Annotated in this window: 107 protein-coding genes, 2 tRNA genes, 3 pseudogenes and 2 riboswitches (2 of these 114 cut by a window edge); of the genes and pseudogenes, 48 read left to right on the top strand and 64 right to left on the bottom strand. The window is 64.1% G+C overall.

All coding sequences use genetic code 11. The features are described from left to right. The 3 genes from EN808_RS10080 to EN808_RS10070 all read left to right on the top strand — a co-directional run. Positions 1-2,263 carry the 3' portion of a sarcosine oxidase subunit alpha gene (locus EN808_RS10080; protein WP_135915697.1) on the top strand. It extends 731 nt beyond the left edge of the window, so the window shows 2,263 of its 2,994 coding nt (coding positions 732-2,994); the start codon falls outside the window, past its left edge; the stop codon is at positions 2,261-2,263. After that, positions 2,256-2,843, top strand: coding sequence for a sarcosine oxidase subunit gamma (locus EN808_RS10075; protein WP_135915696.1), 588 nt, complete (start codon positions 2,256-2,258; stop codon positions 2,841-2,843). The genes EN808_RS10080 and EN808_RS10075 overlap by 8 nt, the downstream gene beginning before the upstream one ends. Before the next feature lie 170 nt (positions 2,844-3,013). Then, entirely contained in the window at positions 3,014-4,456 is a 1,443-nt protein-coding gene (locus EN808_RS10070) for an MFS transporter (RefSeq protein ID WP_135915695.1), read from the top strand. A gap of 28 nt (positions 4,457-4,484) precedes the next feature. Here EN808_RS10070 and EN808_RS10065 read toward each other — a convergent pair whose 3' ends face one another. Next, the gene (locus EN808_RS10065) at positions 4,485-5,189 is read right to left on the bottom strand and encodes a nitroreductase (protein WP_189524085.1); all 705 of its coding nucleotides are present in this window, start codon (positions 5,187-5,189) and stop codon (positions 4,485-4,487) included. Between the two features lie 171 nt (positions 5,190-5,360). Here EN808_RS10065 and EN808_RS10060 point away from each other — a divergent pair, with 171 nt between their 5' ends. From EN808_RS10060 to EN808_RS10040, 5 genes are all read left to right on the top strand, one after another. Continuing rightward, positions 5,361-5,957, top strand: a complete 597-nt coding sequence (locus EN808_RS10060; RefSeq protein ID WP_189524084.1) for an XRE family transcriptional regulator — start codon at positions 5,361-5,363, stop codon at positions 5,955-5,957. Positions 5,958-6,059: 102 nt separating this feature from the next. Beyond that, the gene (locus EN808_RS10055; protein WP_135915693.1) at positions 6,060-8,513 is read left to right on the top strand and encodes an FAD-dependent oxidoreductase; all 2,454 of its coding nucleotides are present in this window, start codon (positions 6,060-6,062) and stop codon (positions 8,511-8,513) included. After that, entirely contained in the window at positions 8,510-9,415 is a 906-nt protein-coding gene (locus tag EN808_RS10050) for a homocysteine S-methyltransferase family protein (protein WP_135915692.1), read from the top strand. The genes EN808_RS10055 and EN808_RS10050 overlap by 4 nt, the downstream gene beginning before the upstream one ends. Continuing rightward, positions 9,408-10,589, top strand: a complete 1,182-nt coding sequence (locus EN808_RS10045) for a pyridoxal phosphate-dependent aminotransferase (protein ID WP_135915691.1) — start codon at positions 9,408-9,410, stop codon at positions 10,587-10,589. Before EN808_RS10050 ends, EN808_RS10045 begins: the two co-directional genes overlap by 8 nt. Beyond that, positions 10,586-13,036, top strand: a complete 2,451-nt coding sequence (locus tag EN808_RS10040) for an FAD-dependent oxidoreductase (protein WP_135915690.1) — start codon at positions 10,586-10,588, stop codon at positions 13,034-13,036. Before EN808_RS10045 ends, EN808_RS10040 begins: the two co-directional genes overlap by 4 nt. 173 nt (positions 13,037-13,209) lie before the next feature. On the opposite strand, the gene EN808_RS10030 is transcribed toward EN808_RS10040, so the two are convergent. Genes EN808_RS10030 through EN808_RS10000 form a run of 7 tightly spaced genes read right to left on the bottom strand, consistent with a single transcriptional unit; the run spans position 13,210 to position 19,763 of the window. After that, entirely contained in the window at positions 13,210-13,797 is a 588-nt protein-coding gene (locus tag EN808_RS10030) for an NAD(P)H-dependent oxidoreductase (RefSeq protein WP_135915688.1), read from the bottom strand. Then, positions 13,797-14,378, bottom strand: coding sequence for an NAD(P)H-dependent oxidoreductase (locus EN808_RS10025; RefSeq protein ID WP_167531380.1), 582 nt, complete (start codon positions 14,376-14,378; stop codon positions 13,797-13,799). The genes EN808_RS10030 and EN808_RS10025 overlap by 1 nt, the downstream gene beginning before the upstream one ends. Beyond that, entirely contained in the window at positions 14,378-15,781 is a 1,404-nt protein-coding gene (locus tag EN808_RS10020) for an FAD-binding oxidoreductase (protein WP_135916022.1), read from the bottom strand. Before EN808_RS10020 ends, EN808_RS10025 begins: the two co-directional genes overlap by 1 nt. Then, complete coding sequence (locus EN808_RS10015) at positions 15,781-17,082, bottom strand: cytosine deaminase (RefSeq protein WP_135915687.1); 1,302 nt, start codon at positions 17,080-17,082, stop codon at positions 15,781-15,783. Before EN808_RS10015 ends, EN808_RS10020 begins: the two co-directional genes overlap by 1 nt. A 4-nt stretch (positions 17,083-17,086) precedes the next feature. Beyond that, positions 17,087-17,935: an ABC transporter permease gene (locus EN808_RS10010; protein WP_127871556.1), complete on the bottom strand. Its 849-nt coding sequence runs from the start codon at positions 17,933-17,935 to the stop codon at positions 17,087-17,089. Further along, entirely contained in the window at positions 17,922-18,746 is an 825-nt protein-coding gene (locus tag EN808_RS10005; RefSeq protein WP_135915686.1) for an ABC transporter ATP-binding protein, read from the bottom strand. Before EN808_RS10005 ends, EN808_RS10010 begins: the two co-directional genes overlap by 14 nt. Positions 18,747-18,758: 12 nt before the next feature. Then, positions 18,759-19,763, bottom strand: coding sequence for an ABC transporter substrate-binding protein (locus EN808_RS10000; protein ID WP_135915685.1), 1,005 nt, complete (start codon positions 19,761-19,763; stop codon positions 18,759-18,761). Between the two features lie 267 nt (positions 19,764-20,030). On the opposite strand from EN808_RS10000, the gene EN808_RS09995 reads away from it, so the two are divergent. Further along, positions 20,031-20,414 (top strand): RidA family protein, encoded by a 384-nt coding sequence (locus EN808_RS09995; protein WP_135866623.1) that lies wholly within the window; start codon positions 20,031-20,033, stop codon positions 20,412-20,414. Positions 20,415-20,469: 55 nt separating this feature from the next. Next, a complete protein-coding gene (locus EN808_RS09990) occupies positions 20,470-21,273 on the top strand; it encodes a creatininase family protein (protein ID WP_135915684.1) in 804 nt (267 codons plus the stop codon). A gap of 4 nt (positions 21,274-21,277) precedes the next feature. Here EN808_RS09990 and EN808_RS09985 read toward each other — a convergent pair whose 3' ends face one another. Further along, positions 21,278-21,787 (bottom strand): tyrosine phosphatase family protein, encoded by a 510-nt coding sequence (locus EN808_RS09985; RefSeq protein ID WP_127277993.1) that lies wholly within the window; start codon positions 21,785-21,787, stop codon positions 21,278-21,280. Positions 21,788-21,792: 5 nt separating this feature from the next. Next, positions 21,793-22,830 carry a threonine-phosphate decarboxylase CobD gene (gene cobD, locus EN808_RS09980; protein WP_127871561.1) on the bottom strand — a complete coding sequence of 346 codons (1,038 nt, stop codon included), beginning with the start codon at positions 22,828-22,830 and terminating at the stop codon, positions 21,793-21,795. Here cobD and cbiB point away from each other — a divergent pair. Continuing rightward, positions 22,829-23,803: an adenosylcobinamide-phosphate synthase CbiB gene (cbiB, locus tag EN808_RS09975; RefSeq protein WP_127280780.1), complete on the top strand. Its 975-nt coding sequence runs from the start codon at positions 22,829-22,831 to the stop codon at positions 23,801-23,803. The two genes, cobD and cbiB, sit on opposite strands and share 2 nt — an antisense overlap. Here the strand turns inward: cbiB and cobO are convergent. Genes cobO through EN808_RS09955 form a run of 4 tightly spaced genes read right to left on the bottom strand, consistent with a single transcriptional unit; the run spans position 23,800 to position 25,931 of the window. Then, the gene (gene cobO, locus EN808_RS09970; protein ID WP_127280781.1) at positions 23,800-24,423 is read right to left on the bottom strand and encodes a cob(I)yrinic acid a,c-diamide adenosyltransferase; all 624 of its coding nucleotides are present in this window, start codon (positions 24,421-24,423) and stop codon (positions 23,800-23,802) included. The genes cbiB and cobO overlap by 4 nt on opposite strands. A 1-nt stretch (position 24,424) precedes the next feature. Further along, positions 24,425-24,940, bottom strand: a complete 516-nt coding sequence (gene cobU / locus EN808_RS09965; protein WP_127280782.1) for a bifunctional adenosylcobinamide kinase/adenosylcobinamide-phosphate guanylyltransferase — start codon at positions 24,938-24,940, stop codon at positions 24,425-24,427. Beyond that, on the bottom strand, positions 24,933-25,736 hold the full coding sequence (locus EN808_RS09960; protein ID WP_135915683.1) for a CbtA family protein: 804 nt from the start codon (positions 25,734-25,736) through the stop codon (positions 24,933-24,935). The genes cobU and EN808_RS09960 overlap by 8 nt, the downstream gene beginning before the upstream one ends. 15 nt (positions 25,737-25,751) lie before the next feature. Next, positions 25,752-25,931: a CbtB domain-containing protein gene (locus tag EN808_RS09955; RefSeq protein ID WP_127280551.1), complete on the bottom strand. Its 180-nt coding sequence runs from the start codon at positions 25,929-25,931 to the stop codon at positions 25,752-25,754. Positions 25,932-25,967: 36 nt separating this feature from the next. Continuing rightward, positions 25,968-26,166, bottom strand: a riboswitch (cobalamin riboswitch). Positions 26,167-26,309: 143 nt separating this feature from the next. Here EN808_RS09955 and EN808_RS09950 point away from each other — a divergent pair. Then, positions 26,310-27,476: an aromatic ring-hydroxylating dioxygenase subunit alpha gene (locus tag EN808_RS09950; protein WP_127871565.1), complete on the top strand. Its 1,167-nt coding sequence runs from the start codon at positions 26,310-26,312 to the stop codon at positions 27,474-27,476. A gap of 50 nt (positions 27,477-27,526) precedes the next feature. Here the strand turns inward: EN808_RS09950 and EN808_RS09945 are convergent, their stop codons facing one another. Beyond that, positions 27,527-28,726, bottom strand: a complete 1,200-nt coding sequence (locus EN808_RS09945; RefSeq protein WP_135866609.1) for an MFS transporter — start codon at positions 28,724-28,726, stop codon at positions 27,527-27,529. A gap of 236 nt (positions 28,727-28,962) precedes the next feature. On the opposite strand from EN808_RS09945, the gene EN808_RS09940 reads away from it, so the two are divergent. Both EN808_RS09940 and EN808_RS09935 read left to right on the top strand, forming a co-directional pair. After that, complete coding sequence (locus tag EN808_RS09940) at positions 28,963-29,961, top strand: DUF1624 domain-containing protein (protein ID WP_135881823.1); 999 nt, start codon at positions 28,963-28,965, stop codon at positions 29,959-29,961. Then, complete coding sequence (locus EN808_RS09935) at positions 29,958-30,428, top strand: isoprenylcysteine carboxylmethyltransferase family protein (RefSeq protein WP_127280835.1); 471 nt, start codon at positions 29,958-29,960, stop codon at positions 30,426-30,428. The genes EN808_RS09940 and EN808_RS09935 overlap by 4 nt, the downstream gene beginning before the upstream one ends. A 12-nt stretch (positions 30,429-30,440) precedes the next feature. Here EN808_RS09935 and EN808_RS09930 read toward each other — a convergent pair whose 3' ends face one another. The 3 genes from EN808_RS09930 to mgtE form a co-directional block, all read right to left on the bottom strand. After that, entirely contained in the window at positions 30,441-30,953 is a 513-nt protein-coding gene (locus EN808_RS09930; protein ID WP_127280836.1) for an HXXEE domain-containing protein, read from the bottom strand. A 68-nt stretch (positions 30,954-31,021) separates the two neighbouring features. Continuing rightward, complete coding sequence (locus tag EN808_RS09925) at positions 31,022-31,408, bottom strand: MerR family DNA-binding transcriptional regulator (RefSeq protein ID WP_006203215.1); 387 nt, start codon at positions 31,406-31,408, stop codon at positions 31,022-31,024. A gap of 140 nt (positions 31,409-31,548) precedes the next feature. Continuing rightward, positions 31,549-32,967, bottom strand: a complete 1,419-nt coding sequence (gene mgtE, locus EN808_RS09920; RefSeq protein ID WP_135915682.1) for a magnesium transporter — start codon at positions 32,965-32,967, stop codon at positions 31,549-31,551. 442 nt (positions 32,968-33,409) lie between these two features. Here mgtE and EN808_RS09915 point away from each other — a divergent pair, with 442 nt between their 5' ends. From EN808_RS09915 to EN808_RS09885, 8 genes and pseudogenes are all read left to right on the top strand, one after another. After that, a complete protein-coding gene (locus EN808_RS09915) occupies positions 33,410-33,979 on the top strand; it encodes a response regulator transcription factor (RefSeq protein WP_245525067.1) in 570 nt (189 codons plus the stop codon). A gap of 121 nt (positions 33,980-34,100) precedes the next feature. Continuing rightward, a complete protein-coding gene (locus EN808_RS09910; protein WP_135915680.1) occupies positions 34,101-35,291 on the top strand; it encodes an aminotransferase class V-fold PLP-dependent enzyme in 1,191 nt (396 codons plus the stop codon). A 10-nt stretch (positions 35,292-35,301) separates the two neighbouring features. After that, entirely contained in the window at positions 35,302-36,252 is a 951-nt protein-coding gene (locus tag EN808_RS09905; protein ID WP_127871571.1) for a CoA ester lyase, read from the top strand. A 49-nt stretch (positions 36,253-36,301) separates the two neighbouring features. Next, on the top strand, positions 36,302-37,486 hold the full coding sequence (locus EN808_RS09900; RefSeq protein WP_135915679.1) for a malate--CoA ligase subunit beta: 1,185 nt from the start codon (positions 36,302-36,304) through the stop codon (positions 37,484-37,486). A gap of 14 nt (positions 37,487-37,500) precedes the next feature. Further along, positions 37,501-38,400 carry a succinate--CoA ligase subunit alpha gene (sucD, locus tag EN808_RS09895; protein WP_127871573.1) on the top strand — a complete coding sequence of 300 codons (900 nt, stop codon included), beginning with the start codon at positions 37,501-37,503 and terminating at the stop codon, positions 38,398-38,400. Further along, on the top strand, positions 38,397-41,081 hold the full coding sequence (locus EN808_RS09890; RefSeq protein WP_245525053.1) for a phosphoenolpyruvate carboxylase: 2,685 nt from the start codon (positions 38,397-38,399) through the stop codon (positions 41,079-41,081). Before sucD ends, EN808_RS09890 begins: the two co-directional genes overlap by 4 nt. Positions 41,082-41,112: 31 nt before the next feature. Continuing rightward, a complete protein-coding gene (locus EN808_RS36265) occupies positions 41,113-41,274 on the top strand; it encodes a hypothetical protein (RefSeq protein ID WP_189522123.1) in 162 nt (53 codons plus the stop codon). 624 nt (positions 41,275-41,898) lie between these two features. Then, a pseudogene (locus tag EN808_RS09885) lies at positions 41,899-42,126 on the top strand (ATP-binding protein); the annotation flags it as partial. A gap of 85 nt (positions 42,127-42,211) precedes the next feature. Here the strand turns inward: EN808_RS09885 and EN808_RS09880 are convergent. Beyond that, positions 42,212-42,296: transfer RNA gene (locus tag EN808_RS09880), tRNA-Leu, on the bottom strand. A 234-nt stretch (positions 42,297-42,530) separates the two neighbouring features. Here EN808_RS09880 and lipB point away from each other — a divergent pair. After that, the gene (gene lipB / locus EN808_RS09875) at positions 42,531-43,274 is read left to right on the top strand and encodes a lipoyl(octanoyl) transferase LipB (RefSeq protein WP_135915678.1); all 744 of its coding nucleotides are present in this window, start codon (positions 42,531-42,533) and stop codon (positions 43,272-43,274) included. A gap of 79 nt (positions 43,275-43,353) precedes the next feature. On the opposite strand, the gene EN808_RS09870 is transcribed toward lipB, so the two are convergent. The 6 genes from EN808_RS09870 to mce form a co-directional block, all read right to left on the bottom strand. Continuing rightward, on the bottom strand, positions 43,354-44,604 hold the full coding sequence (locus EN808_RS09870) for a site-2 protease family protein (RefSeq protein ID WP_135915677.1): 1,251 nt from the start codon (positions 44,602-44,604) through the stop codon (positions 43,354-43,356). Positions 44,605-45,252: 648 nt separating this feature from the next. Further along, positions 45,253-45,933 carry an ABC transporter ATP-binding protein gene (locus tag EN808_RS09865; protein WP_135915676.1) on the bottom strand — a complete coding sequence of 227 codons (681 nt, stop codon included), beginning with the start codon at positions 45,931-45,933 and terminating at the stop codon, positions 45,253-45,255. Continuing rightward, positions 45,933-47,219 carry a lipoprotein-releasing ABC transporter permease subunit gene (locus EN808_RS09860; RefSeq protein WP_127871574.1) on the bottom strand — a complete coding sequence of 429 codons (1,287 nt, stop codon included), beginning with the start codon at positions 47,217-47,219 and terminating at the stop codon, positions 45,933-45,935. Before EN808_RS09860 ends, EN808_RS09865 begins: the two co-directional genes overlap by 1 nt. Then, positions 47,216-48,544, bottom strand: a complete 1,329-nt coding sequence (gene proS / locus EN808_RS09855; RefSeq protein ID WP_127871575.1) for a proline--tRNA ligase — start codon at positions 48,542-48,544, stop codon at positions 47,216-47,218. The genes EN808_RS09860 and proS overlap by 4 nt, the downstream gene beginning before the upstream one ends. Positions 48,545-49,194: 650 nt before the next feature. Beyond that, entirely contained in the window at positions 49,195-49,479 is a 285-nt protein-coding gene (locus tag EN808_RS09850) for a DUF1467 family protein (RefSeq protein WP_127276486.1), read from the bottom strand. Next, positions 49,476-49,880, bottom strand: coding sequence for a methylmalonyl-CoA epimerase (gene mce / locus EN808_RS09845; RefSeq protein ID WP_135915675.1), 405 nt, complete (start codon positions 49,878-49,880; stop codon positions 49,476-49,478). The genes EN808_RS09850 and mce overlap by 4 nt, the downstream gene beginning before the upstream one ends. On the opposite strand from mce, the gene EN808_RS09840 reads away from it, so the two are divergent. Further along, positions 49,879-50,871: an MBL fold metallo-hydrolase gene (locus tag EN808_RS09840; RefSeq protein WP_245525052.1), complete on the top strand. Its 993-nt coding sequence runs from the start codon at positions 49,879-49,881 to the stop codon at positions 50,869-50,871. The two genes, mce and EN808_RS09840, sit on opposite strands and share 2 nt — an antisense overlap. Before the next feature lie 16 nt (positions 50,872-50,887). On the opposite strand, the gene EN808_RS09835 is transcribed toward EN808_RS09840, so the two are convergent. The 17 genes from EN808_RS09835 to EN808_RS09755 all read right to left on the bottom strand — a co-directional run bounded on the left by EN808_RS09835 (position 50,888) and on the right by EN808_RS09755 (position 69,384). Then, positions 50,888-52,558 (bottom strand): ribonuclease J, encoded by a 1,671-nt coding sequence (locus EN808_RS09835; protein ID WP_135915674.1) that lies wholly within the window; start codon positions 52,556-52,558, stop codon positions 50,888-50,890. A 95-nt stretch (positions 52,559-52,653) separates the two neighbouring features. Next, positions 52,654-53,475 (bottom strand): biotin--[acetyl-CoA-carboxylase] ligase, encoded by an 822-nt coding sequence (locus tag EN808_RS09830; RefSeq protein ID WP_127276492.1) that lies wholly within the window; start codon positions 53,473-53,475, stop codon positions 52,654-52,656. Positions 53,476-53,479: 4 nt separating this feature from the next. Beyond that, positions 53,480-54,916, bottom strand: coding sequence for an NADH-quinone oxidoreductase subunit NuoN (nuoN, locus tag EN808_RS09825; protein ID WP_135866586.1), 1,437 nt, complete (start codon positions 54,914-54,916; stop codon positions 53,480-53,482). A 19-nt stretch (positions 54,917-54,935) separates the two neighbouring features. Continuing rightward, positions 54,936-56,441: an NADH-quinone oxidoreductase subunit M gene (locus tag EN808_RS09820; RefSeq protein ID WP_127276496.1), complete on the bottom strand. Its 1,506-nt coding sequence runs from the start codon at positions 56,439-56,441 to the stop codon at positions 54,936-54,938. Further along, positions 56,441-58,414, bottom strand: a complete 1,974-nt coding sequence (gene nuoL, locus EN808_RS09815; RefSeq protein WP_135915673.1) for an NADH-quinone oxidoreductase subunit L — start codon at positions 58,412-58,414, stop codon at positions 56,441-56,443. Before nuoL ends, EN808_RS09820 begins: the two co-directional genes overlap by 1 nt. A 10-nt stretch (positions 58,415-58,424) precedes the next feature. Continuing rightward, the gene (nuoK, locus tag EN808_RS09810) at positions 58,425-58,733 is read right to left on the bottom strand and encodes an NADH-quinone oxidoreductase subunit NuoK (protein ID WP_127276500.1); all 309 of its coding nucleotides are present in this window, start codon (positions 58,731-58,733) and stop codon (positions 58,425-58,427) included. 1 nt (position 58,734) lies between these two features. Then, a complete protein-coding gene (locus tag EN808_RS09805; protein WP_127871580.1) occupies positions 58,735-59,355 on the bottom strand; it encodes an NADH-quinone oxidoreductase subunit J in 621 nt (206 codons plus the stop codon). A gap of 232 nt (positions 59,356-59,587) precedes the next feature. Continuing rightward, complete coding sequence (nuoI, locus tag EN808_RS09800) at positions 59,588-60,079, bottom strand: NADH-quinone oxidoreductase subunit NuoI (RefSeq protein ID WP_015317346.1); 492 nt, start codon at positions 60,077-60,079, stop codon at positions 59,588-59,590. Then, a complete protein-coding gene (nuoH, locus tag EN808_RS09795; RefSeq protein WP_135866582.1) occupies positions 60,079-61,122 on the bottom strand; it encodes an NADH-quinone oxidoreductase subunit NuoH in 1,044 nt (347 codons plus the stop codon). Before nuoH ends, nuoI begins: the two co-directional genes overlap by 1 nt. Before the next feature lie 2 nt (positions 61,123-61,124). Continuing rightward, positions 61,125-63,206, bottom strand: coding sequence for an NADH-quinone oxidoreductase subunit NuoG (gene nuoG, locus EN808_RS09790; RefSeq protein ID WP_135915672.1), 2,082 nt, complete (start codon positions 63,204-63,206; stop codon positions 61,125-61,127). Positions 63,207-63,278: 72 nt separating this feature from the next. Next, positions 63,279-63,974 carry an NADH-ubiquinone dehydrogenase gene (locus tag EN808_RS09785; RefSeq protein ID WP_135915671.1) on the bottom strand — a complete coding sequence of 232 codons (696 nt, stop codon included), beginning with the start codon at positions 63,972-63,974 and terminating at the stop codon, positions 63,279-63,281. Positions 63,975-64,040: 66 nt separating this feature from the next. Continuing rightward, positions 64,041-65,345, bottom strand: coding sequence for an NADH-quinone oxidoreductase subunit NuoF (gene nuoF / locus EN808_RS09780; protein ID WP_015317342.1), 1,305 nt, complete (start codon positions 65,343-65,345; stop codon positions 64,041-64,043). Positions 65,346-65,355: 10 nt separating this feature from the next. Next, positions 65,356-66,636 (bottom strand): NADH-quinone oxidoreductase subunit E, encoded by a 1,281-nt coding sequence (locus EN808_RS09775; RefSeq protein ID WP_135915670.1) that lies wholly within the window; start codon positions 66,634-66,636, stop codon positions 65,356-65,358. Continuing rightward, a complete protein-coding gene (locus EN808_RS09770; protein WP_127871586.1) occupies positions 66,637-67,827 on the bottom strand; it encodes an NADH-quinone oxidoreductase subunit D in 1,191 nt (396 codons plus the stop codon). A gap of 9 nt (positions 67,828-67,836) precedes the next feature. Continuing rightward, complete coding sequence (locus EN808_RS09765) at positions 67,837-68,442, bottom strand: NADH-quinone oxidoreductase subunit C (protein WP_135866573.1); 606 nt, start codon at positions 68,440-68,442, stop codon at positions 67,837-67,839. 4 nt (positions 68,443-68,446) lie between these two features. After that, on the bottom strand, positions 68,447-69,028 hold the full coding sequence (locus tag EN808_RS09760; RefSeq protein ID WP_015317338.1) for an NADH-quinone oxidoreductase subunit B: 582 nt from the start codon (positions 69,026-69,028) through the stop codon (positions 68,447-68,449). Then, positions 69,019-69,384, bottom strand: a complete 366-nt coding sequence (locus EN808_RS09755) for an NADH-quinone oxidoreductase subunit A (RefSeq protein WP_006335683.1) — start codon at positions 69,382-69,384, stop codon at positions 69,019-69,021. The genes EN808_RS09760 and EN808_RS09755 overlap by 10 nt, the downstream gene beginning before the upstream one ends. 333 nt (positions 69,385-69,717) lie before the next feature. Here EN808_RS09755 and EN808_RS09750 point away from each other — a divergent pair, with 333 nt between their 5' ends. The 8 genes and pseudogenes from EN808_RS09750 (at position 69,718) to EN808_RS09715 (ending at position 79,852) form a co-directional block, all read left to right on the top strand. After that, a complete protein-coding gene (locus tag EN808_RS09750; RefSeq protein ID WP_135915669.1) occupies positions 69,718-70,917 on the top strand; it encodes a winged helix-turn-helix domain-containing protein in 1,200 nt (399 codons plus the stop codon). 29 nt (positions 70,918-70,946) lie between these two features. Then, positions 70,947-71,153: riboswitch (cobalamin riboswitch) on the top strand. 37 nt (positions 71,154-71,190) lie between these two features. Continuing rightward, positions 71,191-71,625 carry a DUF1636 family protein gene (locus tag EN808_RS09745; protein WP_135915668.1) on the top strand — a complete coding sequence of 145 codons (435 nt, stop codon included), beginning with the start codon at positions 71,191-71,193 and terminating at the stop codon, positions 71,623-71,625. Then, on the top strand, positions 71,622-72,674 hold the full coding sequence (cobW, locus tag EN808_RS09740) for a cobalamin biosynthesis protein CobW (protein WP_135915667.1): 1,053 nt from the start codon (positions 71,622-71,624) through the stop codon (positions 72,672-72,674). Before EN808_RS09745 ends, cobW begins: the two co-directional genes overlap by 4 nt. An 18-nt stretch (positions 72,675-72,692) precedes the next feature. After that, positions 72,693-76,214: a cobaltochelatase subunit CobN gene (locus EN808_RS09735; RefSeq protein ID WP_135915666.1), complete on the top strand. Its 3,522-nt coding sequence runs from the start codon at positions 72,693-72,695 to the stop codon at positions 76,212-76,214. Next, positions 76,211-77,704, top strand: a pseudogene (cobG, locus tag EN808_RS09730) (precorrin-3B synthase); the annotation flags it as partial. The gene EN808_RS09735 and the pseudogene cobG, both read left to right, overlap by 4 nt. Before the next feature lie 5 nt (positions 77,705-77,709). Beyond that, on the top strand, positions 77,710-78,342 hold the full coding sequence (locus tag EN808_RS09725) for a precorrin-8X methylmutase (protein ID WP_135915664.1): 633 nt from the start codon (positions 77,710-77,712) through the stop codon (positions 78,340-78,342). Further along, on the top strand, positions 78,339-79,091 hold the full coding sequence (locus EN808_RS09720) for a precorrin-2 C(20)-methyltransferase (protein ID WP_135915663.1): 753 nt from the start codon (positions 78,339-78,341) through the stop codon (positions 79,089-79,091). Before EN808_RS09725 ends, EN808_RS09720 begins: the two co-directional genes overlap by 4 nt. Continuing rightward, positions 79,088-79,852 (top strand): precorrin-3B C(17)-methyltransferase, encoded by a 765-nt coding sequence (locus tag EN808_RS09715; RefSeq protein WP_135915662.1) that lies wholly within the window; start codon positions 79,088-79,090, stop codon positions 79,850-79,852. The genes EN808_RS09720 and EN808_RS09715 overlap by 4 nt, the downstream gene beginning before the upstream one ends. Here the strand turns inward: EN808_RS09715 and EN808_RS09710 are convergent. Next, the gene (locus EN808_RS09710) at positions 79,816-80,574 is read right to left on the bottom strand and encodes a cobalt-precorrin-6A reductase (RefSeq protein WP_135866560.1); all 759 of its coding nucleotides are present in this window, start codon (positions 80,572-80,574) and stop codon (positions 79,816-79,818) included. The two genes, EN808_RS09715 and EN808_RS09710, sit on opposite strands and share 37 nt — an antisense overlap. Before the next feature lie 154 nt (positions 80,575-80,728). Here EN808_RS09710 and cbiE point away from each other — a divergent pair, with 154 nt between their 5' ends. From cbiE to cobT, 7 genes are read left to right on the top strand one after another with little or no spacing between them, the layout of a single operon-like run. Then, positions 80,729-81,955 carry a precorrin-6y C5,15-methyltransferase (decarboxylating) subunit CbiE gene (gene cbiE / locus EN808_RS09705; RefSeq protein WP_127280201.1) on the top strand — a complete coding sequence of 409 codons (1,227 nt, stop codon included), beginning with the start codon at positions 80,729-80,731 and terminating at the stop codon, positions 81,953-81,955. Next, a complete protein-coding gene (locus EN808_RS09700; RefSeq protein ID WP_127280202.1) occupies positions 81,952-82,338 on the top strand; it encodes a cobalamin biosynthesis protein in 387 nt (128 codons plus the stop codon). The genes cbiE and EN808_RS09700 overlap by 4 nt, the downstream gene beginning before the upstream one ends. After that, a complete protein-coding gene (gene cobM, locus EN808_RS09695) occupies positions 82,335-83,099 on the top strand; it encodes a precorrin-4 C(11)-methyltransferase (protein WP_127280203.1) in 765 nt (254 codons plus the stop codon). The genes EN808_RS09700 and cobM overlap by 4 nt, the downstream gene beginning before the upstream one ends. After that, positions 83,096-83,914 carry a uroporphyrinogen-III C-methyltransferase gene (gene cobA, locus EN808_RS09690; protein WP_135915661.1) on the top strand — a complete coding sequence of 273 codons (819 nt, stop codon included), beginning with the start codon at positions 83,096-83,098 and terminating at the stop codon, positions 83,912-83,914. Before cobM ends, cobA begins: the two co-directional genes overlap by 4 nt. Then, positions 83,911-85,224, top strand: coding sequence for a cobyrinate a,c-diamide synthase (locus tag EN808_RS09685; protein WP_135915660.1), 1,314 nt, complete (start codon positions 83,911-83,913; stop codon positions 85,222-85,224). Before cobA ends, EN808_RS09685 begins: the two co-directional genes overlap by 4 nt. A 3-nt stretch (positions 85,225-85,227) precedes the next feature. Continuing rightward, the gene (gene cobS / locus EN808_RS09680) at positions 85,228-86,004 is read left to right on the top strand and encodes an adenosylcobinamide-GDP ribazoletransferase (protein ID WP_127871600.1); all 777 of its coding nucleotides are present in this window, start codon (positions 85,228-85,230) and stop codon (positions 86,002-86,004) included. A gap of 37 nt (positions 86,005-86,041) precedes the next feature. Next, positions 86,042-87,052: a nicotinate-nucleotide--dimethylbenzimidazole phosphoribosyltransferase gene (gene cobT / locus EN808_RS09675; RefSeq protein WP_135915659.1), complete on the top strand. Its 1,011-nt coding sequence runs from the start codon at positions 86,042-86,044 to the stop codon at positions 87,050-87,052. A gap of 68 nt (positions 87,053-87,120) precedes the next feature. On the opposite strand, the gene EN808_RS09670 is transcribed toward cobT, so the two are convergent. After that, the gene (locus EN808_RS09670) at positions 87,121-87,408 is read right to left on the bottom strand and encodes a hypothetical protein (RefSeq protein WP_127871602.1); all 288 of its coding nucleotides are present in this window, start codon (positions 87,406-87,408) and stop codon (positions 87,121-87,123) included. A gap of 38 nt (positions 87,409-87,446) precedes the next feature. Continuing rightward, a pseudogene (locus EN808_RS09665) lies at positions 87,447-87,797 on the bottom strand (IS1 family transposase); the annotation flags it as partial. 438 nt (positions 87,798-88,235) lie between these two features. On the opposite strand from EN808_RS09665, the gene EN808_RS09655 reads away from it, so the two are divergent. Then, positions 88,236-88,544, top strand: coding sequence for a hypothetical protein (locus EN808_RS09655; RefSeq protein ID WP_135866546.1), 309 nt, complete (start codon positions 88,236-88,238; stop codon positions 88,542-88,544). 257 nt (positions 88,545-88,801) lie between these two features. On the opposite strand, the gene EN808_RS09650 is transcribed toward EN808_RS09655, so the two are convergent. Together EN808_RS09650 and EN808_RS09645 are read right to left on the bottom strand one after the other, a co-directional pair. Beyond that, positions 88,802-88,877 (bottom strand) — tRNA-Lys (locus EN808_RS09650). Between the two features lie 106 nt (positions 88,878-88,983). After that, entirely contained in the window at positions 88,984-89,892 is a 909-nt protein-coding gene (locus EN808_RS09645) for a PhzF family phenazine biosynthesis protein (RefSeq protein ID WP_127279494.1), read from the bottom strand. Between the two features lie 101 nt (positions 89,893-89,993). Between EN808_RS09645 and EN808_RS09640 the strand changes: the two genes are divergently transcribed. The 4 genes from EN808_RS09640 to EN808_RS09625 all read left to right on the top strand — a co-directional run bounded on the left by EN808_RS09640 (position 89,994) and on the right by EN808_RS09625 (position 93,588). Continuing rightward, entirely contained in the window at positions 89,994-91,286 is a 1,293-nt protein-coding gene (locus tag EN808_RS09640) for an efflux RND transporter periplasmic adaptor subunit (protein ID WP_127279495.1), read from the top strand. 4 nt (positions 91,287-91,290) lie between these two features. Continuing rightward, positions 91,291-91,998 carry an ABC transporter ATP-binding protein gene (locus tag EN808_RS09635; RefSeq protein WP_127871606.1) on the top strand — a complete coding sequence of 236 codons (708 nt, stop codon included), beginning with the start codon at positions 91,291-91,293 and terminating at the stop codon, positions 91,996-91,998. Between the two features lie 3 nt (positions 91,999-92,001). Further along, the gene (locus EN808_RS09630; RefSeq protein ID WP_135915658.1) at positions 92,002-93,219 is read left to right on the top strand and encodes an ABC transporter permease; all 1,218 of its coding nucleotides are present in this window, start codon (positions 92,002-92,004) and stop codon (positions 93,217-93,219) included. A 129-nt stretch (positions 93,220-93,348) separates the two neighbouring features. Continuing rightward, on the top strand, positions 93,349-93,588 hold the full coding sequence (locus EN808_RS09625) for a hypothetical protein (RefSeq protein ID WP_127280734.1): 240 nt from the start codon (positions 93,349-93,351) through the stop codon (positions 93,586-93,588). Between the two features lie 74 nt (positions 93,589-93,662). Here EN808_RS09625 and EN808_RS09620 read toward each other — a convergent pair whose 3' ends face one another. The 4 genes from EN808_RS09620 to EN808_RS09605 form a co-directional block, all read right to left on the bottom strand. After that, the gene (locus EN808_RS09620) at positions 93,663-94,088 is read right to left on the bottom strand and encodes a type II toxin-antitoxin system VapC family toxin (protein ID WP_135915657.1); all 426 of its coding nucleotides are present in this window, start codon (positions 94,086-94,088) and stop codon (positions 93,663-93,665) included. Then, the gene (locus EN808_RS09615) at positions 94,085-94,339 is read right to left on the bottom strand and encodes a plasmid stabilization protein (RefSeq protein ID WP_127280732.1); all 255 of its coding nucleotides are present in this window, start codon (positions 94,337-94,339) and stop codon (positions 94,085-94,087) included. Before EN808_RS09615 ends, EN808_RS09620 begins: the two co-directional genes overlap by 4 nt. 103 nt (positions 94,340-94,442) lie before the next feature. Beyond that, positions 94,443-95,159, bottom strand: coding sequence for a hypothetical protein (locus tag EN808_RS09610; RefSeq protein ID WP_127280731.1), 717 nt, complete (start codon positions 95,157-95,159; stop codon positions 94,443-94,445). A 26-nt stretch (positions 95,160-95,185) separates the two neighbouring features. Further along, entirely contained in the window at positions 95,186-96,298 is a 1,113-nt protein-coding gene (locus EN808_RS09605) for an endonuclease/exonuclease/phosphatase family protein (RefSeq protein ID WP_135866529.1), read from the bottom strand. A gap of 190 nt (positions 96,299-96,488) precedes the next feature. On the opposite strand from EN808_RS09605, the gene EN808_RS09600 reads away from it, so the two are divergent. Then, a complete protein-coding gene (locus EN808_RS09600) occupies positions 96,489-97,076 on the top strand; it encodes a BA14K family protein (protein WP_127279160.1) in 588 nt (195 codons plus the stop codon). Between the two features lie 164 nt (positions 97,077-97,240). Here EN808_RS09600 and ilvC read toward each other — a convergent pair whose 3' ends face one another. The 3 genes from ilvC to EN808_RS09585 all read right to left on the bottom strand — a co-directional run bounded on the left by ilvC (position 97,241) and on the right by EN808_RS09585 (position 99,560). Further along, a complete protein-coding gene (gene ilvC, locus EN808_RS09595; RefSeq protein ID WP_013531065.1) occupies positions 97,241-98,260 on the bottom strand; it encodes a ketol-acid reductoisomerase in 1,020 nt (339 codons plus the stop codon). A 19-nt stretch (positions 98,261-98,279) separates the two neighbouring features. Continuing rightward, entirely contained in the window at positions 98,280-98,936 is a 657-nt protein-coding gene (locus EN808_RS09590; protein WP_127279159.1) for a TetR/AcrR family transcriptional regulator, read from the bottom strand. A 165-nt stretch (positions 98,937-99,101) separates the two neighbouring features. After that, complete coding sequence (locus EN808_RS09585; protein WP_127871738.1) at positions 99,102-99,560, bottom strand: MarR family transcriptional regulator; 459 nt, start codon at positions 99,558-99,560, stop codon at positions 99,102-99,104. A gap of 100 nt (positions 99,561-99,660) precedes the next feature. On the opposite strand from EN808_RS09585, the gene EN808_RS09580 reads away from it, so the two are divergent. Next, positions 99,661-100,398 carry a glutathione S-transferase family protein gene (locus EN808_RS09580; RefSeq protein WP_135915656.1) on the top strand — a complete coding sequence of 246 codons (738 nt, stop codon included), beginning with the start codon at positions 99,661-99,663 and terminating at the stop codon, positions 100,396-100,398. Here the strand turns inward: EN808_RS09580 and EN808_RS09575 are convergent. Then, positions 100,346-101,611, bottom strand: coding sequence for an NAD(P)/FAD-dependent oxidoreductase (locus EN808_RS09575; protein ID WP_135915655.1), 1,266 nt, complete (start codon positions 101,609-101,611; stop codon positions 100,346-100,348). The two genes, EN808_RS09580 and EN808_RS09575, sit on opposite strands and share 53 nt — an antisense overlap. A 53-nt stretch (positions 101,612-101,664) precedes the next feature. Beyond that, a complete protein-coding gene (locus EN808_RS09570) occupies positions 101,665-102,075 on the bottom strand; it encodes a helix-turn-helix domain-containing protein (RefSeq protein WP_135915654.1) in 411 nt (136 codons plus the stop codon). 135 nt (positions 102,076-102,210) lie between these two features. On the opposite strand from EN808_RS09570, the gene EN808_RS09565 reads away from it, so the two are divergent. Next, positions 102,211-103,101 carry an SDR family oxidoreductase gene (locus EN808_RS09565; RefSeq protein ID WP_127279156.1) on the top strand — a complete coding sequence of 297 codons (891 nt, stop codon included), beginning with the start codon at positions 102,211-102,213 and terminating at the stop codon, positions 103,099-103,101. Positions 103,102-103,135: 34 nt separating this feature from the next. Here the strand turns inward: EN808_RS09565 and EN808_RS09560 are convergent, their stop codons facing one another. The 4 genes from EN808_RS09560 to EN808_RS09545 form a co-directional block, all read right to left on the bottom strand. Further along, positions 103,136-104,176: an aldehyde reductase gene (locus EN808_RS09560; RefSeq protein WP_135915653.1), complete on the bottom strand. Its 1,041-nt coding sequence runs from the start codon at positions 104,174-104,176 to the stop codon at positions 103,136-103,138. A 37-nt stretch (positions 104,177-104,213) separates the two neighbouring features. After that, positions 104,214-106,133, bottom strand: a complete 1,920-nt coding sequence (locus EN808_RS09555; protein ID WP_135915652.1) for a potassium transporter Kup — start codon at positions 106,131-106,133, stop codon at positions 104,214-104,216. 195 nt (positions 106,134-106,328) lie between these two features. Further along, positions 106,329-108,242, bottom strand: coding sequence for a potassium transporter Kup (locus EN808_RS09550; protein WP_135915651.1), 1,914 nt, complete (start codon positions 108,240-108,242; stop codon positions 106,329-106,331). 98 nt (positions 108,243-108,340) lie between these two features. Then, entirely contained in the window at positions 108,341-109,081 is a 741-nt protein-coding gene (locus EN808_RS09545) for a pyridoxine 5'-phosphate synthase (protein WP_135866883.1), read from the bottom strand. 161 nt (positions 109,082-109,242) lie between these two features. Between EN808_RS09545 and EN808_RS09540 the strand changes: the two genes are divergently transcribed. After that, positions 109,243-109,671 carry an STAS/SEC14 domain-containing protein gene (locus EN808_RS09540; RefSeq protein WP_127280159.1) on the top strand — a complete coding sequence of 143 codons (429 nt, stop codon included), beginning with the start codon at positions 109,243-109,245 and terminating at the stop codon, positions 109,669-109,671. A gap of 30 nt (positions 109,672-109,701) precedes the next feature. Here EN808_RS09540 and EN808_RS09535 read toward each other — a convergent pair whose 3' ends face one another. The 4 genes from EN808_RS09535 to nthA form a co-directional block, all read right to left on the bottom strand. Continuing rightward, entirely contained in the window at positions 109,702-110,829 is a 1,128-nt protein-coding gene (locus tag EN808_RS09535) for an ATP-dependent RecD-like DNA helicase (protein ID WP_127871618.1), read from the bottom strand. 141 nt (positions 110,830-110,970) lie between these two features. Beyond that, complete coding sequence (locus EN808_RS09530; protein ID WP_189524083.1) at positions 110,971-111,336, bottom strand: nitrile hydratase accessory protein; 366 nt, start codon at positions 111,334-111,336, stop codon at positions 110,971-110,973. Next, a complete protein-coding gene (gene nthB, locus EN808_RS09525) occupies positions 111,323-111,982 on the bottom strand; it encodes a nitrile hydratase subunit beta (protein ID WP_135915650.1) in 660 nt (219 codons plus the stop codon). Before nthB ends, EN808_RS09530 begins: the two co-directional genes overlap by 14 nt. Further along, positions 111,979-112,437, bottom strand: the 3' portion of a protein-coding gene (gene nthA, locus EN808_RS09520; RefSeq protein WP_127279410.1) for a nitrile hydratase subunit alpha. 162 nt of this gene lie beyond the right edge of the window; the window shows 459 of its 621 coding nt (coding positions 163-621); its start codon lies off the right edge, out of view; it ends in the stop codon at positions 111,979-111,981. The genes nthB and nthA overlap by 4 nt, the downstream gene beginning before the upstream one ends.

Raw genomic sequence — 112,437 nt, 5'->3', positions numbered from 1 at the left:
TCTGCCGCGCACCACGGTCTGGGGTTACTACGACAACAACACGCTTGCCGCGCTCGAGCGGGTCAGCGACCACAAGGCGCAGCCCGCAAAGGGTGAGCCGCGCCATCGTTACTGGGCGATCCGCGCCGGATCCGTGGTGCTGGCCACCGGCGCCTTCGAAAGGCCGCTGGTGTTCCCGGGCAATGACCGGCCCGGCGTGATGCTGGCGCACGCGGCGGAGCGCTACGCCAACGAATTCGGCGTGCTGCCGGGGCAGCGGGTGGTGGTGTTCACCAACAATGACAGCGCCTACCGGTCGGCGTTGGCGCTGAAGCAGGCAGGTGCTGCGATCGTTGCCATCATCGACGTGCGCCCGCAGCCCTCCGCCGAGATGAGTGCCCTGGCCGGCGAAGCCGAGGCGGAATTGCTGTCCGGCCATGCGGTGGTCGCCACGGAAGGCGGCAAGGCCTTGTCCGGTCTCAAGGTCCAGCGTTTCGACATGGTCGCCGGTGCGCTGAGCGGCGATGCGCGCAGCGTCCATGCCGATTGCCTGCTGATGTCGGGCGGCTGGTCGCCGACCATTCATCTGGCCAGCCAGGCCGGCGCCAAAGCGGAATGGAACGCCGCCCGGCAAGCCTTCCTGCCGCCCAAGCCGACACAAAACTGGATCGGCGCCGGCGCCTTCACCGGCAGCTTTTCGACGGTCGAGGCGATCGCCGAAGGACGCGCCGCAGGCCTTGCCGCGGCCGGAGGAACAGGCACGCCGGCGGCGCTGCCCACTGTCGAGGCAACTCCTGGAGACCAGGATCCCGCCCCTGTGTTCGAAATCAAGGGCAGCGGCAAGAGCTTTGTCGACTTCCAGCACGACGTCACGGCGGAGGATGTCCGCCTGGCGCATCGCGAAGGCTTCGTCTCTGTCGAGCACCTGAAGCGCTACACCACGCTCGGCATGGCCACCGACCAGGGCAAGAGCTCCAACATCCCCGGCCTTGCCATCATGGCGGAAGCGCTCGGCAAGCCGATCCCGGAAGTCGGCACGACCCGCTTCCGGCCGCCCTTCGCGCCGGTGTCGATCGGCTCGCTGGCAGCCGAACGTTTCGGTGACCTCAAGCCCGAGCGGCTTACGCCGATGCATGACTGGCACCTCGCCAATGGCGCGACCATGTATTCGGCCGGCCTCTGGTACCGGCCGATGATCTACGGGCTTTCAGGCGAGACTGTCGAACAGGCCTATGTGCGAGAAGCCAAGGCGACGCGCGAAAGTGCGGGCATGGTCGATGTCTCGACACTGGGCAAGATCGCCGTGCAAGGCCCCGACGCGGCCGCGTTCCTGGACCGCGTCTACACCAACATGTTCTCGACGCTCGCCGTCGGCAAGGCACGCTACGGGCTGATGCTGCGCGAGGACGGCTTTGCCTTCGACGACGGCACCACCTGGCGGCTGGGCGAACAGGATTTCCTGATGACCACCACCACGGCCAATGCCGGCAAGGTGATGCAGCATCTGGAATATTTCCTCGACGTGATCTGGCCGGAACTCAAGGTCCATGTCACCTCGGTGACCGACGAATGGGCGGGAGCCGCGATAGGCGGCCCCAAAGCGAGGCAGATTCTCGCGGCCTGTGTCACCGGCACGGCTGTCGACAATGCGACGCTGCCCTTCATGGGCATCGTGCACGGTGAGATATCAGGTGTGCCGGTAATGATTTGCCGGCTATCCTTCTCCGGCGAAATGGCCTTCGAAGTCTATTCCGGCGCCGGCCACGGCACCCATGTCTGGGAAGCCTTGGTCGAGGCCGGCAAGCTGTTCGGGCTGGTGACCTACGGGCTCGAGGCGCTGGGCACGATGCGCATCGAGAAGGGTCATGTCACCGGCGCCGAGATCGATGGCCGCACCACGGCGCGCGACCTGCATCTCGACTGGATGCTGTCGAAGAAGAAGCCGTTCATCGGCTCCGCGATGATGGACCGGGAAGGCCTCGTCGCGTCCGAGCGGCTGGAACTGGTCGGCCTGATCGCGCTCGACAACCGGCCGCTCAATGGCGGCGCGCATATTGTCGAGGAAGTCGACGAAGCCAATCCGCACGGCTCGATCGGGCACATCACCGCCTGCTGTTATTCGCCGGCGCTCGGCAAGCATATCGCGCTGGCGCTGGTCAAGGGCGGCAAGGCCAGGCACGGCACGCGTGCCCATGTCTCCGACCCCTTGCGCAACCGCTTCGGGCCCGTGGAGATCGTCTCCAACCACTTCTACGATCCGGAAGGGACCCGCATGCATGGCTGAGCGTCAATCGCCCCTCGAGCCTGAATTCCAAGTCGGCTCGCACGGCAATTTCGAACATGGCGTCGAGATCCTGCTCACCGAAACCAGGCCGGGCTCGATCGTGCAACTCGCGGCATGGCCTGGCGAAGAGAAGAAACTGATGGCAGCGATCCGCGCCGTCAGCGGGCTCGCTCTGCCGGACGGCGCCGGCGGCGGCTTGAGCGACGGCGCGAAGTCGGTGTTCGGTTTCGCACCGGGAAAATTCACCGTGGCCGATGAGGCCGAAGGATTGGCCGCGGCCTTCGCCAAGACGGTGACGCCGGCCATCGGCACCGTAACGGACCTGTCGCATGGCCGCACCGCCATCCGCATTGCCGGGCCGAAAGCCGAATGGGTGCTGTCGAAATTCTTCGCCATCGATTTCGCCCTGCCGGCCTTCCCCATCGGCGCTGGCCGCTCGACCACCCACCACGACGTCTTCGCCCAGATCCAGCGCACCGGTGCGGACCAGTTCGATATCTATGTCTTCCGCTCCTTCGCCCGTTCGTTCTGGAAGGCGCTCTGCCACGCCAGCGAGGAAGTCGGCTACGAGGTGCAATAGGCGGTGCGGCCGGCTGTGCCCATTGCCGCTGCTTCTGGCCTCAATACCGGCCGGTTCTGCCGCTAGAGAATCCTGCCGCGGGCGCCCATGATGGAAAACATGGCCGCCCAACGGTCCAAGGGATATGAAAATCCCGTCTCAAAGTCGGCATATTTGGTTCGAACATCCCCATGACCGCTGAACTATCCGCCGGCGCCGCCGATCGCGCCGATGTGCCGGCCAGAGCCTTGCTCCTGCTGCCGCTGACGGTCGCCTGCGGCGTGTTCATGACCAGCCTCGACCAGAATGTCGTGGTGACGGCGCTGCCGGGCATCAGCCAAAGCCTTGGCCGTCCGCCGAGCCAGCTCGGGCTGCTGATCACCGTCTACGTCGCCAGCCTGATCATCTCCATGCCGCTCGGCGGCTGGGCGGCCGATCGTTTCGGCCTGCGCAACGTCTATTGCTTCGCCTTGCTGGTGTTTGCCGCTTCATCGGCTCTGTGCGGGCTCTCGAACGACATCTGGATGCTGGTCGGCGCCCGCGCGCTGCAGGGTTTCGGTGGCGCACTGATGGGCACGCTCGGCCAGGTCGTCATCCTGTCGACCTTCCCGCGCAGCCGGACCTTGAAGATCAACATGTATATCTCGCTGGCCGGCCAGTCCGGGCCGCTGGTCGGTCCGCTCGTCGGCGGCGCGCTGACCACCTACATCTCCTGGCGCTGGATTTTCTTCATCAACGTGCCGTTCGCGCTCGCCGCCGCAATCCTTGCCGCCTCACTGTTCCCGACAATGACCAAGCCCGTGCGCACGCGGTTCGATTTTCCAGGCTTTGTGCTGGTCGGCAGCGGCATGGTGCTGCTGGTCTTCGGCATGGACTCCCTTGCGGCGAAAGACGCCGCCAGCGGCATGATCGCGGCCGAGCTTGCGCTGGCGCTCATCATCCTGACGGCCGCCTCCTTCTACTGCCTGCGTGTGCGCAATCCCTTGCTCGATCTCAAGCTCCTGCGCATCCGCACCTTCCGCATCTCCTTCCTTACCGGAGGCGGCCTCGACACGATCGGTCTCAGCTCCGTCGTCTTCCTGCTGCCGCTGATGTTTCAGCTCGGCTTTGGCATGAGTGCGGTGCAGGCGGGATCGCTGACCTTCCTTGCGGCGGTCGGCTCGGTAGGTATGCGTTTCTTCATGCCACGCCTTCTCAACCGTTTCGGTTTTCGCCGCGTGCTGGTCTTCAACACGCCCGTGGTTGCCGCCATGGTCGCGGGCTTCGCCTTGATCCAAGCAACGACCCCGGTCTGGATCACGCTCACCTACATCTTCGTCTTTGGCGTCTTCCGCTCGGTGCAATGGGCTTCGACCGGCAATCTAGCCTATTCCGACATCGCGCCCGAGCAGCTCGCCCGCTTCAGCGCGCTCTATTACATCCTGTGGCAGCTGGCGGTCGCCATCAGCGTCGGCCTCGCGGCCGCGATGCTGTCGTTTCTCGCCGGCGGCGGGCCGGCCGTCGCCAGCGATTTCCGGATCCTGTTCGTGATCGAGGGCATCATCACGCTCTGCGCGCTGCTTGCCTATCTCAAGCTGACGCCGCAGGACGGCGCCCATGTCAGCGGCCACGGCGCGCACATGAATACGGAATAGCGGCCCTGCCCCGGTTGGCGGCCGAGACCTATTCGCTGAACGTCACCCATTCCTCGAGCGGCTCACGATCGGTGCGGAAGGCGTTCTCGGGCTTGGAAGTGTCTTCATAGCCGAGCGCCATGCCGCAGACGACGATCTCCTCGTCGGGAATGCCGAGCACCGGCCGGATCTGCCGGTGATAGGGCGCGAAGGCCGCTTGCGGACAGGTATGCAGACCCCTGCCCCGCGCCGCGACCATGATGTTTTGCAGGAACATGCCGTAATCGATCCACGACCCCTGGTTGAGCCGGCGGTCGATGGTGAAGATCATGCCGACCGGCGCATCGAAGAAGACGAAGTTGCGGTCGTGCTGGGCGCGCATCTTGTCGACCTCCCGGCGGCCTATGCCGAGTGCGCCATAAAGGCCGAACCCGTTGGCACGGCGGCGGGTGAGATAAGGCTCGAAGAACTGGGTGGGATAATAGCGATATTCGTCCCAGTCGGCTTTTTCCGCGCGGATGCCGGAATTCATGATGGCATTCGTGATCCGCTGCTTGGTCCCGCCCTTGGTAACGTAGACTCGCCACGGCTGCATATTGGTGCCGGAGGGAGCGCGCGCCGCAACAGTCAGTATGTCACGGATCGTCTCGTCATCGATCATGTCGGGCAGAAATGCACGCACCGAACGGCGCGACATGATCGCGTCGTCGACGATCTCGGCATCAACCGTGATTCGAGCCTTCTTTTCCAGCATGGGCCGTCCCTTAGCCGTTGTGTCGATCGGACGTCCCCACTCGCCGCTCGCGGCGGAGCCTTTGCATGAACCGTCAAAATCCTGCAAGCAAATCTTGAGCATTGGTGAAAATCTACTTGATTTTTTCATGAGCTTGATTTCTCATGAAATTCGACTGAAAATTTTCATGAAGTGAGCGATTTGGTCTCCCCTACCGCACGAACATTACAGGGACCTGACGAGCGAGTCCTGGCCGGCGATATCAGGGCCTTGCGCCGGGTGCGCGGACTGACGCTGGCCGAGATCGCGCTGAAGCTCGGCCGCTCGGTCGGCTGGGTCAGCCAGGTCGAGCGCGGCCTGTCGACGCCATCGCTCAGTGATCTCCGGGCCTTTGCCGACCTGTTCGGCGTGCCGATCAGCCTGTTCTTCAGCCATGACGTACCCGTGGAGAGCGAGCGCGGCGTGGTGGTGCGCGCCGGCAAGCGCCGCACGCTTGGCACCAGCGAATCCGGTCTGGTGGAAGAGCTTCTGTCACCGGACCTCGGTGGTAGCTTCGAGATGGTGCGGTCGGTCTTCGCGCCGGGAGCGGAGTTGAAGAACGAGGCCCGCCGGCCGACCGAGGAGGCCGGATACATCGCGTCCGGGCAGTTCGACATCGAAATAGCCGGGGTCTGGCACCGGCTTGGCGAAGGCGACTCCTTTCGCTTCGAAGGCAAGTCTTACCGCTGGCGCAATCCGGGTAGCGAGCCGGCTGTTGTCATCTGGGTGGTTTCGCCGCCGGTCTATTGATTGATGAGTGGATGTCGCCGGAACCGTGCAGCGGTTTTGCGACGGCGACACGCATAAAAACAAAAAGAAAAGCGCGGCGCGCTTGAAGATTGGGAGAAGAACATGGCGGGTTTGCCGAGCACTGCGCGCGTGGTGATCATCGGAGGTGGCGTGGTCGGCACCTCCTCGCTCTATCATCTGGCCAAGGCCGGCTGGACCGACTGCGTGCTCCTGGAAAAGAACGAGCTGACCTCCGGCTCGACCTGGCATGCCGCCGGCAATGTGCCGACCTTCTCCTCCTCCTGGTCGCTGATGAACATGCAGCGCTATTCGACCGAGCTCTATCGTGGCCTCGCCGACGCGGTCGACTATCCCATGAACTACCATGTCACCGGTTCGCTCAGGCTCGCCCACACAAAGGAGCGCATGCAGGAGTTCCAACGCGCCAAGGGCATGGGCCGCTATCAGGGCATGGACATCGACGTGGTCGGGCTCGACGAGATCAAGCGCCGCTATCCGTTCCTCGAAACGCATGAATTGAAGGGCGCGCTCTACGATCCCAGCGACGGCGACATCGACCCGGCGCAGTTGACGCAGGCGCTGGCCAAGGGCGCGCGTGACATGGGCGCGAAAATCATCCGCTTCTGCCCTGTCACCGGCGTGCGCCGTGAGAAGGACGAATGGGTGGTCGAGACGCCGCAGGGCGAGATCCGCTGCGAGATCGTCGTCAATGCTGCCGGCTACCGTGCCGCCGAAGTCGGCAGGATGTTCGGCCGCGAAGTGCCGATGATGGTGATGAGCCACCAGTACATATTGTTCGAGGAAATCCCCGAACTTGCCGCCTGGTCGAAGGAACAGGGCAAGAAGCTGCCGCTGCTGCGCGACGTGGACACCTCGTACTATCTGCGCCAGGAAAAATCCGGCATGAATCTCGGCCCCTATGAGCGCAACTGCCGCGCCCATTGGGCAACCCACAACGATCCGATGCCGGACGATTTTTCCTTCCAGCTCTTCCCCGACGACCTCGACCGGCTGGAGCATTATCTCGCCGACGCCGTCGCCCGCGTGCCGATCCTGGGCACCGCCGGCCTGTCCAAGGTCATCAACGGCCCGATCCCCTATGCGCCGGATGGCAATCCGCTGATCGGCCCGATGCCTGGCGTCCCCAATGCCTTCGAGGCCTGCGTCTTCACCTTCGGCATCGCCCAGGGCGGCGGCGCCGGCAAGGTGTTGGCCGAATGGGTGACGCAAGGCCAGACCGAATGGGACATGTGGTCGTGCGATCCGCGCCGCTTCACCTCCTTTGCTTCCGCGCCGGACTATTGCGTGGCCAAGGGCATGGAAATCTACGGCAACGAATACGCCATCCAGTTCCCGCGTCACGCCTGGCCGGAAGGCCGCGACAGGAAACTGTCGCCGATCCACGATCGCATCAAGGCGCTGGGCGCCCGCTTCGATGCCTATAATGGCTGGGAACGCGCCACCTGGTACGCGCAGGACGGCGACGACATCTCCGAGGAAGCCACGCTGACCTTCCGCCGCGAGGGGCCCTGGCAGCAACGAGTCCGCGAAGAGTGTCTCGCGGTCCGCGACGCCGCCGGCATCCTCGACCTGCCCGGCTTCTCGCGCTTCAATCTCGAAGGCCCTGGCGCCGCCGAATGGCTGAGCCGGCAGGTAACCGGCCTGGTGCCGAAGCCCGGTCGCATCGGCCTGGTCTATTTCTCCGACGACAAGGGCCGCATCGTCACCGAAATGTCGGTGGTGCGCCATGGCGAGGAGTCCATGACGCTGATCACCGCGGCGGTGGCGCAGTGGCACGACTTCGAATGGCTGAAGTCGCACATGCCCGGGGATGCCGCGTTCAAGCTGATCGACCGGACAGAGGAATTCTCCACGCAGATCCTGGCCGGCCCCAATTCGCGAAAAATCCTTGCCGATGTCTGTGAGGCCGACCTGACCTTGCCATGGCTGACGCATCAGGAAACCAGGATCGCCGGCCGCTGGGCCAAGCTGGTTCGCGTCTCCTTCGCGGGCGAGCTCGGCTGGGAGATCCACACCAGGGTCGACGACACCGCCGCCATCTTCGATGCGATCTGTGCCGCCGGGCAGCACCACGGGCTGAAGCCGTTCGGCATGTACGCGCTGGATTCGCTGCGCCTGGAAAAGGGCTACCGCACTTGGAAGGGCGACCTGTCGACCGACTATTCGATCCTGCAGGGCGGGCTCGAGCGCTTCGTCAAATGGGAAAAGCCCGACTTCCGCGGCAAGGCGGCACTCCAGAACGAGAAACAGCAAGGCGTGAAGAAGCGCTTCGTCACGCTGGTGGTCGAAAATCCCGGCGATTGCGACGCGCCCTACATGTCGACGCTCTGGCACGACGGCCAGATCGTCGGTGAGACGACATCGGGTGGCTGGGGTCATCGTGTCGACAAATCGATCGCGCTCGGCATGCTGCGCGCCGACCTGAGCGAACCCGGCACCTCTGTCGAGGTCGAGATCTTCGGCGACCGTTTCAAGGCGGTCGTGCAGCAGGACGAGCCGTTGTGGGATCCCAAGAACGAAAGGCTGCGCGCATGAAGCCGGTTATCCTCACCGATGGCGGCATGGGCCAGGAGCTGGTGCGGCGCAGCAAGTCCGAGCCGACGCCGCTGTGGTCGGCCAGGGTGCTGATCGACGAACCGGACCTCGTGCGCGGCCTGCATGCCGAATTCATCCGCGCCGGCGCCCGGGTCATCACCATCAACACCTATTCGGCGACGCCCGAACGCCTGGCGCGCGAGGGCGCGGAAGACCTGTTCAAGCCGTTGCAGAAGCGTGGCATCGACCTCGCCAGGCAAGCCCGCGACGAGGCCGGCGACGCGGCGATCGCCGGCTGCCTGTCACCGCTTTTCGGCAGCTACGCGCCGGCGCTGACGATCCCCTACCGGGACACGCTCGACATCTACCGCCGCATCGTCGCCGAACAGGCTGATGGCGTCGACCTGTTCCTGTGCGAAACCATGGCCTCTGCCGAAGAGGCACGCGCGGCGGTCACCGCCGCATCGGAAAGCGGCAAGCCCGTCTGGGTGTCATGGACGCTGGCCGATCACGGCACGCCACGCTTGCGCAGCGGCGAGACGATTGCGTCGGCAGCGGATGCGCTCGGAGGTCTGCCGGTGGCGGCGCGGCTGCTCAACTGCTGTCGCCCGGAAGCCATCGCGGCGGCCTTGCCGGAACTGGTCGAGCTCGGCGGCCCGGTCGGCGCCTATGCCAATGGCTTCACCTCCACCGAAGCACTCAAGCATGGCGGCACCGTGGACGTGCTGCATGCCCGCCACGACCTCGGTCCGGATGCTTACGCCGATCAGGCTGTCGGCTGGGTGGAAGCTGGAGCGGACATCGTCGGCGGTTGCTGCGAGGTCGGTCCCGCCCATATCGCCGCCTTGCGCGACCGGCTGCAACAGAACGGTTACGCGATCACGGGAGTCTTACATGCCTAAACCATCATCGCGCATTACCGGCATCGTGCCATCGGGCAAGGATGGCTGGGAGGTTCATTTCGCCGCCTGGAACCGCAAGGAGGCCGGCGAGGACATCATCATGCTGTCGGTCGGCGACCACGATTTCGACACGCCGTCGCAGACGATCGAAGCTTGTGTGGCAGCGGTCCGTGGCAGCAACCATCACTACACGCCGCTGCCCGGCCTGCCGCGCCTGCGCAAGGCCATGGCGGCGGCCTCCAGCGCCTGCACCGGCGTCGAGACGAGGCCGGAAGAGGTCATCGCCACGCCGGGCGGCCAGGCAGCACTTTACGCTGCCGTGCAAGCCGTGCTCGATCAGGGCGACCACGCCATCGTGGTGGCGCCCTACTATGCCACCTACCCCAACACGTTCAGTGCCGCCGGCGCCAGTTTCACCGTGGTCGAGACACCGGCCGAGGATGGCTTCCAACCCCGTACGGACAAGATCCGTGCGGCAATCAAGCCCAACACGCGCGCCATCCTGATCAACACGCCGAACAATCCGACCGGTGCGGTCTACTCGCGCGAGCGGCTGGAACAACTGGCAAAGCTCTGCCGCGAGCACGACCTCTGGCTGCTTTCCGACGAGGTTTACTGGACGCTGGGCGGCGGCGAGCATGTCTCGCCGCGCTCGCTGCCCGGCATGGCCGAGCGCACGCTGGTCATCAATTCGATGTCCAAGAGCCACGGCATGACCGGCTGGCGCATGGGCTGGCTGACGGGTCCGGAGGAGATGATCACGCTGCTGACCAACCTCAACCTGGTGACAACCTACGGCCTGCCGGCCTTCATCTCGATCGCTTGCGCCGAGGCGCTGGAGCAGCACTATGGCGTCAAGGACATCGCCGAACGCTACGCCGCACGCCGCACGGTCCTGCTCGATGCGGTGCGCGGCATGAACGATGTCACCGTGCGCGGTTCCGAAGGCGGCATGTACGTCATGCTCGACATATCGGATGTCGAACCCGACGACGAGAAATTCGCCTTCGCCTTCCTCGACAAGGAGAAGGTCGGCGTCATGCCCGGCTCCAGCTTCGGCGAAGCCGCGGCCGGCCATATCAGGATAAGCCTGTGCCAGCCCGAACCGGTACTGCGTGAAGCAGCCGCCCGGCTGCGCCGTTTTGTTTCCAGCTACCGTCGCGAGGCCGCATGACCGTCAAGACCCTTCCCACCAAGGCGCGGGCCGTCATCATCGGTGGCGGCGTCTCCGGCTGCTCGGTCGCCTACCACCTGGCCAAGCTCGGCTGGACCGACATCGTGCTTTTGGAGCGCAAGCAGCTGACCTCGGGCACGACATGGCATGCCGCCGGCCTGATCGGACAGTTGCGCGGTTCGCAGAACATGACCCGGCTGGCGAAATATTCGGCCGACCTCTACGTCAAGCTGGAGGCCGAGACCGAGGTCGGCACCGGCATGCGCCAGGTCGGCTCGATCACCGTCGCGCTGACCGAGGAGCGCAAGCACGAGATCTACCGGCAGGCATCGCTCGCCCGCGCCTTCGATGTCGATGTGCGCGAGATTTCTCCCAATGAAGTCAAGCAGATGTATCCGCATCTCAACGTCTCCGACGTGGTCGGCGCCGTGCATCTGCCGCTCGACGGTCAATGCGACCCGGCCAACATCGCCATGGCGCTGGCCAAGGGCGCGCGCCAGCGCGGCGCCACCATCGCCGAGAATGTGAAGGTGACGAAGGTCCACACCAGGGACGGTCGCGTCACCGGCGTGTCCTGGGCGCAGGGCGAAGAGCAAGGCACCATCGAGGCCGACATCGTCGTCAACTGCGCCGGCATGTGGGCGCGCGAACTCGGTGCCCAGAACGGCGTTACCATCCCGCTGCATGCCTGCGAGCATTTCTATCTCGTCACGGAGCCCATCTCAGGCCTCGGCAGGCTGCCGGTGCTGCGCGTGCCCGACGAATGCGCCTACTACAAGGAAGACGCGGGCAAGATGATGCTCGGCGCCTTCGAGCCGGTGGCCAAGCCATGGGGCATGGACGGCATCCGCGAGGACTTCTGCTTCGACCAGTTGCCCGAGGACATGGACCATTTCGAGCCTATCCTCGAAATGGGCGTCAACCGCATGCCGATGCTGGCCACCGCCGGCATCCACACATTCTTCAACGGCCCGGAAAGTTTCACCCCCGACGACCGCTACTATCTCGGCGAGGCGCCGGAACTGCGCGGTTATTGGATGGCGACCGGCTACAACTCGATCGGCATCGTCTCGTCCGGCGGCGCCGGCATGGCGCTGGCGCAGTGGATCAACGATGGCGAAGCGCCGTTCGACCTGTGGGAAGTCGACATCCGCCGCACCCAGCCGTTCCAAAAGAACCGCCGCTATCTCAAGGAGCGCGTCTCCGAAACGCTCGGCCTGCTCTATGCCGACCATTTTCCCTACCGGCAGATGGCGACATCGCGTGGCGTGCGCCGCTCGCCCTTGCATGAACATCTGAAGGCGCGTGGCGCCGTGTTCGGCGAGGTTGCCGGCTGGGAGCGCGCCAACTGGTTCGCGCGCGAAGGCCAGGAGCGCGAATATCGCTATTCCTGGAAGCGGCAGAACTGGTTCGACAACCAGCGCGAGGAACATCTGGCGGTCCGCAACAAGGTCGGCCTGTTCGACATGACCTCGTTCGGCAAAATCCGTGTCGAAGGTCGCGACGCTCAGCGTTTCCTGCAAAGGCTCTGCGCCAACGACATGGATGTGGCGCCGGGCAAGATCGTCTACACGCAAATGCTCAACCAGCGCGGCGGCATCGAGAGCGACCTCACCGTGTCGCGGCTTTCGGATACGGCCTATTTCCTCGTCGTGCCAGGGGCCACGCTGCAACGCGACCTCGCCTGGCTGCGCCGGCATGTCGGTGAGGCGTTCGTCGTCATCACCGATGTCACCGCGGCCGAAAGCGTGCTCTGCCTGATGGGTCCGGATGCGCGAAAACTGATCCAGAAGGTCAGCCCCAACGACTTCTCCAACGAGAACAATCCGTTCGGCACCTTCCAGGAGATCGAGATTGGCATGGGGCTCGCCCGGGCGCACCGCGTCACCTATGTCGGCGAACTCGGCTGGGAGCTCTATGTCTCTACCGAACAGGCTGCCCATGTCTTCGAGGCGGTCGACGAGGCCGGCGCGGATGTCGGCCTGAAACTCTGCGGCCTGCACACGCTGGATTCCTGCCGCATCGAAAAGGCTTTCCGCCATTTCGGTCACGATATCACCGATGAGGACAATGTGCTGGAAGCAGGCCTTGGCTTCGCGGTGAAGACGGCCAAGGGCGACTTCGTCGGCCGCGACGCCGTGCTGAAGAAGAAGGAGACCGGGTTGAACCGCCGTCTGGTCCAGTTCCGGCTGAAGGACCCGCAGCCGCTGCTCTTCCATAACGAGGCGATCCTGCGCGACGGCAAGATCGTCGGTCCGGTCACCTCCGGCAATTACGGCCATCATCTCGGCGGCGCCATCGGCCTTGGCTATGTGCCATGCCAGGGCGAAAGCGAGGCGGATGTGCTCGCTTCATCTTATGAGATCGAGATCGCCGGCGAACGGTTTGCCGCCGAAGCATCGCTGAAGCCGATGTATGATCCGAGGTCGGAACGGGTGAGGATGTAGCGCGGCGCCTCTTCCTTCTCCCCTTGTGGGAGAAGGTGGATCGGCGCGCAGCGCCGAGACGGATGAGGGGTGTTCCAGCGGAGTGAGGCATTGGTGTTCCCTGGAGCACCCCTCATCCGACCTCGCTTCGCGAGGCCACCTTCTCCCACAAGGGGAGAAGGCAAGTGCTGCTCTCAATAATGCTCCAGCTTGGCCCGCACCTTGACCAGAAACGCCGCTCTCGTCGCCGGCGTCGAGGCGTCCATCAAATAATGCGCCAGGAAAAACGTCTTGCAGCGTCTGGCGCACAGCGCCCGCATGCCGCGCAGCAAGGTCTTGCGTCCGGGCTGGCCGACGACGACGCTCCACCAGGTTGGCGCACCACAGGTGGTGATGACGCCGACCTTGGTGACATGCGTCATCAGCGACTTGATCCCGCCCTTGCCCGCCGGCAGCTTGAAGGCGATGTCGGTCGCCCACACCCGGTCGAGCCAGCCTTTCAGCATCGCCGGCAGCCCATACCACCAGGTCGGATAGACGAACAGGATCGCCTCGGCCCAATTGAGCAGTTCGAAATGCGGCTTCAGCGCCGGATCCTGCGGCGCATGGTCGTTGTAACTGCGCCGCTCCTCGCAGCTCATCACCGGATCGAATTTCTCGGCATAGAGGTCGAGCAGCCGCACGTCCCAGCCTCGACGCGTCAGCACGTCCACGGCGGTGTCGCGGATCGCGGCGCAAAAGCTCTCCGGCACCGGATGGCAATAGACGACAAGCGCACGCATCAGAATGCATCCATGCTGGCCGCGACCTTCGTCATGAAGGACTTGCGCGTTTCGTCGGTCGACAGGTTCATCGCATAATGGGCGAGATAGGAGACGGGAGCGCCGGGCTTGATCGTCGCGCGCAGCATGCGCTTCACGACCTTGCGCGGCGGATCGCCCATCACCATCGCCCGGAACCGGCTGCCGCCATAGGTGGTGACAGCCGCCAGCTTGCGGATGTTGTGCAGCGTCGGCTGCACTTTGCCATCGACCAGCTTGAACGACACGCCGGGCAGGAAGACGCGGTCGAAAAATCCTTTCAGGATCGCCGGATAGCCGTAGTTCCAGACCGGAAATGACAGCACCAGGGCCTCGGCCGCCTGCAGCCTCTGAATGTAGCCGGCAACCGCATCCCCTGGTCCACGCGGGTCGTGATAGCCAAGCCGTTCCGCCCGCGTCAGGCGCGGGTCGAAATTCTCTGCGTAGAGGTCGCAGTTGTCGACTGTATGACCCGCCGCCGTCAGCCGCTCGACGATCATCCGGTGCAGGCCGGCATTGAAGCTGGTCTCGACCGGATGGGCGTAGAGCACGAGGATGTTCATCAGCCTGCCTTTTGCAGCCCCTTGAACAGAAAAGTCCGGCCCGAACGGTAGTCGTAGTCCGGGTTTTCCCAGGCGATCATCTTGCCGGGATTGAGCAGGCCTTGCGGATCGGTCTCGCGCTTGAACGCCAACTGCACGGCGTCGGTCTGCTTCATGCCGCCCTCTTCCAGCGTGTAGCGGTGCGGGTTGAAGATCGGGCAGCCATTGTCCTCATGCAGGCGGATGATTTCGTCGAGCCTCGCCTCGGTGGTGAATTTGACCAGCGGCAGGCCGAAGCAGGTGATGTTGCCGTCCAGCCGGACGAATTCGAGATGCGAGAACACCTCGCCAGGGAACATTGCATCCATCTTCTCGACCAGCGCCAACTGGTCGGGAAAGGGATAGAGCGATTGCAGATAGGTAATCGACGGATCGACCCGCAGTGCCCTGAGCGTGGTGTGGTTCCAGGCCAGCTCGTAGGCCGGCGGCAGGCCCTTTTTCTCCTCCGGCGCGGCAAGGGCGGCGTTGAAGATCACTTCGCCGCCGGCGCGGCGCGTAAAGGCCAGGAAGGCGTCCAGCCCATGCTGGGCCACCATGACAACGCAGATGCTTTGCCCTTCCCTGAAAAATTTCTGGTGCCGCTTGAAGTAGAGTTGCGGCACGGGTGCCGCGATCGGCGTGATCAGCTTGGTCAGGATACCGTCCTGGCAGGCGAGAGCGTTGCCGTAGCGGGCAGCGTCCATGAAAGCGTCGAAACCGACGATGACGTCGACCCATTCATAGGCTGCCGTCAGCGGCATCTCGACTTCCGAGATGATGCCATTGGTGCCATAGGCGTGGGTGACCTTGTGCAGATCCTCGCCGGTGAGTTCCAGCACTTTCGGCTCGGCTTCCATCGTCACCACGCGCAGGCGCAGCACATTGCCGAAATCGCGCAGGCCGCCGAAATTGATCGAGCCGACGCCGCCCGAACCGCCGGCGATGAAGCCGCCGATCGAAGCGGTGTTGTAGGTCGAGGGCGACAGCCTCAATTCCTGGCCGGAATGCGCCCGCGTCTCCCTGTCGATCTCGGCCAGGATCGCGCCCGGCCCGGTTATCACACGCCCCGGCGCGATCGACTTGATCTCGTTCATTTCGGCAAGGTTGAGCACCACCCCGCCCGACAGCGGCATCGCCTGGCCGTAATTGCCGGTGCCGCTGCCGCGCGGCGTCACCGGCACGCCGTGGCGGTGACAGGCGGCAAGGACGCGGATCAGTTCGGCCTCGGTCTTCGGCGTCACGATGAGGTCGCCGGTGACGTGGTCGAGCTGCCGTTTCAGCACCGGGCTGTACCAGTAGAAGTCGCGGCTCTTCTGCTGGACGATCGCCGGATTGTCGTCGAGCTTTATCCCGTCGAGATCGCGTTTGAGCGCCGAAACATCCATCATTCCACCATCAGCTCGTCGAGTTCGGCATAGTCGGGCAATTGCCGGTCGATCGCGCGTCCGGCGCGCACGACGATGCGATCCGATTCGGGCCGCGACAGCAATTCCGTCCAGCTTCGACCTTTGAACAGGATGAAGTCGGCGTCGCCGCCGGCGGCAAGCATGCCGAAGCCATCGAGCCGCATCACCTTGGCCGGTGTCGCGGTCACCGCCTGCGGCCAGTCGGCGACCGGATGATCGAAATGCAGGATGCGCGTCGCCATGCGATAGACTTCCAGCATGTCGAGATCACCATAGGCGTAGAAGGGGTCGCGCGTGTTGTCGGAAGCGACGGCCACCGGAATGCCCCTCGCCTTCATCTCGTGCAGCAGAGTCACGCCACGCCAGCGCGGCGTGGTGCCGTCGCTCCGTCGATCCTGCAAATAAAGATTGCACATCGGCAGCGACACGATGGCGAGCCCGGCCTTCGCCACCTTGTCCAGCGTGTCCAGCACCTCGAGATCGGGCTGCCGCGCCAGCGAGCAGCAATGGCCGACGAGGATCTTGCCCTCGAATCCGTTCCACAGGGCTGCCTCGGCGATCTTCTTCAGCGAGATCGCGGCGACATCGTTGGTCTCGTCGGCGTGAAAATCGAGGTCGAGCCCGTGCTTGATCGCCTGCGCGAAGACGTGGTCGAGCAGTTCCTCCAGGTCCGGCACCATATAGGTCACCACACCCAGCACGCCCTTGGCGGCGGCCACTCGTTTGGCCAGCCTGTCGAACCATTTTCTGTCGCGCACGCCCTCGATGCCGAGCAGGCAGGCGCCCTGCAATTCGATGCGGCCGCGCCAGGCCTCGCGGATCGTCTCGAACACCGGCCAGGAGATTTCCTCCTGCGGGGCGACGCTGTCGATATGGGTTCTGAGCGCCCTGGTGCCATGCGCGTAGGCCGAGCGCAGCGAAAAATCCATGCGCCGCGCCACGTCCTCGGCGCTCCAGCGCGCCGCGCGGTCGGCGCCGGTGGCGTTCAGCGCACCCATGAAACTGCCGTCGGGATTGGGCTTTCGCGACCAGATATGGCCCTTGTCGATATGCGTGTGGCAATCGACGAAACACGGCAGCACGATACGGCCGCCAAGATCGATGGCGCCGGCCGGCACTTTCGATGCGGCATGCGCCGCGATGCTGGAAATCTTGCCATCGGCGACGGTGATGTCGGCCAGCGCAAAACCATCTCTGTCGAAGACCGAGGCAAAGCCCGGCGTCAGCGACGCGTGAAGCCGGACATTGGTTAAGTGGTAGGGACCTGAGGCTGGTATCAAGGCACTAGCGCTCCTGCTTCAACGCGCTCTCGTGCCAGCGCCGCAATATAAGATGCGAAATCAGCGACAGCACGAGGAAGATCAGAATGCCGGTGAGCGAAATCAAAAACAGCGCCGCGAACAGCCTTGGCGCATTCAGCCGGTAGCCGGCTTCGATGATGCGCGAGGCGAGCCCCGACGACTGGCCGGTGGCGCCGGCGACGAACTCGGCCACCACCGCGCCGATCAGCGACAGGCCGCCGGCAATCTTCAGCCCGCCGAGAAAATACGGCATCGCCGCCGGCAGTCTGAGATAGCGCAGCTGCTGCCAACGCGTCGCGCCATTGAGCTTGAACAGGTCGCGCAGATTGCGGTCGACGGAGTTGAGGCCGAGCGTGGTGTTGGACAGGATCGGAAAAAAGGCGACGATCCAGGCGCAGAGCAGAAGCTTGGTCGTCTGGTTGTCGACATAGATGTTGATCAGCGGAAAGATCGCCACGATCGGCGTCACCTGCAGCACGATGGCGAAGGGGAAGAACGACATCTCCACCCATTTCGACTGCGCGAACAAGACCGCCAGCCCGACCCCGCCGACAACCGCGAGGAGCAGGCTGAGGAAGGTGATGCGCAAGGTGACCAGCAGTGCGGAGAACAACAGGCCGGCATCGTTGTAGAGCGTCCACAGCACCACGCCCGGCCGCGGCAGGATGTACTGCGGAATCTCGTTCCAGACGCAGATGCGGTCCCAAAGCCAGATCGCCAGGATCATGATCGCCAGCGGCAGCACCCAGCGGCCGATCCGCTCGAGCCGCTCCTGGCGCACGCGCCGCGCTTCCTCGGGGTCGAGTTTCAACGTGCCGTCAATGACCGTCATGATGCGAGCCCGCCGTTGAATTGATGGCATTGACCAGAACGTCGGAGGCCTGCCGGCACAGGGCTGCATAATCCGGCGACGTGCGGAAAGCCTCGTCGCGCGGATAGGATGCCTCGATGGCGAGTTCGTCGAACACCCTGCCCGGCCGCGCCGCCATGACGACGACGCGGTTGGACAGAAACACGCTTTCGAACACACTGTGGGTGACGAAGACGACGGTGAAGCGCTCGTCCTGCCACAGTTCCAGCAGGTCGTTGTTGAGCTTGAAGCGAGTGATCTCGTCAAGCGCGGCGAACGGCTCGTCCATCAACAGCACGCGCGGCTTGGTCACCATGGCGCGTGCGATCGAGACACGCATCTTCATCCCGCCGGACAGCTCGCGCGGCACCGCGTCCTCGAACCCGGTGAGGTGAACCCGCGCCAGCATTTCCGTTATTGCCGGTGCGGCCTTGGCGCGAGAAATGCCCTTTAGCCTGAGCGGCAGCCAGACATTGTCGAAGACGCTGGCCCAGGGCAGCAGCGTCGGCTCCTGGAAGACGAAGCCGATATTGGCACGGTCGAGCGAGCCGCCGCCGCGCCAGTCGAGCACGCCTGACGTCGGCGTCGACAGGCCGGCGATCAGCCGCAGCGCCGTCGACTTGCCGCAACCGGACGGTCCGAGCAGGCTGAGAAAGTCGCCTTCCCGGATCGTCAGGTCGACATCGCTGAGCGCCGTCACGCCATTGGAAAACACCTTGCCGACGCCACGCAGCGCCAACAAGGTCGGAGCGACGTCCAAGGCCGGCGCTTGCGCCACCTTCTCCCTCTTCATGCCGGGACCGGCCTATTTCTTCAGCTCGAGCCCGACGCCCTTGTTGACGAAGGCCAGCGTGTAGGCCTTCGTGATGTCGATGCCTGCAGGCGTGACCTTGGCCTTGACCATCTTGTCGTAGAAACTCTTGATCCGCGCATCGGTCATGGCGCCGATGCCGAGCTTCTCGGTGTCGCCGGAATCGGCAAGGCCGAACTTCTTCATCTGCTCGATCGAGAAGGCGATCTGCTCGTCGCTCATGTCAGGATTATCTTTCTTGATCATGTCGTTGGCGGCCTTGTTGTCGCCGTAGAGGTATTTGTACCAGCCCTTGGCCGAGCCATCGACGAAGCACTGGACCACCTCGGGCTTCTTGTCGATCGTGTCCTGCATCACCTCGATCGTGGTCGAATAGGTGTCCCAGCCATAGTCGGCGAGCAGGAACTGGTTCGGCACGAAGCCGCCTTCCTTCTTGACCGCGAACGGCTCCGAGGTGACGTAGCCCTGCTGGATCGACTTCTTGTTGGCGAGGAAAGGAGCGGTGTTGTAGGTGTAGGGCGCGCGCTTTGAAGCATCGAAACCGAGCTCGATGACCATCCACTGGAAGAAGGTCTGCGCACCTTCATCGCCCAGAATGTACTGCTCGGCGTTCTTCAGGCCTTCCCATTTATCGAGCCCCTCGCCGGGGTGGGACATGATGACCTGTGGATCCTTCTGGAAATCCGCCGCCACCACGCGCATCGGAATGCCTTGCTGGACGGCATCGAAGGCCGACAGCAAATTGCCGCCCATGTAGAAATCGATCTTGCCGGCGAGCAGCATCGGCCGGCCGCTGACCTGCGGGCCGCCCTGCATGATCGTGACATCGAGGCCGCAGGCGGCATAGGTGCCATCCGCCACGGCCTGGTAATAGCCGCCATGCTCCGGCTCGGCGAGCCAGTTGGTGCCGAAAGTGACTTTTTCATTCGCCGCCGCGCCCAGCGTGCTGGCCGCAAGCAGAGCCACGACAGCCACCGAAATCTTCTGTTTCACGTACATTGACACCGCCCTTTATTTGCACCGGCGCGTTGCGCGCCGTGCTTGACACCAAAGATTCAAGAAGCAAGACACATGCCACCGGCGTCGCGCGCCGGGACCCGCCCGCCTGCACCACAGCCATCTGCGAAAGCCGGAAAGGTCGTGCTGCACCGAAGGGCATCGTGCCTATTTTTTGAACGCCTGTCCACAATCGCACGGGCGACATGCACCGCCATCTTGATGGTGCGATGCATCCGGCCTTAGGCTGACGATGTCCAGGAGATTGCCATGTTCAAGTTTCTCACCCCGAAGTCGATCAAGCCGCCCTTTGCCCGTTACAGCCACGGCGTCGAGGTGCCGGCCGGCAAGCGCCTGGTGCTGTGCTCGGGCCAGGTCGCCATCACGGCGGACGACCAGATACCGGAAGACGCCGGCGCGCAGGCCGAACTCTGCTTCAAGAACATCGCGGCGATCCTGGGCGAAGCCGGGCTGGGGTTGCCTGATATCGTTCGCATCAACGCTTACGTCACCGACCGTGCGCATCTGCGGCCCTATATGGAGGTCCGTGACCGTATGTTCTCCAGCCCGGCGCCGGCCTCGACGCTGATGATCGTTTCCGGCTTTGCCAGGCCCGAATTCAAGGTCGAGGTCGAGGCCATCGCGGCCGGGTGATCGACAGACAAGCTCTGTCGCGCTAGGTCTGCCCTGACCATTGAAGAGACATGACATGACCGTAGCAAAAAAACGCGTCTGGTGGGGCGACTACCGGACATCAGAATATGCCTCGATCGATCCCGAGGCGACGATAGCGGTGTTGCCGGTCGCGGCGATCGAGCAGCATGGGCCGCATCTGCCTGTGTCGACGGACACCTCGATCATGAACGGCATGCTCGACACGGTGATCGCACGCCTGCCCGAGGACCTCGACATCCGTATCCTGCCGGTCCAGGCGGTGGGCAAGTCGAATGAGCATCTCCATGCGCCGGGCACATTGACCCTGCCGGCAACGACGCTGATCGAGGCGTGGACCGAGCTTGGGCTGTCGATCGCGCGCGCCGGCGTGCGCAAGCTCATCGTCGTCAATTCGCATGGCGGCAATGAGGAGATCATGGGCATCGTCACGCGCGAACTGCGCGTGCGCGAAAAGATGCTGGCGGTGAAGACCAGCTGGCAGCGCTTTGGCCGCCCGGCCGGCATGTACACCGAGCTCGAGGACCGCCACGGCATTCATGGCGGCGATGTCGAGACCTCTTTGATGCTGCATTTCCGGCCGGATCTCGTCGACATGGGCAAGGCTGACAATTTCATTTCCAACGTTGCCAAGGCCGAGAAGGACTTCTCGCTGCTGCGCCACACCGGCACGCATGCCTTCGCCTGGATCGCTGGGGATCTCAACCCCAACGGCGTGGTCGGCGACGCCAGCATTGCAACGGCAGAGAAAGGCCGATTGACTGCGCAATATCAGGCCGACGGCTTCATCAACCTGCTGCGGGACATGCGCAAGGCAAAGCTCGCGGAGTGGCTGAAATAGCCGCCTAAATATCGATCTTGAGCGCGAACGGCGTGCCTTCGAAGGCGTCGGCCCCTCGCCCGATCGACTCGATCGCCTCAATCATGCGGCCCTTGCGCTCGAGCAGCGTGTCGGCCACCGCGATCAGTCGCGGATTGGGCGTCGCCGAAGGAGACAGCGCGCGCAACGTCTGCGCCAGTTCCAGCTCATTGCGCTTAGGCGCAAGCGCCGCGGTGATGATGTAGGCCGAAGCCGTCGAACGGCTGATGCCGGCATAGCAGTGAACCACCATCGGCCTTGCCCGGTCCCAGCGGCGCGCGAAATCGAGCAGACTGCGCACATGCTCCTCGCCAGGCATGGTCATGCCGTCCTGCGCCACCGCAATGTCATGCATGACCAGATGCAGGTGGTTTTCCCTAGGGATCGAGGCCGGACGCACCACATCCGTCCCGGCCGCAAGCAGCGATAGCATGCGGTCGGCGCCTGTCCTGGCCACCGTTTCCTCGATCTTCGCCAGCGAGCAGACATGGATCATTGTTTCTAACCTTTCGACCGATCCTCGCGCCGCGACGCCCAATCGGCAAGCGCGGATTCGAGCCTGCGCCATTCCACCTCGCTCCCCGGCAGGCCGGCGCGCAGGACATGCGGCCGGCCGGAGAAATGCCGGAGCAGAATGCCGCTCTCGCCAAGCGCGGAAAACAGGCCGCCGGCATCGGGGAGGCTGAGATAGCGGAACAATGTGGTGCCGCCAGCGACGCGAACGCCGAAACGGCCGAACAGCGCATCGAGGCGCGCCGACGCATCCACCAGCGACGCCCGCATCGCATCCTGCCACCCGAGATCGGCGAGCGCGCGGATGCCATATTCCAACGCCGGCCCGGCGACGGCCCAAGGTCCGAATTGTGTCTCCAGCCGCTCGACCGTCGGCGCATCGGCAAGCGCGAACCCAAGCCGCAGGCCGGCCAGACCAAAGAACTTGCCGAAGGAACGCAGCACAACGATGCCGCCCTGGCCGACATCGCCGGCGAGACTGTGCTCGCGCGGGCCGACATCCATGAACGCCTCGTCGACGACCAGCAACCCGCCCCTGGCGCGCAACCTGGCGGCCAGCGCCAGCAGCCGGTCGCGCTCGATGATGCGCCCATCCGGATTGTTCGGATTGACGATGATGGCGAGGTCGGCTTCGGCCAGCGCGGCGAAATCGCCGACCCCGGCCACCTCGTGCCCGGCGATTGCCGCCGCCCTGGCGTGTTCCGCATAGGTCGGCGCCAGCACCAATGCCTTGCCGGGCCGCACCAGCGATGCCACGCGCGGCAGCAGAATCTGCGTACCAGGCGCCGCCACGACGTTGCCCGCTGAAGGCGCGCCATAGGTTTGGGCCGCAATCTCTATCAGCTCGCACCCACGCGCGGCCTCCGGCAATCGCCACAGGGCGGTGGCGGGCAGATCGAAAAGCGGGTAGGAGTGCGGATTGATACCGGTCGAGAGGTCGACGAACGGCAGCACGGCATTGGGGAAAAGCGCCCTTGCCCGGCCAAGACTTCCACCATGGTCCACCGCTCCTTCAAGAAGCTTCATGTCAGTCCTGATCGCTTTCCTGTCATTGGTTGTCGAATTCGCCCTCGGTTATCCCGACTGGCTGTTTCGCGCCATCGGCCATCCGGTGACGTGGTTCGGAAGGCTGATATCCTTTCTCGACTTGAGGCTCAACCGCGCCACTGATCCCGACGCGCTGCGTCGCCAACGTGGTGTCCAGGCGCTTCTCGTCATCGTGCTGGTGCCGGCGGCAGCAGGTCTTTGCGTGCAGCTTGTCCTGCTCTGGTTCGTCCCCTTGGGATTGATCATTGCCGTCCTTCTGGCGACATCGCTTCTGTCGCAGAAAAGCCTTTACGAACACGTCGAAGCCGTCGCCGACGCGCTCGACAGCGGAGGCCTCGACATGGGCCGAGCCGCCGTCTCGCGAATCGTTGGCCGCGATCCCGAAACGCTGGACCGCGCCGGCGTCTGCCGGGCGGCGATCGAGAGCCTGGCGGAGAATTTCTCCGACGGCATCGTCGCCCCCGCCTTCTGGACCGGTGTCGGCGGGCTGGCCGGCGGCGCCGCCTACAAGGCCGCCAACACCGCCGATTCGATGATCGGCCACCGCACCCCACGCCATGAGGCCTTCGGCTGGGCGGCGGCACGCTTCGACGATTGGATCAACCTGCCGGCATCACGGCTGACGGCGGTGCTGATTGTGCTGGCCGCTTTCCTGGTCAAGGGCACCGACCCCGGCAATGCCTGGCAGGCGGTACGGCGCGACGCGAAAAAACACCGCTCGCCCAATGCCGGCTGGCCGGAAGCGGCCATGGCCGGCGCACTTGGCCTCGCGCTCGCCGGGCCGCGCAGCTATGGCGGCGTCGTGGTCGACGACGTCTTCATGGGCGAAGACGGACGACGCGATGTCGACAGCGGCGACATCCGGCGGGCGCTCCAACTTTATCGTGTCGCCGACTATTTGCTGATTGGCCTGTTTGGGCTGATCGCGGTGATCGCAATCCTGGTGTTCTAGAACTCGATGCCCTGCTGCGCTTTTACGCCGGCGGAAAAATGGTGCTTCGTCAGCCCCATCTCGGTGACCAGGTCCGCCGCCTCGACCAGCGCCGGCTTCGCGTTGCGACCGGTGACGACAACGTGCAGGCCCTCGCGGCGAGCCTTGAGCGCGGCAACCACCTTGTCGAGATCGAGATAATCGTAGCGCAGCGCGATGTTGAGTTCATCGAGCACGACAAGGCTGATCGAGGGGTCGCCAATCAATTCCACGGCCTTGGCCCAGGCGGCTTCGGCGGCCGCGATGTCGCGCTTCAGATCCTGCGTTTCCCAGGTGAACCCCTCGCCCATCGCATGCCAGACGATCCGGTCGCCGAAGGCGGCGAAAGCGTCCTTCTCGCCGGTGTGCCATTTGCCCTTGATGAACTGGACGACGCCGACGCGCTTGCCGTAGCCGAGCATCCGCAGTGCGAGACCGAAGGCGGCCGTGGTCTTGCCCTTGCCGGGGCCGGTGTTGACGATCAGCAACCCCTTCTCGATCGTCTTGCCCGCGACCTCGGCGTCCTGCACCGCCTTGCGCTTGGCCATCTTGGCGCGATGGCGTTCTTCATCCCGGTCTTTGGAGCCCTTGTCTTCGGTCATTTCATTTCACCTTGAGCGGTAGCCCCGCCACCATCAGGAGCACCGTATCGGCGACCGCGGCGACCCGCTGGTTGAGCCGACCGGCGTCGTCGCGAAAACGCCGCCCCAGCGCATTGTCGGGCACGATGCCTTGCCCGACCTCGTTCGACACCACGAACCACGGCCCGCGCGGCCGCGACAGAACGTCCGCCAGCCGTCGGCACGCGGCCTCGACGTCGTGATCCGCCAGCATGTGATTGGTCAGCCACAGCGTCAGGCAGTCGACAAGCACCGGCTGATCATCCGGCAACGCCTCCAGGGCTTCGGCAAGGTCGAGTGGCGCGTCGATGGTCGACCAGCCCTCGCCGCGCCGCGAGCGGTGCAGCGCGATGCGTTCATGCATCTCGTCGTCATAGGCTTGCGCCGTGGCGATATAGGCCCATGGCGAGGGCAACGCCGCCACCAGGGTTTCTGCGTGCGCGCTCTTGCCGGAGCGCGCACCACCGATGATGAAGGTCAGCTTGCCCAGATCAGGCAAAGCTGTCGCGCAGGCTGGTCGCCGTGCCGGTGAAGCGCCCGCGAACCACGCCAACGACCGCGCCGAGCACCAGCCAGAACACCAGATTTGTCACCGTCACCGCCACCACGAACTGATGGTGCAGGCCTTCCGGGATCGGTGTCTCGAAGCTGTCGGGCTGCGGCGCGCCGACAATGTGCGGCGCGACGATCAGCAAGACCGCGAGGATGGTCAACGGCAGCGATCTGCGAAACACGATCAGGCCAAGGCCGATAGCGGTTGCCGCCACCGTTGCCGACCACCAGATCTGGCGCGGCAGGAGATCGGCCGCCGGCATTGCAGGCAGCTCCGGCTGCAGGCCGAGGCCAGGCGCCAGTGTGAACACGGCAAAGCCGGCCAGACCCCAGAAAACGCCCTGGCGCCAGTTGCCGACGCCGCCTGCGAATTCCGAAACCGCGACCAGGACCAATGCGAAGCCGATGCCGGTGACGATATTGGCAAGCACGCTGAAGGCGAAACGCTCTAAGCCGTCGGCCGGCGCCCAGCCTTCATCCTCCGCTACCGGAGCAGCTGCTTCCGCTGCCGGCGCGGCGGAACTCATGGCATTGCCTGCCGGAGCGGCCGTGCTCACGGCGCCGGTATCGGTTGCCGCGGGTGCCGCGCCATGGTCGTGATGATGGCCGCCGCCTGCCTTTTCGTAGACTTCCGCTTTCAGGATCAGCGGAACGGTCGCATAGGCCTGCATGCAGGCAAGAACGACACCGGCCACGAGCCCCGCGATCGCCGCGACGAACACGACGTTGCGAAAAAGGTTCATGATGTCAGATCCCAGTTAGTGGCAGGGAAACGCCATCGAGTGGCGATAATCGTGGGCGGCGTTGTGGACCGCATCGATGTGCGAGAAGCCGACAAAGCCGACAACGAAAATGCCGAGCAGCGCGGCGAGCGCGAGCTGCATGAAGCGCGACTGCGAGGAGACGGAGGCGCCGAGGGAGACGGTAGCAGTGGTCATTTCCAGTCCTTTCGCCCTCCACCCGAGGGCATAGAAGTCAGTCTTTTCGCCGCCGGCAGGTCTCCTGGCTCGCGGATAAGCGCCCTTCCCCACCTTCCCGAAGAAAAATCTTCAGTGGCATATGGAGAGGACTACCGCACACAGTTGCGGGGGCAGCCACGGCATTGGGCGAAACCTCGCCCGCACCGCATTCCCTCTTGGCTCCCAAAAAGGAACCGACGACGTTGGTGACTATAGGGAAATTCGCCGCGCGCGGCAAACCAAATTCCGACAGCCGCCAGCGCAGGAGCGTCGTATCGGCAAAGCCGCTCCCATCCCGTCCTGATTGACAAACTTCATGGCCGGGTGTCGGCTGGCAAGCCTCACAGGAAGCCAGCCATGCAGCCCAATGCCAGCGAGCGCGATCCTTATAACGGGCTGACCCGTACCGAGCCGACGCTGCCCTCATCGGCATATTGGGACCAGGAGAGCTATAAGCGTGATCTCGACGCCATCTGGTACAGAGACTGGCTGCTCGTCTGCCGCGAGGCCGATCTGGCGCAGCCGCTAGCCTTCCGCCGATTCCGCATCGGCACGCAGGACATCCTCGTGCTGCGCGACGACACAGGTGAGCTGCGCGCCTTCCACAACACCTGCCGCCATCGCGGCTCGCAGCTTTGCCAGGAGAGCGAGGGCCGCCTGAAAGCGCGGCTGATAACCTGCCCGTATCACGCCTGGTCCTACTCGCTGCGCGGCGAGCTGGTGCGCGTGCCGTCGAAATCGCTGCCTGACGGCTTCGACAAGGCCGATCACCCGCTTTATCGCGTCGCGCTCTCGGTGTGGCGCGGCTTCGTCTTCGTCAATCTTGCTGAAGATGCCGCCGGCTCGGCGCAATCCTCCTTCGATCCCGCGTCCGGCAACCTCGGCAACTGGCCGCTCGAAACGCTGGTCTCAGGCCATGTGCTGCGCAAGGTCATGAACTGCAACTGGAAGATCTTTTGGGAAAACTTCAACGAGTGCCTGCACTGTCCGGGCGTCCACAAGGACCTGTCGCGGCTGGTGCCGATCTATGGCCGCGGCCTGATGAGCCGGCATGACGATCCCGAATGGCTCCGCCACGCCGACAATGACGCGCCGGAATTTTCCGGCGGCTTGCGCGCAGGCGCCCAGACCTGGTCGCGCGACGGCCAGACGCACGGGCCGGTCTTCTCAGGGCTGAAGCCGGCGGAACGCAGCGCCGGCCAGACCTATGCCACCAGCCTGCCCTCGATGTTCATCGTCGGCCATGTCGACTATGTCAGGACCGTGCGCCTGGTGCCGCTCGGTCCCGAACAGACGGAGCTTGTCGCGGAGTGGCTGTTCGCGCCCGAGGCCCTCGCCGAGACCGATATCGACAACATCATCACCTTTGGCACACAGGTGCTGGAGGAGGACGCCGCCATCTGCGAGGTCAACCAGAAGGGCTTGCGCTCGATGCGCCACACAGCCGGCGTGCTGATGCCCGAGGAATATGATCTGCACCGCTTCCACAATTGGGTGCGCGAGCGCCATGCGGCGGTGACATGAGGGTATGTCGAGATTCAGGTCAGGCCGGCATCACCTGAATATCGACATACCTACAGGGACTTCGGCAGGTAGCGCCAGGTCATGAAGCCGCAAAACGCCGCCAGCAGGCTGAGGGTGACGAACACCGATCCCAGGCCGAAGAACGCCAGCACCACCGAATAGACCAGCGGCGGCGTCAGTTCGGAAAAATCGAGATAGGTGCGGTAGACCGCCGCCATCTGCGCCCGCTCATAGGAGCGTACCGAGCGCATGAAGGCGGTCGAACCCAGGGCGTCGAGCGCGATGGTGAAGAAGGCGCCGCACAACAGGAAGGCGCCGGTCAGCAACGGTGCTGTCGCTCCGATCGTGCCGGCGGCCAGCAGCGATGCCGACATGGCGAAATAGGCAAACGTCATGGTGCGCCGGCCGCCAAAGCGCTTTCCTGCCTTGCCCCAGAAGATAGCCATGAACAAAAGCGCGTTGCCGGCCGAGACCAGCAGGCCGCCGGCGATATCGCCCTGCCCGGTGATGACCATGAACAGCGGCCCATAGACGAAGAATGTCGTCCAGAAGCAGGAGCGGCCGAAGGCGATCAGCCAGGCGAGTCTGAGCCTCGGCTGCGCCACGAAGCGGCCGATATTGGCGAGCGGATTGGCCGGCCGCGTCTTACCCGGGCGGATCGACGGGTTGTCACCCAGCCGGTAGGTCCAGAACAGCGCCAGCAAGGCCAGGGCGAACACCGCCACCGCACCATGCGCGGCATAGATGCCGAAATGCGCGTAAAGAAAGATGCCGAGCGTCGGCCCACAGGTCCAGGCAACCATCGACCACGCCATGCGCAGCGATTCGGCCTGCATGAAGTCGGTCTTGCGGATGTGGTCCATGATGTAGAGGTTGAGCGTGATCGACAGCGCGCTGGCGCCCATGACGCGGCACAGCATGCCGGCCAGTTGCCCGGCGAGCGTATGGGAAACGAAGAACAGCGAGCCTATGGCAAGCAGGCAGGCGCCGGCGGTGTACACCCACCGCCGCGCGAAGCGGCGGATCAGCATCGGCATGAACAGGGTCACCGACAGGCCGAGCAGCGACACGACGGTGTAGAGGATCGAGACGACCTGCTCGTTGTGCAGGATTTCGTAGGCCTGGATCGGGATGACGCTCGACACCATGGCGCGGGCGAAGGATTCGACCGCGTAGAGCGAGGCGAAGGTGCGCGCGTCCGCGGCCTTGAGGGCCGGAAGCCAGATCGGATGGCGCACATGGGTGGACATTGCTTCCCCAAACAGAATCGCGGCGCCGAATCTGGCGCGGACATTTCAGGCCCATTAAGAGGAAACCGACGCACACCCGGCAAAAAGCGAAGCCGGTCAAAGGCTTTCCCGCGCTGGCCCAAACCCGGCGGCTGGCGCGGGCTCCGCCGCGCGGTCCGGGCCAGGGCGACCGGTCTTCTTCTATCCGGTGCAACCGTGATAGTCGTCTTGGAGGGGCTGAATCAGATCACGAGACCATGAGCATCAACACGCCGACCGCACCCGTTCCGGAGCCATCGAAGCGAATCGTCGCCATCGACATCGTGCGCGGCATCGCGTTGATCGCGATGGCGAGCTACCACTTCACCTGGGACCTGGAATTCTTCGGTTACACCGACCCTGGTCTCACCGCCTTCGGCTGGTGGAAGATCTACGCCCGCTGCATCGCTTCGACCTTCCTGTTCCTGGTGGGCGTCAGCCTCTATCTCGCCCATGGCCGACAGATCCGCTGGAACGGTTTCTGGAAGCGGGCCGCCATGGTCGCCGGCGCGGCGGTCGCCATCTCGGTCGTCACCCGCATCGCCACGCCCGACGGGTTCATCTTCTTCGGCATCCTGCACGAGATCGCGCTGGCGAGCCTGCTTGGCCTCGCCTTCCTGCGCCTGCCGGCGCTGCTGACGCTTGTCGTCGCCGCGCTCGTCATCGCGGCGCCAGCCTACCTGCGCTTCGAGGCCCTCGATCATCCGTGGCTGTGGTGGATCGGCCTGTCGGCGATCAATCCGCGCTCCAACGACTATGTGCCGCTGTTTCCATGGTTCGGCGCCGTGCTTCTCGGCCTCGGGGCGGCGAAACTCGCTTCCGCTTCCGGTATACGGGCACGTCTGGCGAGCCGCGTGCCAGGCCGCTGGGCCAATCCTCTGGTCTTCATCGGCCGCCACAGCCTGGCCTTCTACCTGATCCACCAGCCGCTGCTGATCGGTTGCGTCTGGCTGTTCTCGCAAGTGATGCCCGCGCAGGTCGACCCCCCGCGGGTCAATTTCCTGAAAACCTGCCAGCGCTCGTGCGAGCAGATGCGCAACGCAACCTTCTGTTCGAGCTATTGCGGCTGTATGCTCGAGACTCTCGAAGGTGAAGGCTCTCTTGATCGGCTCTACAACAACGACCAGACTGCGGACTTCAGGGCGCATCTGTCCGATCTTGCCGCAACGTGTACCGCCAAGACCGAGGACAAGATGACGGAGGGAGGGACGCAATGACGGAGCCGAAGCCTGGGCTGATACCGTGGCCGCCGGTGATCTACGTCGCCGCAATCGCCCTCAGCATCATCCTCGGCCTGCTCTATCCCCTGCCCTGGATCGGCGACCTGCTGGGCGACATCCTGTTCGCCGCCGGTTGGGTGGCTTTGTTCGCTGTCGCCGTCCTCTGGTTCACCGCGATCCGCACCATGATACGGGCCAGGACAACGCTCAATCCCAACGCCGTGCCCGATCATCTCGTCACGACCGGTCCCTTCGGCGTCACCCGCAATCCGATGTACCTGGCCAACACGCTGATGCTGATCGGCGTTGCCTTCGTCTCGGGCATCGCCTGGTTCTTCCTGCTTGCCTTCGTCGCCGCCTTCGTCACCCAGAAGGTCGCGATCGAGCGCGAGGAAAAGATGTTGGCGGCGAAATTCGGCAAGAAATATCGCGACTACGCCAAACGCGTGCGGCGCTGGATCTGAGGTCCGGCGGGATCAGTCAGAAGCCTTGCCTGGAGCGCCTGCCGTGTCCGGAAGCAGTTTCCGGCCGACATAAAACAGCACCGGGAGCAGAAGCACGATGGCCAGGACAATGGCGGGCGCCGTCAAGGCGAAGCCGGTCGCTGAAATATATCCCTCGCGAAATGCCTGATGCAGCAGAGCCGCGGTGACCGGCAGGTTCAATGCGAGAGCGGTCGCGGTCCCCGGCATATAGCGGCGCGTGACCATTGTGACGAGGAGATGTGGAAAAGCCACGTTGAGCAGCATCGCAAGCGCATAGCCCGACAGGACGTAGGCGCCGAAACTCTCCCGTCCCTGCACGGTGGCGAGCAAAGCCGCAACGCCAGCAAGAACAACCAGCACGAACACCGCGAACCGGAATTCGTTGGCCGCGAGGGGACGGTGCCAGCGCCCCGCCTGCTCGGACCAGGCAGGCAGGAAAACCGCCTCCTCCAGATTGTGGACGGTGACAGCGGCGACAAACAGCCAAGCGAGAGTGATGAACATGACGTGATCGACCGCCGGTTCAAGCCTTCACAGTTCCTGGCGGCGAGGCATCGGAGCAACCGCACAGGTCAGGTATTGACGCCGAGCTCGACCAGCCGCTCGACGCAGGACTCTTCGGCCTGGTCGAGTTCGGCCAGCGTCTCCTCGAGGTCGCGGCGCTTCTGCCTGAGATCCTCGCGCTTTTCCTCGATGCGCTTGATCATCAGCTTGAGCTGCCCGACCTCGCCCGGCGGCTCCTTGTACATCTGGATGATCTCGCGGATCTCGTTGATCGAGAAGCCGAGCCGTTTTCCACGCATGATCTGCCGGATGAGATGGCGGTCGGAAGGGCGAAACAGACGGGTGCGGCCGCGCCGCACCGGCTGCACCAACCCCTCGTCTTCGTAGAAACGCAGCGTCCGCGTCGACACGTCGAATTCGCGGGTCAGTTCGGTGATCGAATAATATTCCCGCATTGTCACTCCATGCCGGAATTCCGGGCGATCGCCGTGCGGCGTCGCCCATCTGTCCCGAACCAAACCCTTGCCCGCCGGAATCGAACCCGGCACCCCGTACGAGCCTCGCACGGCATTTACGTAAAAGTCAATTGAGACGCTTACCGGACACCGAACCACCAGCTCGCGAGGCCGAGGAAGGCAAAGAATCCAACGACATCGGTGACCGTGGTGACGAAGACCGCCGAAGCGACCGCGGGATCGACCTTGAAGCGGTCGAGCAGCAGCGGGATCAGGATGCCGGCAAGGGCCGCCACGAACATGTTGATGATCATCGCCGCGGCGATGATGCCGCCCAGATTAGGATCGCGAAACCACGCCGCCGCGACGATGCCGATCAGGATGGCGAAGACGATGCCGTTGATGAAGCCGACGCCCATTTCGCGGCGGATGATGCGGCCGGCATTGTAGATGTCGAGATCCCTCGTCGCCAGCGCCCGCACGGTGACGGTCATGGTCTGCGACCCGGCATTGCCGCCCATGCCGGCCACGATCGGCATCAGCACGGCGAGCGCCACGATCCGCTCGATCGTGTGGTCGAACAGGCCGATCACCGATGCCGCCAGAAATGCGGTCAAGAGATTGACGAGCAGCCAGGGAACGCGCGAGCGCGAAGTCGCCAGAATGCTGTCGGAGAGTTCTTCGTCGCCGACGCCGCCCATGCGCAGCAGGTCTTCCTCCGCTTCCTGCTGAATGACGTCGACGACGTCGTCGATGGTCAGCACGCCGACCAGCCGCTCGTTCTCGTCGACCACGGCCGCCGACAAGAGATCGTATTGTTCGAATTCCCGCGCCGCCTCTTCCTGGTCCATGGTGGCCGGGATGGCGTGCCGCGTCTCATGCATGACTTCCTCGACCTTGACCGCGCGCTTGGTGCGCAGGATCTGGTCGAGATCGATGGCGCCCAACAGCTTGAAGGTCGGATCGATGACGAATATCTGGCTGAAGCGCTCGGGAAGGTTCTTGTCCTCGCGCATGTAGTCGATGGTCTGGCCGATCGTCCAGAAGGGTGGCACCGCGACGAACTCGGTCTGCATGCGCCGCCCGGCGGTCTCTTCCGGGTAGTCGAGCGAGCGGCGCAGCCTGATCCGCTCGGTGAAAGGCAGTTGCGACAGGATCTCGTCCTGGTCTTCCGGCTCGAGGTCTTCGAGGATGTAGACCGCATCGTCGGAATCGAGTTCCTGCACCGCCTGCGCGATTTGCGCATTGGGCAGGTTGTCGACGATATCCATGCGGATCGCCTCGTCGACCTCGGTCAAAGCGGAAAAATCGAAGTCGGCGCCCAGCAGATCGACCAAGGCAAGCCGTTGTTCGGGGTGCAGCGCCTCGATGAGGTCGCCAAGTTCCGACTGATGCAGGTCGTCGACTTCACGCTTGAGGGTCAGCGTGTCGCGGTCGGCGATCGCCGTACCAATCCGGGCGAGGAAGGACGAAAGGACGGCACCGTCCTCGCCATAGATGTCGGCGTGGTGCTCGTCGGCGGCCCTGGCGCCCGTCGTCCGTTCGTCCTGGCCTTCCACCAGCGCCTCCCGCCATCAGAATCCCGGAAAAGGTGCAAATCAGGTCTAGACCATGAGTCCGCAAAGTGGAAACCGGTTTTTCGGTCCGGCCTTCTAACGTACGGAAATCTCAGGCCAAACGCATGCTTGCCCGCTCACGTCGGGCTTCGCCGATGCCGTGTTGTCATGCGCGCACGGACTGTCGATTTCATCAAAAGAAGGGCGCCCTTCGGCTTCCAGCGGCGCGACAGCTGATGTCGCTGGGGAAAGAGCACCCTCGCGCCATTGGGGCAGAATTGCCATGACGCAGGTCCAGGCATCGCCAGGACCCGCCAGGCCGCAACAAAAAAGCCGGAAGCCCTTGAAGATCAGGTCACGGACAGAGAACAAGGCAATCGAAGAGCGGCGCGTTCGCGTGGTCGTCGCCGAACGCAATCCGCTCGTCATATCGGCTCTGCGCGAAATGCTGGAATGCGATGGGCGGTTCGAGCTTTTGGCCTCGGTACAAAGCGGCAGGCATTTCCTGGAGCTTGCCATGGCGCAGGAGTTCGATGTCGCCGTGATCGGCTGGAAGCTCTCCGACATGGACGGCGCGGATGTCCTGGCCGAGGTCCAGGGCAGCAAGCTCAACGTTCGCATCGCCGTCTTTTCAAACGACCATGACATCGGCATCCTGAAACAGTGCGTGCGCCTGGGGGCGCAGGGCTACTGCTTCCAGTTCGACGATCCCGCCATCATCTTCGACACGATCCTGGCGGTCGCGCACGGCCGCATCTGCATTCCCTATATCGACATCAACAAGGTCAACGACACGCCTCTGTCTCGGCTGACCGTGCGCGAGCGTGAACTGCTGGCGGTGCTGTCCGACGGCTGGACCAATTTGCAGATCGCGACCCGGACCGGCATCTCCGAGAATACGGTGAAATATCACCTCAAGAATCTCTACGACAAGCTGGATGTCCGCAACCGCGCCATGGCGGTAGCGCTCTATTCGAGCGAGAAGCGCCGAAGCCCCAAGTCACCTATCGGGTAGGCCAACCGGGTAGGAGCACCCCACCCGCGCGGGCCAACTACTTACCCGGCAAGGTGTTGTTGGCCGGCCGTATCGACGCGACACTTCCTCCACAATCCAAAACGATCGGAGGAGTTCGCGCATGGCTGGGTTCACTCATCTCTTCATCCCAGGGCCCACAAACATTCCCGAGCAGGTGCGGCAGGCGATGAACCTGCCGATGGAGGACATGCGCGCGGCCACCTTCCCCGGCCTCACCGTGCCGCTGTTCGAGGACATCAAGAAAGTCTTCAAGAACGAAACCGGCCGCGTCTTCATCTACCCGTCCTCCGGTACCGGTGCCTGGGAAGCGGCGATGACCAATGTGCTCAGCCCTGGCGACCGCGTTTTGATGTCGCGCTTCGGCCAGTTCTCGCATCTGTGGGTCGACATGGCCGAGCGGCTCGGCTTCGAGGTCGACGTGATCGACTGCGAATGGGGAACCGGCGTTCCGCTCGAACTCTACGCGGAGCGGCTGAAGGCGGACAAGACGCACCGCATCAAGGCCATCTTCTGCACTCAGAACGAGACGGCGACCGGCGTCACCAGCGACGTCGCCGGCTGCCGCGCGGCGCTCGACGATGCGAACCACCCAGCGCTCCTCTTCGTCGACGGCGTCTCGTCGATCGGCTCCATCGACTTCCGCCAGGAGGAATGGGGCGTCGACTGCGCCGTCAGTGGTTCGCAGAAAGGCTTCATGCTGCCGGCCGGCCTCGGCTTCCTGTCGGTCAGCAAGAAGGCTCTCATCGCTTCGAGAACCGCCACCCACCGGCGCTGCTTCTTCTCCTTCGAGGACATGATCCGCGCCAACGATGCCGGCTATTTTCCCTACACGCCGGCAACGCAGCTGCTGCGCGGCCTGCGTGCCTCGCTCGACCTGATCGCCGATGAAGGGCTTGAGAATATCTTTGCGCGCCACCATCGCCTCAGCGAAGGCGTGCGCAAGGCGGTCGACGCCTGGGGCCTGAAGCTCTGCGCCAAGGCGCCGAAATGGCACTCCGACACGGTCAGCGCCATCCTGGTGCCCGAAGGCATCGACAGCGCTGAAATCGTCAAAAAGGCCTACCAGAAGTACCAGACGTCGCTTGGCGGCGGCCTCAACAAGGTGGCTGGCAAGGTCTTCCGTATCGGCCATCTCGGCTGGCTGAACGAGGTGATGGTGCTGGCCTCGCTGTCGGCGGCCGAAATGGCGTTGCTCGATTGCGGCGTGCGGCTGGCGCCGGGTTCCGGAGTCGGCGCCGCCATCCAGCATTTCCGCGCCTCGGCCGCGGTGCCGGTCGCCGAAGCCGCTTGAGGATGAGAAGATGAGCCACACCATCAACCATCTCAAGAAGCTCAGGCTGCAGCGCAGCGAGCTGGCGGTTCCCGGCTCCAGCCCGGAGATGATCGACAAGGCGGCCAACAGTGCCGCCGACTTCGTCTTCCTCGACATCGAGGACGCGGTCGCGCCGCCCGACAAGGAGCGCGCCCGCAAGAACATCATCCAGGCGCTGAACGACATCGACTGGCGCGCCAAGGGCAAGACCGTCTCGGTGCGCATCAACGGGCTCGACACCCATTACATGTATCGCGACGTGGTCGATGTCATGGAACAGGCCGGCGACCGGCTGGACACCATCCTGGTGCCGAAGGTCGGCGTGCCCGCCGACCTCTACATGGTCGAGGCCATGGTCAACCAGATCGAGATGGCCAAGGGCTACAAGACCCGGGTCGGTCTCGAAGCGCTGATCGAGACCGCGCTCGGCATGGCCAATGTCGAGGCCATCGCCGCGACGCCCGGCCGGCTGGAAGCCATGCATTTTGGCGTCGCCGACTATGCCGCCAGCAACAAGGCGCGGACCGTCAACATTGGCGGCCTCAACCCCGATTATCCCGGCGACCAGTGGCATTTCGCCCTGTCGCGCATGACCGTCGCCTGCCGCGCCTATGGCCTGCGCGCCATTGACGGGCCGTTCGGCGATTTCTCCGATCCGGAAGGCTACAAGGCGGCCGCCCGGCGCGCCGCCGCACTCGGCATCGAAGGCAAATGGGCGATCCATCCCTCGCAGATTGCTTTGGCCAACGACGTGTTCTCGCCGCCGGAGAAGGAAGTCACGCGCGCCCGCCGCATCCTGGAGGTGCTGAAGGAAGCCGAGGCGCAGGGCAAAGGCGCCGCCGCACTCGACGGCAAGATGATCGACGCCGCTTCGGAACGCATGGCGCGCAACGTGCTGGTGGTCAACGACGCCATCGAACGCGCCGGCCAGCTTAATTAGCCAACAAGGGCCGCGTCGCGGCACTTTGACGATTTGCGGAGGAGAAAAAATGGACATCCACGAATATCAGGCCAAGGAACTGCTCGCCCGGCATGGAGTGCACGTGCCGCGAGGCGGCCTGGCCTACAGCCCCGAGCAAGCCACCTACCGGGCGCGCGAAATCGGCGGCGGCAAATGGGTGCTGAAAGCGCAGGTTCATTCCGGCGCGCGCGGCAAGGCCGGCGGCATCAAGCTCTGCGCCAATGATGAGGAGATTTCCAGCGCCGCCGAAGCCATGCTCGGGCGCAAGCTGGTGACCCACCAGACCGGCCCGCGCGGCAAGCTGATCTCGCGCCTCTATCTCGAGGAAGCAGTCGACATCGCGCAGGAGCTCTATCTCGGCTTCGTGCTCGACCGCAAGGAAGAGCGCGTCATGATCGTCGCCTCGGCCGCCGGCGGCATGGAGATCGAGGAGATCGCCGAAAGAGCGCCGGATTCCATCATCCGCGCCACCGTCGACCCGGGCGTCGGCATGCAGCGTTTCCAGGCGCGCGAGATCGCCTTCGGGCTCGGGCTGGAGGACAGCCTGATCGGCAAGGCGACCGAGACCATCTTCAGCTGCTACCAAGTGTTCCGCGACTACGACGCCTCGATGCTGGAGATCAATCCGCTGGTGGTGACCCGCGACGGCAGCCTGGTGGCGCTCGACGCCAAGATGTCGTTCGACGAGAACGCGCTGTTCCGGCGGCCGGAAATCTCCGAATTGCGCGACAAGAGCCAGGAAGATCCGCGCGAAACCTTCGCCAGCGACCGCGGCCTCTCCTATGTCGGCCTCGAAGGCAATATCGGGTGCATCATCAACGGCGCCGGGCTCGCCATGGCGACGATGGACATGATCAAGATCGCCGGCGGCGAGCCGGCCAATTTCCTCGACATCGGCGGCGGCGCTTCGCCCGAGCGGGTGGCGAAATCCTTCCGCGCCGTGCTCGGCGACAAGAATGTCGAAACCATCCTGGTCAACATCTTCGCCGGCATCAACCGCTGCGACTGGGTTGCCGAGGGCGTCATCAAGGCGATCCGCGAGGTCGGCGTCAGCGTGCCGCTGGTGGTGCGGCTGTCCGGCACCAGGGCCGAGGAAGGACGCAAGATCCTGGCCGATTCCGGCGAGGCGGTGATCGTCGCCGACACGCTCGCCGAAGCCGCCGAAAAAGCCGTCGCCGCATGGCGCGCGGCCACCAAGAAAAAAGCAGCCTGAGGGAGGACAGAAAAATGGCAATCCTGCTCAACCGCAGCACGCGCGTCATCGTGCAAGGTTTCACAGGCAAGATCGGCAGCTTCCATGCCGAGGACATGAAGCGCTACGGCACCAAGCTCGTCGGCGGCGTCACCCCCGGCAAGGGCGGCCAGACGCATCTTGGCCTGCCGATCTTCAACACCGTCAAGGGCGCGGTGCGCGAAACCCGTGCCGAGGCCAGCATCGTCTTCGTGCCACCGCCCTTCGCCGCCGATTCGATCATGGAGGCCGCGGACGCGGGAATAAAACTCTGCGTCTGCATCACCGACGGCATCCCCTCGCAGGACATGATGCAGGTCAAGCGCTACATGCGCCGCTACCGCTTCGAGGACCGCATGCGGCTGGTCGGGCCGAACTGCGCCGGCATCATCACGCCGGGACAGGCGCTGATGGGCATCATGCCCGGCTCGATCTACCTTCCCGGCCGCGTCGGCATCGTCGGGCGGTCGGGCACGCTGGGCTACGAGGCCGCCTCGCAGATGAAGGCGCTCGGCATCGGCGTCTCGACCAGCGTCGGCATCGGTGGCGATCCGATCAACGGCTCCTCCTTCAAGGACGTTCTGAAGCTGTTCGAGCAGGACGACGAGACCGACGCCGTGGTGATGATCGGCGAGATCGGCGGACCGCAGGAAGCCGAAGCCGCGATCTGGGCGCGCGACAATATGAGGAAGCCGCTGATCGCCTACATTGCCGGGCTTTCCGCCCCGAAAGGCCGCCGCATGGGCCATGCCGGCGCCATCATCTCGGCTTTCGGTGAGTCCGCGCAGGAGAAGGTCGAGATCCTGAAAGAGGCCGGCGTCATCATCGTGCCGACGCCGTCGTCCTTCGGCGACGTCGTGGCCGAGACTTTGGAGCGAACGAAGAAGGCGGCTTGAAGCGTTTGGAACAGAGCAGACGCATCAAATTTCGGGAGGACGAGCGCAGCCTCTTGTTGCGCCTGCTGCTTCAGGTCGCAAGCGCGCGGGAGCCGGAGATCGCCGCCGTTCTGACCGGACGTCGGTCGCTTGTCTCGCTTGCCGCGGAGCAGCGCATCCCGGCGCTTCAGGCGAGCGGCGTCTGGTTCCAGCTGCTCGCCATTGCCGACGAGTTGCTCGCCATGCGGGCGCGCCGCGAACTCGAACAAGGCACCGGTGTCGACGACGTGCCCGGCTCCTTCGCTAGCGTGATCGCGCGGATGGCGGCGAACGGCCATTCGGCGGAGCAGGTCCAGGCCAGGCTCGACGAACTCTGCGTCGGCCCGACCATGACCGCGCACCCGACGGAGGCCAAACGCGTCACGGTGCTGGAGATCCATCGCCGTATCTACCGCAAGCTGACCGAACTCGACCAGCCGCGCTGGGCGCCGCGCGAACGCGACCTGCTGGTCGCCGATCTGGAAAGCGAGATCGAGCTTCTGTGGATGACGGGCGAGCTGCGGCTGGAGCGCCCGACGGTCGAACGCGAAATCGCCTGGGGCCTGCATTTCTTTCGTGAAGTCATCTTCGAGGCAACGCCGCAGCTCTATGGCAAGCTGGAAGGCGCCCTCGAGCGTCACTATCCGGCCGCGCCGATCAGAATCCCCTCCTTCATGCGCTATGCCTCGTGGATCGGCGGCGATCGCGACGGCAACCCGAATGTGACGGCCGCCGTCACCGCCCATGCCCTGGCCGAATACCGCGATACGGCCATAGGCTGGTATCTGGCGCAGATGCAGCGGCTGGTGACGGTGCTGAGCGCCAGCTCAAACGTCATCGACCTGCCGGCGAGCTTCAAGCCGGTGCTGCAAACGGCGCTTGATAAAAGCCGACAGGCCGATGGGATCACCACCCGCAACCCTGACGAACCGCTCCGCCAATTCGCTTCGGCCCTGCTTGCCCGGCTGGAGACGACACGGGACGGCGGTGCGGCGGCGTACCCGTCGGCGGGCGCGTTTCGTGCCGATCTGGAGGGGCTGTCGAGCGTTCTCGAAGCAATCGGCGGGCGCGCGGTGGCCAGGCGTTTCGTCCAGCCTCTGCTCTGGCAGGTCGGCAGCTTCGGCTTCCGCACCGTCTCGCTCGACCTCAGGCAGAACTCCACGGTCGTCAACCGCGTGCTGGCCGAGCTGTTTGCGCTGACGAACCCCGCCGATCCGGTGGCGGCTGGCACGCCGCAATGGTCGGCGCGCATTCGCAAAGCCATCAGCGAGGGCGAGCGGCTGGAGATAGACGCTGGGCGGCTCTCGGCTGAAGCAGGCGAACTGCTTTCGACATTCTCCGTCATCGCCAGGCACATCTCCAGCTCTGATCCCGACGCTGTCGGCTCTTTCGTTCTCTCGATGACCCGCTCCGCCGACGATCTGCTCGCGGTCTATCTGCTGGCGCAATATTGCGGACTTTCGACCGCGCCCGCCGGCGGCACAATCAGGCTGCGGATCGTGCCCTTGTTCGAGACCATCGCCGACCTGCAGGCCGCCCCTGGCATATTGAACGGATTGCTCGACGTCTCGCTGGTGAGGCGCACGGTGCGCGATTTCGGCGCGCGCCAGGAAATCATGGTCGGCTATTCCGATTCCAACAAGGACGGCGGCTTCCTCGCCTCCAATTGGGAACTGGCCAAAGCGCAGAAGCGGCTCGCTGCCGTCGGGCGCAAGCACAAGGTTGGGATCAGTTTCTTTCACGGCCGCGGCGGCTCCGTCAGCCGTGGCGGCGCGCCGACCGGCCGGGCGATCGCGGCGCAGCCGCAAGGCACCGTCGCCGGCACCATGCGGGTGACCGAGCAAGGCGAGGTTGTATCGTCGAAATTCGCCAATCGCGGCACCGGCCTCAACCAGCTCGAGATCCTCGCCGCCGCCGTTCTGGCCCACAGCGTCGGATCGCCGGGCGATGCCGAGACGAAGGAGACGCCGGAGTTCGACGAAGCGCTCGAGGCGCTCGCCGGTATGTCGCAGGCATCCTATGCCACGCTGATGGCCGAGCCCGGCTTCCTCGATTATTTCAACCAGGCGAGCCCGGTCGCGGAACTGGCGCTCCTGAAAATGGGCTCACGGCCGGATCGCCGTTTCGGCGCCAACGGCATCGCCGACCTGCGCGCCATTCCATGGGTGTTCGCCTGGAGCCAGAACCGTCATCTGTTGACCGGCTGGTATGGCATCGGCAGCGCGCTGAGCGCCTTCGTCGCGGTGCGCGGCGAGGTCGGGCGCGACCTTCTGGCCCGCATGTTCGAGCACTCGCGCTTTTTCCGCCTGGTCGTCGACGAAGCCGAGAAGACGCTCTACCAGGCCGACATGGAGATCGCGCGGCTCTACGCCGGCCTTGTGTCCGACAGCGATGCCGCCAAACGAATCTATGCCCGCATCGCCGGGGAGTACGAGTTGACGCGACGCCTGATCGGCGACCTCACAGGGGGTGATCTTTCCGAGCGCTTTCCGATGTTCAAGCGGCGTTTCGACAGCCTGCGGCGGCAGATGGACGACATCCACCGGCTGCAGGTCGATCTGCTGCGTGATGTCAGGGCAAGGACGACGGATCAAAAGCGGGCAACCGACGCCTTGCTGGTGTCGATTAATTGCATCTCGGCTGGGCTGGGATGGACGGGGTAGCTCGCCGGCTGGCCGAGTTACGTCAGTCACCTTGCTTCATCATTCTTGGCTGATTGCCGATCGCCCAGATCATCGGCCTGTCTGCCCGAAAGGCCGCCGCATGGGCCATGCCGGCGTCATCATCGTGCCGACGCCGTCCTCCTTCGGCGAGGAGGTGGCCGATACGCTGGCACGGATGAAGAAGGCTGCATAACCTCTGGGAACAGGCTGCCTAAGGGCAGTTCCCGGAGCACGGGGCGGCGCGATCTGAATGCGCGGCCCAGCGGTCCCTTCCAAACAGTCGAAAAGCTCACGCCACGATGGAAGCCCGCCCGCTTTCGACGGCGGGCGATCTGGCAGAAGCCGGTTCGGCCCAGCCCTTAGGTCGGGCAGCCGAAGCTAGGGCAAGCTATCGCCGTCACGGCGGACAGCTTTTCGCGCCTTACGAACATCGGCTTCACATAAGTCTTCTTCATGGTATCTCCCCTTTGCCAAAACCCACGAAGCGATTCGTGCCGTGGTCTGGATCGCTTTGTCAAGCGAGCTGAGAGCAATAACAAAACAGCGACAGCCTTGTTTAGCAGCTCAGCTGAGGAAGCGGCCCGCCGCTGGTGAACTTTAGTTGGCCGACAAAAATCCCTCTCGACAGCGGTCAGGCCGGCCCAACGTCCTGACGAGCGGGACTATCAAACATTCCCGAGTCTGACGCTTTGCCGTTCTAGAGGCGCGCACGGAGCCAAGATCAAGCCAAGATTGCGCAACAAAACTTAACATCACTTCATGCATACAGCCATTTTCACCTGAAATAGTCCGGGCATCGGGCCTCTTACTGCCTCCCGACGGGCCGGGCATTTCCATGACAGCGCGCTCGCGCGTGTTCGAACCGTTCTTCAAGGAGGACATGTCACGCGGCGTTGCCTCGAAGCACGGCTTCGGGCTCGGCCTTTCCATCGTAGCGGATATCATCCAGGGGCACGGCGGCAAGATCGAGTTGCACGACAACCAGCCAAGCGGCCTCGTCGTGACCTTTGATCTGCCGAGTGGAACCGAGATCCGGCCCTTATAGCAGGCCGGCGCCATACTCAGGATCTGATGATCGCCAGATTGCAGGAGGTCATTTCAAGACGTCCGAAGGCTTGCCTCAGGAATACTGGTGCGGTCGAGAAGACTCGAACTTCCACGGGTTGCCCCACAGCGACCTCAACGCTGCGCGTCTACCAATTCCGCCACGACCGCACGTGGTAGGAGCCGGAACCGACCGGCTCGCGGCGTGTAGCAAATCGTTTCCGGCGAAACAAGTGCGTGGCGAGCAATAATGTCAGGCAATTGGGATAACGTTCCACAGGATTGCAATGAGCATCCCGAACTGGACGTTTGCGCCCGATATCGCCATATGGAGGCCAAAGGCATGTCGCCCAAAAGTGCAAGGCGGTTTTGGGGCCGTGACATGGATAAGCAAAGCGATACGTCATGACTGAACGCAGCCAGATCGCCACGTCGTTCCTGCCCTTGTCCGGTTCGGCGCCGGTCGAATGGCTGGTCGAACCCGGCCTTACCGCCTATCCCGACGCGCTTGCCTTCATGGAGGCGCGCGCCGAGGCGATCCGCAGCGGAGCTGCCGGCGAGATGGTCTGGCTGGTCGAACATCCGCCGCTCTACACCGCCGGCACCAGCGCCCGCATCGAGGACCTGATCGAGCCGGACCGCTTTCCGGTCTTTTCGGCGGGACGCGGCGGCGAATACACCTATCATGGGCCCGGCCAGCGGGTTGCCTATGTCATGCTCGACCTGAAGCGTCGGCGCGAGGACGTGCGCGCCTTCGTTGCCGCGCTCGAACAATGGATCATCGGCACGCTCGCCGCCTTCAACGTGCGCGGCGAGCGCCGCGAGGACCGGGTCGGTGTCTGGGTGGTGCGGCCCGATCGCCCTACGCTGCGGGACGGTGCGCCGGCCGAGGACAAGATCGCGGCGATCGGCATCCGGCTGCGGCGCTGGGTGAGCTTTCACGGCATCGCCATCAATGTCGAGCCGGACCTCGCCCATTTCGGCGGCATTGTACCTTGCGGCGTGCAGGACCACGGCGTCACCAGCCTCGTCGACCTCGGCCTGCCCCTGACCATGGCCGATCTTGACCAGGCACTGAAATCCGCTTTCGAGGACGTGTTCGGTCCCGCGACGGCCTTGTCCGCCGAAGCTTCGCGCAAGGCCGGCTGACCCTGTCGGTCCGGGAACTGCTTAAGCTGTATTGAGATTCAGGCCAGCCGAGTCGAAAACTGTGGGGTTCCGAGCGCCCTTAGATCAGTTGGGCGGAAGCCCATAGCACGCCGCAGCCATGGATGGCGAACACCGCCAGCAAGGCGCCTGCGATGACGAACCGGTCGAGGGTGCCGATCGGCTCCAGTTCGTGACGCGGCTTCACCCCGCTGCCGACGGTGAGCAGGCTGAGGATCGAAAACACCGCACCGGCCGCCAGCAGGAAGCCCGAGGAAAAACCAGCCCGCCAGCCAAGCGCCAGAAAGGCCGAAAGCAGCGAGAAGGAGGCCAGCGCCAGGACGACCGGCCCCGGGCAGATCTGGCGCAGCACCTGGCCGCCGTCGAATTTCCACACCGGCACCAGATTGGCGATGTTGAACAGGGCAGCACAACCTGCGAGGGCGGCCAGCAGCGCGGCGGCAGCCTTGTGACCCTCGTTGCCGGCAAGCACGCTGGCGGCGATGACGATCGGCACCAGGAAGGCGGAGAACCCCGCCCCCATCAACGCCACGAAGGCCACTTCGAAACGGCTGTTGTAGGGTCGTCCGCCAATGGCGATGCCGCCAAGCAGCGGGATGAAGATCATCCGCGCCCTGCGATGGCCCGTCAACCGGAACGCCGCCATGTGGCCGAGTTCGTGCAATGCCACCACCGACGTTAGGATCGCGGCCAGCGCCAGCCCGCCGAGGTGAAGGCCGAAGAACGGCCACAGCATCAATGCCGACAGCACGGCAAAGCCGACCTGGCTCAGCGGATGCTCGAACCAGCCGCCCTTGCGGTATTGCCCGGTCCTTGCCCAATGCTGCAGCTTGGAAAGCTCGCGGCGCATGGCGAAGTAGCGGAACACCAGGAAGGCGACGCCGCGATACCGGTCGGTCCGGCTGAGCGTCACGCGTGTGCCGCTGCCCTCCGAAACCAGCTCGGCGGTCTCGCCATAATCCTTCCAGAACGAGCCATCGAGCGCGGTATCCTCGATCACCCGCATCGAGAAGCGGCTGCCCTCGACGACATCTTCAAACCGCGCCCTGCGCTCTATCGGCTTGCCGTCGCGGCCTTCCCACGACAGCATGATGCGAGCCACGCCCTCTTCGTCCAGCGGCTGCGCCGACAGGATCTCGCCGGACCAGCCGGCATCGCTGCCAAGCGGCCACAGCGCCTGCCACAGGCGCTGCCGGTCCATTGCCACGATGCGGCTGGACCGGACCGTGCGCAAACCAAGCGGCACGGTCATCAAAAGAAAGATCAGTCCGAGATTGCTGGCCACGAGAATGGCCGTGACGATGGGCGACACCTTGGACGTTGCTCCCTGCCTGGAGACGCACCCTAACGTCGCGGCGGCAAGAAAAGCTTAACGGCGGAGCGGCTTAGGGCCATCGGGAAACAGCGACGGCAGCCGCCGCCAACTCACATGGCTCCGATCCAGATCGCCATGGAAACAAGAAACGCACTCATGCAAACCAGCGAGATGACATCCTGAACCAGATCGGTCATAACTCTCTCCTGTTGTGGATATGTTTCCAATTTGTTCTAATTTTGTTCCAATGTCAATCGCTAGGGGTTAGAGCGATAGGCGGGGAATTTTGCACGGTTAGCGAAAGGTTAATCGTTCGCCACGAGACGATGCTGAAAGCGCGGCGGCGTAGGCTTCCAGTCCTGGAGATCAGGATTAGCGCGCTTGTATTAAAGCGCGGCCGAAGCAATAATTCTTGGGCTGGGGCACTGCCGGGCGATGGATATGGGGAAGTACGGAGGCGCGAATCAAGGTGACCGTTGGCGAAAGCGCATGCGACAAGGCCGCCGGCGACGCCTCTCTCGCAACCTTGTAATCTGGTTGTTCATCCTGGCGACGAGCGCGATATCGTCCACTCTGATCGCAATGAACGCTCACTGGCGATTCTAAGCTACCCCCGCGCGGTACATTCCAGGCGAGAACCGTTCCTTACAGCGGCACCACCTTGCCGTCGGCCAGCGTGACACGCCGGTCCATGCGCGATGCCAGTTCATGATTGTGGGTAGCGATCAGCGCGGCGAGCCCCGATTGCCGCACCAGCGCCTCCAGCGCCTCGAAGACGTAGGAAGCGGTGACCGGGTCGAGGTTGCCGGTCGGCTCGTCGGCGAGCAGCACCAGCGGCGCATTGGCGACCGCGCGTGCAATGGCGACGCGCTGCTGCTCGCCGCCGGACAGCTCGGATGGCCGGTGCGACGCCCGCTTGCCGATCTGCATGTAGTCGAGCAGTTGCGCCGCGCGCTCGCCCGCTTCCTTGCGCGGCAGCCCCTTGATGAGCTGCGGCATCATGATGTTTTCCAGCGCGGAAAACTCCGGCAACAGATGATGGAACTGGTAGACGAAGCCGACATCGTTGCGGCGGATCGAGGTGCGCTCGTCATCGGACAGCCGGCCACAGGCGCGTCCGGACAGGATCACGTCTCCGGCGTCAGGACGCTCCAGCAGGCCCGCCGTGTGGAGCAGCGTCGACTTGCCGGTGCCCGACGGGGCCACCAGCGCCACCATCTCACCGCGCCGCAGCGAGAAGTCGGCGCCGTTCAGGATGGTGAGCTTGCGCGGCCCCTGGACGTAGTGCCGCTCGACGCTCTTCAGCTCGATAATGACCTCGGCCACTACTCGTACCTCAAGGCTTCGACCGGATCGAGGCGGGCCGCCCGCCACGCTGGAAACACTGTTGCCAGGAAGGACAGCGCCAGCGCCATTATGATGACATAGGTCGTCTCGCGCGGATCCATCTTGGCCGGCAACTGGCTGAGGAAATAGAGCTCCGGATTGAACAGCACCTTGCCGGTCATCCAGGAGAAGAACTGGCGGATCGATTCGATGTTGGTGCAGATCAAGACGCCGAGCAGCACGCCGGCGAGCGTGCCCGTCACGCCGATCGCCGCACCCGTCATCAGGAAGATACGCAGGATGGCGCCGCGCGAGGCGCCCATGGTGCGCAGGATGGCGATATCATGCCCCTTGTCCTTCACCAGCATGATCAGTCCGGAAATGATGTTGAGCGCCGCCACCAGCACGATCAGCGTCAGGATCATGAACATCACGTTGCGCTCGACCTGCAGGGCAGAAAAGAAGGTCTCGTTGCGCTGGCGCCAGTCGACCAGGTCGATGGGGCGTTGTGCCGCCTCCTCCACCTTCGGCTTCAGCGCGTCGACATCATCGGGATTGTCGACATAGATCTCGATGGTCTGCGCCCGGCCGTCCATGTTGAAATAGAGCTGCGCCTCGGAGAACGGCATGTAGACGATGGAGCTGTCATACTCCGACATGCCGACTTCGAAGATCGCCGCGATCTTGTAACCCTTCATGCGCGGCGTGGTGCCGAGCGGCGTCACATCGCCGTCCGGCGAGATCAAGGTGATGGTATCGCCGAGCGTCAGGCCAAGATTCTCGGCCATCCGCTTGCCGATGGCGACACCGTCGCCCGTATCGAAGCCGTCGAGCGAGCCTTGTTTGATGTTGCTGGCAACGATGGCGATCTTGCCGAGGTCTTCACCCCGGATGCCGCGAACCAGCGCGCCGCTGCCGCCGCCGACATTGCCTTGCGCCAGCACCTGGCCATCGATCAGCGGAATGGCGTATTTGACCCCGGCCACACCGTTGATGCGGCTGGCGACCTGGGCATAGTCCTCGAGCGGCGAATCGAGCGGTTGCACGATCAGATGGCCATTGACGCCGAGAATGCGCGTCAAAAGCTCGGCGCGGAACCCGTTCATCACGGCCATCACCACGATCAGCGTGGCAACGCCCAGCATGATGCCGAGGAAGGAGATCGAGGCGATCACCGAGATCACCGTCTCCTTGCGCCGCGAACGCAAATAGCGCCACGCAACCGTGCGTTCGAAGATGGAAAAAGGGCCGGCGCCGGCCGATCTCGCTGCCGCCGCCTCGCTCATGCGGCGACACCGAAGCGTTTTTTCGCGTCGGCTATCGGCAGCGTCACGCGCTCGCCGCTCTTGCGATTCTTGATCTCGATCTCGCCGGCGGCCACGCCGCGCGGTCCGACGATCACTTGCCAGGGCAGGCCGATCAGGTCGGCGGTGGCGAATTTGCCGCCCGGCCGCTGGTCGGTATCGTCGTAAAGCACATCCTTGCCGGCGGCGGTGAAGGCGGCATTGAGTTCGTCGCAGACGCGATCGCAGTCGGCGTCGCCCGCCTTCATGTTGATCAGGCCGATATCGAACGGCGCCACCGCTTCGGGCCAGATGATGCCATTCTCGTCGTGGCTGGCCTCGATGATCGCCGCGACCAGCCGCGACGGGCCGATGCCGTAGGAGCCGCCCGAGGCGAAATGATCCTTGCCGTCGGGCCCGGTCACCTTGGCGCCCATCGGCTTGGAGTATTTCTCGCCGAAGTGGAAGATATGGCCGACCTCGATGCCGCGCGCCGAGACCCGGTCGCCTGTCGGAACCTTCTCCCAGGCCGCCTCGTCATGCATCTCGTCGGTCGCGGCGTAAGGCGTCGTCCACGTCTTGACGATATCGGCAATTTCGCCGTCATTGGCGAAGTCGGTGTTCGCGCCGGGCACGGCAAGCGACAGATAATCGCGATGGCAGAAGACCTGGCTCTCGCCTGTGTCGGCCAGGATGATGAATTCGTGGCTGAGATCGCCGCCGATCGGCCCGGTGTCGGCCCGCATCGGGATTGCCTGCAGGCCCATGCGGGTGAAGGTCCGGAGATAGGAGACGAACATCCTGTTATAGGCGGCTCGCGCGCCCTCGAAGTCGAGATCGAAGGAATAGGCGTCCTTCATCAGGAATTCGCGCGAACGCATCACGCCGAAGCGCGGCCGCACCTCGTCACGGAACTTCCACTGGATATGGTAGAGGTTGAGCGGCAGGTCCTTGTAGGACTTGACGTAAGCGCGAAAAATCTCGGTGACCATCTCCTCGTTGGTCGGTCCGTAGAGCATGTCGCGGTCCTGGCGGTCCTTGATGCGCAGCATCTCCTTGCCATAGTCGTTGTAGCGCCCGCTCTCGCGCCACAGATCGGCCGACTGGATGGTCGGCATGAGAATCTCCAGCGCGCCGGCGCGGTTCTGCTCCTCGCGGATGATCTTGCAGACCTTGTCCAGCACCCGCTTGCCCAGCGGCAGCCAGGAAAAACTGCCCTGCCCCTGCTGGCGGATCATGCCGGCGCGTAGCATCAACCGATGCGAGACGATTTCGGCCTCGCGCGGATTTTCTTTGAGGATAGGCAGGAAATAGCGCGACAAACGCATGGACTGGTCCGTGAATGAGAATGGCCACGCCAGAATCGGCGCGGCGCAGGCTTGCTTGCCCCGGCTTCATAGCGATTTCATGACGGAATGGAAACCCGGCCATCCCTATACATCACCCCCTTCCGGCCCGGAATCCCTCGCTTCCGGATCAGTCGGCGCCGACAATGGAACGCGCCGAACGTCTTCGGGTCTAGCCGCCAATTCTTTGCGCGCGTCAATTGCGAACATGCCGCAAAGGCTCTGTCGAACTCGCCTGTTCGTTTCAAAAGCAAAGCCTGCCGCACTATTGTGCAGTGCAACACGAGAATGCCCGTTTCAAGGCAAAATTCTTCGTGACATTTTCATTTCCGTTGGGCTAATGTGCCCCGATAACCGAGAGGGCGGAGAAAAATCTGCCCTCCTACGCGGTCAAAGTCTTGGGAGGATGCGATCTAGGCGCGGTTACTCGCTGCCGCCGGATAACGGAAACAGATCGGACGCGTTTAATTGCAAGGCCTCGTGCCTTGCATTTTTTTTGTGCAATCATCTGGTTAGCGCCGCAAGTTGCAAGGTTGCGTGACCTTACGTCACCAGACGTTCGGCGGCGAAAACGCGGCAGCATCCCAATCAGCATCCGATGCTCGATGTGGTCGAAAGGACTTGCCGGCTCTCTACTTCGCTGGGGTCTGGCCGAAATCCGGCACGATGTGCGGGATGTCGTTGAGGCTGTATCCCAGCCCGTGCGTCAGACCGTAGAAAATGCCCATCAGGATCGCCGTCGCGATGGTGGTGCGGATCACGGCACGCAACATATGCGGCCCGCGCGGCGCGCTCGGAACCGTGCCCAGCGTCACGTCGTGATCATCGTCCTGCGTCTTGACGCTGAACGGCAGAACGGCAAACAGCACCACCCACCAGGTCGCGAAAAACAGGGCGGTGAACGAGACCCAGCTCATGATTGCTCCAGTTCGATCAGCGTACCGAAGAAATCCTTCGGATGCAGGAACAACACCGGCTTGCCATGCGCACCGATCTGGGGATTGCCGTCGCCAAGCACGCGGGCGCCGGCGGCCTTGAGCTGGTCGCGCGCCGCCAGGATGTCGTCGACCTCGTAGCAGAGATGATGCATACCTCCTGACGGGTTCTTTGCCAGGAATGCCGCGATCGGCGAGCCCTCGCCAAGCGGCTCCAGCAATTCGATCTTGGTGTTGCCGACATTGACGAACACCACGGTGACACCATGCTCCGACAAAGCCTGCGGCTCGGTCAGTTCGGCGCCGAGCGTGTTGCGGTAAGCTGCAATGGCGGCAGCCAGATCCGGCACCGCAAGCGCGACATGGTTCAGCCGTCCGAGCATGTGCGAGCTTCTTTCTCCCAGATCCAATGACTGGCGTCATACGTTAAATCAGCCGCGATCAACAGCCATTCGGGAAGCGCGCACTGTCGCACCTGTTCCAACCGATATCGGCGAAGTACAAACGGCAATGTCTGGAATCAGCTCTGCCCGCCCCCGTGTTTTTACCTTCGATCTCGGGTCGTTCAAAGTTGCCGCCTTGCTCGATGCCGTCGACATCAGAGACGAGCTCGCATCGGCCATCGCGGCCGGACAGCCGCCGGCGGCGGTGCTCGAACTCGCGGCCTCGAACTTCATCGACCAGGATCGCTACGAGCATTGCTTCATCCCGACGCTGATCGACACCGGTTCCGAAAAGATCCTGTTCGACACTGGCTGCGGAGATGACGGCGGTTCACTCCCGGACTGCCTGCAAACCCTCGGGCTCGGCCCCGATGACATCAACGTGGTGGTCATCACGCACGGGCATCCGGACCACATTGGCGGGCTGGTCAGGAATGACCAACCTGTCTTCAGCCGAGCGCGATACGTATTCGGCGCGGCCGAATTCGCCTTCTGGACCGAAGGAAATGCGGTGCGCCCGGCCAGGTTGGCCAACCGTGATCTGTTCAGGCGGATTTGCACCGGCCTGGCCGACCGCGCGACATTCATCGCGCCTGGAGACGTAGTGGTGCCGGGCATCACTGCCATCGACGCGGCCGGTCACTCTCCCGGGCTCTTGGCATTCCTGGTCGAAAGCAGCGGACAGCAATTGCTGATCTGGTCGGACGCTTTCCTGCACTATGTCGTGTCCATCCAGCGTCCGGAGTGGCATGCGGATTTCGACGACGACAAGGAAAAGGCAATCGAGACCCGCAAGCGGCTGCTGAGCATGGCTTCCGAGCGTCGCCTGCTCGTCGCCGGCCATCACATGCCGTTTCCGGGCCTGGGCCACGTCGGGCGGATAGGCGGGTCCTTTCGCTGGATTCCGGTCAGCTACCAGCTGAACGTCTGACCAGCCGCCGCCGCCTTCAGCGGGTGACGAAAACCGTCACCAGCGGTTTCTTGCCCCAGGCTTCGTTGGCCGCGCCGCGCACCGCGCGGCGCACCGCCTCCTGCACGAGGTCGAGGTCCTTGCGGCGCTGACGGGGAATCGACTCGACCGCGCCGACGGCCGCATCTATCATCAGGTCCTCGAGCGTCTCGCCTCGGGCATCGGCCTCGGCGACGCCGATTGCCACCAGATCGGGATCGCCGGCCAGCTCGTACTTCTCGTCGAGCACGACATTGACCGCGACATGACCGGCAAAGGACAATTTGCGCCGGTCGCGAATACCCATCGCCTGATCGCTGCCGATCAGATTGCCGTCCTTGTAGACGCGGCCGAACGGCACCTGGTCGATGATGGTGGCGGGACCTGGCGCGAGCCGCAGCATGTCGCCGTCGCGCACCTGCGCCACCTGGCCGATGCCAGAGGTCGACATCAGCGAACCCTGCGCCACCAGATGCGCGGCCTCGCCATGCACGGGAACGCCGATCTGCGGACGCACCCATTCGTACATCTTGCGCAGTTCACTGCGTCGCGGGTGGCCGGAGACGTGTACCAGTGCGTCGCCGTCCTCGATGATCTTGATGCCGAGATCGATCAGGCGGTTCTTGATTTCGAGGATCGCCTTCTCGTTGCCGGGAATGGTGCGCGAGGAAAACACCACCGTGTCGCCCGCCGTCAGCGACACCGATTTCATCTCCTCGCGCGACAGTTTCGCCAGCGCCGCCAGCGGCTCGCCCTGGCTGCCGGTGCAGATGATGACCAGGTTCTCGCGCGGGATGAAGCCGAAATCTTCCTCGGCGATGAACTCCGGCAGCCCGTCCATATAACCAAGCTCGTCAGCCACATCGATGACGCGCTTCAGCGAGCGGCCGAGCACCAGGCACTGGCGGCCAGCATCGCGCGCTGCCCTGGCGATCGAGACGATACGTCCGACATTGGAGGAGAAGGTGGTGACGGCGACGCGGCCCTTGGCGGCCTGGATGACGCCTTTCAGGCCCTCGCCCACCGCCACTTCCGAAGGCGACTCGCCTTCACGCAGCGCATTGGTCGAATCGCAGATCAGCGCCAGCACGCCCTTGTCGCCATAGGCGCGGAACCGCGCCTCGTCGGTCTTGGGTCCAATCGTCGGTTCCGGATCGATCTTCCAGTCGCCGGTATGGATGACGGTGCCGGCAGGCGACGTGATCGCCAGCGACATGGGTTCGGGAATCGAGTGCGCCACCGGAATGGCTTCGATCTCGAAGGGACCGACGGTGAACTTTTCGCCCGCCCGGTAGATCGTCAGCGGGATTTTCGGCGCGCCCTGCTCGCCCTGCCGCTTGGCTTCCAGCAGGCCGGCGCTGAACGGCGTCATCCAGACCGGCGCCTTCAGCCTCGGCCAGGTGTCGAGCAGCGCGCCGTAATGGTCCTCATGCGCGTGGGTGATGATGATGCCGCGCAGATTGGCGAGGTTCTCCTCGATGAAGCGCGTGTCGGGCAGGATCAGGTCGACGCCCGGATGCGCCGCGTCGGGAAAGGTGACGCCGACATCGATGACGATCCACTCGCGCGCGCTCGGCGGGCCGTAGCCGTAGAGGGCGAAGTTCATGCCGATCTCGCCAACACCGCCGAGCGGCACGAAGACGAGTTCGGCGTTGTCCGCTTTCGCCATGATTTTTCCCTTCCTGGCCCTCAGGCCAAGCCGTTAAAGCAATTCCGGCAAAGGTGTCTAACGGTTTTCAGTCCGGAATTGCCCAAAAAACAAAACTAAACCCGCGCGGAAGCGACCGCACCGAAATGAACATCGCCGGCGGCGACCGTCAGAACAGCCCCCTCATCGTCGCGGATCACGAAACGGCAGTCCTCGTCAATGGTCTCGAACACGCCACGCACCACATTACCGTCAATTCTGACAGCAACCTCGCCGCCAAGGCCCGCGGCACGGGCCAGCCAGCGCTTTCTGATCGCGGCAAGGCCTCGTCCTTCGTCCCAAAGGCGGGCATTCTCGCTCCAGGCATCCGACAGCGCCAGAAAAAGCGTCTCGGCATCGCAGGCAGCGCCCAATGCATGAAGCGATGTCGCGGGATAGGGCAAATCCTGCGGGTGCGCCACCACATTGACGCCGATGCCGACCGCCACCGCGAAGCGGCCACCGTCGAGCATTGCCGACTCCAGCAGGATGCCGGCCAGCTTGGCCCCGGACGCCAGCACATCGTTCGGCCATTTCAGCTCGAAGCGGTTCTGTCCCTGGCTCGCGCCGTCGAGGCCTACGGAAATGCGGCCCTTCGGCACCACCGCGTCGAGCGCGTCGGCCAGTGCCAGCCCGGCGACGAAACCGAGCGTCGCGGCAAGGCGCAGTTCGCCGCCGGTGATGACGAGCAGCGTCGCCGCCAGATTGCCTTCCGGCGTTGCCCAGGCCCGGCCACGCCGGCCGCGCCCGCTTTCCTGCTTCTTGGAAACGACCCAGAGCTTGCCGGGGTCGCCGGCGCGGGCATGGTCCAGCGCCAGCGCGTTGGTGGAGCCGACACTGTCATGCGCCTCGAGCCGGAACCCTTCCGACGCCGAGGTTGGAGCCAGCCGAAATGCCATCCCGTCAGAAAAATGTCTTGGCGGCGGCTTCGGCATAGGTGCCGATCGGCCCGCCGATCAGCACATAGAACAGCACGAAGGCGCCACTGACGCCGAGCACGACACGCAATTCGCTGGCCATCGGCACGAAGCCGCCGACCGGCTCGTCGAACCACATGATCTTGATGATGCGCAGATAATAGTAGGCGCCCACCACCGAGGCCAGCACGCCGATGATCGCCAGCGCATAGAGATTGGCGTTGATGGCGGCGAGGAAGACGTACCACTTTCCCCAGAAGCCGGCGAGCGGCGGGATGCCGGCCAGCGAGAACATCAGGATGGTCAGGATCGTCGCCATGACCGGGTTGGTCGACGCCAGGCCGGCGAGATCGCTGATCTGTTCGACATTGCCTTCCTTGCGCCGCATGGCGAGGATGAAGGCAAAGGTGCCGAGCGTCATCACCAGGTAGATCAGCATATAGATGGCGACGCCGCGCACGCCGGCCTGGCTGTTGGCTGCAAGGCCGACCAGCGCGTAGCCCATATGGCCGATCGAGGAATAGGCCATCAGCCGCTTGATGTTGGTCTGGCCAATGGCGGCGAAGGCGCCAAGCGCCATCGAGGCGATCGAGATGAAGACGATGATCTGCTGCCAGTCGGAAGCGATCGGCTTGAACGCGCCCATGGTGACGCGCACGATCAGCGCCATCGCCGCCATTTTGGGGGCCGCCGCCAGGAAAGCCGTCACCGGGGTCGGCGCGCCCTCATAGACGTCCGGCGTCCACATGTGGAACGGCACCGCCGAGATCTTGAAGGCAAGTCCGGCCAGCACGAAGACGAGGCCGAAGACGAGGCCAAGCTGGCGCTCGCCGCCGCCCAGCGCGGTGGCGATCTCCTGGAAGCCGGTGTTGCCGGTGTAACCGTAGACCAGGCTGATGCCGTAGAGCAGCATGCCCGAGGACAGCGCGCCGAGGACGAAATATTTCAAGCCGGCTTCGGTCGAACGCAGATTGTCGCGGTTGATCGCCGCCAGCACATAGATCGCCAGCGACTGCAGTTCGAGGCCGAGATAGAGCCCGATCATGCCGTTGGCCGAGATCATCAGCATCATGCCGAGCGTGCAAAGCAGGATCAGCACCGGATATTCGAACTTGTCGAAACGCTCCGCCTTGGCAAAGCGCATCGACATGATGAGCGTCACCGCCGAACCGACCAGGGCCAGCACCTTCATGAAGCGGGCGAAGGAGTCCTGGATGAAGGCGTGGCCATAGGCGCTGCCCTGCCCTGCGTGAAAGATCAGCCAGGCGCCCGCGATCACCAGCACGGCCACGGCAAGGCCGGTCACCGTACTGGCGGTGTTGGAACGCGAATAGGCCCCAACCATCAGCAGCGCGAGCGCGCCGATGGCAAGGATCAGCTCGGGCGTCGAGAGCGACAGGCTGGAGAGAAGGTCCGGCGTCATGGTTCGCAAAACCCCTGGGTCAGTTCGCCGCCGCGGTCTGCGCGGCGCCGATGGATGCGGTGACATTGGTGACGAGCGACTTGACCGACTGGGCCGTCGCGTCGAAGACGGGTGCGGGATAGACGCCGAAGAAGATGACCAGCACGACCAGCGGATAGATGATCGCCTTCTCGCGGGTCGACAGGTCGAGCAGCCCCTTCAGGCTGTCCTTGGTCAGCGCGCCGAAAATCACCCGGCGATAGAGCCAGAGCGCATAGGCGGCCGACAAGATGACGCCGGTGGCGGCGAAGAACGCCACCCAGGTGTTGACGCGGAACACGCCGAGCATGGTCAGGAACTCGCCGACGAAGCCTGACGTGCCCGGCAAGCCGACATTGGCCATGGTGAAGACCATGAACACGGTGGCGTATTTCGGCATGTTGTTGACGAGGCCGCCATAGGCGGCGATCTCACGCGTGTGCATGCGGTCATAGATGACGCCGACGCAGAGGAACAGCGCGCCCGAGACCAGGCCGTGGCTGAGCATCTGGAAGATCGCGCCCTGCACGCCTTCCTGGTTCATGGCGAAGATGCCCATGGTGACGAAGCCCATATGGGCGACCGACGAATAGGCGATCAGCTTCTTCATGTCCTCCTGCATCAGCGCCACCAGCGAGGTGTAGATGATGGCGACGACCGACAGCGTGAACACCAGCGGCGCGAACATTTCGGACGCCAGCGGGAACATCGGCAAGGAGAAGCGCAGGAAGCCGTACCCGCCCATTTTCAAGAGAATGGCCGCCAGGATGACCGAACCGGCCGTCGGCGCCTCGACGTGTGCGTCGGGAAGCCAGGTGTGCACCGGCCACATTGGCATCTTCACCGCGAAGGAGGCGAAGAAGGCGAGCCATAGCCAGGTCTGCATGTTGGCCGGGAAGCTGTGTGTCAAGAGCGTCGGGATATCGGTGGTACCGGACTGGTAGAACATCGCCATGATGGCAAGCAGCATCAGCACCGAGCCGGCCAGTGTATAGAGGAAGAACTTGAACGAGGCGTAGACGCGCCGCTTGCCGCCCCACACACCGATGATGATGAACATCGGGATCAGGCCGGCCTCGAAAAAGACGTAGAACAGCACAATGTCCAGCGCGCAGAACACGCCGATCATCAGCGTTTCCAGCAGCAGGAAGGCGATCATGTACGCCTTGACGCGCTTCTCGATCGCTTCCCACGACGCCAGGATGCAAAGCGGCATCAGGAAGGTCGTCAGGATGACGAACAGCATGGAAATGCCGTCGACGCCCATATGGTAGGAAATGCCGGAGTCGAGCCAGGCGACCTTTTCGACGAACTGGAAGCCAGCCTGCGAATTGTCGAAGCCGGTCCAGATGAACAGCGAGATGATGAATGTGAACGTCGTGGTCAACAGCGCGATGGCGCGGATGTTGCGGCGTGCGTTTTCGCTGTCATCATTGATGAACAGGATCAGCAGCACACCAACCAACGGCAGGAAGGTGACCAGCGAGAGGATTGGCCAAGCGGTCATCAGAGCATCATCCAGGTGACGAGTGCGGCAACGCCGATCAGCATGGCGAAGGCATAGTGGTACAGGTAGCCGGTCTGCAGCTTGACGACGCGGTTGGTGACGTCGACGACGCGGGCCGAAACGCCGTCAGGCCCCAGGCCATCGATGATGGTCCCGTCGCCGGTCTTCCACAGGAAAGACCCGAGGCGCTTGGCCGGCCGCACGAACAGGAAGTCGTAGAGCTCGTCGAAGTACCACTTGTTGAGCAGGAACGCGTAGAGCCCGCGGTGCCGCCCGGCGAGATCGACCGGCATTTCCGGCGAGCGGATGTAGAACTTCCAGGCCAATGCCAGGCCGATCAGCATGGCGATGAAGGGCGATAGCTCGACCCACAGCGGCAATTCGTGGATTTCGTGCAGGATATGGTTGTCCGCCAGGGTGAACAGCGACGCCTTCCAGAATTCGGCATAGCCCTCGCCGATGAAGGCGCCGTGGAAGATGATGCCTGCAAACAAAGCGCCGGCCGCCAGGATGAACAGCGGCACCAGCATCACCGGCGGCGATTCATGGACGTGATGCATCACCTCGTGGCTCGCCCGCGGCTCGCCGTGGAAGGTCATGAAGATCAGCCGCCAGGAATAGAAGGAGGTGAAGCCGGCGGCGATCACCAACAGCACGAAGGCCAGGCCCGCAACCGAATTGTGCCCGGCAAAGGCCGTCTCGATAATGGCGTCCTTGGAGAAGAAGCCGGCGGTGCCGATGACGGTCACCGGAATGCCGACGCCGGTCAGCGCCAGAGTGCCGATCACCATCATCCAGTAGGTGGTCGGGATCAGCTTCCTCAAGCCGCCCATCTTGCGCATGTCCTGCTCGTCGGAGACGGCATGGATGACCGAGCCCGAGCCGAGGAACAGCAGCGCCTTGAAGAAGGCATGCGTGAACAGGTGGAAGATCGCAGCGCCATAGGCGCCGACGCCGAGCGCCACGAACATGTAGCCGAGCTGCGAGCAGGTCGAATAGGCAATGACGCGCTTGATGTCGTTCTGGACGAGACCGACGGTCGCAGCGAAGAATGCGGTGAAGGCGCCGATGAAGGTCACCACCGTCAGCGCCGAATGCGACAGCTCAAACAGCGGCGACAGCCGCGCCAGCATGAACACGCCTGCGGTCACCATGGTGGCGGCATGGATGAGCGCCGACACCGGGGTCGGGCCTTCCATGGCGTCGGGCAGCCAGGTGTGCAGCGGCACCTGCGCCGACTTGCCCATGGCGCCCATGAACAAGAGCAGGCAGACGACGGTCATCGCCGACTGCTTGTCGAGCGCATGGCCGAGGAAGGTGAGCACAGCGGCACCCTGTGGCGCGCCTTCAGCGGGAATGAACGTCGCCGCATTGGCGAAGATGGTGCCGAGATTGACCGAGCCGAACAGCACGAAGAGGCCGAAAATGCCGAGCGCGAAACCGAAATCGCCGACACGGTTGACGACGAAGGCCTTTATTGCCGCGGCGTTGGCCGATGGCTTCTTGTACCAGAAGCCGATCAGCAGGTAGGACGCGAGGCCCACCCCTTCCCAGCCGAAGAACATCTGCACGAGGTTGTCTGCCGTCACCAGCATCAGCATGGCGAAAGTGAACAGCGACAGATAGGCGAAGAAGCGCGGCCGGTTGGGATCGTGATGCATGTAGCCGATCGAATAGATGTGAACCAGCGCCGACACTGTGTTGACCACCACCAGCATCACCACCGTCAGCGTGTCGATCCGCAGCGCCCAGGAGACGTCCAGGCCGCCGGACTGGATCCAGTGCAGCACCGGCACGATGAACACCTCGCCATGGCCGAAACCGACGCTGAAGAAGGCAACCCATGACAGCACGGCCGCGATCACCAGGAAGCCGGAGGTGATGTATTCGGATGCCTTGGCACCGAGCGCGTTGCCGAACAGGCCGACGATCAGGAAGCCGAGCAGTGGAAGGAAGACGATCGCTTGATACATAGTCGCCCCGTCAACCCTTCATGGTGTTCACGTCTTCGACCGCGATCGAGCCACGGTTGCGGAAGAAGACGACGAGAATGGCAAGTCCGATGGCGGCTTCAGCCGCCGCGACCGTCAGCACGAACAGCGCGAACACCTGGCCGACCAGATCGCCGAGCGCCGCCGAGAAGGCGACGAAGTTGATGTTGACCGCGAGCAGGATCAATTCGACCGACATCAGGATGACGATGATGTTGCGGCGGTTGAGGAAGATGCCGAACACGCCGAGCGTGAACAGAACGGCCGATACGGTCAGATAATGTGCGATGCCGACGACCATCTCAGACTCCTTCGCCCGACTTGACCTTGCGAATTTCCATGCCGGTCGCCGCGGTGCGGCCGACCTGGGCGGCGATCGACTGCCGCTTGACCCCTTCCTTGTGGCGCAGCGTCAGGACGATGGCGCCGATCATGGCAACCAGCAGGATGAGGCCCGAAATCTGGAAGTAGTAGAGGTAGTCGGTATAGAGGATGTCGCCGAGCGCTGCCGTGTTCGAGCGCGCGGCGAGATCCGGGATGGGCTTTGCGACCGTCGCGGCGAGCTTCGGGGCGAATGTGTAGCCGCCCAGCACGATGATCAGCTCCGCCGCCAGGATCAGCCCGACCAGCGCGCCGATCGGCGCGTATTGGAGGGCTCCCTCCTTCATCTCGGCGAAGTCGACGTCGAGCATCATGACGACGAACAGGAACAGCACCATGACCGCCCCGACATAGACGACGAGCAGGATCATCGCCAGGAACTCGGCGCCGGTCAGCATGAACAGGCCGGCGGCGTTGAAGAAGGTCAGGATCAGGAACAGCACCGAATGCACGGGGTTGCGCGACGAAATGACCATGAACGCCGACGCCACCGCGACAAAGGCGAAGAGGTAGAAAAAGGCCGCCTCTAGTCCACTCAGCATTGGGGATCCCCCGGGTTCCTGTCCAAACAGGACACTCGCCCTGTTCGTTGTCTCTGGCTTCGTCGTACCGAAGCCGCGTTGTCCTATCGCATGTTCCGATCGGGTTGAAATACCCGATCGAAAGAAACATGCGACACTTTTGTCTTCCGGAGGATGATCTTGTCCGAAAAGTCTGCAACTTTTCGGGATCACCCTCTAGACGAGGCCCTTCGCCCCGTCCATGCGTCAAATGTCAGCGATAGGGCGAGTCCAGCGAGATGTTGCGCGCCAGTTCGCGCTCCCACCGGTCGCCATTCGCCAGCAGCCTGTCCTTGTCGTAGTAGAGTTCCTCGCGCGTCTCAGTCGCGAACTCGAAATTCGGCCCCTCGACGATGGCGTCGACCGGGCAGGCTTCCTGACAGAAGCCGCAATAGATGCACTTCACCATGTCGATGTCGTAACGCACCGTGCGGCGCGTGCCGTCATTGCGGCGCGGGCCGGCTTCGATGGTGATGGCCTGCGCCGGGCAGATCGCCTCGCACAATTTACAGGCGATGCAGCGCTCCTCGCCATTGGGATAGCGGCGCAGCGCGTGCTCGCCCCGGAAGCGCGGGCTGATCGGCCCCTTCTCGTGCGGATAGTTGATCGTCTCCTTCGGCGCGAAGAACTGGCGCATCGACAGGAAGAAGGCGCTAACGAAATCCTGCAGCAGCAGCGATTTTGCGGCTTGGGAAAGAGCGGACATCACGCAAACCCCGTGATCTTGAGGAAGGCCGCGGTGGCGACGACCATGAACAGCGAGATCGGCAGGAACACTTTCCAGCCCAGCCGCATCAGCTGGTCGTAGCGGTAGCGCGGCACGAAGGCCTTCACCATCGAAATGCCGAAGAACACGAAGCAGACCTTCAGCACGAACCAGATGACGCCGGGCACCCAGGTGAAGGGCGCGAAGTCGAAGGGCGGCAGCCAGCCGCCGAGGAACAGGATGGTGGCCAGCGCGCACATCAAGACGATCGCGACATACTCGCCCAGGAAGAACAGCAGGAACGGCGTTGACGAATATTCGACCATGTGGCCGGCGACCAGCTCCGATTCGGCTTCCACCAGATCGAAGGGCGGCCGGTTCGTCTCGGCCAGCGCCGAGATGAAGAAGATGATGAACATCGGGAACAGGGCCAGCCAGTTCCAGTCGAGGAACGTGTTGGGCAGGCCGAGCCGTGTGCCAATTCCGTCATGCTGCGACAGCACGATATCGCTGAGGTTGAGCGAGCCGGCGGTGAGCAGCACGGTGACGATGACGAAGCCGATCGAGACTTCATAGGATACCATCTGCGCGGCCGAACGCAGCGCGCCGAGGAACGGATATTTCGAGTTCGACGCCCAGCCGCCCATGATTACGCCATAGACCTCCAGCGAGGAGATGGCGAAGACATACAGGATGCCGACATTGACGTTGGCGATCGCCCAGCCTTGGCTGACCGGAATGACCGCCCAGGCCGAGATCGCCAGCACGGCCGAGACCAGCGGCGCCAGCAGGAAGACGCCCTTGTTGGCGCCGGACGGGATGACCGGTTCCTTGAAGACAAACTTCAACAGGTCGGCGAAGGCCTGCAGCGTGCCCCAGGGGCCGACGACGTTCGGGCCCCGGCGAAGCTGCACGGCCGCCCAGATCTTGCGGTCGGCGTAGAGGATATAGGCGACGAAGATCAGCAGCACGACGATCAGCACGACCGACTTCAGAAGGATCAGCAGCGCCGGCAGCACGTAGAAGGAGAAGAAGGTGTCCATGCTTATTCCGCCGCCTGCTTGAAGCCGCTCTTGGCCAGTGCCGAGCATTCCGCCATCACGGCCGATGCCCGCGCGATCGGGTTGGTCAGATAGAAATCCTTGACCGGCGAGGTGAAGGTGCCCTTGTTCAGCCGCCCGCCGAGCTTCGCCACGCTGGCGATATCCTCGGCGTTGCCGGCCGCGACTTGGTCGATGCGGGCCAGATGCGGGTATTCGCCATAGAGCTTGGCACGCAGTTGCGGCAGCGAGTCGAACGGCAGTTTCTTGCCCAGCACGTCGGACAGCGCCCGCAATATGGCCCAATCCTCGCGCGCATCGCCCGGCGCGAAGCCGGCGCGGTTGGTCTGCTGCACACGTCCCTCTGTGTTGACGTAGGTGCCGGACTTTTCGGTATAGGCCGCCGCCGGCAGGATGACATTGGCGCGGTGCGCGCCGGCGTCGCCATGCGTGCCGACATAGACGACAAAGGCGCCGCCGGTCTTGCTCATGTCGATCTCGTCGGCACCGAGCAGGAACAACACATCCGTCTCGCCCAGCATGCCGGCAACGTTCTTGCCACCCTCGCCCGGCACGAAGCCGAGGTCGAGGCCGCCGACGCGCGCCGCCGCATTGTGCAGCACGGCAAAGCCGTTCCAGTCGGCGCGAGCAGCATTCACGGCAGCGGCGAGCCTGGCCGCCTGGCCGAGCACGGCCGCACCGTCGGCGCGCGCCAGCGCGCCCTGGCCGACGATGATCAGGGGATGCGTCGCCTTCTTCAGCGTCTGGAAGAACTTGCCGTTGCCGTCCGCCAGATCCTTGAGCGAGTCCGGCCCGGCGCCCAGTTGTTCGTAGTCATAGCGCGTGTCGCCGACATCGCCGATGACGCCGACCGGCAGATTGCCGAGGCGCCAGCGCTTGCGGATGCGGGCATTGAGCACAGAGGCCTCGAAGCGCGGATTGGCTCCGATGATCAGCACCGCGTCGGCCTGCTCGATGCCTTCGATGGTCGGGTTGAAGATATAGCTGGCGCGTCCGAGCGCCGGATCGAGCGCGGCGCCGTCCTGGCGGCAATCGGTGTTCTTCGAACCGAGCGAAGCCATCAGGAGCTTCAACGCAAAGATTTCCTCGACCGCCGCGAGATCGCCTGCGATCGCGCCGATCTTCTCAGGCGTCGTCTTCGACACCGCGTCCTTGATAGATGCGAACGCTTCGGCCCAGCTCGCCGGAACCAGCTTGCCGTCCTTGCGCACATAGGGGCGGTCGAGGCGCTGCGTGCGCAGGCCGTCCCAGATGAAGCGGGTCTTGTCGGAAATCCATTCCTCGTTCACGGCCTCGTTGACGCGCGGCAGGATGCGCATCACTTCCCGGCCACGGCTATCGACGCGGATCGCCGAGCCGACGGCATCCATGACGTCGATGGATTCGGTCTTGGTCAGCTCCCACGGCCGCGCCTGGAAGGCGAAGGGCTTGGAGGTCAGCGCGCCGACCGGGCAGAGATCGATGACATTGCCCTGCAGCTCCGAGGTCATCGCCTGTTCGAGATAGGTGGTGATCTCGGCATCCTCGCCACGGCCGATCAGGCCGAGTTCGGAAATGCCGGCAACCTCGGTGGTGAAGCGGACGCAGCGCGTGCAGTGGATGCAGCGGTTCATCACCGTCTTGACCAGCGGGCCGATATACTTGTCTTCGACCGCGCGCTTGTTCTCGTGATAGCGCGAGGAATCGACGCCGAAGGCCATCGCCTGGTCCTGCAGGTCGCACTCGCCGCCCTGGTCGCAGATCGGGCAATCCAGCGGGTGGTTGATCAGCAGGAATTCCATCACGCCTTCCCGGGCCTTCTTGACCATCGGCGTGTTGGTGAAGATTTCCGGCGGCTCGCCGTTCGGACCGGGGCGCAGGTCGCGCACGCCCATGGCGCAGGAGGCCTGCGGCTTGGGCGGCCCGCCCTTCACCTCGATCAGGCACATGCGGCAATTGCCGGCGATCGACAGCCGCTCATGGAAGCAGAAGCGCGGCACTTCCGCGCCCGCGTCTTCCGCCGCCTGCAGCAGCGTATAGTGGTCGGGTACAGTGATTTCTTTCCCGTCGACCTTGAGCTTTGCCATTCGCTTCAAACCCCTGCGGATTTCCCGCAATCTCTTTTCCGGTCGCGACCGACGCCGCGCCCGACATTTCGTTTACTTCTTGGCGGCCAGCGCCGCGGCCTGGGCAGTCCAGTCGTCACGGCCGATACGGCCGTTGAATGAGAGATAATCGTCGACCCAGGCGATCTCCTGCGGCGACCATGCGGCGATCTGGGCGTAGGTCCAGATACCCAGGCCGTTCAGCACCTTTTCCAGCTTCGGACCGACGCCCGATATCGCCTTGAGGTCGGACGGTTTCGCCGGCTTCTCCATGGCCTTGGGCTGCCTGAAATCTTCCGGCAGCAGCACATCGGAGGCCTCACCCGCTGCCGGAGCGGCATTCGCGGTCGGCACGATGACAGCGGCTTCCCTGGCTGCGATATCGGTGACCTCCTGGGCGAAGGACTGCGCCTCGGCAATCATGGTCTTCGCCGTCGCCCGCGCCCTGGCGGACGACGAATTCGCGCCCTCGAATTGCTCGACGCGTGCCTCGAAATCCTCGATCAACGGCTGCATGAGCCGATGTGACGCCTCGGCGGCTCCCGAAAGCGCTCCCATCCAGACGCCGAAGGCATGATTGGCGAGCCCCATGCCAAGCGCCGACATCGCCACCGCACCCGCGACAGGATGCGCGAAAAGGTTGACGGCGCTGGCCATCTCCTTCGGCATCATCCTGGTCAGGTCCTGGTTCATCTTGTCGATCTGTTCCAAATTGGGCATCAATGAGTAGGGTGTCGAATACGGCGCCATAGAGTTCTCCTGGTCGTTTCTTCGTCCGCCCCGCCCCGTTTTCTTCCCGAATTCAAAAGTTTCTTTTTATTCCGCCGCCACCATCACCGGTTCGGCCCGGTGCGCGTTGCGTGAAAACTCGTCGATGCGCCGCTCCACCTCGCCACGGAAATGCCGCATCAGGCCCTGGATCGGCCAGGCCGCGGCATCGCCCAGCGCACAGATCGTGTGGCCCTCGACCTGCTTGGTGACGTCGAGCAGCATGTCGATCTCGCGCTTCTGCGCCTCGCCGCGCACCAGCCGCTCCATCACCCGCCACATCCAGCCTGTGCCCTCGCGGCATGGCGTGCACTGGCCGCAGCTCTCGTGCTTGTAGAAGTAGGAAAGCCGCGCGATCGCCTTCACGACATCGGTCGACTTGTCCATGACGATGACGGCCGCGGTGCCGAGGCCGGATTTGAGGTCGCGCAGCGCGTCGAAATCCATCGGCGTGTCGATGATCTGCTCGGCCGGCACCAGCGGCACCGAGGCGCCGCCCGGAATGACCGCAAGCAGATTGTCCCAGCCGCCGCGGATGCCGCCACAATGCGTCTCGATCAGTTCGCGGAACGGGATCGACATCGCCTCTTCGACGGTGCACGGATTGTTGACGTGGCCGGAGACGCAGAACAGCTTGGTGCCGACATTGTTGGGCCGGCCGAAGGACGAGAACCACGCGGCCCCCCGGCGCAGGATGGTCGGCGCCACGGCAATCGATTCGACATTGTTGACCGTGGTCGGGCAGCCATAGAGGCCGACATTGGCCGGGAATGGCGGCTTCAGCCGGGGCTGGCCCTTCTTGCCTTCGAGGCTTTCCAGCAGCGCGGTTTCCTCGCCGCAGATATAGGCGCCGGCGCCGTGATGCATGTAGATTTCGAAATCGTAGCCCGACGTGTTGTTCTTGCCGATCAGCTTGGCCTCGTAGGCCTCTTCGATCGCCCGCTGCAGCGCCTCGCGCTCGCGGATGAATTCGCCGCGCACATAGATATAGGCGGCAATCGCGCCCATGGCGAAGCCGGCCAGAAACGCGCCCTCGACCAGCGTGTGCGGATCGTTGCGCAGGATGTCGCGGTCCTTGCAGGTGCCGGGCTCGGATTCGTCGGCGTTGATGACGAGATAGCTCGGCCGGCCGTCGCTCTGCTTGGGCATGAACGACCATTTGAGGCCCGTCGGGAAGCCGGCGCCACCACGGCCGCGCAGGCCCGACGCCTTCATCTCGTTGACGATCCACTCACGCCCCTTGGCGACGATGCCGGGCGTGTTGTCCCAGGCGCCGCGCGCCATGGCGCCGGCCAGCGACTTGTCGAAGAGGCCGTAGATGTTGGTGAAGATGCGGTCTTTGTCCTGAAGCATTTTTCGTCCCTCAGACCGGCTTCTTGCCGAAAACGCGGATGTATTCGGCAACGCCGCCCTTGGCGAGCGCCTTGGCTTGCGCAACCCAGTTGTCGCGGTCGATGCGGCCCTGGAAGGAGAGATAGCCGTCGACCCATTCGCGCTCGGCCTTCTTCCACGACGCGACTTGCGCGAAGGTGAAGATGCCGAGCGTATGCAGGATGCCCTCGATCTTCGGGCCGACTCCCGAGATCAGCTTGAGATCGTCGACCGCGGCCGGCCTGTCGATACCGGCCGGACGATTCTTGTCCTCGAGCGACGGTTTTGCCGGCTTCGCGGCTGGCACCTTGGCTTCCGGCGCCTTGAAGGCCGAAGCCGGTTCGACCTTGGCCGTCGGCCCATTGCGCTGCTTGGCAACCTTCTCGACTTCCGGCGCTGCCGTATTCGCGTTGGCGGCCGAATGCAGCGGCGCCGAAACGCTCGCCGCCTTTTCCGCCGCCGGCGCCACCTTGGCCTTTGATGGCGTCTTTAGCGCCGGGCTGGTCTCAGGCGCATCGGTTTTCGGCTTGCTGGCATTGGACGGCGCGACAGGAGCGCCAGCCGGTGCCGGCACCGGCGCCGCGATGATCGCGCCGGGCGCTGCCTTGGCGGCCTTGGCTGCTTCCCGGGCTTCACGGTCGCGGGTCGATTTGAGGATCGCCTTTTCGCTCTTGAGCGTCGTCAAACCGGAGGCCGGCTCCGAGCCGGTGCGGCCGTTCTGCGGTCCCGGCGCCACCGAGGCGCCCTTGCCGGCATCATAGAGATCGATGATTTCGGCCAACCGTTCAGGCGTCAGATCCTCGAACGTATCCTTGAACACCATGACCATCGGTGCGTTGACGCAGGCGCCGAGGCACTCGACCTCCTCCCACGACAAGGTGCCCTTGTCGTTGGTGTGGAACTGGTCGTGATGGATTTTCGAGCGGCACACATCCATCAGCGCTTCCGAACCGCGCAGCATGCACGGCGTGGTGCCGCAAACCTGGATATGCGCGCGGGTGCCGACGGGATTCAACTGGTACTGCGTGTAGAAGGTCGCGACCTCGAGCCCACGAATGCGCGGCATGCCGAGCATGTCCGAAATCGTCTCGATCGCCGCCTTGGTGACCCAGCCTTCCTGCTCCTGCGCTATCATCAGAAGCGGGATGATCGCCGATTGTTCGCGCCCCTTCGGATATTTCTTGATCCACTGCTTGGCCGCCGCCGCATTCGCCTTGTTGAAGGCGAAGGACGCTGGCTGGACGCTGGCTTCTGCGAGACGGCGGACTGACATTTAGCGATCGACCTCACCAAACACGATGTCGAGGGAGCCAAGAACGGCGGTGACGTCGGCCAGCATGTGGCCGCGGCACAGGAAGTCCATGGCTTGCAGATGCGCGAAACCCGGCGCGCGCAGCTTGCAGCGATACGGCTTGTTGGTGCCGTCGGAGACGAGATAGACGCCGAACTCGCCCTTCGGCGCCTCGACCGCCGCATACACCTCGCCGGCCGGCACGCGATAGCCCTCGGTGTAGAGCTTGAAGTGGTGGATCAGCGCTTCCATCGAACGCTTCATCGCCTGGCGCTTGGGCGGCACCACCTTGCCGTCGAGGTTCGACACCGGGCCGGTGCTTTCCTTGCCGAGCAGAAGATCGACGCACTGGCGCATGATCCGCGCCGACTGGCGCATTTCTTCCATGCGCACGAGATAACGGTCGAAGCAGTCGCCGTTCTTGCCGATCGGGATGTCGAAATCCATCTCCGAATAGCATTCATAGGGCTGCGACTTGCGCAGATCCCACGGCGAGCCCGAGCCGCGCACCATGACGCCCGAAAAGCCCCAGGCCCAGGCATCGGCCAGCGAAACGATGCCGATATCGACATTGCGCTGCTTGAAGATGCGGTTGCCGGTGAGCAGCTTGTCGAGATCGTCGAGCGATTTCAGGAACGGGTCGATCCATTTGCCGATGTCCTCGACCAGCTGCCGTGGCAGGTCCTGGTGGACGCCGCCGGGCCGGAAGTAGGCCGCATGCATGCGCGAACCGGAAGCGCGCTCATAGAACACCATCAGCTTTTCGCGCTCGACGAAGCCCCACAGCGGCGGCGTCAGCGCACCGACGTCCATCGCCTGCGTCGTCACATTGAGGATGTGCGACATGATGCGGCCGATCTCGCAATAGAGCACGCGGATCAGCTGGCCGCGCCTCGGCACCTCGATGCCGAGCAGGCGCTCGGCGGCAAGCGCGAAGGCGTGCTCCTGGTTCATCGGCGCGCAATAGTCGAGCCGGTCGAGATAAGGCACCGCCTGCAGATAGGTCTTGGCCTCGATCAGCTTCTCCGTGCCGCGATGCAGCAGGCCGATATGCGGATCGACGCGGTCGACGACTTCGCCGTCGAGTTCGAGGACCAATCTCAAAACACCATGCGCCGCAGGGTGTTGAGGTCCAAAGTTGATGTTGAAATTGCGGACGGAGGTTTCAGCCATTCTGGCGCCTCAATTCGTCTTGGCTTTTTCGTCCCCGGGCAGCACGTAGTCGGTGCCTTCCCAAGGGGAAAGAAAATCAAAATTGCGGAATTCCTGCTTGAGCTCGACCGGCTCGTAGATGACGCGCTTGGCCTCGTCGTCGTAGCGCACTTCGACGAAACCGGTCAGCGGGAAGTCCTTGCGCAGCGGATGGCCTTCGAACCCGTAATCGGTCAGCAGGCGGCGCAGGTCCGGATGGCCCGAGAACAGCACGCCATAGAGATCGTAGGTCTCCCGCTCGAACCAGTCGGCGCCGGGATAGACGCCGGTGACCGACGGCACCATCGTCTCCTCGTCGGCCTGCACCTTGACGCGGATGCGGACATTCTGCTTCGGCGAAAGCAGGTGATAGACGACGTCGAAGCGCTTGGCCCGCGACGGATAGTCGGCGCCGCAGACATCGATGATCGAAATGAACTGGCAGCGCGCATCGTCGCGCAGGAAGGTCATTACCTCGATCAGGTTTTGCGGCTCGACGTGAACGGTAAGCTCGCCATAAGCGAGCACAGCGTCGCTGAAGCGGCCAGGCAGCTTCTCGCCGAGATAGGTCGACAGTTCGCTAAGGGATGCGGCCATGGATTTACCGTTCGATCGTGCCGGTGCGGCGGATCTTCTTCTGCAGGAGAAGAATGCCGTAGAGCAGGGCTTCGGCGCTCGGCGGGCAGCCGGGCACATAGATGTCGACCGGCACGACCCGGTCGCAGCCGCGCACCACCGAATAGGAATAGTGGTAATAGCCGCCGCCATTGGCGCAGGAGCCCATCGAGATGACGTAGCGCGGCTCCGGCATCTGGTCGTAGACCTTGCGCAGCGCCGGCGCCATCTTGTTGGTCAGCGTGCCGGCCACGATCATGATGTCGGACTGGCGCGGAGACGCGCGCGGCGCGACACCGAAGCGCTCCGAATCGTAACGCGGCATCGAGGTGTGGATCATCTCGACCGCGCAGCACGCCAAACCGAAGGTCATGAACATCAGCGAGCCGCTGCGCGCCCAGGTGATCAGCGCCTCGGTCGAGGTGACCAGAAAACCCTTGTCTGCAAGCTCATTGTTGATTTCGAGGAAGAAGGGATCGTCCTCCCCCACCGGCCTGCCGGTGTTGGGATCGATGATGCCCTTGGGCTTTGGCGCGACGAGGGTGCCTGAACTGTCGTTCAATCCCATTCCAGCGCTCCTTTTTTCCATTCATAGGCAAAGCCGATGGTCAGCACCGCCAAAAACACCATCATCGACCAGAAGCCGAGCATGCCGATCTTCGAGAAGGACACTGCCCAGGGAAACAGGAAGGCCACTTCGAGGTCGAAGATGATGAACAGGATCGACACCAGGTAGAAACGAATGTCGAACTTCATGCGGGCATCGTCGAACGAGTTGAAACCGCACTCGTAGGCGGACAGCTTTTCGGGATCGGGGTTGCGGTAGGCCACCAGGAACGGTGCGACCAGCAGCGCCAGGCCGACCACCAGCGCCACGCCGATGAACAGGACGATGGGCAGGTACGAACTGAGGAGTGCGTTCATGCAGCGGCTTTCCGTTGGCGCCAATCCACGTTGATTACAGCACCGGACCTTAATGCGGAAGCGTGACAGTTTAACCGCTGAACCGTTTTAAGGAGCCTATGCTGCAACGCGGCGAGGGTTAGCGCAGCACTTCCAGCGAAGCAAGTCAAACCTTGTTCAAAACAACGAGCTGGACGGCATTCCGGGAGAAACTGGTCTCATAGGCTCCTGTTTGATTTCCTTCTCTTTTTACTCCACTTTTCTCTCCTGACAGGGTTGCCGCCAAAACCCTGCTAGCATGGGCTGGAATCACCCATCACATCTTTGTCAAAGCACCCTCAGAGTGACGCCTGCATGAAGGAAAAGATCTCGCTAGCCGCCGCCCGGCGCATCGCGCTCGCCGCTCAGGGATTTCTCGATCCCCGCCCCGCCGGCATGCCCGACCGCCGCCATTTCGCCCGCGTTCTGTCCCGCACCGGCCTGCTGCAGATCGATTCCGTCAGTGCGGTGGTGCGTGCCCACTATATGCCGCTCTATTCGCGTCTGGGTCCCTATCCCGTTGCCTTGCTCGACAACGCCGCCGTGACGCGCAAGCGCACGGTGTTCGAATATTGGGCACACGAGGCCTCATTCCTGCCGGTCGAGACGTACCCGCTGATGCGCTGGCGCATGCAGCGCGCCGAGCAAGGCGATGAAATGTATCTGGGGCTGGCCAAATGGGGCCGTGAGCACGCTGCCTATATAGAAGAGATCTACCGCCAGGTCGTCGATCGTGGCCCGATCGCCGCTTCGGCGCTGGAAGGCCAGAAAGGCTCCGGCGGCTGGTGGGGTTGGAGCCGCGCCAAGCACGCCTTCGAATGGCTGTTCTGGGCCGGCCGCATCACCACGGCGCACCGGCGCGGTTTCGAGCGCTTCTATGACCTGCCGGAGCGGGTGCTGCCGCAAGCGATCCTCGACCTGCCGGTACCGGCGGCCGAGGATGCACATCGCGAATTGCTGCGCATTTCCGCCCGCGCCCACGGCATCGCCACATCAGGCGACCTGCGCGACTATTTCCGGCTCTCCCCCGCCGACATGAAAGGCCGGCTCGAGGAACTGGTCGAACTCGGCGAGTTGTTGCCGGTCCGTGTCGAGGGGTGGGACAAGCCAGCTTACCTTCACAGGGATGCGCGTTTGCCACGCAAGATCGAGGCCCGCGCCCTGCTGGCGCCGTTCGATCCCGTCGTCTTCGAGCGCTCGCGCTCGGAGCGGCTGTTCGATTTTCACTATCGCATCGAAATCTACACCCCGGCCGAGAAGCGCCAATACGGCTACTATGTCCTGCCCTTCCTGCTTGGCGACAGGATCGTGGCGCGCGTCGACCTCAAAGCCGACCGGCCGGCCAGTGTCCTGCGCGTCCATGCCGCCTATGCCGAGCCCGGCGCGCCGCCTGAAACCGCCGCTGAACTTTTCGAGGAATTGAAGCAGATGCAGGGCTGGCTTGGGCTTGAACGCATCGAAGTGACGCCTGCCGGCGACCTCGGCCCGGCGCTGTCCGACATCGCGGTGTCGTAAGCTCGCGTTGACACCGCTGCCCGCAAGAGCCTAAATCCGATCCAGACGGTCTCCTCTCGGCAAAGGGAGGAGCCAAGAGGGAATGCGGTGCGGGCCGAAAAGCCCAAATCCGCGGCTGTCCCCGCAACTGTAAGCGAAGAGCCAAGGCCGAAAGCCACTGGGATTGTCCCGGGAAGGCGGCTACCCAAGGCGACGACCCGCGAGCCAGGAGACCTGCCGTCTGGAATGCAAGAATCCGATCGCCCGGCGGGTTTTCCGGGCAAGGAGCCTGATTTGGATCGCGACAGCAGTTTCTCGGCTGAAACAACGGACATTTCGTCCGGCGAGGATGATTCCCTGGCCGGCATCACTGTCATCGTCTGCGCCTCCTGTCGCGACGAGACCGGTTCCGACGCCCATCCCCGGGCCGGCGAACTTTTGGCTGAAGATACGCGCCAAGCCGCCTCGAGCGAGAAAATCCGCATCCGTACGGTCGAATGCCTCGGCAATTGCAAGCGCCGGCTCAGCGCCGCGATCCTGCGCGACGGCTGCTGGAGCTATGTGTTCGGCGACCTGACCGCGACCAGCGGCGCCGATCTCGTCGCCGGCGCGAAACTCTTCGCCACCTCGACCGACGGCCTCATTCCCTGGCGCGGCCGCCCCGATAGCCTCAAGCGCGGCCTCGTTGCCCGCATCCCTCCTCTCGACATGCTGAAGGACTTGACATGACCGCTCCAAATTCGGCCGGCAATCTCTCCCGCGTTCCCTGCACCGTCGTTACCGGCTTCCTCGGGGCCGGCAAGACGACGCTGGTCCGCCATCTCCTGGAAAACGCCGGCGGCAAGCGGATTGCCATCATCGTCAACGAATTCGGCGATATCGGCATCGACGGCGAAATCCTCAAGGGCTGCGGCATCGACACCTGCCCGGAGGAAAACATCGTCGAACTGGCCAATGGCTGCATCTGCTGCACCGTCGCCGACGATTTCGTGCCGGCGCTCGACCAGATCCTGTCGCTGACGCCGAAGGTCGACCATATCCTGATCGAAACCTCCGGTCTCGCTCTCCCCAAGCCTCTGGTCCAGGCGTTCCAGTGGCCGACGGTGAAAAGCCGCGTGACCGTCGACGGCGTCATCGCCGTGGTCGATGGCCCGGCGTTGGCTGAAGGCCGCGTCGCCAATGACATGGACGCCCTGCAGGCGCAGCGCGCCGGGGATGAGAGCCTCGACCATGACGACCCGGTCGAGGAAGTGTTCGAGGACCAGATCGCCTGCGCCGACCTGATCATCCTGTCGAAGAGCGACCTGATGGACGCCGACGGCTCGGCCCGCGCCAACGCCATCGTCAATGAACACTCCGCCCGCGCCGTGAAGATCGTGCCGACGTCGCATGGCAAGGTCGATCCCTCGGTGCTGCTCGGGCTTGGTCTCGCCGTCGAGGATGACATCGAGAACCGCAAGTCCCATCATGACGGCGCATTCGACCACGAGCATGACGACTTCGACACGTTCATCGTCGACATTCCTTCGATCGCCAATCCGGACGAGTTGGCAAAGCGCGTCGCCGCGGCCGCCGAACAGGAAAACGTGCTGCGTGTGAAAGGCTTCGTCGAGGTCGGCGGCAAGCCGATGCGGCTCCTGCTGCAGGCCGTCGGCCCGCGCGTCAATCATTACTATGACCGCGCCTGGGCCGCCGAGGATGACCGCCGCTCGCGCCTGGTCGTCATCGGCCTCAAGGGGCTGAACCGTCCGGCGATCGAACGCATACTCGCCGGCTGATTTCAGACACGGGCCGCGATGCACATCCTCACCACGACCTCCGCCTCGCTCGACGACCTCGCCGAGCCTGTCGACCTCAGGCAAACGCCGGGGGATATCGTGGCCTTGTCGTTCACCGACAGCGATCTCGCCGGACTGGCGGCGGCATGGAAGGCGGACGCCGATCGCTTGCCCTCCATGCGGCTGGCCGCACTGCGCGATCTGCGCCACCCCATGTCCGTCGACCTCTGGATCGACAGCGTCGCCCGCCATGCCAAGGTCATCCTGGTGCGCATCCTCGGCGGCAACGACTGGTGGCGCTATGGCTGCGACCAGCTGGCGGTGATTGCCCGTGAGCGCGGCATCAAACTGGCGCTGCTTCCGGGTGAAAGCCATGACGAGGATCTCAGGCTGATCGAAGCCTCGACGCTGCCACGCGCCGAACTCGACGGCCTGCTTGGCTATTTCCGAGAGGGCGGCCCGGCCAATATGAGCGCGCTGGTTCGGAGGCTGGCAGGCCTGGCTGGACAGGATACGTCCGTCGCCAGTCCGGTCAGCGTGCCGAAGGCCGGTTACTATCAGTCTGGATTGGGGGTCGCGGAGGAGCCGGACCTTTCAATGGTCGGCGCTCCCGTCGTCCCTATTCTCTTCTACCGCTCGATGCTGCTCGCGGCCGACGTCGCCCCGATCGATGCGCTGGCCGAGGCTTTGCGCTCCCAGGGACTGGCAGCGGTCCCGGTCTTCGTTTCCAGCCTCAAGGATCCTGGGTCCCTGGCCTTCGTCGAAAACGCCATTGCATCGCTGAAACCCGCCGCCATCATCACCGCGACCGCCTTCGCTTCGGGTGCCGAACCCGGCGTTGAAACCCTGTTCGACCGCGCCGGCGTGCCCGTCTTCCAGGTCATCATCGCCACCACCCGCCGCGATGTCTGGGAAAACAACCAGCGCGGCCTGGCGCCGGCCGACCTTGCCATGCATGTCGTACTGCCCGAACTCGACGGCCGCATCCTTGCAGGCGCCATTTCCTTCAAGGGCGAGAGCGATGTCGATCCGGCGCTTGGCCACCGTGCGCTGGCCAACCGGCCGGAACCGGATCGTGTGACGCAGGTGGCTAAGCGCGTTGCGGCCTTCATCCGCCTGCGGGAGACATCGCGCGCAGAGCGCAAACTGGCGATCCTGATTCCCGATTATCCCAGCGCTCCTGGCCGCACCGGATATGCGGTCGGGCTGGATGTGCCATCCAGTGTGCTGGCGATGCTGCACGACTTGAGCGAACAGGGCTATGCCGTTGAGGGGATTCCGCAAACACCGCGCGCGTTGCTGGATCTGCTGGAGCACGGCAATGATCGATTGGGGCTCGACGACTATGGTGCCTTTTCTATTGAGCTTCCGACATCGGCAATTGCCGCGGTAGACGCCGCGTGGGGCAGAGCAGATCAGGAGACAGGTTTGCGCGAGGCGCCCCCCTCTGTCCTGCCGGACATCTCCCCCACACGGGGGGAGATTGTGCCCGCATCTCCGCTTTCGCCAATTTCGAAGGTTAAAGAACGGGCGCCGAAGTTGCCAATCTCCCCCCTCGTGGGGGAGATGTCCGGCAGGACAGAGGGGGGCGCTCAAGCGCCAGCCTCAGCAAACTTCCCCTTCCGTGCCGCAACCTTCGGCAACATCACCGTGGCACTCGCCCCTGATCGCGGCCGTTCCGCCGATCGCCGCGCCGATTACCACGACCCGACACTGCCTCCGCGCCACGCCTTGATCGCCTTCGGCCTCTGGCTGCGCAAATCGCTCGGCGTCCATGCCTTGATCCACGTCGGCGCCCACGGCACGCTGGAATGGCTGCCCGGCAAGACCGTCGCGCTTTCGCAAAACTGCTTCCCCGAGATCGTGACCGGGTCCCTGCCCGTCATCTATCCCTTCATCGTCTCCAATCCAGGCGAGGCGGCGCAGGCCAAACGGCGCATCGCCGCCGTCACCCTTGGCCATCTGCCGCCGCCGCTCGCCGGTGCAGGTCTCGACGAGGACCAGCACAAGCTCGAACGCCTGGTCGATGAATACGCCCAGGCCGATGGCCTTGACCGCCGCCGCCGCGACCGTCTCGCCAGGCTGATTGTCGAAACCGCGCAAAAGACCGGCCTTGCCTCCGAAGCCGGCGTCGCCAAAACCGATGCGCCCGACGAAGCGCTGCGCCGTATCGACGCCTGGCTCTGCGATCTCAAGGACTTCGCTATCAAGGACGGGCTGCATATCTACGGCCGCGCGCCCGAGGGCGAGCCGGATGCCATGCGCCGCCAAAGCGCGGAAGCCGAGAAGTCGGCGCTGTTCGCCGCGCTCGATGGCTGTCACGTCAAGGCCGGCCCGGCTGGCGCGCCCGCACGGGGCCGCTCCGACGTGCTGCCCACTGGCCGCAACCTGTTCACCTCGGACCCGCGCACCATGCCGACGCCGACCGCCTACGACCTGGGCAAGGCGGCGGCGGAGGAAGTGGTGCGCGGCTACCTGCAATCGCATGGCGACTGGCCGCGTTCCCTGGTTATCGACCTCTGGGGCTCGGCCTCGCTGCGCACCGGCGGCGAGGAGATCGCGCAGGGGCTGGCACTGATGGGATGCCGGCCGCAATGGGACGCTGCCACCGGCCGCATCACCGGCATCGAGGTGCTGCCGCCAGCTATGCTCGGCCGTCCGCGCGTCGACGTCACCTGGCGCATATCAGGCCTGTTCCGCGACATGTTCCCGACCCAGATCGCCCTGATCGACGCCGCCGCCAACGCCGTTTCCGCGCGCGACGAGGACGATTCGGAAAACCCGCTCGCCGCCAAGACCCGCGCCGATGGCAAGATCAGCCCGCGCATCTTCGGCACATCGCCCGGCACTTACGGCGCCGGCGTCGAGGATCTGTTGTCGAGAGGCGACTGGAGCGCACGCGAAGAGATCGGCCGCGCCTATCTCGACGCCACCTCGCATGCCTATGGCGGCGCCGGCGGCGAAGGCGTCTCGGCGCCTGGCGCCTTCGAGGGACGCATCGCCGAAGCCGATCTTATGGTTCACACCGGCGACGATCCCGGCCGCGATATTCTTGAAGGCTCAGCCGACGTCGCCTTCATCGGCGGCTTTTCGGCCGCCTTGGCCGCACTCGGCAGGAACGCCGACGTCATCGTGCTCGACACCACCGATCCGCAAAAACCGAAACCGCGATCGGTCGGCGAGGCCGTGTCGCGCGTGGTGCGTGCCCGCGCCGTCAACGCACGCTTCATCTCAGGCCAGATGCGGCACGGCCCGCGTGGCGCCTCCGAATTCGCCGAAACGGTCGATCGGCTGGTCGGCTTCGCCGAGACCACCCATGCCATTTCAGGCGCGCTGATCGAGGCCGTGCACGATGCCTATCTCGGCGATCCGGACGTTCGCGCCTTCATCCTGCGCGAAAATCCCGCCGCCGCCAAAGTCATCGCCGAGCGCTTCCTGTCGGCGCGCCGCCGCGGCCTCTGGCATCCTTTGCGCAATTCCATCGACGACGATCTCGCCGCGCTGATTGCGGAAGCCAACGCGCCCGGGGTCGCGGCATGAACGCCTTCTCGCGCCGTGGCGCCTGCCCCGCTCTGTCCGCGCCGATGCAGACAGGCGACGGCCTGCTGGTGCGCCTGAACCCGGTCGCCGGAGGTCCATCCTCCGGAGGGTTGTCGCCGAAGCTCTTGATCGGGATCGCCGAATCCGCCTTGCGGCACGGCAACGGCATCATGGAAGTCACCGCGCGCGGCAGCCTGCAGATACGCGGCCTCACGGCGGACAGCGCTGCGTTGCTGGCGGCGGAGGTGGATGCATTGGGAATCGCGGTGCGCACCGGGGTGCCGGTCGAGACCGGCCCGCTGGCAGGCATTGACCCGCAGGAGATCGCCGATCCCCGGCCGATGGCGGAAGAGATTCGCGTGGCCGTCGAGGAAGCCGGGTTGACGCAGCGGCTGGGACCGAAGGTTTCGGTGATCGTTGACGGTGGCGGACAACTGACGCTGGATGCGGTAACGGCCGATGTGCGGCTGAGGGCGGTGCGAGCCGATACAGCCAGCCGTTGGCTTGTATCCGTCGCGGGTGACGGGCGGACCGCCAAGCGGCTCACCGTGGCGGATGAGGATGCGGCACGCGACATTGCTGTCGCGGCGCTGCGGATGGTTGCCGAGAAAGGCCGGGACGCACACACGCGGGATTTGTCGGGGCGGCAATTGGAGTCTCTCGCAAGCTGGCACTCTACGGCGCCCCCCTCTGTCCTGCCGGACATCTCCCCCACAAGGGGGGAGATCAACGGCTTCGACGCTGGCTTTTCAACAACACCGGAGATTGGCGAAACCATCGGTGACAGCGCAATCTCCCCCCTTGAGGGGGAGATGTCCGGCAGGACAGAGGGGGGCGCCTCGCGCAAACCTATCGGGCTTTTCCCCTTGGCCGGTGGAACTTTCGCCCTCGGCATCGGCCTGCCCTATGGCAGCATCCCAGCGGACAAAATCATCGCCCTCGCAAAAAGCGCCCTCGCCCTCGGCACCACCGAAATCCGCCTCGCCCCAGGCCGCGCCTTGCTTTTCCTCGGCCAGCCGGCGACCGCCAACCAGCCCCTGCAAGACACAGCCGCCACCCTCGGCTTCGTCACCTCCCCCGCCGACCCCCGCACCCGCATCGCCGCTTGCCCCGGTACGCCGGCCTGCGCGTCCGGCCGCATCGCCACCCGCGACATCGCCGAGACGATCGCCACCGAAAACGCCGACATCCTCGATCCCTCCCTCATCCTGCACATTTCCGGCTGCGCCAAGGGCTGCGCGCATCCCGGCCCGGCCGCGCTGACCTTGGTCGGCGGCGAAAACGGAGCCGGACTTGTCGTGAACGCGACGGCAAAGGCTCTTCCTGCCGGCTACAGGCCGGGCTATGACGCCGCGCGCGGCATCGGCCGCGTCGCCGCGGTGATCCGCGGCGCTCGATATCAGGGCGAGACCGCCGCCGCTTGCCTGACAAGGCTGGGCACGGCCGGCATCGCCGAAACTTACCAACGGGCCCAACCTTACCAACGGAAATGAGCATGGCCGCCTACGACTACATCCACGACGGCACGGCGATCTACGAGCGTTCCTTCGCCATTATTCGCGCCGAGGCCGATCTCTCGCGCTTCTCGGAGGCCGAGGCCGATGTCGCCATCCGCATGATCCATGCCTGCGGCCAGGTCGAAGCCGCCAGGAATTTTGTCTTCTCCCCCGATTTCGTCACCGCCGCCCGCAAAGCCCTGGCGGCGGGCGCGCCTATCTTCTGCGACGCGGAGATGGTCTCGCATGGCGTCACCCGCGCCCGGCTGCCGGCCGGCAATGAGGTGATCTGCACCTTGCGCGACCCGCGCACGCACGACATCGCCAGGGAGATCGGCAACACCCGCTCCGCCGCCGCGATCGACCTGTGGGGCGAGCGCATGGCCGGTTCGGTTGTCGCCATCGGCAATGCCCCGACCGCGCTGTTTTATCTTCTGGAAAAGCTAAACGACGGAGCCCCCAAACCGGCGGCCATCATCGGCATGCCAGTCGGCTTTGTCGGCGCCGCCGAATCCAAGGATGCGCTGGCCGAGAATTCCTATGGCGTGCCCTACGCCATCGTGCGCGGCAGGCTCGGCGGCAGCGCCATGACCGCCGCCGCGCTCAATTCGCTGGCGAGGCCCGGTCTGTGAACGCGATTTCCAAAGGCAGGCTTGTCGGTGTCGGCACGGGTCCCGGCGACCCCGAATTGTTGACGCTGAAGGCCGCGCGAGCCTTGGCCGAGGCCGATGTCGTGGCCTATTTCGCCAAGCGCGGCAACAACAGCAATGCGCGCGCCATCGTCGAAGCGCGCTTCCGGCCCGGCATGCTGGAACTGCCGCTGCTCTATCCCGTCACCACCGAGATCGACAAGGATCACGACGACTACCGCTCGCAGATATCAGGTTTCTACGAGGAGTCGGCCAACAAGGTCGCCGAGCACCTCGATGCTGGCCGGATGGTCGCCGTGCTGTCCGAAGGCGACCCGCTGTTCTACGGCTCTTATATGCACCTGCACGTCCGTCTCGCCAATCGTTTCCCGACTGAAGTCATTCCCGGCATCACCGCCATGTCCGGCTGCTGGTCGCAGACCGGCGTGCCGATCGTCCAGGGTGACGACGTGCTGACCGTGCTGCCCGGCACGATGAGCGAGTTCGAGTTGACCCGACGCCTCGCCGACACCGATGCCGCCGTGATCATGAAGGTCGGCCGCAACCTGCCCAAGATCAGGCGCGCGCTGGAAGCGACCGGAAAGCTGACGCGCGCCGTCTATGTCGAGCGCGGCACCATGGCCGGCAGCGTCTCGATGCGGCTTGCCGACAAGCCGGACGACAAGGCGCCCTACTTCGCCATCGTGCTGGTCGCCGGCTGGTCCGGCCGCCCGACTGGAGCGCAGGCATGAGCGGCCGTCTCACCGTCATCGGCCTCGGCCCCGGCAATGCCGACCAGGTCACGCCGCAAGCCAGCCGCGCTGTCGCCGAGGCGAGATTCTTCTACGGCTACAAGCCTTATCTCGACCGGCTTGACCTGCGCCCCGACCAGACCCGCGTCGCTTCCGACAATCGCGAGGAGCTCGCCCGTTCCAAGGACGCGCTGACCAAGGCAGCCGAAGGCCACGACGTCGCCGTGGTGTCCGGCGGCGATCCCGGCGTCTTTGCCATGGCCGCCGCCGTCTGCGAGGCGATCGAGGCCGGTCCGGCCGAATGGCGTGCGGTCGATGTCGCCGTGGTGCCTGGCGTCACCGCCATGCTGGCGGTCGCCGCCCGCATCGGTGCGCCGCTCGGCCACGACTTCTGCGCCATTTCGCTGTCCGACAATCTGAAGCCTTGGGATTTGATCGAACTGCGTCTTCTGGCGGCGGCTGGCGCCGGCTTCGTCATCGCGCTCTATAACCCGATCAGCAAGGCGCGTCCCTGGCAGCTTGGCCGCGCCTTCGAATGCCTGACCGCCATCCTGCCCGGCACGACGCCGGTGATCTTCGGCCGTGCCGCGGGCCGGCCAGACGAGCGCATCGAGGTCTATCTGCTGGCCGACGTCGACGCTGAAAAGGCCGACATGGCGACCTGCATCATCATCGGTTCGCCGGAGACCCGGATCATCAAGCGCGGCGACAAGCCGGCGCTGGTCTACACGCCGCGCTCGGCGTCGGGTTCGACGAAATGATCGATCATGGCGGCCAGCGCTTCGACGGTTTCAGCCGAAGGCACCTCCGGCAAGGCCGGCCTGCGCACCATGACCACCTCGATGCCGAGCGTCCGCGCCGCGGCAATCTTCCCGTATGTCGCCGCGCCACCGCTGTTCTTCGACACCACGACACCTATGTGATGCTTTTCGAGCAAAGCGCGTTCTTCCCTCTCGTGAAACGGGCCCCGCGCCAGCAGATAGTCGGCGTCGGGCACAACCAGCTTCGGCTCGACCGGATCGACGCTGCGGATGAGATAGTGGTGCTGGGGTGCTGCCTCGAAGGCGGCGACCTCCTGCCGGCCAAGCGCCAGAAATACGCGGCGCGGCACATCGCCAAGCGCCCGCGCGGCGCCGGCAACGCTATCGATCTCAAGCCAGCGGTCGCCTTCTACGGCCTCCCACCCCGGGCGCCGCAAGGCAAGGATCGGCACGCCGGTCTTGCGCGCGGCCATTGCAGCATTGGCGGAGATCCGCGCCGCGTAGGGATGCGTGGCGTCGATCAGCAGACCAGTGCCGGTCTCCCTGAGATATGCGGCCAGTCCATCGGCGCCGCCGAATCCACCGCTTCGCACCGGCACGCCCTGCGCAACCGGGCTTTCCGTGCGGCCGGCCAGAGAAAGCGTGACGAGGAAATCCTCCACCAGTTTTCCGGCCAATTGGCGCGCTTCTGTTGTGCCGCCGAGGATCAGAATCTTCTTCATGGGCACCATGTCAAACATCGTCGGCGCTGCCCCTCACCCTTACCCTCTCCGCGTGAAGGACGGGGAGAGGGAGGCGTCGGCGCCGGAGCTTCTCCCTTCTCCCCGTCACTATACGGGGAGAAGGTGCCGGCAGGCGGATGAGGGGCGGCGCGACATGTCAAAAAATCAGCCAACGCCAAAATGGCTTACGGTAGTCGGCATCGGCGAGGACGGTTTAGCGGGTCTCGGCGACGAGGCCAAGCGTCGGATCGCCGAGGCGGAGTTCATCTTCGGTGGCAAGCGGCACCTGGCGCTAGTCGCTTCTTTCGCCAGGGGTAAGCCATGCCCCTGGCCGGTTCCTTTCGATGCCGGGATGGCCGATGTCCTGGCGCTCACCGGCAGGAATGTCTGTGTGCTCGCCTCCGGCGACCCGTTCTTTCACGGTGTCGGCGCCACCCTCGCCCGCAAGGTCCAGCCACAGGAGATGCATGTCATATCAGCTCCGTCGGCGATTTCGCTGGCCGCGGCGCGGCTCGGCTGGGCGCTGCAGGACATCGAGATCATCTCGTTGCACGGCCACCCGGTCGACCTGATCCGCCCGCTGCTGCAGCCCAACGCGCGCATCCTGGCGCTGACGTCGGATGGCGACGCGCCCGCTGCAATTGCCCGCCTGCTCACCGAGCTCGACTTCGGCGCTTCACGGTTGACGGTGCTGGAGGCGTTGGGCGGACCGAAGGAGACATTGCGCTCAGCGCGTGCCGATGCCTTCAATCTGGAAAACATCAATCCACTCAACGTGCTGGCGATCGAGATTGATTCGAATCCGCAAGGGCGCGTGCTGCCCCTCACATCGGGCCTTGCCGATCATATGTTCGAGCATGACGGCCAGATCACCAAACGCGAAATCCGCGCCATCACCCTGTCGGCGCTGGCGCCGAGACGCGGCGAAGTGCTGTGGGATATCGGCGCCGGCTCAGGCTCCATCGGCATCGAATGGATGCTCGCCCACCCTTCGCTGCGCGCCATCGCCATCGAGGCCGACCCGGCCCGCGCCGCCCGCATCGGCCACAATGCCGTTGCCTGTGGTGTTCCCGGCCTCGTCATTGTGGAAGGCAGCGCGCCCAAGGCACTGGCCAAACTAGCGACGCCCGATGCGATCTTCATCGGCGGCGGCGGCAGCGACACCGGTGTCTTGAACGCCGCCATCAAGGCGCTGCGCGCAGGCGGCCGTCTCGTCGCCAACGCGGTGACGCTGGAGATGGAAGCCCTGCTTCTCGCCCAGCACACTAGGCGCGGCGGCGATCTTGTCAGGATAGGCATTTCCCGCGCTTCGCCTGTCGGCTCGATGCAGGCGTGGCGGCCGGCCATGCCTGTCACGCAATGGAGCTGGGTCAAGCCATGATGGTCGCGGGCATCGGCAGCCGAAAAGGCGTCACCGTCGAGGACGTGCTCGCGGCGATAGAAACCGCGCTCGAAGCGCATGGGCTGGCGATGTCGGCTCTTTCGGCCCTGGCCACCGCGGCGCTCAAGAAGGATGAAGACGCGATCGCTGCCGCCGGCCGCGCGCTGAACCTTCCGGTCATCATCGTCGATGACGCAGCTCTCCAGGCAGCCTCGCCACGGACGCTCAGCAGCTCCAGCCTCTCGCGGGACCTGGCCGGCACACCATCGGTTTCCGAAGCGTCGGCCCTTGCCGTCGCCGGCAAAGGCGCCAGCCTGCTTGGTCCGCGCACGGTGCTCGGCGCGGTCACCTGCGCCATCGCCATCAGCGGAGACGCCGAATGACCGTCCATTTCATCGGCGCCGGTCCCGGTGCCGCCGACCTCATCACGCTGCGTGGCGCAAGGCTCTTGGCGAGTTGCCCGGTCTGCCTCCATGCCGGCTCCATCGTCGCGCCGGAATTGCTGCAGCATTGCGCGCCGGGAACGAAGCTGATCGACACCGCGCCGATGTCGCTCGACGAGATCGAGGCTGAATATGTGGCGGCCCACAAGGCCGGCCATGACGTTGCCCGTCTGCACTCCGGCGACCTGTCGGTGTGGAGCGCGGTTGCCGAGCAGATCCGCCGGCTGGAAAAGCATGGCATCCCCTACACGCTGACGCCGGGCGTCCCTTCCTTCGCGGCGGCGGCCGCCGCACTTCGCCGCGAGCTGACCATTCCCGAAGTCGCGCAAAGCCTGGTGCTGACCCGCGTTTCCGGCCGCGCCTCTAAAATGCCGCCTGGCGAAACGCTGGCCGGTTTCGGCCGCACCGGCGCCACGCTGGCCATTCATCTTGCCATCCATGCCATCGACCGCGTCGTCGCCGAACTGACACCGCACTATGGCGGCGATTGCCCGGTCGCGATCGTCTTCCGCGCCTCCTGGCCGGACGAGCGCGTGCTGACCGGCACGTTGGAGACCATCGAGGCAAAGCTCGCCGCCGATCCGATGGAGCGTACGGCGCTTATCTTCGTCGGCCGCTCGCTGGCGGCGGAAGGCTTTGGCGAGAGTTCATTGTACGACGCCCATTATCAGCGGCGTTTTCGCGGACGGGACGGATTGTGAGCGGCAGCACCAAAAACAAAGGCGAAAACGCCACGCTCGAACAGGCGCTCGCGCGTCTGAACTTCAAGCCGCGTCCGCTCGAGCCCGGCCATGTCTGGCTGGCCGGCGCCGGCCCCGGCGACCCGGGTTGCCTGACGCTGGAAGTGCTGGCGGCACTGGCCGAAGCGGACGCACTGGTCTACGACGCGCTGGTTTCGCCTGACGTGGTCGCGGTAGCCGGAAACGCCGAGCTTTTCTTTGCTGGAAAACGCGGCGGCCAACCCTCGATGAAGCAGGACGACATCACCGCTTTGCTGGTGCGGCTGGCGCGTGAAGGCCGCCGCGTCGTCAGGCTGAAGGGCGGCGACCCTTATATTTTCGGCCGTGGCGGCGAGGAGGCGCTGGCACTGGCGCGCGAAAACATCCCATTCCGTGTGCTGCCGGGCCTGACATCGGGCCTCAGCGCATTGGCCGCCACCGGTATCCCGGCCACCATGCGCGGCATCAACAAGGCTGTCATTTTGGCGACCGGCCACGCCGCCGGCACCGATGACGACATCGACTGGGCGGCTGTCGCCCGTACCGGCCAGCCGGTCGTCGTCTATATGGGCATGGCCAATCTGCCTGTCATAGCGGCAGCCCTGCTCGACGGCGGGCTTGCGCCATCGACGCCGGCGGCCGTGATCGTCGCCGCGACGACGCCGCAGGAGCGGACCGTCGTCGCCACGCTCGCCACCATTGCCGAGGCAGCGGCGGCGGCCGGGCTTGCCTCACCGGCATTGATCGTCGTCGGCGGCATCGTCGCCATGCGCGCGGCACTGGCTGGGCAAGCATGACCGCGCGCGCGATCATCATCGGCGCGCCACGCTCCGGTTCTGGCAAGACCAGCGTTACCATCGGCATCTTGCGCGCGCTGACCCGGCGCGGCCTGAAGGTGCGCGGCGCCAAATCCGGCCCTGACTATATCGATCCCGGCTTCCACACCGCCGCCACCGGCCTGTCCGGCGTCAATCTCGACAGCTGGGCGATGTCGCCGTCGCTGCTCAATGCGCTGGCCGCACAGGCGGCCGACGATGCCGATTTCGTCATCCTCGAAAGCGCCATGGGTCTGTTCGACGGCATCCCGGCCGCGCAGGGGCGCACCGGTTCGGCCGCCGATCTGGCGCGGCTTTACGGCCTGCCGGTGCTGCTGGTGCTCGACGTGTCGGGCCAGTCGACCACGGCGGCGGCCGTCGCCAAGGGCTTTGCCACCTACGATCCGGATGTGCACATGGCGGGCGTGGTGCTGAACCGGCTGGGTAGCGAGCGCCACCGTCGGCTCTCCGGCGACGCCATCGAGGCGATCGGACTGCCCGTCGTCGGCGCCATCCTGCGCGATCCCACGCTCAATTTGCCCGAACGCCATCTCGGCCTCGTCCAGGCCGGCGAATATGACGACCTGGTGGCGCATCTCGATCGGCTCGCCGACATGGCCGAGAAGTCGCTCGACCTCGATGCGATCATGGCGCTGGCAACACCCCTCGCCCCGGCAGTTGGCGACTTTGCCGACGCGCTGCGGCCGCCCGGCCAACGCATCGCGCTGGCAGAGGACGCCGCCTTCAGCTTCCTTTATCCGCATGTCGCCGCCTGTTGGCGCAAGGCCGGCGCGGAAATCGTTCCGTTCTCGCCGCTCGCCGACCAAGCGCCCGACGAGGATTGTGATGTCTGCTGGCTGCCCGGCGGCTACCCCGAGCTTCACGCCGGCACACTCGCAGCCGCAATGAATTTCCATGCGGGAATGGCGCGTTTCGCCGTGAAGAAGCCGGTCCATGGCGAGTGCGGTGGTTTCATGGTTCTTGGTGAAGCGCTGGAGGATGCTGGCGGCGAGACGCATCGCATGCTCGGCCTGCTCGGCCATTCCACCAGCTTCGCCAGGCGCAAGATGAATCTCGGCTACCGCGAGGCGCGGCTGCGCGCCGACTGTCCGCTGGGGCCGCAAGGTGCGCTGATCCGAGGTCACGAATTCCACTATGCGCAGATGACGGCCGCCGGCAATGACGAGCCGCTGGCCGACCTCGCCGACGGCCAGGGCAATCCGCTCGGCGCTTCCGGCTACCGGCGCGGCCATGTCAGCGGCACCTTCTTTCATGCGATTGCGAAGAGCTAGGCCATGAAGCTCCCAAGAATCACCCTGTCGCCTCGGCAAGTCCTCGATGACATCGCGCTCTGCCTGATCTTCTTCACGCGCCTGCCGCTGCCCGTGCTCGATTTTCGTGGCCGCAGCCTCGCCGCCGCGATCTGGGCCGCTCCGATCGCCGGCCTTGCCGTCGGCTTGATCGGCGCGATCGTCTTTGCCACTGCGGAACGCTTTGGCCTTGCCATTGGGCCATCAGCCGCCCTGGCCCTTGCTGCAACCGTGCTCACCACCGGCTGCCTGCACGAGGATGGCCTCTCCGACGTCGCCGATGGCTTCGGTGGCGGCAAGTCGCGCGGACGCAAGCTCGAGATCATGCGCGACAGCCGCATCGGCGCCTATGGTGCGATGGCGCTGGCGCTGTCGCTGCTGACCCGCTGGAGCACGCTGTCGGAACTCCCCGATCCCACGCAAGCCCTCTTCGCTCTGGTGGCCGCGCATGCGGCCTCGCGTGGCGTGCTCGGCGCCTTCATGCACCTCTTGCCGCCGGCACGATCCGACGGCCTGTCGGCCGACGCCGGCACGGTATCGCTCGGCACCGCCATAGCCGGCGGCGTGCTCGGCGCGATCCCTTTGCTGTTGCTTGGCCCCGGCGGCGCCATCGCCGCGCTCGTCCTGCTTGGCCTGCTGTTTGCCGCTTTCCACGCTCTTTGCCTCAACCAGATCGATGGCCAGACCGGCGATACGATCGGCGCCTTGCAGCAGGTGAGCGAAATCGCGGTGCTTCTCGTCGCTTCCGTCGCCCTTTCCTGATCCCTTGACCTGATTCCCTTCTGGAGACCTTGCCCCCATGCCCTTCAAATCCCTCGATGAACTGCGCGCTGCCTGCCTTAATCTGCCCGCCGGCAGCGAGACGGCGGCCGATGCCGTTGCCCGCCGTCAGGACACGCTGACCAAGCCGCAAGGCAGCCTCGGCCGGCTGGAAACCATCGCCGCCTGGCTGGCGCGCTGGCAGGGCCGCGATATGCCCAAGCTCGACCGCGTGAAAGTCTTCGTCTTCGCCGGCAACCACGGCGTCACCGCGCAGGGCGTGTCGGCCTACCCTTCCGAAGTCACCGTTCAAATGGTGGCGAATTTCGCCGGCGGCGGTGCCGCCATCAACCAGTTGGCCCGCATCGCCGGCGCCGAACTCGACGTCATCCCGCTCGACCTCGACCAGCCCACTGGCGACTTCACGCAGACATCGGCGATGGATGAGAAAGCCTTTCTCGCCGCGGTTTCCGCCGGTAATGACGCGGTCACCAAGGACATCGATCTCGTCTGCTTTGGCGAAATGGGCATCGGCAACACCACGCCGGCCGCCGCCATCTCGGCTGCCCTGTTCGGCGGCGGCGCGGAAAAATGGACTGGACGCGGCACCGGCGTCGACGATGCCGGCCTGAAGCGCAAGGTGGTCGCCATCGAAGCCGGCCTGAAGCGCCACGCCGCCGCCCTTGCCGATCCGCTGGGGATCGCGGCCAGCCTCGGCGGACGCGAACTCGCCGCGATCTTTGGCGCGACGCTGGCCGCACGGCATCTGGGCATACCCGTACTGCTCGACGGCTTCGTCTGCACCGCTGCCGCGGCACCCCTGGCGAAGCTGCACCCGACCGGCCTCGCTCACACCATCGCCGCCCACGTCTCGGCCGAATCGGGCCATCGCGGCCTGCTCGAAGCGCTCGCCCTGCCGCCGCTGCTTGATCTCGGCATGCGGCTCGGCGAAGGCTCAGGCGCGTGCCTGGCCGTCAACATCGTGCGCTCGGCGCTGGAATGCCATGCGAGAATGGCGAGCTTTGCCGAGGCTGGCGTGTCGGAGAAGTAATGCGCGGATCGCCTTGAGGTACAAACCCTCATAAATTTTGGTAGTGGGTCAGTTTGAAATTGCGAGCATCATTCCTCGATCTCATAGGAACCTATAGGGCCCAGCATGGCAGCGACATGGGCGATCACATCGGATAGGATGTCGTGGCGCGCGTGATAATATGGATCAGCGACCTTCGCGAGGCGATCCTTGGGTATTTCCTGCGCATGGGCGTGAAAGAACGCTAGGTGTTTCGCGGTGTCCAAAATCTCCCGCCTGGTTCTGGACATTTGCTCGTCATTATCCCGAAACGGATGCTTCATGACGAAATGCATACGTTCAACGGCATCTGGGTATTTGGTCAGATGCAGATGCATAAACTCTTCGATTTGACTGTCGCTGAACGTTCGCTGTCTCAATTAAGTTTCTTTCGATAAGCCCCGCGAGCCATTGGCTTCTCGGCTTCTTTCGCTTCAATCAACGCGACAATATCACCGATCTCCCAAAGCTTGTCAGTCACGCCAGCGGCCATCGCCGGGGTGACGCGCAGCGTCTTATGGATGCGGACGAAATTGTAATACATGAAGTGCAGAGCGACCGCATTAGCGTGAGCTTCAACCTTTTTGGAAAAGCCATTGGTCAGGCGGGTGAAGCGGCGCATGTGCATCCGCATGGTGAGGTTCTGGCGCTCGGCAAATGACGTGCTGACGTGCTTAGGATCGGGATTGCCTTCGACCGTCTCTTTGCGTGCGCCAGGCGAGCGGCTTCTTATCTTCAGCCTCGCCGGTGGCGAGCGAGACAATCGACTTCGCCAACTGGTTAGGATCGCGCGGGCGCTTTGGGTGCTTCTCTGTCATGGCTTGAAGATGGCATGCGCTTCAGCCTATTTTCCAGACAGAGCGTAGGCGAAAGCGCCTATTGTGATCGGGGCGGAATTTCAAACTGACCCACTACCTAAATTTTCGAAGACCCCGAAACAGGGGGGCGCGATGTCCTTGCTCGAACCGACTGAAATTTCGACAGCAAGAGAAGGCACGGGCGCGCTCGGCCCTTCTGCAGGCTCCAAGGACGCATATTAGCAAGAAAGAATATATTAACGGCTGTGATGCAGCCTTCCATAAGGGGATGGGAAACGCCTCCTCATCGGACGTTCCAAACGCGCGCCCTCAAGCGCCGGGACGCTCGACCAATGCGGAGCAAACGCATGAGTGTCGGAGCAGCTCTCGAACTATTGCTACGGTTGATTCATAGCCGAGCCATGAAGTTGGCGGCGTTGCCGGAGGATGAAAGGGATGTACACTACGATCTCATCCGCCGCGCATGCTGCGAAGCAGCCGAGCACATCGGGCAAAACCCCGACAAGGCAGCCATCACGGCAAACGATATGGTTGAGTTTGTTCACGCGCTGGTGGGAATCATCGAAGTGGGCCGTGGACCAGATCAAGGGGCAAGCACCGACCGACCGCCAGCGCGACATTTTGGTAGCCGGAAGCATGACATGACGCGCATCTAGAGCATGATGCCGAACAAGTGTGACGCGGTTTTCGGACGACATCATGCTCCATCTCTTTGATTTAGAGGCGGATGGGTTTCGCAAGCTTTGAATTTCCGGAGAGGCCGACGGGGCTTTTTGGTCGGATTGAGCGGGAAAGAAACCAGGACGCAACTTCGATGCTGCCCAAAATATTCAGACATAGCGCGGATACCGACTTCCGCCTGCATCCGTCAGGGTCCCTCACCTCGTCCAACAAATTGATTTTGTTAGATTTTTGGTGGGTGCGCACAGGATTGAACTGTGGACCCGCTGATTAAGAGTCAGCTGCTCTACCAACTGAGCTACGCACCCACTCGGCCGGTAAAAACCGGCGTTGGCGGCCATATAGCCGCCGATACTGGTCCTGTCCAGCCCTGCCGGAATCATTTCCCGACAAATCGACAAAGCCCGGAGGCGATCAGAGGAAAAGCTTGCCTTCCGCGACTTTGATCGCATTGCCGCCAATGCGCGCGGAGGCCAGTTTTCCGCCCTGCACGGTCAATTCGAGGCGGATGCGCGATGGCCGCCCCATCTCCAGTCCCTGTTCGATCCACAATTGCGAAACCCCGTCGGTCGGAGCGTCGAAATGCATGATGGCGCCGGCGAAGGCCGCCGCCGCCGAACCCGTCGCCGGGTCTTCATAGGACGGCGTGCCCGGCACGATCATGCGCACGTGGAAAGCGCTTTCGTGGTTTACCGTCTCGCGGCAATAGACATAGGGGCTGGCAAAGGCCCATTCGCTCTTGCGCGGCGCCAGTTCCGACCACGCCTGATTGTCCAGCCGGATCCGGCCCGCCGCCTCGATATTGGCGACCGGAATGGTCACGTAGGGCACGCCCGCCGACCAGAAGGCGACGCGGTGATTCTCGAAGCCGACTTCATGCGGTGCCAAGCCAAGCGCCGCGCCGATCGCCACCGGATCGGCTTCGAGCTTCAGCGGCTCCGGCAGCTTGGCCAGGTCGAATTCGGCGAAGGTGGCGCCATCGTGCTGGCTCACGGCGCAACGCACCGGTCCGATATTTTCCTCCAGCACGAAGATGCCGGCACCGCCCTCACCGGCCAATTCCGCCAGCGCAATGGCCGAGCCCACCGTCGGGTGGCCCGCGAACGGCATTTCATAGTCGGGCGTGAAGATGCGGATGCGGTTTCGGTGCTTGGGATTGTCCGGCGGCAGCACGAAAACCGATTCGGACAGGTTGAACTCGCGCGCGATGGCTTGCATCGCGGCGGTGTCCAGACCTTTGCAATCCAACACCACCGCCAGCGGGTTGCCGGCCAGTCGCTCGGTCGTGAACACATCGTAAAGCAAGTAATTCCGGGTTTGCATTCCTGCCTCAATCCCAACATGGGCGAAATTTAATTTGATATTTGAACCGGTAAGCCTGATCTGTGCACAGATAGGGACATTGCGCATCATAGGGGTCCGAGGTGGACCAGATTGTCAATCTGCCAAAGACGGAATCGGATTCCGCCATCGAGACGGCGCTGGGGCTCGACCACGCCGGCCGGCGCAGGACGCGCCGCCGCGGTTGGCTCTACGCGCTGCTGATCCTGATCGCCCTCGTCGCGGCTTTTGCCGGCTATCAATGGTATGCCGGCACGCCGACCAGGATCGACTATACGACAGTGCCGGCCGCCAAGGCCGACCTCACCGTCCAGGTGTCGGCGACGGGCACGCTGCAGCCGCTCACCCAAGTCGACATTTCCAGCGAATTGTCCGGCATCATCCGCTCGGTCTCCGCCGAGGAGAACCAGCAGGTCAAGAAGGGCGACGTGCTGGCGACGCTTGATACGGTGAAACTCGAGGTCCAGATCGAACGCGCTGAGGCATCCGCCAAGGGCGCCGCAGCCAATGTCGAAGACGCCACGGTGACGCTGGCCGAGACCGAAAGCGCGTTGGTACGCGCAGCGGCCTTGACAAAACGCGGCATGGCGACCGACCAGTCGCTCGAAGCGGCAACCGCGACCCGCGACCGCGCCAAGGCGGCGCTCGACAGTGCGCAAGCCAATCTCGCCATCGCCCAGGCCGACCTCAAGGCGCAGCAGACCGACCTTGCCAAGAGCACCATCTACGCGCCGATCGACGGCATCGTATTGACCCGTTCGGTCGACCCCGGCCAGACGGTCGCTTCCTCGCTGCAGGCGCCGGTGCTGTTCGTCATCGCCGCCGATCTCAGAAACATGGAGTTGGTGGCCGCGGTCGACGAAGCCGACATCGGCGCGGTCAAGTCGGGCCAGCATGCCCGCTTCACCGTCGACGCCTTCCCCGACCGGCCGTTCGATGCCGAAATTCGCGACATCTCCTATGCCTCGGTCACGACGGATGGCGTCGTCACCTACAATGCACGGCTCGAGGTCGACAACGGCGAACTTCTGTTGCGGCCCGGCATGACCGCCACAGTTTCGGTGGTCACGCGGCAGGCCAAGGACGTGCTCACCGTGCCTTCTTCCGCCTTCCGCTACCGCCCGGCGCAGCAAGCGGCACGCGGCTGGAGCTTGAGCGACCTATTCACCGGCCGCATGGGCCGCCCCGGCGGCAACCGCCAGCGCCAGGCCGCGAAGGCACCGACCGATGGTTCCCGCACGCTCTATGTGCTGGATAACGGGCGGCCGCATCCGGTCAACGTCAAGATCGGCTCCACCGACGGCGAGCTGACCGAGATCACCTCCGGCCTGGAGGAAGGCGCGCAGGTGATCACCGCCTCGCAGTCGCGGAGCTGAGGCCATGGCCGCCGGTGCCGCCCTCATCACCTTCGACAAGGTCTGGAAGAGCTACGGCCAGGGCGAAGCCAAGGTGCATGCGCTGGCCGGCGTCGACCTTGCCATCAAGCGCGGCGAATTCGTCGCCATCATGGGTCCGTCCGGCTCCGGCAAGTCGACGGCGATGAATATCATCGGTTGCCTCGACACGCCGACGGCCGGAACCTATTCCTTCATGGGCGTCGATGCCGGCCGGCTCGACCGCAACCGCCGCGCCATGCTGCGCAACCTCTATGTCGGCTTTGTCTTCCAGGGCTACAATCTCCTGGCCCGCACCACGGCGGCGGAGAATGTCGAACTGCCGCTGATCTATCGCGGCGTCGCTGCCCGCGAGCGCCGCGACCTCGCCATGCAGGCGCTGGCCGAGGTCGGCCTCGTCGGCCGCGAGCACCACACGCCGGCCGAACTTTCCGGCGGCCAGCAGCAGCGCGTGGCGATCGCCCGCGCCATCGTCACCAGGCCGACACTGCTCGTCGCCGACGAGCCGACCGGCAATCTCGACACCGCGCGCACGCATGAGATCATGGAGCTGCTGACGCGGCTGAACAGGGAGCTTGGCCTGACCATCGCCATGGTTACGCACGAGGCCGATGTCGCCGAATACGCCGAGCGCACCATCCGCTTCCTCGACGGCCACGTGGCCTCCGATTCCATGAACCTGGAAGTGGCATAGGCCATGATCTGGGAAACCGTACGCCTGTCGCTGCGCTCGATCCGCCGCAACGTGCTGCGCTCGTTCCTGACCTTACTCGGCATCGTCATCGGCGTTGCCGCCGTCATTGCCATGCTGACCATCGGCTCCGGTACCACGCAGAAGGTCAAGGCCGACATTTCCAAGCTCGGCAGCAATCTGCTGGTCGTGCGTGCCGGGCGCCCGGCCGGCCCCGGCGGTCCGGGCGGGCTCGACCAGGCGGTGCGGCCGCTGGCCGAAAAGGACCTGGCGGCGCTGGCTGCGCATCTCACCGGCGCGCGCGCCATTTCGCCGGCATCGCAGAAGCAGGTGCGCGTCATCTTCGGCACCGAAAGCCTGACCTCTGGCGTCACCGGCACCGACAGCGCCTATCTCGACGCACGCGACTGGAAACTGGTCTCGGGCCGCCCGTTCAGCGATTCCGAAACCCGGTCGGGCACCGGCGTGTGCCTGATCGGCGAAACGGTGCGCCAGCAATTCTTCGGCGCCGGCGATCCCGAGGGCGAGATCATCCGCGTCAACCGCACCTCCTGCAAGATCGTCGGCCTGCTCGAGCCCAAGGGCTATACCGGCTTCGGCCAGGACCAGGACAATGTCGTGCTGATGCCGCTCGCCGCCTATCAGCGCCGCATCGCCGGCAACCGCGACATCGACAACATCTACATCGCCGCCGACGACCGCACGCCGACCACCGAATTGCAGCCGCGCGTCGAGGACATTTTGCGCGATGCGCGCCATATGACCCCCGACCGCGAAAGCGATTTCGCCATCCGCGACATGACCCAGATCGCCGATGCCATGGCCAGTGCCACCACCACCATGACCGGCATGCTGGGCGCGGTAGCCGGCGTCAGCCTGCTGGTCGGCGGCATCGGCATCATGAACATCATGCTGGTGTCCGTCACCGAGCGAACGCGCGAGATCGGCATCAGGCTCGCCATCGGCGCGCATGAAAAGCACATCCTCATCCAGTTCCTGGTCGAGGCGACCGTGCTGTCGCTGCTCGGCGGCATCATCGGCATCCTGATCGGGCTGGCGCTGGCCGGCCTCGCCTCCGTGACCTTGACCATACCCTTTGCGCCAAGCCCCGCGGTGATCCTGCTCGCAGTCGGCTTCTCCGCCCTGATCGGCATGGTGTTCGGCTTCTTCCCGGCCCTGCGCGGCGCCAGGCTCGATCCGATCGACGCGCTAAGGCACGAGTAAGGGAGCAAGCTGCAAAGGCGCCCGGCACGCCGCGCCGGTTTTTGCGCAACCTTGGACGATTCCGCCCTGCCCCTGTCGTCACTGTGTCGGCGATGTTATGCCAAGGCATTTCTGGTCGAGGAGCAGCTGATGAGCAAGAAGGCGCGCGTGATCCTGACCATGGTGATTATCGAAGCTGTCCTGGCAGGGATCTGGTGGTATCTCGCCGATTACGGGATGACCAACCCCGATCGCGTCAAACCGGATTTCCAAGCGGTCGTCGGCCAGACCATGGGTATGGCGATGGGCGGGTTGCTGGGCGTCGGCTTCATTCTGTTTTTCATCGCCGCGCGCAACGAACGCAAGGCACTCACGAGCAAGACATCATAGAGCCCTGTCCGCCTCTCCCCGGATCATTCATCCCGACCGCGGCGACAACGTGCGGTTTCGAGTGGCAGGCACGGTTACAACGCTGCTTCCCACGGATTGACGGTATTCAACCCGGCGGCCGCGAACGGGCTGGTATCGCGGGTGGCGACCGTGAGGCCGTGCGCAGCGGCTGTGGCGGCGATGTAACCATCCGCGTTGCCGATGGCCTTGCCCGCGGCCCTCGCCTGCACCATGAGGATGGCATAGGCGCGCGACGCATCGAGATCGAAGGGCAGAATACGGCCAGCAAACAGCGGCAGCGCGTCCTGCTCCAGACGATCCTGCAGGATCGTGCGGCGCTTGCCGGCAGGCATCGCCGCGACACCGAAACGCAGCTCGGCCACGGTGACGGCCGAAAGATACAGGGTTTCAACGGCCTGAGCGTCGATCCACGCGATGACGCGCGGATCGGGCGCGGGTTTCCACGGTTCGGAAATTACATTGGTATCGATGAGGATCATTCGAACCGTACCGGCTCGCCCGGTGTCTTGTCGCGGAGCCTTTGCAAGGTATCGACATCCTCTTGCGACAATCCAGCCTCGCGACCGATGGCGGCGAGCAGCGAGCCGAGTTTGACCCGATTGGCCGGCCGCACGGCCGTTTCCAGGATCTCTCGCATTTCGGCCTCAGTGCTGCGGCCGTGGTGGGCCGCCCGCACCTTCAAGGCGCGGAGCGTTTCCTCTGGCAAATTGCGGATGGTGACAGCGCTCATCGATAGCAACATACTTATAGTGACATCTTTGATAGCATTTTATCAAGTTTGATATCACAACGCAATCTCTCGACGCTTCTCCGTAAGGCGCATGCAAGGGGATTTAGCCCTCGTTCGCAAAATGCCACTCGATCAGCGGCTTCATATGCGGCGACAGACCGTCCGGCAGGTCGCCGGCATGGCGGATGATCACTGGCCCCTCGATCTCCGGATCGGCTTCGGAGGCGACGAAGGCGCGGATGCGCGATGCGATCTCGTCAGCCGCCTCATCGACATGATAGCGGCGGAAGATGACCGTGCCGCTTGTCGTCGACAGGGCGTGCCAGCGCACACCGCGCCTGGCATCCGACAGGTCGAGGCCGGTCTCCTCGCGCACCTCGCGGATCATGTTGAAATCGACATCGACGAGACCGTCGCGGAAATCGGTCGGCTCGAACGAGCCCGCGGCGAAATAGACGCTCCCGGCACCCACTGTGTGTCGTCCCATGCGGATCGCCACCAGAGCGTTGTCCCCGGCCACCAGCATGGCGTGCCCATAGGCGTGCTCGGCGCCGGAATTCTCCCGTCGTTTGCGCCAAAGCATGAAGGTCGAGTAGTTGATCGCATGACAGCGGCCAATGAGGCTGCGGTCGCGATAGGCGAGTTCCGAAAGCAGAACCACCGTGCCGTCGAACAGCGCCGGATTGGCCGCGATCTCGCTCTGCCAATTCTTGGCGATCGCCTCGGCATTATCCACCGCGAAGGGATGCGGGCCGGGATCGAGACGGACGTCGATGGCATCGACCGGCAGGATGACATTGCGCGGAAGATCGAAGCTCATGTCGGCTCAGGTCCCGATCCTGCCCATCAGGCCATGTCCAGCGTGATCGCCACCGGGCAATGGTCCGAGGCCTTGGGCCGATCCCAGCCGGCACGCGGGAAGCGCTCGACTTCCTGGCCCGCGGGAAAGATCGTGCGCCAGGGCTGGCCGTTGCGGATGATGTCGGGAACGGCGGTGGCGTTCTTGGCCGCCAGTCCCCTGGAAAGCAGGATATAGTCGAGCTGGCACAAATGCCGCTCCTCGGGTCCGCGTGTGTGATAGAAGGTCCAGCGGTTCATTTCCGGCCGCCGCTCGACCACGTTTTCGCAGAAGCCGCCCGCTGTCAGCACGTTGATGCAGGACAGGTTCTCGTCGACCACCTCGAAACGGTAGCCGTCGACCTCATCGCCGGCGATCTTCACGCGCTGGCGGTAATCGTTCATGTCGCCGCAGATCGCCCAGCGCTTGTCGGCAGCGTGATCCCCACCGAAGCGCTCCTCGATGATGCGCCGCACGGCCTGCGCCTCGGCGATGCGCACCGGCATTGTCGCCTCGCGTCCGTCGAGCCCGTTGCGGGGCGACCCCATCGACTTGAAGTGCACGAGATAGAGCGTTATCGGCGCGCCGCCCACCTTGATGTCGACTTCCAGGCAGTCGCGCCGGAAGATGCGTTCATTGGCCTGGTTGCCAAGCGCCGCGAGTTCCGGCGTGTGCAAGCCGAACTGCTCGTAGGTGACATAGGCGTGGCTGGTCATGCGCACGAATTCGATCGGCTGTCCCTGCGCGGTCTCGTTGCGCATCATTATCGCGACATCGATGCCGCGCGAATCATTGCCCGACGTGGTGTATTTCTGGCGGTAACCCTGCCCCACCATCTTGAACAGATAGCCGTACTCGAACGCCTTCAGCGCTTCGATGTTGTCGACCTCCTGCATGCAGATGATGTCGGCGCGGGTGGCGGCGATGGCCAGCGCCGTCAGCTGGCGCGTGTCATCGGATTGCGCGATGGCGCGCGCCTGTTCCAGCATCCTGTATTCGGCCTCGCTCTGGATATCGAACAGCGCCAGTGTCCGGTCCTCGTTGAGTTGGTTGCGATAGCCGGAAAAGTCGAACCTATTCATCAGGTTCTCGACATTGAAGGTGGCAAGGCGCAGCGACATGCGCTGACCTTTGCCTGCAAGAGCGGCGGAAGACAAGATCGCAAGACCACAAGCAGGGATCGTTTGGTCCTGACGGCGTTCGCGCCATGGTTGACGGAACCTTTCCGTTCATCCGCCGTTCAGACGCAAAGATCCACAGTGGTCCCATTCCCCTGGTAGGGCGTGGGGCCTGTTCTCTTGGAGAAGTGCAATGAACGCGCTTTTTTCTTCCACTGTCAAATCCGGGCTGATAGCGCTTGGTATTGTCTCCGGCGTCACGGCGCCGTCCGCTGCCGGGCCGATCCTACAGCCGGATGTGTCGATCCCGGCCAGCACCGCCGCGCCAACGGTTACCCCGGTCCGCGAAGGCTGGGCCGGCGGCAACAACCGGAGTTTCAACAACGATTGGAGATGGCGCCGGTCGGGGAACTGGAACGGCCGCCACTGGAATGGCGGAGGCAACTGGAGCGGCCGTCACTGGAATGGTGGCGGCAACTGGAACCGCGGCGACGACTGGCGCTGGCGCCATGGCCGCCGCTACTATCACGGCGGCTACTACGACGATGGCGCCGCCGCGATCCTCGGCCTTGGCCTGGGTCTCGGCCTTGGCAGCATGTACAACAACTATAACAACTACGACTACTATGCGCCGGCGCCACGCCGCTACTACCGCGCGGGACGGCTTTCGAGCGCCCATGTCCGGTGGTGCTACAACCGCTACCGGTCGTACCGCGCTTACGACAACACGTTCCAGCCCTATAACGGGCCGCGCCAGCAGTGCTGGTCGCCCTATAGTTGAGCTGCCTGCGGCTGACACCAGAAATGAAAACGGCGCCACGGGGCGCCGTTTTTGGTTTTTGACCGTTCGAAGTCAGAGCAATTCCAGAAAAGTGCGTAGCGGTTTTCCATCCGGAATTGCGTAAAAACCAAGAGTTGGAGGGGCTTCGAGCGGATAGATTTCGCTCAATTCTTGGCCTTGTCCACCAGCTTGTTCTTCGAAATCCAAGGCATCATCGCGCGCAGCTTGGCGCCGACTTCCTCGATCTGGTGGCTGTCGTTGTTGCGGCGGATGCCCTTGAAGCGCGACATGCCGGCGCGGTATTCCTGCATCCATTCCGAGGTGAATTTCCCCGTCTGGATGTCCTTCAGCACGCGCTTCATCTCGGCCTTGGTCTCGGCGGTGATGATGCGCGGACCCGAGACATATTCGCCCCATTCGGCGGTGTTGGAGATCGAGTAGTTCATGTTGGCGATGCCGCCTTCATAGATCAGGTCGACGATCAGCTTGACCTCGTGCAGGCACTCGAAATAGGCCATTTCCGGCGCGTAACCGGCTTCCACCAGCGTCTCGAAGCCGGCGCGGATCAGTTCGACCAGGCCCCCGCACAGCACGACCTGCTCGCCGAACAGGTCGGTCTCGCATTCCTCGCGGAAATTGGTCTCGATGATGCCCGAACGGCCGCCGCCGACGCCGCAGGCATAGGAGAGAGCGAGGTCGAGCGCGTTGCCCGAGGCGTCCTGGTTGACGGCGACCAGGCACGGCACGCCGCCGCCCTTCTGGTATTCGCCGCGCACCGTGTGGCCGGGACCCTTCGGCGCGATCATGACCACGTCGACGGTCGACTTCGGCTCGATCAGCCCGAAATGCACGTTGAGGCCGTGCGCGAAGGCGATCGCGGCACCGTCGCGGATGTTCGGCGCGATCTCGTTCTTGTAGATGTCGGCCTGCAATTCGTCTGGCGTCGCCATCATCATCAGATCGGCCCATTTGGCGGCGTCGGCGACGCTCATCACCTTGAGCCCGTCGGCCTCGACCTTCTTGGCCGTCGCCGAGCCGGCCTTGAGGCCGATGGCGATTTCCTTGGCGCCGGAATCCTTGAGGTTGAGCGCATGCGCCCTGCCCTGGCTGCCATAGCCGATGATGGCGACCTTCTTGCCCTTGATCAGGTTGAGATCGGCATCACGATCGTAATAGACGCGCATTTTTACTTCCTTCCCGTTTTTATGAAGAGGCCTTGCGGCCGTTTGTTGCTCCGAAAAGAGCGAGAAACTGCTGCGTCGCGCGGATGGCATCGCCGCCGATCGCCGCCTCAGTCAATTCCAGCCGGTCACCGAGGAGCAGACGGATCTGCACATCCCGGCCAACCAGTCCGAAAAAGGTACGGAACGCCATCTCGGCATCCGAAAATTCAAGGAGTCCCGCCTGCCGGCCGGCCTCAAGCACCGGCTTCAGCCGCTTGGCCAGGGCAAAGCGCCCATTCTCCAGCACGACGGCGCCGAGATTGTCCTTGCCCGACCCGGCATGGCCGACCGCGACACGGTTGAGCGCAATCGAGGTGTCGCTGGAGATCACTCTCAGCCAATCGGAAGCGAAACGCTCTAGGCTCGCCGCCAGCGAGGCAAGGTCAAGCCCCTTGCCGTCGACCGGAGCCACCCGGACCTTGGAGGCCTGCCACTGCACGGTTGCCGTCAAAAGCCCGTCGCGGTCGCCGAACCATTTGTAGAGGGTTTCCTTGGAACAGCTGGCGCGTCGCGCCACGGCAGTCATGGTCAGGTTGTCGCCCTCCTCGACCAGCAGCCGCAGCGCCGCGTCCAGGACGGCCTGCTGCCGCTCCGTCAGCGTCTGGCTGTTGTCGATGTCGGCGTTGGCCTGCAACACGTTCGGTTCCTGTTCGAAGGGTACAGTTTGTCGTCAACCAACAGCGTACCGTACGTTACGGTTCGGCATATTGCGCGATCCGCCATCCGACGCAAGGGGAAAAAGTAGAAATATTTGGCGGCAAAAGGCGACGGTGCGCAACAGCCGCTCAGTACTGGTCCAACCTCAATGGTCCACAGGCGGATCGCGCAGCCGGCCGAGCATCGCCGAGACCGTGTTCAGCTCAACGGTTGACAGTTTGGCGCCAACCAGGTCCGCGATCGAGCGCCCGTAGACCGCCCACATCCGGCGGCGCGTCTCACGTCCCGTGGCCGTGACGCGGATGGTTTGCCCACGGCCGTCATCGGCCACCGGCAGTTTCTCGACCAGCCCGTCGGCCTCGAGCCGCGCCAACAGCCGCGAGATGTTGTATTGCGCAAACAAGGTGCGCTCGATCAATTGAAACGGCCGCAAACCGCCCTCGCCGGCCTCGGCAAGCTCGTGTAGCACGTCATACCATGCGAGCGGCGGCAGGCCGCCCTCCTTCAGAGCGTCCTCGGCGCGTTCCATCAATTGGCGCGACACCCGCATCAGGCGGGCCCAGACCTTGATGGCTTCAGGCGAAGGCATGGCTGTCTCTGTCATGGCCGCACCATAAGAGATAGATGCAATTGCATCAAGCTTGACGATCAATGCACATGCATCTACATAGATGCAACTGCATCGATATCGGGAGGCACATCCCATGCAACATCCCGACACCCTCATTCTCGTCAGCCACCCCCTTTGCCCCTATGTCCAGCGCGCCGCGATCTCGCTGGCCGAGAAGGGCGTGCCGTTCGAGCGCGTCGACATCGACCTCGCCGACAAGCCGGACTGGTTCAAGGCGATCTCGCCACTCGGCAAGGTGCCGCTGCTGCGCGTGCGGCAAGCTGGCGACGAGACGATAATCTTCGAATCGGCGGTCATCCTCGAATTCCTCGAGGAGACGCAGCCCAATCCCCTCCACCCTGCCGACCCCTATGCCCGCGCCCGGCACCGGGCTTGGATCGAATACGGCTCGGCCATCCTCAACGCCATCGGTCGCTTCTATTCAGCGCCGAGCGAGGCCGGCTTCCTCGCCGAGTCTAGTGCGCTGTCGGCGATGTTTGGCCGCCTCGAGGCTGAACTCGCGGACGATACCCCGCGGCGCGGGCCATGGTTCGCTGGCAGCCGCTTTTCCCTCGTCGATGCCGTTTACGGTCCGGTCTTTCGCTACCTCGACGCCTTCGACCGGATCGGCGATTTCGGCATCCTGGAAGGCAAGCCGCTTGTCCAGGCCTGGCGCAAGGCGTTGAGCGGCCGTCCGTCGATCAGGCAAGCCGTGGCGCCTGACTATCCGCAGCGCCTGCATGCTTTCCTGCGGGCGAAGGGGTCTTTCCTATCGAGTCTCATTTGGCAAGGCGATCCGGCCACCGCGCTTCGGCAAGCCCTGCCCGCCTGAACGGATCGATCACCGTGCCGGCCACCATCGAGGCGAGAAACCGCGGCGCCGGCGGGATTTTGGCGATCGTCGCCACCAGCCTGTCGCGGATGAAGGGCAGCGCCGCCGAATCCGACTGGTAGAAGGGCGTGAATGCCAGCGACAGTGCCTGGAAGGCCCGCACATGCCAGCGCCGCGCTCTCGCATAGGCTTCCAGCGCTGCCTCCACGCCGTCCGCTCGCGCCAGCGCATGGCTGAGCGCGGCGGCGTCGAGGAGCGCCATGTTGGCGCCCTGGCCAAGCTGTGGGCTGGTCGAATGCGCGGCGTCGCCGATCACGGCCAGCCGCCGGCCAGCCGGAAATTTCATCGTATGGTGGCCGTAGCGGGCCAGCGAGAGCTGGTCGAAACTGTCGATCTGGCCGGTGAACGCCTCGGCCTGCGGCCACAGCCGCAGCACCCGCTCCTTCCAGGCATCGATGCCGAGGTTGCGCACGGCATCGGCATCCGCCGGTTTCAGGCTCCAGAAGAAAGCCGCCATCCTTTCGGCATCGGGTTCCGGCCGGCCGATCGGCAGCACGCCGATCATCACGCTGGCCTTGTCGTAGCGCTGCAAGAGCGCGTGCTCGTCAAAGCCCTCGCCTCGCCAATCCAGCGATGCCCAGAACGCGCCATAGGTGAGTGGTCGTGGTGCCGCGGCATTGCCGGCGCATTGCCGCAGTTTCGAGCGTGCGCCGCTGGCATCGACGACCAGATCGAACGGCCCTGCCTTTCGCCCGCCGCTGTGGATCAGCGTTGCCCGTTCGCCGGTTTCCAGGGTCTCGATTTCGACGCCGGTTTCGATGGCGATGGTCTCACGCCCGGCAGCGCGGAACAGCACGCCGAACAGGGCAGCCCGGTGCACCGCCAGGCCGAAGCGGCCGCCCTGCTGGGCGTCGTAGCGGACATCGAGCACGGTGCGGCCGGTCGAGGCATCGGCGCCATGCAGCCGGTCGATCCGGGCACCAAGTGCCATGACATCATCGAGCAGGCCGAGATCGGCCAGCACCGTCAGCCCGGTCGGCTGCAGGATCAGGCCGGAGCCGACCGGCCTGGGTTCCTCGAAGCGTTCGAAGACGGTGACCCTGTGGCCGGCGCGCTTGAGGTAAAGCGCCATGGCCAGCCCTGCCGGACCGGCGCCTGCAATTGCGATGTCGTAGGAAATGCCGATGCCCCCAAGCCGAACTGGCCGAGACAATCCTTCAGCCGCCGGGCGAAATCAAGCCGCGGAGCCGCGCACTGTCCGGTTGTTCAAGCCTGGGTCGCGTCGAAGGTAGTGCGCGCGTCGCGCACCGCGTCATGGTTGTTTTCAGCCCACTGCAGCAAATACTGCAAGGCATCGAACATCGAGCGCCCGAGGTCGGTCAGGCTGTATTCGACACTCGGCGGCTTGGTCGGAAACACTTCGCGACGCACATAGCCGTCGCGCTGCAGATCGTAGAGCGTCTGGGTCAGCATGCGCTGCGAAATGTCGGGAACCAGCCGCCGCAGCTCGCCGAAGCGATAGGGCTGCTCAGCCAAGGCCGCCGTCAACAGCGAACTCCATTTGCCATTGAGCCCCTGGATGACGTCGCGGACCGGGCAATCGGCGATGCTTCCGCCGTCGGTCATCGCTTTGTAGACTTCGAGTTTGGATCTCAGATTGACGGTTCGGCTGTCCATGACTGGTTCCCTGCCTGTGCCTACCTCCCCAAAAACTGCCTTCTTTACGGCATCGGGTCAATTCCTATTTTAGTGCTGGTCTCTTTTTGAGACCACCACTCGAACCGCCCTTCCGGCGCAAAGTCAGGATCCCCCATGACCGCAACTCTTCTCGTCACCGGCGCGTCCGGCCAGCTCGGCCGCAGCGTCATCAACCATCTGCTGGACACGTTCGAGATACCGGCGGCCCGAATCATCGCCACGACCCGCACGCCCGCCAATCTTGCCGACCTGTCAGCGCGCGGCGTCACTGTTCGCGAGGCCGACTTCGACGATCAGGCCTCGCTTGCCAAAGCCTTCGCCGGCGCCGACCGGGCGCTCATCATTTCGACCAACGAGCTGGCAATCCAGGGAAAGCGGCGCGAACAGCAGCTCGCGGCGGTCGCTGCGGCCAGCAAGGCAGGCGTCGGCCACCTGCTTTACACCTCGATGCCCAACACCGAGCCGGGGTCGCCGGTGCTCTTCGCGCCCGACCACTACGACACGGAACAGGCGATCAAGGCGAGCGGCATTCCCTACACGATCTTCCGCAATGGCTGGTACGACGAGAACCTGTTCATGGCGATGCCGCAAATCCTCGCATCGGGCCAATGGTATACGTCCGCGGCCGACGGCGCCATTTCCTACGGCGCGCGGAGCGATCTGGCCGCGGCCATAGCCGCGGGGCTGGCTTCGGACGACACCGAAAGCACGACTTACACGCTGACTGGCCCCAAGGCCTATACACCAGCCGAAGTCGCCGCACTCGTCACCGAAGTCACCGGCAAGCCGATCCAGGTCGTCCAGCTCTCCGACGAAGCGCTGACCGAGGGAATGAAGGCGGCCGGGCTTCCCGAGCCGATCGCCAAGCTCCTGGTGTCCTTCGATGCTGCCACACGCGCCGGCGACCTTGGCATGGTAACGGACTCGGTGGAGACCCTTTCCGGCCGGAAGTCGGTACCGCTGAAGCAGTTCCTCAAGGCCAACAAGGCCGCGCTGGCCGGCTGAAATCCGCGCGGCGGGAAGGCTTTCTCCCGCCGCGCTATTTCGGGGTCTTGACCAGCCCAAGCCGAACCAGGCTTGCTCCGGTGGCGGCCAGGGCATCCTCGCGCGAGCGCGGCGCCCAGCCGAGCATGCGCACCGCCTTGGCGTTGGTGGCGTTCTTGACCTTGCCGAGTTCCGTCACCAGCTGCGCGGCTTCCGCGTTGAACAACCCCACCACCCGCACCAGCCAATCGGGAAGCTCCCGCGTCGAGACACGCGAGGCGGCCGCGCCGAGCCGCGTCTTCACGGCCTGCGCGATCTCCCGCACGGTCATGAAATCGCCGGCTACGGCCAGAAACCGCTCGCCCTTGGCAGCGGGATTGGTCATGGCGCGCACATGCAGGTCGGCCACGTCGCGCGCGTCGACCACACCGAAGGACAGGCGCGGCAGCCCCGGCATGGCACCGTTCATCATGCGCTGGACGAATGCGGTGGAGGTCGAATGGTCGGCCCCCAGGACAGGCCCGAAAATGCCGACCGGATTGACGACTGCCAGCTCCAGGCTGCCACCCTCGGCGGCGATGAAATCCCAGGCCGCGCGTTCGGCGAGCGTCTTCGACTTCACATAGGCGCTGACCTTGGCCGTCGGATCGGTCCAGCTCTCTTCGGTGAAGGGCCGGCCGTCCGGCCGCATCTTGCCATAGCCGATAGCGGCGAAGGATGAGGTCAGCACGACGCGTTTGACGCCTGCGTCTCGCGCCGCCCTGAGCACGCGCAAGGCGCCTTCGCGAGCCGGGATGATCAGGTCATCTTCATGCTTCGGCACGCCGAAGGGAAATGGCGAGGCGACATGCAGGACATAGTCGCAGCCGGCAACCGCTTGCGGCCAGCCGGCGTCGCTCATGAGGTCGGCAATGGCAAAGGAAAGCCGGTCGCCGGGCTCGGCGCCACCAACCTTCAGCATGGCCAGAACATCGGCTTCACGCCTGGCGGAGCGCAGCGTCGTGCGCACGCTATAGCCCGCCTTCAACAGGGCAAGGATGCAGTGAGCGCCGAGGAACCCCGATCCGCCGGTGACAAGCACCAATTCGCCGCTCATCCCCGCCTCCCCGTTCAGGCCGAGGCGATCGACCTCGTCAGATCGCCACCTGCGTACCGATTTCTACCACACGTCCGGTTGGAATCTGGAAATATTCGGTGGCGTCGGCCGCCGTGCGCGCTAGGCCGATGAACAGCCTGTCCTGCCACATCGGCATGCCGGAATTGGGCGAGGCCTTCAGCGAGCGCCGCGACAGGAAGAAGGACGTCGTCATGATGTCGAACTTCCAGCCTTGCTTGCGGCAGATCGCCAGCGCGCGCGGAATGTTGGGCTGCTCCATGTAGCCGAAGGTCAGCGTCACCCGCATGAACAGCTCGTTGACCGTCTCCATCTTGACCCGGTCGCTGTCGGGCACCACCGGCTGAGGAGCGGTGACCACCGAGAGGATGACGTTCTGCTCGTGCAGCACCTTGTAATGCTTCAGGCTGTGCATCAGCGCGGTCGGTGCGCTGAGCGGATCACTGGTCAGGAACACGGCGGTGCCCGAGACCAGCTGCGGCTTCTTCTTCAACAGATTGCCGGCGAGGAAATCGAGCGGGATCTCGTTGCGGCGGGTCTTGTCGAAGAGATAGCGGCTGCCGCGCACCCAGGTCCACATGCCCAGCACGATGGTGAAGGCCACGACCAGCGACGCCCAGCCGCCTTCGAACACCTTGACGATGTTGGAGGCGAAGAAGCCGACGTCGATGAAGGCAAACAGCACGGTCAGCGGGATCGCCACCGAGAGCTTCCACTTCCAGATCCGGGTCATGACGACATAGAGCAGCACCGTCGTCACCAGCATGTTGCCGGTCACCGAGATGCCGTAGGCGGAAGCCAGCTTGCTGGATTCGCCGAAGCCGACCACCAGCATCATGACCACCAGGGCCAGCAGCAGGTTGACGCGCGGCATGTAGATCTGGCCGGACTGCTTTTCCGACGTGTGCAGGATTTCCAGCCGCGGCAGCATGTTGAGCTGCACCGCCTGCCTGGTCAGCGAGAAGGCACCCGAAATCACCGCCTGGCTGGCGATAACCGTCGCGGCGGTCGCCAGCACGACCATGGGAATCAGAGCCCAACCCTCGTTCATCTCGAAGAACGGATGGCCGACGATGCCATTCTTGGCCAGCACGAAGGCGCCCTGTCCGGCATAATTGAGCAGCAGACAGGGAAACACGATCGCCAGCCAGGCAAGTACGATCGGCTTGCGGCCGAAATGACCGAGATCGGCATAGAGCGCTTCTGCACCGGTCACGGCAAGGAAGACGGCGCCGACCGTGACGAAGGCCACGTCCGGCGAATGAATCAGGAAGGCGACGATGTAGTGCGGGCTGATTGCCAGCAGGATTTCTGGATCGTTGATGATGTGTTTCAGGCCGGAAAGGCCGATCGCCAGGAACCAGACCGCGGTCACCGGCCCGAACACCAATCCCACCCCGCCCGTGCCAAAGCGCTGCACCGCGAACACCATGGCGAGGATGACCAGGGTCAGCGGCACCACATAAGGCTGGAAAGCAGGCGTGACGACGTTCATGCCCTCGACCGCCGAAAGCACCGAAATCGCCGGCGTGATGACCGCATCGCCAAAAAACAGCGAGGCGCCGACGATGCCAATGCCCAGAATCACCGCCGAGCGCTTCGGGAAACTGCCGCGTGCCAGCGCCATCAGCGACAGCACGCCGCCTTCGCCGCGGTTGTCGGCGCGCAGCACGAACATGATGTATTTTATCGTAACCGTAATCGTCAGCGACCAGATGATCAGCGACAGCACACCGAGAATGTCGCCGCGATCAGCAACGGTGCCGTGTGACGACGCGACCAGCGCTTCTCGAAAGGCATAGATAGGGCTGGTGCCGATATCCCCATAGACCACACCGAGCGCGCCCAGCATCAGCACCTTGGTGCTATGCTGTTCGATTTCCGGATGGCTCGATTGGTCGACGGGTTCTGCCTCACTACCAGCATTGGCAAGGGCCATGTACGACACTCCGATAAACGCGCGGTGCTCTACGCTTGCTGCAATGCAATATCAAGTGCCGTAACGTTATGGCACTCATGTTAGCAGCGCGCGGCTACCGGTGGGCGACGTCTTGCGATGTCGATCCATGCGACGTTTCGCATGCTCATATCCCGAACCATCGCAAAACAACCAGGCCCGGCGAACTCGTACCTATTAAATGGCGACCTGCGTGCCGATTTCAACGACGCGTCCGGTCGGGATCTGGAAATACTCCGTCGCATCGGCCGCCGTGCGCGCCAGCCCGATGAACAGCCGGTCCTGCCACACCGGCATGCCGGAATTGGGCGAGGCCTTGAGCGAGCGCCGCGACAGGAAGAAGGACGTCGTCATGATGTCGAACTTCCAGCCTTGCTTGCGGCAGATCGCCAGCGCGCGCGGGATGTTGGGCTGCTCCATGTAGCCGAAGGTCAGCGTCACCCGCATGAACAGCTCGTTGACCGTCTCCATCTTCACCCGCTCGCTGTCGGGCACCACCGGCTGCGGTGCGGTGACCACCGAGAGGATGACGTTCTGCTCGTGCAGCACCTTGTAATGCTTCAGGCTGTGCATCAGCGCGGTCGGTGCGCTCAAGGGATCGCTGGTTAGGAACACGGCGGTGCCCGAGACCAGCTGCGGCTTCTTCTTCAACAGGTTGCCGGCGAGGAAATCGAGCGGGATCTCGTTGCGGCGGGTCTTGTCGAAGAGATAGCGGCTGCCGCGTATCCACGTCCACATGATCAGCCCCATCAGGCTCGCAACGGTGATCGAGACCCAGCCGCCTTCAACGATCTTCACGACATTGGCCAGGAAGAAGCCGCTGTCGATGATGCCGAACAGTAAGGTCAGCGCCAGGGCGAGCGCCAGCTTCCATTTCCACATCTTGCGCATCACCACGAACAGCAGGATCGTCGTCATCAGCATTTCGCCGGTCACCGAGATGCCGTAGGCGGAAGCCAGCGAACTCGAACTGCCGAAACCGACCACCAGCAGCATCACGCCCATCGCGATGAGCAGGTTGACGCGCGGCATGTAGATCTGCCCGGACTGCATTTCCGAGGTATGTTGCACCTCGATGCGTGGCAGAAGGTTGAGCTGCACCGCCTGGCGGGTCAGTGAAAAAGCCCCTGAAATGACCGCCTGACTGGCAATGACGGTCGCCGCCGTTGCCAGTCCCACCATCGGCATCAGCGCCCAGTCAGGCAGCATCTGGAAGAACGGATTGGTCGGTTTTCCATCATTGGCGAGCACAAAGGCGCCCTGCCCGAAATAGTTGAGCAGCAGGCAGGGAAACACCACGGAAAACCATGCCAGCACGATCGGCTTGCGTCCGAAATGGCCGAGATCGACATAAAGCGCCTCGGCCCCGGTCACGGCCAGGAACACCGCGCCGACAGTGACGAAGGCGGCGGTGGGTGTGCTGGCCAGATAGGCAACCGCGTAATAGGGATTGATGGCCAGCAGGATCGATGGATCATCCATCAAGTGATAAATGCCCGCGACGCCGATCGCCAGGAACCACAGCGCCGTCACCGGCCCGAACACCGCCGCTACCTTTCCCGTGCCGAAGCGCTGCACCGAGAACAGGATGGCAAGGATGACCAGCGTGATCGGCACGACATAGGCGTCCAGCGCCGGGGTCACCACCGTCAGGCCTTCGACCGCCGACAGCACCGAGATGGCCGGCGTTATGATCGAATCGCCGAAAAACAGCGCCGCGCCGCAAAGGCCGATCACGAGGATCAGTCGAGCGCCCTTGGGATAGGCGCTGCGTGCCAGCGACATCAGCGACAGCGTGCCGCCTTCGCCCTTGTTGTCGGCACGAAGCACGAAGGCGACGTATTTGATGGTGACGATGATCGTCAGCGCCCAGACAATCAGCGACAAAACGCCAAGCACGTGAACGCGCGTATCGATGCCGGGCGAAGCGTGAAGCGCCTCGCGAAAGGCGTAGATCGGACTTGTGCCTATATCGCCATAGACGACGCCGAGCGCGCCCAGCATCAGAACCTTGGTGCTGTGCTGCTCAACCTCGGAATGGCTCGATTGCTCGACGGATTCAGCCTCGCTCCCGCTATTGGCAAGGGCCATCGACCACTCTCCGACAGGCGCGCGGTGCTCTATGCATGCTGCGATGCGGTGTCAATTGCACGCTATGGCTGCCATACCTGCAAAGCGAAGCCCTAACCCTACCAGCCGCAGGCTCTGAGAAACCGACCCACCGTGCCGGCCATGCCATACTCCAACGCGTCGGCTGTCAACCCATGTCCGATCGACACTTCGGCCAATGCCGGAACACGCCTTGCCAGCGCGGGCAGATTGGCCACCGTCAGGTCGTGTCCGGCGTTGACCTGGAGGCCGGCGGCTAATGCCGCGTCAGCGGTTTTCCCCAATCTTTCCAATTCTTTGGCCGCCTTACCGGAGTCGGAATAGTAGCTGCCATAAGGGCCGGTATAGAGTTCAATACGATCGGCGCCCGTATCGCGAGCGGCCCCTATGCCGGTGGGATCCGCGTCGGAAAACAGCGAGACCCTGAAACCGCCCTTCTTCAGACGCTTGACAACAGGCATCAGGAACGCCGCATCGGCGATGAAGTTCCAGCCGTGATCGGAGGTTGCCTGTGCCGGATCGTCGGGAACCAGCGTCACCTGTTCGGGCTGATTCTTCTCCACAAGCGCCAGGAAATCCTCACTTGGGTAGCCCTCGATATTGAATTCCGCCTGCGGAAACTCATCGTCGATCAGCGCCCTGATCAGGGGCAGGTCGGAATGCCTTGTGTGACGTTCGTCGGGGCGCGGATGCACTGTCAGCCCATGCGCTCCGGCGGCAAGGGCAAGGCGGCCGACGCCGATCACATCGGGCCATGGCAGGTCGCGCCGGTTGCGCAGCATGGCGATGGCGTTGAGGTTGACGGAAAGCTTGGCGGGCATGGGCTTGGCGTCCGTGAAAACAGTCGATTGAGGCGCGCCACGCTCATTCGTTCCGCACGGCGCATTTGAAACAGCGCATCTATAGCGTCTTTGACGGGAACAGATAGGGCCTTTCCGGTGTTCCAGAAGACCAACATATTCCGTGAAAGGGAGGCACCACCTTGAATTTCCTCCAATCCGTGCCGGCGATCCGCCGCATCGACACCAGCCGCGACGACCTCCTTGCCTTCGATGTGGTCGGCCATGTCTCGGCCGCCGATGCCGAGAACCTGTTCGGCCTGCTGGAGGCGGCCTATGCGCTCCATCCGAGAATCGACGTCGCCGTGCGCATAGTCGATCACGAGGGCGTCGACTGGGCCGACATTTCCGATGAGACCATCAAGAAGGGTGCCGTCCACGCATTGGAGCATATTGGCCGTTGCGCGGCGATCGGCGCGCCTGACTGGACGCCGAACGCACGACACGCCTTGCCCGCTTCGTCGCCTGTCGAATTCAGGCATTTCAAGATCGAGGAGGAAGCTGCTGCCTGGGAGTGGCTCGCGGCGCGGCCGACGGGCGAAGAGGCGACCGCCGCTCCAGAAAGAAAATGAAACGATTCTCCCGGCTGCCGCCGACCCCTTCTATCTGACGATGGTCAGCCGTTCGGCGGCCCGGGTGATGGCTGTATAAAGCCAGCGCTGGCGCGTTTCCTTGAAGGCCCAGCTTTCGTCGAACAGCACGATCTCGTTCCACTGCGAACCTTGCGCCTTGTGCACCGTCAGCGCGTAGCCGTAGTCGAAATCGTCGAAGCGCTTCTTCTGCTGCCAGGGGATATCGGCATCCGGATCCTCGAACGCCGCCTTGAGCAGCTTGATCTTGGCGACACCGCGATCCGGATCGTCCTCTTCGGGCGACACCAGAAGGTTGATGCCGGGCTTCACCGTCTCGCGCGACGAGGTCATCACCTTCCAGAGCGAACCGTTGAGCAGGCCCTTGGCGGGATCGTTGCGCAGGCAGACCAGCTTGTCGCCCGCTTGTGGGTAATCGGCATTGAAGCCCTTCAGTTCGCGCAGGCGCTGGTTGTAGCGCCGGCGCGTGCGGTTGGTGCCGACCAGAACCTGGTCCGCTTTCAGCACCAGTTCCTGGTTGACGTCTTCCTTGCCGATCACCTGCGCGGTGCCATAGTCGCCGCGCATGAATTCGCGGCCCTCGCGCACATCGAGCGCCAGCCGCAGGATCGGATTGTCGCGCGCCTGCCGGTGGATTTCGGTCAGCAAAAAGTCCGGCTCATGGTCGGTGAAGAAGCCGCCGCCCGAGATCGGCGGCAACTGGCCGGGATCGCCCAGCACCAGGATCGGCGTGCCGAAACTCATCAGGTCGCGGCCAAGCTGCTCGTCGACCATCGAGCACTCGTCGATGACGACCAGTTTGGCGCGCGAGATCGGGCTTTGCCGGTTGAGCGAAAAGGTCGGCGACATCGAGGTCTTGCCGGTCACCTCGTCGGCCACCGATTCCTCGCCCTTGGGCCGGTAGATCAGCGAATGGATGGTGCGGGCGTTGACCGCGCCCTTGGAGCGCAGCACTTGCGCTGCCTTGCCGGTGAAGGCGGCGAACTGCACCTGCCCGTCGACATGTTCGGCGAAATAGCGCGCCAGCGTCGTCTTGCCGGTGCCGGCATAGCCGAACAGCCGGAACAATTGCGGCTGGCCCGCCTGGAGCCAGCGGGCGACCGCCTGTAGCGCCTCGTCTTGTTGGGGTGAAAATTCCATCTGATCGTGTGACCGGATTCGCGAGGCAAAGACAAGACAGCCGCCATCATCAACGACACAGCTGATGGCGAACTCCCTGCGATTCAGGCTATCAGCCGCAACCAAGAACGTAAAGGGAACGAAAAAGGCAACCGTGCAACTTCAGTTGGCAGCGCTCGGATCGTTCTCCAGCAGGATCGGCTTGCCATGCGGCGTGGCATGCGCGGCGCGCTCCCAGGCCAGCGCCATTGCATCGACATCAGGCTTGGCGGCCAGCCCCTTCGACGCCAGCAGGTTTTCCAGCGCCGCCAGCCAATGCTCGTAATAGTCATGGCCGTCCGCCGCGGCATCTGGCTTCTTCACCTCGGCCGATAGAGCATCCGCCCATTCGCTCCACGAAAACAGGCCCTTGTCGTGCAGCGCCACCGTCATGGCGAAGGCTTCGGCCTGCCAGGGCTCGGCAAATACCGGTGCGTCGAGGCCAGCGGGCAAACTGGCGGCGGACCCCTTCGCTTCAGGCCGGCTCAAGATAGCTCTCCCAGGCGTCGATCGAGACGGTCAATGTCGGGTCGGCGCCCTCGCCCCAGATCTCGCTCCCGTCGAAGACCACGGTGTAGACCCACTGCGGGTTCTCGCCTTGCCCATGAGCGTTGCTGTCGGGAAAGACGAAGCCGTCTCGCACCGCCTCAATGGTCCCCTGCTTGTCGCGCGCATAGCGCGGCAGTCTGGTGTGGCCGGTCGGGTTGAAGTTTTTGGTCCGCACCGGATCACCAGCTTTGAAGCGCGGCGCGGTCTCGACCGGCCGGTCGCACGGGCCGCCCTTGGCCAGCACGGCCGGGACATTTTCCGCCTTCAGCACTCTTTTGGGCGTCGCCGCCGGATCGATCGCGTCGCCTGCCCTGAGGTCGCGCTCGCTGACGAAGCCGTGCCGCTTGAGCAGGGTCTCCAGCGCCTTGATCCAGATCTGATAGTAGCTGGAGCCATAATAGTCCGCCGGATGGAGCGATTCCCGCGCATGCCGGCTCTCGTCGATGTTCCAGGCGCCCATGGCGCCGGCGCACAGCGTCACGCCAAGCGCGCGGCGCTCCCAGTTGGCATGGAAATAAGGCTCGTTCTTCTCCGGGGCGACCGGGCCGAACCCCATCTGTCCTCCAAGATCCTGGGGGCCGTTCATGCGGGCACCCCCTTATCCGGCCCGTGGGCCAGCGCGGTGCCGATCATGGCATCGCGGCTTACCAGCTCGGCCAGCCGCTCCTCGCTCCAGCCTTCGGTGCTTTCCGGCCGCATCGGCACGACGAGATAGCGCAGTTCCGCCGTCGAATCCCAGACGCGTATCTTCGTCTCGGCCGGCAGGGAGAGCCCGAATTCCTCGAGCACGCCGCGCGGATCGATCACCGCGCGCGACCGATAGGGCGGCGCCTTGTACCAAACCGGCGGCAAGCCGAGCACCGACCACGGGTAACAGGAGCACAGCGTGCAGACGACGAGGTTGTGGGTGTCCCCGGTGTTGAACACTGCCTGCATGTGTTCGCCCTGGCGCCCGGTATAGCTCAGCGACTCGATCGCCGCCGTCGCATCGCGCTTCAGCCACTCGGCATAGGCGGAATCGTTCCAGGCCTTCGCCACCAC

Origin of the sequence: Mesorhizobium sp. M8A.F.Ca.ET.165.01.1.1 (genome assembly GCF_004792065.1) — a bacterium.
Taxonomy (GTDB): domain Bacteria; phylum Pseudomonadota; class Alphaproteobacteria; order Rhizobiales; family Rhizobiaceae; genus Mesorhizobium.
This window is presented reverse-complemented; position numbering and strand designations above follow the sequence as displayed.

What these genes read in the sequence shown, in the direction of transcription:
- EN808_RS10075 (WP_135915696.1), top strand. Translation starts at nt 2,256, where the DNA reads ATGGCTGAGCGTCAATCGCCCCTCGAGCCTGAATTCCAAGTCGGCTCG.
- EN808_RS10070 (WP_135915695.1), top strand. Translation starts at nt 3,014, where the DNA reads ATGACCGCTGAACTATCCGCCGGCGCCGCCGATCGCGCCGATGTGCCG.
- EN808_RS10065 (WP_189524085.1), bottom strand. Translation starts at nt 5,189, where the DNA reads ATGCTGGAAAAGAAGGCTCGAATCACGGTTGATGCCGAGATCGTCGAC.
- EN808_RS10055 (WP_135915693.1), top strand. Translation starts at nt 6,060, where the DNA reads ATGGCGGGTTTGCCGAGCACTGCGCGCGTGGTGATCATCGGAGGTGGC.
- EN808_RS10050 (WP_135915692.1), top strand. Translation starts at nt 8,510, where the DNA reads ATGAAGCCGGTTATCCTCACCGATGGCGGCATGGGCCAGGAGCTGGTG.
- EN808_RS10045 (WP_135915691.1), top strand. Translation starts at nt 9,408, where the DNA reads ATGCCTAAACCATCATCGCGCATTACCGGCATCGTGCCATCGGGCAAG.
- EN808_RS10040 (WP_135915690.1), top strand. Translation starts at nt 10,586, where the DNA reads ATGACCGTCAAGACCCTTCCCACCAAGGCGCGGGCCGTCATCATCGGT.
- EN808_RS10030 (WP_135915688.1), bottom strand. Translation starts at nt 13,797, where the DNA reads ATGCGTGCGCTTGTCGTCTATTGCCATCCGGTGCCGGAGAGCTTTTGC.
- EN808_RS10025 (WP_167531380.1), bottom strand. Translation starts at nt 14,378, where the DNA reads ATGAACATCCTCGTGCTCTACGCCCATCCGGTCGAGACCAGCTTCAAT.
- EN808_RS10020 (WP_135916022.1), bottom strand. Translation starts at nt 15,781, where the DNA reads ATGGATGTTTCGGCGCTCAAACGCGATCTCGACGGGATAAAGCTCGAC.
- EN808_RS10010 (WP_127871556.1), bottom strand. Translation starts at nt 17,935, where the DNA reads ATGACGGTCATTGACGGCACGTTGAAACTCGACCCCGAGGAAGCGCGG.
- EN808_RS10005 (WP_135915686.1), bottom strand. Translation starts at nt 18,746, where the DNA reads ATGAAGAGGGAGAAGGTGGCGCAAGCGCCGGCCTTGGACGTCGCTCCG.
- EN808_RS10000 (WP_135915685.1), bottom strand. Translation starts at nt 19,763, where the DNA reads ATGTACGTGAAACAGAAGATTTCGGTGGCTGTCGTGGCTCTGCTTGCG.
- EN808_RS09995 (WP_135866623.1), top strand. Translation starts at nt 20,031, where the DNA reads ATGTTCAAGTTTCTCACCCCGAAGTCGATCAAGCCGCCCTTTGCCCGT.
- EN808_RS09990 (WP_135915684.1), top strand. Translation starts at nt 20,470, where the DNA reads ATGACCGTAGCAAAAAAACGCGTCTGGTGGGGCGACTACCGGACATCA.
- EN808_RS09985 (WP_127277993.1), bottom strand. Translation starts at nt 21,787, where the DNA reads ATGATCCATGTCTGCTCGCTGGCGAAGATCGAGGAAACGGTGGCCAGG.
- cbiB (WP_127280780.1), top strand. Translation starts at nt 22,829, where the DNA reads ATGTCAGTCCTGATCGCTTTCCTGTCATTGGTTGTCGAATTCGCCCTC.
- cobD (WP_127871561.1), bottom strand. Translation starts at nt 22,830, where the DNA reads ATGAAGCTTCTTGAAGGAGCGGTGGACCATGGTGGAAGTCTTGGCCGG.
- cobO (WP_127280781.1), bottom strand. Translation starts at nt 24,423, where the DNA reads ATGACCGAAGACAAGGGCTCCAAAGACCGGGATGAAGAACGCCATCGC.
- EN808_RS09960 (WP_135915683.1), bottom strand. Translation starts at nt 25,736, where the DNA reads ATGAACCTTTTTCGCAACGTCGTGTTCGTCGCGGCGATCGCGGGGCTC.
- EN808_RS09955 (WP_127280551.1), bottom strand. Translation starts at nt 25,931, where the DNA reads ATGACCACTGCTACCGTCTCCCTCGGCGCCTCCGTCTCCTCGCAGTCG.
- EN808_RS09950 (WP_127871565.1), top strand. Translation starts at nt 26,310, where the DNA reads ATGCAGCCCAATGCCAGCGAGCGCGATCCTTATAACGGGCTGACCCGT.
- EN808_RS09945 (WP_135866609.1), bottom strand. Translation starts at nt 28,726, where the DNA reads ATGTCCACCCATGTGCGCCATCCGATCTGGCTTCCGGCCCTCAAGGCC.
- EN808_RS09940 (WP_135881823.1), top strand. Translation starts at nt 28,963, where the DNA reads ATGAGCATCAACACGCCGACCGCACCCGTTCCGGAGCCATCGAAGCGA.
- EN808_RS09935 (WP_127280835.1), top strand. Translation starts at nt 29,958, where the DNA reads ATGACGGAGCCGAAGCCTGGGCTGATACCGTGGCCGCCGGTGATCTAC.
- EN808_RS09930 (WP_127280836.1), bottom strand. Translation starts at nt 30,953, where the DNA reads ATGTTCATCACTCTCGCTTGGCTGTTTGTCGCCGCTGTCACCGTCCAC.
- EN808_RS09925 (WP_006203215.1), bottom strand. Translation starts at nt 31,408, where the DNA reads ATGCGGGAATATTATTCGATCACCGAACTGACCCGCGAATTCGACGTG.
- EN808_RS09915 (WP_245525067.1), top strand. Translation starts at nt 33,410, where the DNA reads ATGCTGGAATGCGATGGGCGGTTCGAGCTTTTGGCCTCGGTACAAAGC.
- EN808_RS09910 (WP_135915680.1), top strand. Translation starts at nt 34,101, where the DNA reads ATGGCTGGGTTCACTCATCTCTTCATCCCAGGGCCCACAAACATTCCC.
- EN808_RS09905 (WP_127871571.1), top strand. Translation starts at nt 35,302, where the DNA reads ATGAGCCACACCATCAACCATCTCAAGAAGCTCAGGCTGCAGCGCAGC.
- EN808_RS09900 (WP_135915679.1), top strand. Translation starts at nt 36,302, where the DNA reads ATGGACATCCACGAATATCAGGCCAAGGAACTGCTCGCCCGGCATGGA.
- sucD (WP_127871573.1), top strand. Translation starts at nt 37,501, where the DNA reads ATGGCAATCCTGCTCAACCGCAGCACGCGCGTCATCGTGCAAGGTTTC.
- lipB (WP_135915678.1), top strand. Translation starts at nt 42,531, where the DNA reads ATGACTGAACGCAGCCAGATCGCCACGTCGTTCCTGCCCTTGTCCGGT.
- EN808_RS09860 (WP_127871574.1), bottom strand. Translation starts at nt 47,219, where the DNA reads ATGAGCGAGGCGGCGGCAGCGAGATCGGCCGGCGCCGGCCCTTTTTCC.
- proS (WP_127871575.1), bottom strand. Translation starts at nt 48,544, where the DNA reads ATGCGTTTGTCGCGCTATTTCCTGCCTATCCTCAAAGAAAATCCGCGC.
- EN808_RS09850 (WP_127276486.1), bottom strand. Translation starts at nt 49,479, where the DNA reads ATGAGCTGGGTCTCGTTCACCGCCCTGTTTTTCGCGACCTGGTGGGTG.
- EN808_RS09840 (WP_245525052.1), top strand. Translation starts at nt 49,879, where the DNA reads ATGTGCGAGCTTCTTTCTCCCAGATCCAATGACTGGCGTCATACGTTA.
- mce (WP_135915675.1), bottom strand. Translation starts at nt 49,880, where the DNA reads ATGCTCGGACGGCTGAACCATGTCGCGCTTGCGGTGCCGGATCTGGCT.
- EN808_RS09835 (WP_135915674.1), bottom strand. Translation starts at nt 52,558, where the DNA reads ATGGCGAAAGCGGACAACGCCGAACTCGTCTTCGTGCCGCTCGGCGGT.
- EN808_RS09830 (WP_127276492.1), bottom strand. Translation starts at nt 53,475, where the DNA reads ATGGCATTTCGGCTGGCTCCAACCTCGGCGTCGGAAGGGTTCCGGCTC.
- nuoN (WP_135866586.1), bottom strand. Translation starts at nt 54,916, where the DNA reads ATGACGCCGGACCTTCTCTCCAGCCTGTCGCTCTCGACGCCCGAGCTG.
- EN808_RS09820 (WP_127276496.1), bottom strand. Translation starts at nt 56,441, where the DNA reads ATGACCGCTTGGCCAATCCTCTCGCTGGTCACCTTCCTGCCGTTGGTT.
- nuoL (WP_135915673.1), bottom strand. Translation starts at nt 58,414, where the DNA reads ATGTATCAAGCGATCGTCTTCCTTCCACTGCTCGGCTTCCTGATCGTC.
- nuoK (WP_127276500.1), bottom strand. Translation starts at nt 58,733, where the DNA reads ATGGTCGTCGGCATCGCACATTATCTGACCGTATCGGCCGTTCTGTTC.
- EN808_RS09805 (WP_127871580.1), bottom strand. Translation starts at nt 59,355, where the DNA reads ATGCTGAGTGGACTAGAGGCGGCCTTTTTCTACCTCTTCGCCTTTGTC.
- nuoI (WP_015317346.1), bottom strand. Translation starts at nt 60,079, where the DNA reads ATGTCCGCTCTTTCCCAAGCCGCAAAATCGCTGCTGCTGCAGGATTTC.
- nuoH (WP_135866582.1), bottom strand. Translation starts at nt 61,122, where the DNA reads ATGGACACCTTCTTCTCCTTCTACGTGCTGCCGGCGCTGCTGATCCTT.
- nuoG (WP_135915672.1), bottom strand. Translation starts at nt 63,206, where the DNA reads ATGGCAAAGCTCAAGGTCGACGGGAAAGAAATCACTGTACCCGACCAC.
- EN808_RS09785 (WP_135915671.1), bottom strand. Translation starts at nt 63,974, where the DNA reads ATGGCGCCGTATTCGACACCCTACTCATTGATGCCCAATTTGGAACAG.
- nuoF (WP_015317342.1), bottom strand. Translation starts at nt 65,345, where the DNA reads ATGCTTCAGGACAAAGACCGCATCTTCACCAACATCTACGGCCTCTTC.
- EN808_RS09775 (WP_135915670.1), bottom strand. Translation starts at nt 66,636, where the DNA reads ATGTCAGTCCGCCGTCTCGCAGAAGCCAGCGTCCAGCCAGCGTCCTTC.
- EN808_RS09770 (WP_127871586.1), bottom strand. Translation starts at nt 67,827, where the DNA reads ATGGCTGAAACCTCCGTCCGCAATTTCAACATCAACTTTGGACCTCAA.
- EN808_RS09765 (WP_135866573.1), bottom strand. Translation starts at nt 68,442, where the DNA reads ATGGCCGCATCCCTTAGCGAACTGTCGACCTATCTCGGCGAGAAGCTG.
- EN808_RS09760 (WP_015317338.1), bottom strand. Translation starts at nt 69,028, where the DNA reads ATGGGATTGAACGACAGTTCAGGCACCCTCGTCGCGCCAAAGCCCAAG.
- EN808_RS09755 (WP_006335683.1), bottom strand. Translation starts at nt 69,384, where the DNA reads ATGAACGCACTCCTCAGTTCGTACCTGCCCATCGTCCTGTTCATCGGC.
- EN808_RS09750 (WP_135915669.1), top strand. Translation starts at nt 69,718, where the DNA reads ATGAAGGAAAAGATCTCGCTAGCCGCCGCCCGGCGCATCGCGCTCGCC.
- cobW (WP_135915667.1), top strand. Translation starts at nt 71,622, where the DNA reads ATGACCGCTCCAAATTCGGCCGGCAATCTCTCCCGCGTTCCCTGCACC.
- EN808_RS09735 (WP_135915666.1), top strand. Translation starts at nt 72,693, where the DNA reads ATGCACATCCTCACCACGACCTCCGCCTCGCTCGACGACCTCGCCGAG.
- EN808_RS09725 (WP_135915664.1), top strand. Translation starts at nt 77,710, where the DNA reads ATGGCCGCCTACGACTACATCCACGACGGCACGGCGATCTACGAGCGT.
- EN808_RS09715 (WP_135915662.1), top strand. Translation starts at nt 79,088, where the DNA reads ATGAGCGGCCGTCTCACCGTCATCGGCCTCGGCCCCGGCAATGCCGAC.
- EN808_RS09710 (WP_135866560.1), bottom strand. Translation starts at nt 80,574, where the DNA reads ATGAAGAAGATTCTGATCCTCGGCGGCACAACAGAAGCGCGCCAATTG.
- cbiE (WP_127280201.1), top strand. Translation starts at nt 80,729, where the DNA reads ATGTCAAAAAATCAGCCAACGCCAAAATGGCTTACGGTAGTCGGCATC.
- EN808_RS09700 (WP_127280202.1), top strand. Translation starts at nt 81,952, where the DNA reads ATGATGGTCGCGGGCATCGGCAGCCGAAAAGGCGTCACCGTCGAGGAC.
- cobM (WP_127280203.1), top strand. Translation starts at nt 82,335, where the DNA reads ATGACCGTCCATTTCATCGGCGCCGGTCCCGGTGCCGCCGACCTCATC.
- EN808_RS09685 (WP_135915660.1), top strand. Translation starts at nt 83,911, where the DNA reads ATGACCGCGCGCGCGATCATCATCGGCGCGCCACGCTCCGGTTCTGGC.
- cobS (WP_127871600.1), top strand. Translation starts at nt 85,228, where the DNA reads ATGAAGCTCCCAAGAATCACCCTGTCGCCTCGGCAAGTCCTCGATGAC.
- cobT (WP_135915659.1), top strand. Translation starts at nt 86,042, where the DNA reads ATGCCCTTCAAATCCCTCGATGAACTGCGCGCTGCCTGCCTTAATCTG.
- EN808_RS09670 (WP_127871602.1), bottom strand. Translation starts at nt 87,408, where the DNA reads ATGCATCTGCATCTGACCAAATACCCAGATGCCGTTGAACGTATGCAT.
- EN808_RS09655 (WP_135866546.1), top strand. Translation starts at nt 88,236, where the DNA reads ATGAGTGTCGGAGCAGCTCTCGAACTATTGCTACGGTTGATTCATAGC.
- EN808_RS09645 (WP_127279494.1), bottom strand. Translation starts at nt 89,892, where the DNA reads ATGCAAACCCGGAATTACTTGCTTTACGATGTGTTCACGACCGAGCGA.
- EN808_RS09635 (WP_127871606.1), top strand. Translation starts at nt 91,291, where the DNA reads ATGGCCGCCGGTGCCGCCCTCATCACCTTCGACAAGGTCTGGAAGAGC.
- EN808_RS09630 (WP_135915658.1), top strand. Translation starts at nt 92,002, where the DNA reads ATGATCTGGGAAACCGTACGCCTGTCGCTGCGCTCGATCCGCCGCAAC.
- EN808_RS09625 (WP_127280734.1), top strand. Translation starts at nt 93,349, where the DNA reads ATGAGCAAGAAGGCGCGCGTGATCCTGACCATGGTGATTATCGAAGCT.
- EN808_RS09620 (WP_135915657.1), bottom strand. Translation starts at nt 94,088, where the DNA reads ATGATCCTCATCGATACCAATGTAATTTCCGAACCGTGGAAACCCGCG.
- EN808_RS09615 (WP_127280732.1), bottom strand. Translation starts at nt 94,339, where the DNA reads ATGAGCGCTGTCACCATCCGCAATTTGCCAGAGGAAACGCTCCGCGCC.
- EN808_RS09610 (WP_127280731.1), bottom strand. Translation starts at nt 95,159, where the DNA reads ATGAGCTTCGATCTTCCGCGCAATGTCATCCTGCCGGTCGATGCCATC.
- EN808_RS09605 (WP_135866529.1), bottom strand. Translation starts at nt 96,298, where the DNA reads ATGTCGCTGCGCCTTGCCACCTTCAATGTCGAGAACCTGATGAATAGG.
- EN808_RS09600 (WP_127279160.1), top strand. Translation starts at nt 96,489, where the DNA reads ATGAACGCGCTTTTTTCTTCCACTGTCAAATCCGGGCTGATAGCGCTT.
- ilvC (WP_013531065.1), bottom strand. Translation starts at nt 98,260, where the DNA reads ATGCGCGTCTATTACGATCGTGATGCCGATCTCAACCTGATCAAGGGC.
- EN808_RS09585 (WP_127871738.1), bottom strand. Translation starts at nt 99,560, where the DNA reads ATGACAGAGACAGCCATGCCTTCGCCTGAAGCCATCAAGGTCTGGGCC.
- EN808_RS09580 (WP_135915656.1), top strand. Translation starts at nt 99,661, where the DNA reads ATGCAACATCCCGACACCCTCATTCTCGTCAGCCACCCCCTTTGCCCC.
- EN808_RS09570 (WP_135915654.1), bottom strand. Translation starts at nt 102,075, where the DNA reads ATGGACAGCCGAACCGTCAATCTGAGATCCAAACTCGAAGTCTACAAA.
- EN808_RS09565 (WP_127279156.1), top strand. Translation starts at nt 102,211, where the DNA reads ATGACCGCAACTCTTCTCGTCACCGGCGCGTCCGGCCAGCTCGGCCGC.
- EN808_RS09560 (WP_135915653.1), bottom strand. Translation starts at nt 104,176, where the DNA reads ATGAGCGGCGAATTGGTGCTTGTCACCGGCGGATCGGGGTTCCTCGGC.
- EN808_RS09555 (WP_135915652.1), bottom strand. Translation starts at nt 106,133, where the DNA reads ATGGCCCTTGCCAATGCTGGTAGTGAGGCAGAACCCGTCGACCAATCG.
- EN808_RS09550 (WP_135915651.1), bottom strand. Translation starts at nt 108,242, where the DNA reads ATGGCCCTTGCCAATAGCGGGAGCGAGGCTGAATCCGTCGAGCAATCG.
- EN808_RS09545 (WP_135866883.1), bottom strand. Translation starts at nt 109,081, where the DNA reads ATGCCCGCCAAGCTTTCCGTCAACCTCAACGCCATCGCCATGCTGCGC.
- EN808_RS09535 (WP_127871618.1), bottom strand. Translation starts at nt 110,829, where the DNA reads ATGGAATTTTCACCCCAACAAGACGAGGCGCTACAGGCGGTCGCCCGC.
- nthB (WP_135915650.1), bottom strand. Translation starts at nt 111,982, where the DNA reads ATGAACGGCCCCCAGGATCTTGGAGGACAGATGGGGTTCGGCCCGGTC.